101 protein-coding genes and 1 riboswitch (1 of these 102 only partly in view) are annotated in these 115,343 nt (G+C 41.9%); of the genes, 85 read left to right on the top strand and 16 right to left on the bottom strand.

Translation table 11 applies throughout. From position 1 onward, the window contains the following. Positions 1-10 precede the first annotated feature (10 nt). From H7J92_RS04225 to H7J92_RS04140, 18 genes are all read left to right on the top strand, one after another. On the top strand, positions 11-622 hold the full coding sequence (locus tag H7J92_RS04225; RefSeq protein ID WP_221835536.1) for an Ig-like domain-containing domain: 612 nt from the start codon (positions 11-13) through the stop codon (positions 620-622). Between the two features lie 269 nt (positions 623-891). Next, a complete protein-coding gene (locus H7J92_RS04220) occupies positions 892-1,134 on the top strand; it encodes a DUF2188 domain-containing protein (RefSeq protein ID WP_221835534.1) in 243 nt (80 codons plus the stop codon). Between the two features lie 626 nt (positions 1,135-1,760). Next, complete coding sequence (locus H7J92_RS04215) at positions 1,761-2,771, top strand: LacI family DNA-binding transcriptional regulator (RefSeq protein WP_221835532.1); 1,011 nt, start codon at positions 1,761-1,763, stop codon at positions 2,769-2,771. Positions 2,772-2,781: 10 nt separating this feature from the next. Next, entirely contained in the window at positions 2,782-3,960 is a 1,179-nt protein-coding gene (locus H7J92_RS04210) for a thiolase family protein (protein WP_221835530.1), read from the top strand. Between the two features lie 113 nt (positions 3,961-4,073). Further along, positions 4,074-4,814 carry a 3-oxoacyl-ACP reductase FabG gene (gene fabG, locus H7J92_RS04205; protein WP_221835526.1) on the top strand — a complete coding sequence of 247 codons (741 nt, stop codon included), beginning with the start codon at positions 4,074-4,076 and terminating at the stop codon, positions 4,812-4,814. A gap of 21 nt (positions 4,815-4,835) precedes the next feature. Beyond that, positions 4,836-5,708: a 3-hydroxyacyl-CoA dehydrogenase family protein gene (locus H7J92_RS04200; protein ID WP_281422258.1), complete on the top strand. Its 873-nt coding sequence runs from the start codon at positions 4,836-4,838 to the stop codon at positions 5,706-5,708. A 135-nt stretch (positions 5,709-5,843) separates the two neighbouring features. After that, positions 5,844-6,866: a DctP family TRAP transporter solute-binding subunit gene (locus H7J92_RS04195; RefSeq protein WP_221835517.1), complete on the top strand. Its 1,023-nt coding sequence runs from the start codon at positions 5,844-5,846 to the stop codon at positions 6,864-6,866. Positions 6,867-6,950: 84 nt separating this feature from the next. Next, positions 6,951-7,445, top strand: coding sequence for a TRAP transporter small permease (locus H7J92_RS04190; protein ID WP_221835515.1), 495 nt, complete (start codon positions 6,951-6,953; stop codon positions 7,443-7,445). 1 nt (position 7,446) lies between these two features. Then, positions 7,447-8,709 (top strand): TRAP transporter large permease, encoded by a 1,263-nt coding sequence (locus tag H7J92_RS04185; protein ID WP_221835513.1) that lies wholly within the window; start codon positions 7,447-7,449, stop codon positions 8,707-8,709. Between the two features lie 106 nt (positions 8,710-8,815). Further along, entirely contained in the window at positions 8,816-10,414 is a 1,599-nt protein-coding gene (locus H7J92_RS04180) for an acyl CoA:acetate/3-ketoacid CoA transferase (protein ID WP_221835511.1), read from the top strand. 67 nt (positions 10,415-10,481) lie between these two features. Next, positions 10,482-11,645: a glycerate kinase gene (locus H7J92_RS04175; RefSeq protein ID WP_221835509.1), complete on the top strand. Its 1,164-nt coding sequence runs from the start codon at positions 10,482-10,484 to the stop codon at positions 11,643-11,645. Positions 11,646-12,025: 380 nt separating this feature from the next. After that, positions 12,026-13,249, top strand: a complete 1,224-nt coding sequence (locus tag H7J92_RS04170) for an MFS transporter (protein ID WP_221835507.1) — start codon at positions 12,026-12,028, stop codon at positions 13,247-13,249. A 592-nt stretch (positions 13,250-13,841) separates the two neighbouring features. Next, on the top strand, positions 13,842-14,189 hold the full coding sequence (locus tag H7J92_RS04165) for a hypothetical protein (RefSeq protein ID WP_221835505.1): 348 nt from the start codon (positions 13,842-13,844) through the stop codon (positions 14,187-14,189). Further along, the gene (locus H7J92_RS04160; protein WP_221835504.1) at positions 14,167-14,340 is read left to right on the top strand and encodes a hypothetical protein; all 174 of its coding nucleotides are present in this window, start codon (positions 14,167-14,169) and stop codon (positions 14,338-14,340) included. The genes H7J92_RS04165 and H7J92_RS04160 overlap by 23 nt, the downstream gene beginning before the upstream one ends. A gap of 562 nt (positions 14,341-14,902) precedes the next feature. After that, complete coding sequence (locus tag H7J92_RS04155) at positions 14,903-15,145, top strand: DUF2188 domain-containing protein (protein ID WP_221835502.1); 243 nt, start codon at positions 14,903-14,905, stop codon at positions 15,143-15,145. A 582-nt stretch (positions 15,146-15,727) separates the two neighbouring features. After that, entirely contained in the window at positions 15,728-16,975 is a 1,248-nt protein-coding gene (locus H7J92_RS04150; RefSeq protein ID WP_221835500.1) for an S-layer homology domain-containing protein, read from the top strand. Positions 16,976-17,520: 545 nt separating this feature from the next. Then, complete coding sequence (locus tag H7J92_RS04145) at positions 17,521-17,868, top strand: hypothetical protein (protein WP_221835499.1); 348 nt, start codon at positions 17,521-17,523, stop codon at positions 17,866-17,868. Between the two features lie 110 nt (positions 17,869-17,978). Continuing rightward, positions 17,979-18,749, top strand: a complete 771-nt coding sequence (locus H7J92_RS04140; protein WP_221835498.1) for a PIN domain-containing protein — start codon at positions 17,979-17,981, stop codon at positions 18,747-18,749. Between the two features lie 202 nt (positions 18,750-18,951). Here the strand turns inward: H7J92_RS04140 and H7J92_RS04135 are convergent, their stop codons facing one another. Beyond that, positions 18,952-20,754, bottom strand: coding sequence for a S8 family peptidase (locus H7J92_RS04135; RefSeq protein ID WP_221835497.1), 1,803 nt, complete (start codon positions 20,752-20,754; stop codon positions 18,952-18,954). 335 nt (positions 20,755-21,089) lie between these two features. Here H7J92_RS04135 and H7J92_RS17915 point away from each other — a divergent pair, with 335 nt between their 5' ends. Continuing rightward, positions 21,090-22,346, top strand: coding sequence for a D-alanyl-D-alanine carboxypeptidase family protein (locus H7J92_RS17915; RefSeq protein WP_343228072.1), 1,257 nt, complete (start codon positions 21,090-21,092; stop codon positions 22,344-22,346). Positions 22,347-22,452: 106 nt separating this feature from the next. Here H7J92_RS17915 and H7J92_RS04125 read toward each other — a convergent pair whose 3' ends face one another. Both H7J92_RS04125 and H7J92_RS04120 read right to left on the bottom strand, forming a co-directional pair. Next, positions 22,453-23,280 (bottom strand): EcsC family protein, encoded by an 828-nt coding sequence (locus H7J92_RS04125; protein WP_221835495.1) that lies wholly within the window; start codon positions 23,278-23,280, stop codon positions 22,453-22,455. Positions 23,281-23,349: 69 nt separating this feature from the next. Beyond that, entirely contained in the window at positions 23,350-23,958 is a 609-nt protein-coding gene (locus H7J92_RS04120; protein ID WP_009766045.1) for an RIO1 family regulatory kinase/ATPase domain-containing protein, read from the bottom strand. Between the two features lie 522 nt (positions 23,959-24,480). Here H7J92_RS04120 and H7J92_RS04115 point away from each other — a divergent pair. From H7J92_RS04115 to deoC, 15 genes are all read left to right on the top strand, one after another. Then, the gene (locus tag H7J92_RS04115; RefSeq protein WP_221835493.1) at positions 24,481-26,166 is read left to right on the top strand and encodes a propanediol/glycerol family dehydratase large subunit; all 1,686 of its coding nucleotides are present in this window, start codon (positions 24,481-24,483) and stop codon (positions 26,164-26,166) included. A 14-nt stretch (positions 26,167-26,180) separates the two neighbouring features. Next, on the top strand, positions 26,181-26,768 hold the full coding sequence (locus H7J92_RS04110; protein WP_221835491.1) for a propanediol/glycerol family dehydratase medium subunit: 588 nt from the start codon (positions 26,181-26,183) through the stop codon (positions 26,766-26,768). Next, a complete protein-coding gene (locus tag H7J92_RS04105; RefSeq protein ID WP_221835489.1) occupies positions 26,765-27,187 on the top strand; it encodes a diol dehydratase small subunit in 423 nt (140 codons plus the stop codon). Before H7J92_RS04110 ends, H7J92_RS04105 begins: the two co-directional genes overlap by 4 nt. Positions 27,188-27,190: 3 nt before the next feature. Further along, positions 27,191-29,029 carry a diol dehydratase reactivase subunit alpha gene (locus H7J92_RS04100; RefSeq protein ID WP_221835487.1) on the top strand — a complete coding sequence of 613 codons (1,839 nt, stop codon included), beginning with the start codon at positions 27,191-27,193 and terminating at the stop codon, positions 29,027-29,029. Beyond that, the gene (locus H7J92_RS04095) at positions 29,026-29,367 is read left to right on the top strand and encodes a glycerol dehydratase reactivase beta/small subunit family protein (protein ID WP_009766040.1); all 342 of its coding nucleotides are present in this window, start codon (positions 29,026-29,028) and stop codon (positions 29,365-29,367) included. Before H7J92_RS04100 ends, H7J92_RS04095 begins: the two co-directional genes overlap by 4 nt. Beyond that, entirely contained in the window at positions 29,339-29,734 is a 396-nt protein-coding gene (locus H7J92_RS04090; protein WP_009766039.1) for a GlcG/HbpS family heme-binding protein, read from the top strand. The genes H7J92_RS04095 and H7J92_RS04090 overlap by 29 nt, the downstream gene beginning before the upstream one ends. A 109-nt stretch (positions 29,735-29,843) precedes the next feature. Further along, a complete protein-coding gene (locus H7J92_RS17910; protein ID WP_343228071.1) occupies positions 29,844-30,626 on the top strand; it encodes a response regulator transcription factor in 783 nt (260 codons plus the stop codon). A 34-nt stretch (positions 30,627-30,660) separates the two neighbouring features. Further along, complete coding sequence (locus tag H7J92_RS04080; protein ID WP_221835482.1) at positions 30,661-31,911, top strand: sensor histidine kinase; 1,251 nt, start codon at positions 30,661-30,663, stop codon at positions 31,909-31,911. 627 nt (positions 31,912-32,538) lie between these two features. Then, entirely contained in the window at positions 32,539-33,582 is a 1,044-nt protein-coding gene (locus H7J92_RS04075; RefSeq protein ID WP_221835481.1) for a LacI family DNA-binding transcriptional regulator, read from the top strand. A gap of 5 nt (positions 33,583-33,587) precedes the next feature. Continuing rightward, a complete protein-coding gene (gene rbsD, locus H7J92_RS04070) occupies positions 33,588-33,986 on the top strand; it encodes a D-ribose pyranase (RefSeq protein ID WP_078817107.1) in 399 nt (132 codons plus the stop codon). A gap of 19 nt (positions 33,987-34,005) precedes the next feature. After that, positions 34,006-35,502 (top strand): sugar ABC transporter ATP-binding protein, encoded by a 1,497-nt coding sequence (locus H7J92_RS04065; RefSeq protein WP_078817108.1) that lies wholly within the window; start codon positions 34,006-34,008, stop codon positions 35,500-35,502. Then, positions 35,495-36,487 carry an ABC transporter permease gene (locus H7J92_RS04060; protein WP_078817109.1) on the top strand — a complete coding sequence of 331 codons (993 nt, stop codon included), beginning with the start codon at positions 35,495-35,497 and terminating at the stop codon, positions 36,485-36,487. Before H7J92_RS04065 ends, H7J92_RS04060 begins: the two co-directional genes overlap by 8 nt. A gap of 12 nt (positions 36,488-36,499) precedes the next feature. Further along, positions 36,500-37,459 carry a substrate-binding domain-containing protein gene (locus H7J92_RS04055; RefSeq protein WP_246602500.1) on the top strand — a complete coding sequence of 320 codons (960 nt, stop codon included), beginning with the start codon at positions 36,500-36,502 and terminating at the stop codon, positions 37,457-37,459. Between the two features lie 15 nt (positions 37,460-37,474). Then, a complete protein-coding gene (rbsK, locus tag H7J92_RS04050; protein ID WP_221835478.1) occupies positions 37,475-38,422 on the top strand; it encodes a ribokinase in 948 nt (315 codons plus the stop codon). Then, positions 38,406-39,080, top strand: coding sequence for a deoxyribose-phosphate aldolase (deoC, locus tag H7J92_RS04045; protein WP_221835476.1), 675 nt, complete (start codon positions 38,406-38,408; stop codon positions 39,078-39,080). Before rbsK (H7J92_RS04050) ends, deoC begins: the two co-directional genes overlap by 17 nt. A gap of 570 nt (positions 39,081-39,650) precedes the next feature. Here the strand turns inward: deoC and H7J92_RS04040 are convergent. After that, entirely contained in the window at positions 39,651-40,628 is a 978-nt protein-coding gene (locus tag H7J92_RS04040) for a hypothetical protein (RefSeq protein ID WP_221835474.1), read from the bottom strand. A gap of 255 nt (positions 40,629-40,883) precedes the next feature. Between H7J92_RS04040 and H7J92_RS04035 the strand changes: the two genes are divergently transcribed. From H7J92_RS04035 to H7J92_RS04025, 3 genes are read left to right on the top strand one after another with little or no spacing between them, the layout of a single operon-like run. Beyond that, positions 40,884-42,026 carry an iron-containing alcohol dehydrogenase gene (locus H7J92_RS04035; protein WP_009766035.1) on the top strand — a complete coding sequence of 381 codons (1,143 nt, stop codon included), beginning with the start codon at positions 40,884-40,886 and terminating at the stop codon, positions 42,024-42,026. Positions 42,027-42,034: 8 nt separating this feature from the next. Then, positions 42,035-43,669, top strand: a complete 1,635-nt coding sequence (locus tag H7J92_RS04030; RefSeq protein ID WP_009766034.1) for an ATP-binding protein — start codon at positions 42,035-42,037, stop codon at positions 43,667-43,669. A gap of 4 nt (positions 43,670-43,673) precedes the next feature. Further along, positions 43,674-45,098, top strand: coding sequence for a sigma-54-dependent transcriptional regulator (locus H7J92_RS04025; protein ID WP_221835468.1), 1,425 nt, complete (start codon positions 43,674-43,676; stop codon positions 45,096-45,098). Between the two features lie 101 nt (positions 45,099-45,199). On the opposite strand, the gene adhP is transcribed toward H7J92_RS04025, so the two are convergent. The 5 genes from adhP to H7J92_RS04000 form a co-directional block, all read right to left on the bottom strand. Continuing rightward, a complete protein-coding gene (gene adhP, locus H7J92_RS04020) occupies positions 45,200-46,213 on the bottom strand; it encodes an alcohol dehydrogenase AdhP (RefSeq protein WP_221835629.1) in 1,014 nt (337 codons plus the stop codon). A 305-nt stretch (positions 46,214-46,518) separates the two neighbouring features. After that, the gene (locus H7J92_RS04015; RefSeq protein WP_009766030.1) at positions 46,519-47,673 is read right to left on the bottom strand and encodes an iron-containing alcohol dehydrogenase; all 1,155 of its coding nucleotides are present in this window, start codon (positions 47,671-47,673) and stop codon (positions 46,519-46,521) included. A 41-nt stretch (positions 47,674-47,714) separates the two neighbouring features. Next, entirely contained in the window at positions 47,715-49,175 is a 1,461-nt protein-coding gene (locus H7J92_RS04010; RefSeq protein WP_221835467.1) for a CoA-acylating methylmalonate-semialdehyde dehydrogenase, read from the bottom strand. A gap of 19 nt (positions 49,176-49,194) precedes the next feature. Beyond that, the gene (locus H7J92_RS04005) at positions 49,195-50,370 is read right to left on the bottom strand and encodes an iron-containing alcohol dehydrogenase (protein ID WP_221835466.1); all 1,176 of its coding nucleotides are present in this window, start codon (positions 50,368-50,370) and stop codon (positions 49,195-49,197) included. Positions 50,371-50,497: 127 nt separating this feature from the next. Next, positions 50,498-52,231: a sigma-54-dependent Fis family transcriptional regulator gene (locus H7J92_RS04000; protein ID WP_221835465.1), complete on the bottom strand. Its 1,734-nt coding sequence runs from the start codon at positions 52,229-52,231 to the stop codon at positions 50,498-50,500. A 487-nt stretch (positions 52,232-52,718) separates the two neighbouring features. Here H7J92_RS04000 and H7J92_RS03995 point away from each other — a divergent pair, with 487 nt between their 5' ends. The 8 genes from H7J92_RS03995 to H7J92_RS03960 all read left to right on the top strand — a co-directional run bounded on the left by H7J92_RS03995 (position 52,719) and on the right by H7J92_RS03960 (position 61,415). After that, positions 52,719-53,705 (top strand): LacI family DNA-binding transcriptional regulator, encoded by a 987-nt coding sequence (locus H7J92_RS03995; RefSeq protein WP_343228070.1) that lies wholly within the window; start codon positions 52,719-52,721, stop codon positions 53,703-53,705. After that, on the top strand, positions 53,705-54,592 hold the full coding sequence (rbsK, locus tag H7J92_RS03990; protein ID WP_078817145.1) for a ribokinase: 888 nt from the start codon (positions 53,705-53,707) through the stop codon (positions 54,590-54,592). The genes H7J92_RS03995 and rbsK (H7J92_RS03990) overlap by 1 nt, the downstream gene beginning before the upstream one ends. Then, complete coding sequence (gene rbsD, locus H7J92_RS03985; protein ID WP_078817146.1) at positions 54,589-54,978, top strand: D-ribose pyranase; 390 nt, start codon at positions 54,589-54,591, stop codon at positions 54,976-54,978. Before rbsK (H7J92_RS03990) ends, rbsD (H7J92_RS03985) begins: the two co-directional genes overlap by 4 nt. Before the next feature lie 16 nt (positions 54,979-54,994). Continuing rightward, positions 54,995-56,491, top strand: a complete 1,497-nt coding sequence (locus tag H7J92_RS03980) for a sugar ABC transporter ATP-binding protein (RefSeq protein WP_221835463.1) — start codon at positions 54,995-54,997, stop codon at positions 56,489-56,491. Between the two features lies 1 nt (position 56,492). Next, positions 56,493-57,419 (top strand): ribose ABC transporter permease, encoded by a 927-nt coding sequence (gene rbsC, locus H7J92_RS03975; protein ID WP_078817363.1) that lies wholly within the window; start codon positions 56,493-56,495, stop codon positions 57,417-57,419. 15 nt (positions 57,420-57,434) lie between these two features. After that, on the top strand, positions 57,435-58,364 hold the full coding sequence (gene rbsB / locus H7J92_RS03970) for a ribose ABC transporter substrate-binding protein RbsB (protein ID WP_078817148.1): 930 nt from the start codon (positions 57,435-57,437) through the stop codon (positions 58,362-58,364). A 465-nt stretch (positions 58,365-58,829) separates the two neighbouring features. Continuing rightward, complete coding sequence (locus tag H7J92_RS03965) at positions 58,830-59,258, top strand: hypothetical protein (RefSeq protein WP_078817149.1); 429 nt, start codon at positions 58,830-58,832, stop codon at positions 59,256-59,258. A gap of 240 nt (positions 59,259-59,498) precedes the next feature. Next, positions 59,499-61,415, top strand: coding sequence for an FUSC family protein (locus H7J92_RS03960; protein WP_221835461.1), 1,917 nt, complete (start codon positions 59,499-59,501; stop codon positions 61,413-61,415). Between the two features lie 93 nt (positions 61,416-61,508). On the opposite strand, the gene H7J92_RS03955 is transcribed toward H7J92_RS03960, so the two are convergent. Continuing rightward, entirely contained in the window at positions 61,509-62,435 is a 927-nt protein-coding gene (locus H7J92_RS03955) for a glycine betaine ABC transporter substrate-binding protein (protein ID WP_078817151.1), read from the bottom strand. 197 nt (positions 62,436-62,632) lie between these two features. After that, positions 62,633-63,562, bottom strand: coding sequence for an NAD(P)/FAD-dependent oxidoreductase (locus tag H7J92_RS03950; protein WP_221835459.1), 930 nt, complete (start codon positions 63,560-63,562; stop codon positions 62,633-62,635). A gap of 173 nt (positions 63,563-63,735) precedes the next feature. On the opposite strand from H7J92_RS03950, the gene H7J92_RS03945 reads away from it, so the two are divergent. Continuing rightward, entirely contained in the window at positions 63,736-64,464 is a 729-nt protein-coding gene (locus H7J92_RS03945) for a DUF6612 family protein (RefSeq protein ID WP_221835457.1), read from the top strand. Positions 64,465-64,603: 139 nt separating this feature from the next. Here the strand turns inward: H7J92_RS03945 and H7J92_RS03940 are convergent, their stop codons facing one another. Beyond that, positions 64,604-65,155: a GbsR/MarR family transcriptional regulator gene (locus H7J92_RS03940; RefSeq protein ID WP_040758413.1), complete on the bottom strand. Its 552-nt coding sequence runs from the start codon at positions 65,153-65,155 to the stop codon at positions 64,604-64,606. 210 nt (positions 65,156-65,365) lie between these two features. Here H7J92_RS03940 and H7J92_RS03935 point away from each other — a divergent pair, with 210 nt between their 5' ends. The 11 genes from H7J92_RS03935 to H7J92_RS03885 all read left to right on the top strand — a co-directional run bounded on the left by H7J92_RS03935 (position 65,366) and on the right by H7J92_RS03885 (position 75,403). Continuing rightward, positions 65,366-66,616, top strand: a complete 1,251-nt coding sequence (locus tag H7J92_RS03935) for a quaternary amine ABC transporter ATP-binding protein (protein ID WP_009766011.1) — start codon at positions 65,366-65,368, stop codon at positions 66,614-66,616. Next, the gene (locus H7J92_RS03930) at positions 66,609-67,460 is read left to right on the top strand and encodes an ABC transporter permease (RefSeq protein WP_009766010.1); all 852 of its coding nucleotides are present in this window, start codon (positions 66,609-66,611) and stop codon (positions 67,458-67,460) included. Before H7J92_RS03935 ends, H7J92_RS03930 begins: the two co-directional genes overlap by 8 nt. 622 nt (positions 67,461-68,082) lie before the next feature. After that, complete coding sequence (locus H7J92_RS03925) at positions 68,083-68,802, top strand: ABC transporter ATP-binding protein (RefSeq protein ID WP_246602496.1); 720 nt, start codon at positions 68,083-68,085, stop codon at positions 68,800-68,802. Between the two features lie 14 nt (positions 68,803-68,816). After that, positions 68,817-69,554, top strand: a complete 738-nt coding sequence (locus H7J92_RS03920; protein WP_221835454.1) for an ABC transporter permease — start codon at positions 68,817-68,819, stop codon at positions 69,552-69,554. 54 nt (positions 69,555-69,608) lie between these two features. Continuing rightward, complete coding sequence (locus tag H7J92_RS03915) at positions 69,609-70,067, top strand: LytTR family DNA-binding domain-containing protein (protein WP_009766001.1); 459 nt, start codon at positions 69,609-69,611, stop codon at positions 70,065-70,067. Then, positions 70,064-70,474, top strand: coding sequence for a DUF3021 domain-containing protein (locus tag H7J92_RS03910; RefSeq protein WP_221835453.1), 411 nt, complete (start codon positions 70,064-70,066; stop codon positions 70,472-70,474). Before H7J92_RS03915 ends, H7J92_RS03910 begins: the two co-directional genes overlap by 4 nt. A 57-nt stretch (positions 70,475-70,531) precedes the next feature. Continuing rightward, the gene (locus tag H7J92_RS03905) at positions 70,532-70,981 is read left to right on the top strand and encodes an SWIM zinc finger family protein (protein ID WP_221835452.1); all 450 of its coding nucleotides are present in this window, start codon (positions 70,532-70,534) and stop codon (positions 70,979-70,981) included. Between the two features lie 247 nt (positions 70,982-71,228). Beyond that, complete coding sequence (locus H7J92_RS03900) at positions 71,229-71,669, top strand: SRPBCC family protein (protein ID WP_221835451.1); 441 nt, start codon at positions 71,229-71,231, stop codon at positions 71,667-71,669. A 179-nt stretch (positions 71,670-71,848) separates the two neighbouring features. Further along, on the top strand, positions 71,849-72,238 hold the full coding sequence (locus H7J92_RS03895; RefSeq protein ID WP_009765997.1) for a MerR family transcriptional regulator: 390 nt from the start codon (positions 71,849-71,851) through the stop codon (positions 72,236-72,238). Continuing rightward, complete coding sequence (locus H7J92_RS03890) at positions 72,231-73,736, top strand: class I adenylate-forming enzyme family protein (RefSeq protein WP_221835450.1); 1,506 nt, start codon at positions 72,231-72,233, stop codon at positions 73,734-73,736. Before H7J92_RS03895 ends, H7J92_RS03890 begins: the two co-directional genes overlap by 8 nt. Next, positions 73,733-75,403 (top strand): acyl-CoA dehydrogenase family protein, encoded by a 1,671-nt coding sequence (locus H7J92_RS03885; RefSeq protein ID WP_221835449.1) that lies wholly within the window; start codon positions 73,733-73,735, stop codon positions 75,401-75,403. Before H7J92_RS03890 ends, H7J92_RS03885 begins: the two co-directional genes overlap by 4 nt. Positions 75,404-75,625: 222 nt before the next feature. Here the strand turns inward: H7J92_RS03885 and H7J92_RS03880 are convergent, their stop codons facing one another. Continuing rightward, positions 75,626-75,907, bottom strand: coding sequence for a hypothetical protein (locus H7J92_RS03880; RefSeq protein ID WP_040758404.1), 282 nt, complete (start codon positions 75,905-75,907; stop codon positions 75,626-75,628). A gap of 149 nt (positions 75,908-76,056) precedes the next feature. After that, on the bottom strand, positions 76,057-76,821 hold the full coding sequence (locus H7J92_RS03875; protein ID WP_009765993.1) for a 3-oxoacyl-ACP reductase: 765 nt from the start codon (positions 76,819-76,821) through the stop codon (positions 76,057-76,059). Between the two features lie 61 nt (positions 76,822-76,882). Next, a riboswitch (TPP riboswitch) is annotated at positions 76,883-76,981 on the bottom strand. Positions 76,982-77,127: 146 nt separating this feature from the next. Between H7J92_RS03875 and H7J92_RS03870 the strand changes: the two genes are divergently transcribed. From H7J92_RS03870 to H7J92_RS03785, 18 genes are all read left to right on the top strand, one after another. Beyond that, positions 77,128-77,832 (top strand): CoA transferase subunit A, encoded by a 705-nt coding sequence (locus tag H7J92_RS03870; protein ID WP_009765992.1) that lies wholly within the window; start codon positions 77,128-77,130, stop codon positions 77,830-77,832. Beyond that, complete coding sequence (locus H7J92_RS03865; RefSeq protein WP_009765991.1) at positions 77,832-78,476, top strand: 3-oxoacid CoA-transferase subunit B; 645 nt, start codon at positions 77,832-77,834, stop codon at positions 78,474-78,476. Before H7J92_RS03870 ends, H7J92_RS03865 begins: the two co-directional genes overlap by 1 nt. Before the next feature lie 159 nt (positions 78,477-78,635). Beyond that, a complete protein-coding gene (locus H7J92_RS03860; RefSeq protein WP_009765990.1) occupies positions 78,636-80,003 on the top strand; it encodes a trypsin-like peptidase domain-containing protein in 1,368 nt (455 codons plus the stop codon). Between the two features lie 387 nt (positions 80,004-80,390). After that, the gene (locus H7J92_RS03855) at positions 80,391-81,821 is read left to right on the top strand and encodes a helix-turn-helix transcriptional regulator (RefSeq protein WP_246602494.1); all 1,431 of its coding nucleotides are present in this window, start codon (positions 80,391-80,393) and stop codon (positions 81,819-81,821) included. A 169-nt stretch (positions 81,822-81,990) separates the two neighbouring features. Then, the gene (gene hutU / locus H7J92_RS03850) at positions 81,991-83,673 is read left to right on the top strand and encodes a urocanate hydratase (protein WP_078817167.1); all 1,683 of its coding nucleotides are present in this window, start codon (positions 81,991-81,993) and stop codon (positions 83,671-83,673) included. Further along, positions 83,674-84,927: an imidazolonepropionase gene (hutI, locus tag H7J92_RS03845; protein WP_009765987.1), complete on the top strand. Its 1,254-nt coding sequence runs from the start codon at positions 83,674-83,676 to the stop codon at positions 84,925-84,927. A gap of 86 nt (positions 84,928-85,013) precedes the next feature. Continuing rightward, positions 85,014-86,333 carry a YjiH family protein gene (locus H7J92_RS03840; protein ID WP_078817168.1) on the top strand — a complete coding sequence of 440 codons (1,320 nt, stop codon included), beginning with the start codon at positions 85,014-85,016 and terminating at the stop codon, positions 86,331-86,333. A 167-nt stretch (positions 86,334-86,500) separates the two neighbouring features. Beyond that, positions 86,501-87,919 (top strand): hypothetical protein, encoded by a 1,419-nt coding sequence (locus H7J92_RS03835; protein ID WP_221835445.1) that lies wholly within the window; start codon positions 86,501-86,503, stop codon positions 87,917-87,919. 24 nt (positions 87,920-87,943) lie between these two features. Further along, positions 87,944-90,178 (top strand): hypothetical protein, encoded by a 2,235-nt coding sequence (locus H7J92_RS03830; protein WP_221835443.1) that lies wholly within the window; start codon positions 87,944-87,946, stop codon positions 90,176-90,178. Beyond that, positions 90,171-90,794, top strand: coding sequence for a class D sortase (locus H7J92_RS03825; RefSeq protein WP_221835441.1), 624 nt, complete (start codon positions 90,171-90,173; stop codon positions 90,792-90,794). The genes H7J92_RS03830 and H7J92_RS03825 overlap by 8 nt, the downstream gene beginning before the upstream one ends. Positions 90,795-90,943: 149 nt before the next feature. Then, positions 90,944-91,645, top strand: a complete 702-nt coding sequence (locus tag H7J92_RS03820; protein WP_221835440.1) for a CBS domain-containing protein — start codon at positions 90,944-90,946, stop codon at positions 91,643-91,645. 23 nt (positions 91,646-91,668) lie between these two features. Beyond that, a complete protein-coding gene (locus tag H7J92_RS03815; protein ID WP_221835430.1) occupies positions 91,669-92,415 on the top strand; it encodes an ABC transporter ATP-binding protein in 747 nt (248 codons plus the stop codon). Continuing rightward, a complete protein-coding gene (locus H7J92_RS03810; protein WP_078817174.1) occupies positions 92,412-93,182 on the top strand; it encodes an ABC transporter permease in 771 nt (256 codons plus the stop codon). The genes H7J92_RS03815 and H7J92_RS03810 overlap by 4 nt, the downstream gene beginning before the upstream one ends. A 389-nt stretch (positions 93,183-93,571) precedes the next feature. Beyond that, positions 93,572-94,546, top strand: coding sequence for an ABC transporter substrate-binding protein (locus H7J92_RS03805; protein WP_221835428.1), 975 nt, complete (start codon positions 93,572-93,574; stop codon positions 94,544-94,546). A gap of 4 nt (positions 94,547-94,550) precedes the next feature. Beyond that, entirely contained in the window at positions 94,551-95,582 is a 1,032-nt protein-coding gene (locus H7J92_RS03800) for a FecCD family ABC transporter permease (RefSeq protein ID WP_425441334.1), read from the top strand. Then, positions 95,569-96,384 carry an ABC transporter ATP-binding protein gene (locus tag H7J92_RS03795; RefSeq protein WP_078817178.1) on the top strand — a complete coding sequence of 272 codons (816 nt, stop codon included), beginning with the start codon at positions 95,569-95,571 and terminating at the stop codon, positions 96,382-96,384. The genes H7J92_RS03800 and H7J92_RS03795 overlap by 14 nt, the downstream gene beginning before the upstream one ends. Then, the gene (locus H7J92_RS03790; RefSeq protein ID WP_221835426.1) at positions 96,350-96,778 is read left to right on the top strand and encodes an ankyrin repeat domain-containing protein; all 429 of its coding nucleotides are present in this window, start codon (positions 96,350-96,352) and stop codon (positions 96,776-96,778) included. Before H7J92_RS03795 ends, H7J92_RS03790 begins: the two co-directional genes overlap by 35 nt. Beyond that, a complete protein-coding gene (locus tag H7J92_RS03785; protein ID WP_245799462.1) occupies positions 96,769-97,110 on the top strand; it encodes an antibiotic biosynthesis monooxygenase in 342 nt (113 codons plus the stop codon). Before H7J92_RS03790 ends, H7J92_RS03785 begins: the two co-directional genes overlap by 10 nt. A gap of 636 nt (positions 97,111-97,746) precedes the next feature. Here H7J92_RS03785 and H7J92_RS03780 read toward each other — a convergent pair. Next, the gene (locus H7J92_RS03780; RefSeq protein ID WP_221835425.1) at positions 97,747-99,117 is read right to left on the bottom strand and encodes a YjiH family protein; all 1,371 of its coding nucleotides are present in this window, start codon (positions 99,115-99,117) and stop codon (positions 97,747-97,749) included. Positions 99,118-99,590: 473 nt separating this feature from the next. On the opposite strand from H7J92_RS03780, the gene H7J92_RS03775 reads away from it, so the two are divergent. From H7J92_RS03775 to H7J92_RS03750, 6 genes are all read left to right on the top strand, one after another. Then, on the top strand, positions 99,591-100,121 hold the full coding sequence (locus tag H7J92_RS03775) for a DinB family protein (RefSeq protein WP_246602493.1): 531 nt from the start codon (positions 99,591-99,593) through the stop codon (positions 100,119-100,121). A 125-nt stretch (positions 100,122-100,246) separates the two neighbouring features. Continuing rightward, positions 100,247-102,121, top strand: a complete 1,875-nt coding sequence (locus H7J92_RS03770) for an ABC-F family ATP-binding cassette domain-containing protein (RefSeq protein ID WP_078817183.1) — start codon at positions 100,247-100,249, stop codon at positions 102,119-102,121. Positions 102,122-102,150: 29 nt separating this feature from the next. After that, positions 102,151-103,269 (top strand): virulence factor, encoded by a 1,119-nt coding sequence (locus H7J92_RS03765; protein WP_221835422.1) that lies wholly within the window; start codon positions 102,151-102,153, stop codon positions 103,267-103,269. A 234-nt stretch (positions 103,270-103,503) separates the two neighbouring features. Beyond that, complete coding sequence (locus H7J92_RS03760; RefSeq protein WP_221835421.1) at positions 103,504-105,606, top strand: methyl-accepting chemotaxis protein; 2,103 nt, start codon at positions 103,504-103,506, stop codon at positions 105,604-105,606. Positions 105,607-105,798: 192 nt separating this feature from the next. Next, on the top strand, positions 105,799-107,106 hold the full coding sequence (locus tag H7J92_RS03755; RefSeq protein WP_078817186.1) for a globin-coupled sensor protein: 1,308 nt from the start codon (positions 105,799-105,801) through the stop codon (positions 107,104-107,106). Between the two features lie 132 nt (positions 107,107-107,238). Beyond that, positions 107,239-109,056 carry a cation:proton antiporter gene (locus tag H7J92_RS03750; protein WP_221835420.1) on the top strand — a complete coding sequence of 606 codons (1,818 nt, stop codon included), beginning with the start codon at positions 107,239-107,241 and terminating at the stop codon, positions 109,054-109,056. Between the two features lie 23 nt (positions 109,057-109,079). Here H7J92_RS03750 and H7J92_RS03745 read toward each other — a convergent pair whose 3' ends face one another. After that, entirely contained in the window at positions 109,080-110,003 is a 924-nt protein-coding gene (locus tag H7J92_RS03745) for a LysR family transcriptional regulator (RefSeq protein WP_078817366.1), read from the bottom strand. A 109-nt stretch (positions 110,004-110,112) separates the two neighbouring features. Here H7J92_RS03745 and H7J92_RS03740 point away from each other — a divergent pair, with 109 nt between their 5' ends. From H7J92_RS03740 to H7J92_RS03725, 4 genes are all read left to right on the top strand, one after another. Then, complete coding sequence (locus H7J92_RS03740; RefSeq protein WP_221835416.1) at positions 110,113-111,150, top strand: YeiH family protein; 1,038 nt, start codon at positions 110,113-110,115, stop codon at positions 111,148-111,150. Positions 111,151-111,310: 160 nt separating this feature from the next. Further along, positions 111,311-111,757 (top strand): MarR family winged helix-turn-helix transcriptional regulator, encoded by a 447-nt coding sequence (locus tag H7J92_RS03735; protein WP_221835414.1) that lies wholly within the window; start codon positions 111,311-111,313, stop codon positions 111,755-111,757. Positions 111,758-111,760: 3 nt separating this feature from the next. Further along, positions 111,761-114,406: an MMPL family transporter gene (locus H7J92_RS03730; protein ID WP_221835413.1), complete on the top strand. Its 2,646-nt coding sequence runs from the start codon at positions 111,761-111,763 to the stop codon at positions 114,404-114,406. A gap of 348 nt (positions 114,407-114,754) precedes the next feature. Beyond that, on the top strand, positions 114,755-115,343 hold the 5' end (the start) of the coding sequence (locus H7J92_RS03725) for an NAD(P)/FAD-dependent oxidoreductase (RefSeq protein WP_221835411.1). The gene runs 608 nt beyond the window's last position; the window shows 589 of its 1,197 coding nt (coding positions 1-589); it begins with the start codon at positions 114,755-114,757; its stop codon lies beyond the right edge, outside the window.

The raw sequence follows: 115,343 nt of genomic DNA, 5'->3' as shown, positions 1-115,343 counted from the left end.
AAGGTGATAAATGATGAAACTACTTAATAAAGTTGCACTGTCTTGGGTGCTTGCACTGGCTTTAGTCCTGGCATTTGTCCCTGCTACATTTGCGAAGTCTTTTCCTGCTGAATCGATAGAGAACCTGACGAAGTCATGGAAGATCAAGTTCAATCAGCCGGTTGCGACTAGTTCAGTAACTGCGAATGAAATATATATATTAGACGGGAATAAAAAAATCGCAACCAGTCTGATGCTAATTGATGGCGGCAAAACTATAGAAGTTACGCCACTCGTAGCTTATGAACCGGGAAAAACATATAAGCTTGAAGTAGCAGGCACTATCAAGTCTACAACTGGAAAAACTTTGGCCGAAAAAGTATCCAAGTCTTTCAATGTGTTAGATAAGTCGGCTGCCATCCAAGCTATTCAACACGAGTCTGGCGACATAGTCCACAACTTTATAATTAAAGCGAGAGAAGATGTTCATTCCGTGAAAATTAATGGAGTAGATTTGCATTTAACTGGCTGGAATGAATTTTCTTATGGTTTCACTAATTTAAAACCTGGTAGTACTATCACTATCAGGGCCTACAGTAGTACAAATAAAATTTTAGAAACAAAAACATACGTTGTTGATTAATTTAGTAAAAAACACCTTGACTAAGTATGGTCAAGGTGTTTTTTACTGTTCATATTTCACCCTGCGCTCTACAAACGACAAGAGTTGATAGATTGTTCATAGCATAAACGGTTTAAGTAGGGAGAGTATAATGATGTGTGAAACTGGTATGTAAATCATGATATTATTTGTGTTTGATCTGTACAAGACCCCGCCAAAACAACTATCCGTTTTATCCTCCTACAACCGGGTAGTGAATAAATAGAATAAAAAATTGAGGAGGCATTGGAATGAGCAGAGAGCAAAATGAGTACTTTGAAGACCGGGCAGGAACGAAAGATGCGCGCTATCATGTCGTGCCGCACGACGGTGAATGGGCAGTGAAGCGCGAAGGCGAGGATGATCCGATCTGCACGACGGATTCTCAGGATGAGGCGATCGACGAAGCAAAACAACTGGCGGAAGAAGAAGGAACGATGGTTTATATCCACAATGATCGTGGCCGGATTGAGGAGCAGATTGATTTTAAATAGTTCCTCATAACAATGAAGAGTGTACCGAATACTCTGCCATTTAGGTGTAGTGAGTTGAAAAAAAACAGTCAACTATCTTTCGTGATGGTGAAGTGCACCCCAAAAGTTAGAGTCAAATCTAACTTTTGGGGTGTTTTATCTCATCCCTGATGGATGCAACGCTATTATAATCGCTTAAGCTACCAACTTTATAGCAACACCCCAAGCAATTCGAATACAATCTTGACGAAGGATAACATTAGAAAGGGGCTCACTAATTTCCACCCCTAATACTATGGAGAAACCGACTTTATTATCAAACTCCTTGACCAGGAAAAGAACATTATTGGAAGAAAGAAGATCCCCATCATTTATTAATAAAATTTGAAAATTAAAACTTAATTTAATGAAGTTGAGTAGCCATTATAAGAATCTATTTTGTGAGATTTAATCTAAATAGAACGGGTTTTTTTCATTTACTCATGCATTATCATCGGTAGGTAAGTAATTCAGGTATAAGTCTTTAATTAGGTTTTTTTAAAATTCTATAAAAAGCATAAAATAATATTGACAATATACTGAATTTTGTATTAGAATAAAACCAGTTAAACGTTTAGCTAAACGTTTAGTTGAAAGGGAGTATAGAAATGGTAACTATAAAAGACGTGGCTAAAAAAGCTAGCGTGTCAATCGCAACAGTGTCCGCAGTTATAAATAATAATAAATTTGTCAGTGACGAGTTAAAAGAACGGGTAGAAATAGCTATCAAGGAATTGAAGTATCGTCCTAATAAAGTAGCGAGGAGCTTAAAGAATAAAAAAACAAATCTTATTGGCGTGATTGTAACAGAGATTACAAACCCTTTTTATCCATTAATGTTAAAAGGTGTTGAAGATGTTGCGAAAAAAAACAATTATCAATTAATCGTATGTACAACTGATGATGACCCTCAAAAAGAATATGACTTAGTTCAATCAATGCTGGATTACGGTATAGATGGTGTTGTACTTGCAACGATTGACGACAAAGAATCAAAAAGTGTTCAGTTGCTTGAACAAGAAGAAATTGTTCATGTATTAATTAATCGTTCCCCAGAGGTGTATAGTGATAACTCGGTACTTATCGACAGCTATAAGGTTGGTGAAATTGCAACCACATATTTAATTGATTTAGAACACGATGATATCGCATTTATTGGAGGTGATCGATTAAATAGTAGAGAGAGAGAGAAAGGGTTTAAAAATGCGCTTGCTAAACATGGGGTTGAATTAAAGGATAATCGAATTATTAAATGTAACTATGACGCCGAAAAGGTTTATCAAAATGTTCTTCAGTTAATAGAACAGGATGATATGCCAACTGCTTTCTTTGCGGCTAGCGATACTATGGCTTTCGCGACCATTAAGGTGTTACTGGATAAAGGATTTAGGGTACCTCAAGACATTTCAGTTATTGGTTCAGACAACATTTCATTTTCAGAGGACTTCCTAATTCCGTTGACTACAGTAGATGCACAAGCATATGAAATGGGAAGGTTAGGGTGCGAAACGTTAATTTCATTACTAAATGAAAGTGAAAATAATTCCTACATCAAACCCTACCTATTGGAGCCAAGTCTAGTAGTTAGGAAGAGTTGTCAAAAAAAAATGGAAGGATAAGTGATAAAAGATGAAAGAAGTAGTAATTGTAAGCTATGCAAGAACAGCAATTGGAGCTATGGGGGGCGCTATTAAAGATGTCCACGCGGCAGAGTTAGGTGCAACTGCAATTAAAGAGGCGGTTAATCGGGCTGGGATTAGTAAAGACCTCATTGACGAGGTCGTAATTGGTTGTGTTGGGCAAGTTGCTGAAAGCGCATTCATAGCGAGGATGTGTGCTATTGAAGCCGGTATACCTTCAAGCAGTACAGCTTATACAGTTAATCGTTTATGTGGATCTGGTCTCCAAGCTATCAATAACGCCGTTCAACAAATCCAAACCGGAAATGCAGAGGTCATCATAGCCGGCGGAACAGAAAATATGGACCAATTACCTTACTATATCCGCAAAGGACGTTATGGATATAGATTTGGACATGGCGAATTAGAGGATGGACTGCAAACAGCACTAACAGATCCATTTGGAAAATATCCTATGGGAGTGACAGCAGAGGTTGTTGCTGAAAAATTTGGTGTTTCTAGAGAAGAGCAGGACCAATTCGCTTATGAGAGTCAAATGAAAGCGATTGCAGCTATTGATAAAGGTTATTTCAAAGATCAGATAATACCAATCGAAATTAAAGGAAGAAAAGGAGAAACAATAACTTTTGACACAGACGAGTATCCTAGAAGAGGTACTTCAATAGAGAAGTTGTCTAAATTAAAGCCAGCATTTAAAGAAGGCGGTACAGTTACAGCCGGTAATTCATCAGGTATTAATAATGGAGCAGCAGCCTTGGTATTGATGTCGGCTGAAAAAGCAAAAGAATTAGGGGTTGAGCCTATTGCCTACATCCGAGAGCAGGCGGTAGCCGGAGTCGACCCTGAGATTATGGGGTTTGCACCAGCACCGGCTATAAAGAAGCTTTTAGAAAAGGCAAATACTGATCTAAGTAAGATTGATTTAATCGAGTTGAATGAGGCTTTTGCAGCTCAATCTTTAGCAGTGATAAAAGATCTTGGGCTCGAGAAAGAGAAAGTGAATGTTAATGGTGGAGCAATTGCTTTAGGACATCCAATAGGAGCTTCTGGAGCAATTATCACCGTGAAGTTATTAGACGAGCTAAAACGCAGAGGTTTGAAACAGGGGATCTCGACAATGTGTATTGGTGGAGGCCAAGGTATTGCGACTTTATTTGAACTAGCATAAAAGTTTTCATTAGGTAAGGCACGTCTAGAAAGGAAACCCATCCGCAAGGTTAAATTAGGGGTTATTCAAAAGAATTTTTAATATAAAAACAGTTTATTATGGGAGAGAAAACAATGATTGATCTAACGGGAAAGGTTGCTATTGTTACCGGCGCTGCAAGAGGTTTGGGAGAAGGGATTGCCAGCAAACTGGCTAGTTTAGGAGCTCATGTGATTGTAAGCGATGTCAATAAAGAAGGTGCAGATCATACGGTTGCGCAAATAAAAGGAAATGGTGGAAGCGCTGAGTCTTTTATTTGTAATGTTGCGGACTCAGAGGAGGCAAATGACCTAATTAGTAAAACAGCTGAAAGACATGGGAGGTTAGATATACTTGTAAATAATGCAGGAATTAATAGAGATAGTATGTTGCACAAGATGGAGCACGGGCAATGGGATGCTGTTATTTCGGTTAATTTAACGGGCGTATTTAATACAATGCAGCCTGCAAGTGTTGTCATGCGTAATCAAGAAAGTGGAAGAATTATTAACATTTCTTCTGCAAGTTGGCTAGGGAATGTTGGACAAGCAAACTATGCAGCTGCGAAAGCTGGAGTAGTAGGGATTACAAAGACAGCCGCGAGAGAATTGGCTAAGAAAAATGTGACAGTCAATGCTATTTGTCCTGGTTTTATTGACACAGATATGACTAGGAGTGTTCCTGAAAAAGTATGGGACATGATGATCTCTAAAATTCCAGCCGGAAGAGCTGGAAAACCGGAAGATGTCGCAAATTGCATTGCCTTTTTGGCTTCTGATCAAGCCTCTTACATGAATGGCGAAGTCATTAATGTTGGTGGAGGAATGGTCTTATAACACATTGAGAGGGGGAGTATGTTGGAAGAATTATTAACAGTGTCTGTAGTTGGTGGTGGATTAATGGGTTCGGGTATTACACAAGTAGTTGCCGAGTCCAATATTAAGGTTACTCTTCTTGAATTGAATGAGCAGCAATTAGAAATAGCAATGGAAAGAATTAAAACAAATCTGGAGAGAAAAGCTGAAAGGGAAAATCTTTTAAATGATTTTGTACAAGACGCATTAAAGAAAATAACACCAACAACAAAATTGTCTGATATTTCGGAATCCGATTTAGTTATTGAAGCAGTTCCGGAAAATTTGGAAATTAAAAAAAAGGTTTTTCAACAGTTGGATGGCATTCTAAAACCAGATGCGATTTTGGCATCAAATACTTCGGGATTATCAATCGCTGCTATTGGTGCGTCCACCAAACGTCCTGAAAAAGTCATCGGGCTCCATTTCTTTTATCCGGCTCCTTTAATGAAGCTAGTAGAGGTAATCCCTTCTATCATCACAACAGAAGAAACATATGAAACAGCAACGAGATTTATAGAAGTTATTAATAAAAATCCAGTAACCTGTAAAGATTACCCTGGATTTATAGTGAATAGATTGCTGGTTCCTATGATCAATGAGGCAATTTATTGTGTTATGGAAGGAACTTCACCTGAAGATGTCGATGATGCTATGAAGTTTGGCGCAAATCACCGTATGGGTCCTATTACATTGGCTGATTTTGTAGGGCTAGATGTTTTATTAGCCACAATGGAAGGGCTTTATGACGGGTTTAGTGATTCAAAATATAGGCCTGCTCCATTACTAAAAAAATTGGTTGAATCCGGCAACCTTGGAAGAAAGACCGGTATTGGCTTTTACAACTATAGAAAAAATGATGAAAAGGCAGACTAAAGACCAAGAAAATGAATGAAGTAAGCTGGAGATAAACAATGCAATATATGTAGTTGAGGGAGTAAGCAAGTTTAATAAAAAAGTTTGGAAGTCGGCAAAACCATCTCAAATGATAAATTAAAGGGGGATATTTACATGAATAAAGGATTTCTATCCTTAATGCTAGTATTGTCAATTATTTTTATGGCAGCTTGCGGATCTGATGATACGGATGGGAAGGCATCTGCGGAAAATGGCGGAAAAGAGAAAAAAGTAATATTTGATGCAAGTCTTCCATTGGGAGAGGGATCACATCATGCTATAGGGTTGGAAAAGTTTAAAGAAGAACTCGAGCGATTAACTGATGGGCGTCTATCGATCAAACTTCATTATAACAATGAATTAGGTGGAGAACGTGAAGCAACAGAAGGTATGGGAATAAATACAATTGACATGGGGCTTGCTTCCACTGGTCCTTTAGGAAGTTTTGAAAATGACTTTTTTATGTTCGACTTACCCTATCTATTTGAAAGTGTTGAACATGCTTATGCAGTTTTAGATAGTGAAATTGGTGAAGAGTTAGCTGGTAAACTTGAACAGGCAGCTAACGTTGAGGTTCTAGCTTGGTGGGAAAATGGCTTGCGTCATGAGACTAGCAGCGCAGGTCCAGTTGAAAAACCATCTGACTTAAAGGGTGTAAAACATCGTACACAAGAGAGTGAGGTTCAGGTTGATACATGGAGAGCATTTGGTGCTGATGCGACTCCTATGGCTTGGCCTGAAGTATATACAGCATTGCAACAGAAAGTAATAGAAAGTCAGGAAAATCCCCTTGCGACAATTTTAGATGTGCGTTTCTATGAAGTTCAAGATCATTTGAACTTGACAGGTCATGTATATTCTCCTCTTTTATTCATGATGAGTAAACAATTATTTGAATCCCTGTCACTTGAAGATCAAGCGGCTGTTAAAGAAGCAGCTGATTTGTCCACTAAGACTCAACGTGAAGCAAGTAAGAAATTGGAAGCAGAAGCATTGCAGGAGCTAGAGGAAAAAGGAATGACGGTAACTAAGCCAGATTTGGAGGAGTTCAGAAAAGCGGTGGAACCTGTTTATGAAAAATGGGCTCCAAAAATTAATGAGGAATTAATTGATAAAGTACGTAGTTTTGAATACTGAAAAAAGAGGTGAGGAATACTCCTCCCTCTTTTTGTAAAAGTTTCAAGAAGTATTTTAGATCATTTACATACGAGGGGGGATAAGGTGAATAAAGTTTTAAAAAATTATGTCAGAATGACAAATTACGTCAACAAAGTTGTGGGTTGGTTATTGTTTATAATGCTTGCAATAATGAGTGTTTTGATATCTTGGCAAGTGTTTGCAAGGTTTGTTGTAGGTGAATCCTTGACTTTCTCTGAAGAAGCGTCTAGATTTTTGATGATTTGGTTAGTAATGTTAGGTACAGCTTATTCAATAAAGGAAGGCTCCATTATAGCAGTTGACATTCTCCAAAATAAATTAAAGGGAAATATACTTAGTATTTCAAAGGTAGTAATGTCAGTTGTGGGGTGTATCTTTTACGTTATCATGGTCGTTTACGGGATTAAGACCGCTCAAGCAGTATCTTTTCAAACGGCTCCCACGACAGGTCTCTCCATGTTTTGGCCGATGTTTGCTATTCCAGTTGGAGGTGCTTTGATGTTTTTAAACACTGCTTCTGTGCTGATTGAAGACTTTATTGGTAAGGAGGAACTGTAAAATGGTTGCATTAATATTTATACTACTGGCAATATTTTTTGCAATCGGTGTTCCAATTGCCATTGCTTTAGGACTGGCTTCAGCTGGGGTAGCATACTTTGGGGATTTAGCCCCGTTACAACTTGTCCCGCAACAGATGTTTAATGCCACCAACTCATTTCCGTTAATGGCAATTCCCTTCTTTATATTGGCTGGTTCGTTAATGCAAACAGGCGGAATCTCAAAAAGGTTAGTCGCATTTGCTAGTACCTTAGTTGGGCATATATCGGGTGGTTTAGCAATGGTTGTTATTATAACGTCTATGTTTTTTGCTGCAATCTCCGGCTCTGGTGCAGCGACGACAGCTGCAATTGGTTCTATTTTAATACCAGCCATGATTGCTAAAGGATATGATATTAACTATGCAAGCGCAAATCAGGCAGTATCTGGTGCATTAGGTGTTATTATTCCGCCTAGTATTCCACTAATATTATATGCAATATCTGCAAAAACATCTGTTGGAGATATGTTTCTTGCAGGGATTTTACCAGGAATTCTCGTTACATTATCTCTATTAATTTCTGCTTATTTGATATCAAAGAAAAAAAGGTACGGGGGAGAGAAAAAGGCTTCTCCTAAAGAGATAGTTGTAGGGTTCAAAAATGCCATACTATCCTTGTTGATGCCAGCCATTGTACTTGGTGGAATTTATGGTGGAATTTTTACCCCAACAGAAGCTGCTGTTATAGCCGTTGTGTATTCTTTTATTATTGGTGTATTCATTTATCGGGAGATTAAGTGGAGGGATATTCCACGGGTGTTCAAGGAGTCTGCTGTTACTACTGCTATTGTTATGATCATTATTTCAACAGCTGGTCTATTTAGTTTTGTTTTGAATCGCCTTCGCGTTCCTGATCTCGTATCTGATGCATTTCTAGGATTCTCGACTAATGTCTTTGTTTTTATTATCATTGTTAACATTTTTCTACTAATCGTAGGAATGTTCATGGAAGCTGCAGCGGCCATACTAATTTTCGTACCAATTCTTTTACCTGTCGCATTAAGTCTAGGGATGGATCCAGTACATTTTGGAGTTATCGTGGTAGTAAACTTAGCGATAGGACTTGTGACGCCACCTGTAGGCCTTAATCTATTTGTAGCTTTGAAGATTTCCAATACGAGAATTGAAGCTATTTCAAGAGCTGTAATTCCGTTTGTTATTATTCTGTTTGTTGATGTTCTCATAATTAGTTTCATTCCATGGCTCTCATTAGTATTCCTATAATTAATATAATTTTTATCCCGTTTTTTATTATGATTGTTGTTTTTTATGTTCAGGTGAAATATTACCTAATAGTTGTCCTAAAAAATAAAGAAGGTGGGAAATTTCGATGGCAGAACAAATTAGCAGCTTAGATCTTGCACGTGAAATATCCAATGGCAGCACTATTGCTTTGGTAGGTTTTGGAGGGATGGCACAGTGTGAAAAGATATTGCGCTCGATCAGTCAACAATTTAAAGAGACGGGTACTCCAAACGATCTTACCGTATTTCACACAGCTGGTCAGTCAGATAATTTAAATGGTATAGAAAATATTGCCGAAGAAGGACTAATTTCACGTGTAATTGGAGGGCATTGGGGCTTAGCTCCCAAGATGAGAAAATTAATAAAGGAAAATAAAGTGGAATGCCATTGCTGGCCACAGGGGCAATTAACACACCTGCTGCGTGCTATGGCAAATAAGATGCCAGGACATATTTCTCCAATCGGGTTGGGAACATTTGTTGATCCACGTCTCGAAGGTGGAAAATTTAATGAGAAAACAATGAAGATGGATAGCCTTGTTCAAATTGTTACTATTAGTAATCAGGAATTCTTAATGTATCCGTCAATTCCATTTGATTATGTTTTTATTAGAGGTACTAGTATTGATGAAGATGGGAATATTACGACAGAAGAAGAACCATTAAAATTAGAGATACTTTCTGCGGCACAGGCGGCAAAAGCATATGGGGGGAAAGTGATCGCACAAGTAAAGTACGTTGCTAAAAGTGGGTCATTTCATCCGAAAGATGTTGTTGTGCCGGGATATTTGGTTGATGCTTATGTCTTGGCTGAAGATCCAGCAACGGAACATAGACAAACTCCTAATGAGATTTACTCGCCTGTTTATACTGGTTCTTTGAGAACAACAACAATGGATTCCGAGGTACTACCTCTAAATACGCGCAAAATAATAGGTAGACGGGCAGTTCAAGAATTAACGAAAAATGCTGTCGTTAATCTTGGTATAGGTATCCCTGGAGACGTAATAGGCCCTATTACAAATGAAGAAGGTATAAATCAGGATATAGTACTCACGCTTGAATCAGGAATCATCGGCGGTGTACCAATAGGTTCAAATGAGTTTGGTATTGCAAAAAATGCATCTGCCATTTTAGATCATGAGTATGTTTTCGACTATTATCATGGTGCAGGCGTAGACCTTACTTTTATGGGGGCTGCTGAGATTGATAAACATGGAAGCGTGAATGTTTCAAAATTTGGTGGTCGAACTGTAGGTTGTGGCGGTTTTATTGATATAACGCAAGCCGCAAAGAAAGTAATTTTTTGTACTACCTTTACTAATGGAGGTCTAAAAGTTGCTATTGATAATGGTAAACTTCGTATTTTACAAGAGGGAGTAAATAAGAAATTTACAAGTGATGTAGTTCAAATAACTTTTAGCGGTGAGTATGCCTCAAAACATTCAAAAAACGTTATGTATGTTACTGAAAGAGCAGTGTTTGTATTAACAAAAGATGGACTTACTTTAACCGAAATCGCTCCGGGTATAGATGTTGAAAAAGACATCTTAAATCAAATGGATTTTCGACCCAAAATCTCCGAAGATTTGAAGATTATGGATTCATCAATTTTCAAGGACCAAAAAATGGGTATCTCCGAAAAGTGGTCGGTAAATAAGCGTGTTTGCAATGCTACAGTATAAAAGTAAGCAGTAGAGCTTGAGTGTAATTTTATACTAATATAAAAATTGGATATTGAGGGATAAACATATGAAAGTTGTTATTTCACCGGATTCATTTAAGGGTAGTGTAACATCATTGGAAGCGGCTATTGCTATTGAAAAGGGAATAAAACAAGCTTTGCCTAACGCCGACACTGTTCTAATTCCATTAGCTGACGGTGGTGAAGGTACAATGGATAGCCTAATAGCTGCAACTAACGGAAGAAAAGTTAAAACGAGTGTAAGAGATCCGCTGGGAAATTCAATCGAGGTTGAATATGGTTGGCTTGGAGATAAGAAAACATGCGTGATTGAAATGGCAAGTTCTTCAGGAATATGCTTAATACCACAGGAAAAGTTAGACCCTATGAAGGCTACTTCATTTGGTATGGGAGAGTTAATTAAAAAGGCATTAGATGAAGGATGTAGAAATTTTATCTTAGCTTTAGGCGGTAGTTCAACCAACGATGGCGGAATTGGAATGTTACAAGCTCTTGGAATGAAGATAATGAATAATAACGGGGAGCCTATCGGATTCGGAGGAAAGGGACTGTGTGATGTTTCTTCTATTAACACTAGTAACCTTGATCCCCGTATAAAGGACTCAAGATTTTTAATAGCGAGCGATGTTCAAAATCCTGTAATTGGGGATTATGGTGCAACAAGAGTGTTCGGTCCCCAAAAGGGAGCGACACCCGAAATGGTGGAAGTGCTAGAAAAATGTATGGTGAAATGGACTAATCTTATTGAAAAACAAACCGGAATCAGATTACATGATACCCCCGGCACTGGAGCAGCAGGAGGAATAGGAGGGGCATTTTTAGCATTTTTTCCAGTTGAAATTAAAAGAGGTATTGATATAGTTATTGAATATTCAGGTTTCAAACAAGCGTTAATAAATACGGATATAGTAATAACAGGAGAAGGACAAATTGACTTTCAAACTGCGTCTGGGAAAACTCCTATGGGCGTTGCACAGGTGGCTTGGGAACAAGAAATACCGACTTTTGTTCTAACTGGATCAATTGGCGAAGGGATTGATATACTTTACCAATATGGCATCCAATGTGTTCATAGTATTGTAGATGGTCCGATGACTCTGAATGAAGCAATGGAAAGAGCATCAGAACTATTAACACAAAGAGCGGAACAAATGATGAGAACTTATATTACAAAGAAAAGCGATATTAAGATTATAAAACAATATAATTAGTGTCAATTCACTAGCTTAAAAAATAGTTTTACTTAAAATCTATCGAATTGGTTATAACGTGAAGAACCTTTATTATATTGGTTAATATATTAAATTGAATCCCAAATAGCAATTTTATTTAGAGTTTTAAATAGTCCTCTTCCTTTAATTTATACAACAGAGGGCTTTTTTTGTTTGCAAATTTAGATTTATTTAGAAGGATTGTGAGATGAAATAGAAAGCACGGTGGATACTACTAGGTATCGAGAGGAAGTTAAAGAATTCCTTTATAAAACTCTTATGGATGTTTTTCTATAAGATGAAAATACTTTTTAATTTTCATATGTTTACTCTTCCTTCTCATCAAGGGACGAACTAAAGTTGAAATAGTATAGGAGGAGATGAAATTCGCACAATCAGTGTTAGATAAAGAGAGTAAGCCATCTATCTTATCACATATCAATTTTAATTTAGCCGTATTTTGTTTTTGGTTCTCTATATATATTTACGTTCCTTTGTTTGGTGTTTATTTAGAAAAAACAGGGTTTTCTTATTTGGCAATCGGTATCATCTTAGGAAGTTATGGTATTACACAAATTCTATTGCGGTTACCTTTAGGCATTTTGTCTGATGTTTTGTATAACATCAGAAAGAAACTACTAATACTGGGGTTTGCTTGTTCTTTCCTAAGTGGCATAATTTTAGTTTTTTTTACTTCGTTTTATTTTATTTTAATTGCTCGCTTATTTGCTGGCGTAACGGCAGCGATGTGGGGCATCGCTACTGTAATGTATTCTTATTATTTTCGAGCAGATCAAGCGACCAAGTCAATGGGGACCATGCAATTTAATACAGTTACTACACAATTTATTTGTATGGTATCGAGTGGGTATATTATACATTTTCATGGATGGAATCTTCCATTTTGGTTAGGTGTAATTGCTTCCTTGTTGGGAGTAATATTTGTATGGAATATAAAAGAGATACATGAGAGAGAACAAGAAAAGCCAAAGATGTCATTTAGAAAGCTTGTACAAGCGACAAGTAAAATTAACGGAATAAAGACCATCACTTTTTTGTCATTCGTTTCTCATGCACTTTTGTTTGTTTCAATATTTGGATTTAGTCCGGCTATCTCTTTATCAATCGGTATAGCAGAATCCCAGTTTATCTGGTTGATGTTTGCTTTCTTTATTCCACATGCTCTTATCTCACTAGTACTCATGATTTTTAGTATCGACCCAAAATATAATCGAATTTTGTTAATCGCTTGCTTTGCGTTATCTGCTTTTTTTAACATTCTAATATCGGAAGCAGAAAGCTTTTTGACGATGAGTATGTACCATAGTGGATTAGGACTAGCATTGGGATTTATCTTTCCCATATTATTAAGTGAAGTGGTGAGGATAAGTCCTAAGGAATTAAAAATGTCAACTATGGGATTTTATCAATCATTCTACGCCTTTGGTATTTTATTAGGTCCAATGGTGGGAGGATATGTTGCAGAAATATTTGGATTGAGGTCGGTATTCACAGGGGCTGCTATTTTATCTAGCCTGTCTATTTTTGTATTTATTATACCAAATATAAAAAGATGGGTTTTTAACAAGGCTGAGCTGCTATGAAAAATATAAAAAAGTCAAACAATTTTCCATACCAATGAAAGACTTTGTGAATCGCGCGATAGCTCTCGAATTTACTGAGCATGTACATAGTATAGAGTCCTTGTGCAACAAATTATTCGGGTTTTTAAACATTTAGGTTACCTAAAAAACCGTTAATGTTTGTCGAACAGTCGTATACACTTCCGTAAAATAGGGTGACCATCACACCGCTCGGATACTATTCTGTTTTGTATACATTATCGTGCTTGAGAAATTACTTTGCCGATAGAACTACATTTTTTGATATCGTAAAAGTAGTGACTACAACAATTGAATTGAGGATTACGCTATTCACTAACAGAAAAAATTTACTCCTCATTTCTGTCTGTGTAACTAGGTGACAGTACCCAGCCTACACAAAGAGTGTAAACTACGATAACGATTAATGAGTAGTAACAAATAAAGTTCTCTAATCGATTACAAGCATTAAAATTGAAAAGGAGTCGAAGCTGTTTGCTAGCACGGCGAAGGTGAAAGTGATTGAAGACCAGTACATCCAGACATATAAATATTTCAATAGAGAACCAAATGGCTGGGTGTTTAAGACGTATGAATGGCAGCCGGAAGCAAGGAACTTTTTATAATACGTGTAAGAAAACTGCTCATAGAGGATGAATGGTACAGTGAAGATTTTGTGGAAGAAATGTTCCAGGCTTACAAGGACCTGGTGGATAACTGGTACAAGATTGACAAGAATATTAATCCGTTCCCATACAGAGCATTACCCAAAGACTTGGCAGGTCGGCTGAGGAAAGGCTACATTCTTGATGAGGGTTTAAGGAAAGGACAAATCATCACCCATTACAAACAGCTGTATCCCTCTCAACTGAGTGAATATGAAGCGGAAGGCGGTTATTATGCCTATCCGGATGGCCAGAATGTTTACGATAAATATAATTGAGCTGAGAGGCTACTATTATAAAGATTCAGTATCCGAATTGAGACAGATGTTTGGCGAGTCTGTTCACGAATCACAGATTGGCCTGATGAGAGATGAACATAAAGAAAGAGATGCCGGGACGAGCTATGAAACAGGCGATATTATGGATTAAGACATAGGGGATCATCTGTAAAGGAAGAATATGATGGCGAAGAGACTATCGATGTTTATTTGCCTGGGGGAGGGCTTTTACTGAAAACAGAAATAAGGCCCCCGCAAGGGTTAAACACAAATCTGAATTGGATATAATAGAAAGTACAATCAACTGTCCTCTGGGATGTTTGGCTGCTTTTTCGTTATTTAGTAAAAGCCAATATCGTGCTGTCAAACTTCATGTTTGGAGTAGATCAGGCAATTACCTGGACAGAAAAAGCAGAAATGATTACAAGCTATGAAATTGGTAAAGGAAAAGATTCCCGATGTAGGGTACTAGAATTTCGTAATTAAGTATTCTTAAAGATTGGGAATAAATACCCGTAAAATTTTGCTGATTAATGATTTGTCGGCTAAAGAGCTTTCTCAACTCTAATGTCTTGCATAGTTTTGCGTACCCTTGATTATTCGGCTTTACTAATGTTTTCCCTGTAAGAGGGCCTTCCAAATCAACTACCTGTTTTATCCTCCTGCAACGGGGTATGAAATAAATAGAATAAAAAAACTGGGGAGGCTTCGGAATGAGCAGAGAGCAAAATGAGTACTTTGAAGACCGTGCGGGAACGAAAGAGGCACGCTATCATGTCGTGCCGCATGAAAACGAGTGGGCAGTGAAACGCGAAGGTGAGGATGAGCCAATCTGCACAACGGATTCTCAAGATGAGGCGATCGAAGAAGCGAAGCAACTGGCGGAAGAAGATGGAACGATGGTTTATATCCATAACGATCGTGGTCGGATTGAAGAGCAGATTGATTTTAAATAGTTCCTTGCGCAGTTCGAATCGAGTCTGAAAAACTGAAGGAGGAACAAGCAAGAGCTTACGAATGATTGGAATGATCGTTCGTGTGCTCTTTCTGTTTGTTGCGTTTTCTGCAGACCAAAAAACTGCACACGGCAAAGATGGATCCTCACAAAAAATTGGATATTGTTGACATGTCCGCGCAACCGGCTGGAGCATCTACCTGGCTACCAAAATTTTCTAGGTAAATGGGGGGCTCCGCGCAAGGCTGAGAAGTATCCGAACAAAACCAGGAAATGCCGACCGCAAATTCTGTAGCTTCGACAACGAGTTGCTATTCCTTTTTACAGCAGCAGTAGCAGAACTGTATACCTGGTCAGACCTGTCAATACCGGTTCAAAATCCCCGAAAATACCGCGATAAAATTCACTGCTTTCTAAATCAATAAGTAGATGACTGAACAACTCAAAATAACGTTGAGTATGTATAATATACAGCGAAACTTCACAATTCCGTTCGAAAAATTCACTATATACTACCTAATACATCATTGGTAAAATATGATTAGCTAGTAATCATATTTTACTAGACAAGAGGAGGGAGTATATGAAGAAGATTGTATCGATTGTCAGCTGGACCAGCCTGTTGCTATTGGCTTCATTCATTTTCATTGGAACAAACCAAGCATCAGCGAAGGAGTTCAAAGATGTGCCCAAAAGCCATCCGAATTATGAGGCGATCCAGGCAATGCAAAAGGCTGGGTATATTGGCGGTTACCCTGATGGGACATTCCGTCCGAATGAAAAAATTAGCCGGAAGCATGTAGCGCAGTTGCTTGAAAAGGCAGTGAAGCTGCCGGGACTGTCATCCAGTAAGGTGATTTATACGGATGTGCCGAAAAGTCATCCATATTACACGCCGATCATGAAACTGTCGCAAGCGGGAATTGTAGGTGGATCAAATGGAAAGTTTAATCCGAATTCTACCATTACTCGCATCCAAATGGCGAAAGTGTTGGACTTGGCATTCGACTTGCATATGGGACCTTACCAACGACCATTTGAAGACGTTAATAGCAATCACTGGGGATATCCACATGCAAGCGCAATGTATTCGAGCGGTGTATCAAAAGGGGATAACGGAAAGTTCTACCCGAGTCGACCTGTCACGCGGGCGCATTACGCGGAATTTTTACAGCGCGCAATCAATGTCACTAAATCACGTCCGAATACGACTGCTGTGACGAAAGGAAAGGCAGTGGACCTTTCATACCGCCTGCCGCATATTATTGAAGGGATTATTTTAGACGGAAAATATAAGAAGAAATCATTCAATACTATTCGTCCGCAATTACTTCAGTATGTGACGAAGGAGTTTGCGGATACGAAATTGAAGAACTATTATCCGCATGCATGTACAGAATGCGATAGTTTCTATTTTCCATACTATGTAGATACGAGCATCAGATTCAGCTTCAATCAGCCGAACAGTAATGCGGTCAATGTGAAAACGGTTGAGTTTTCAGATGGCTTGTCTGGTGGCGGGTTTGTAGATTATAAATTCATAAAAGAATCAGGAACTTGGAAGATGGCGAATTATACGTATGAAATGGTAGGGAAACAGCATCTGCAGCTTACGGTTAACGAAGCGCAAACGATTCTAAAACAGGATTATCAAGGCTATGGTCACCGCGATGTTACCGTAAGCTATGTATCGACTGTACGAGACACGGCTCATGATTATAAAGCTGATCAAAAATATTCGTACGATAAGTATGTATTTAGAGTCGAAACAAACAAAGGCCGTTTTAAGGTAAGCTTCCAATCTAATGATGGAATGCATTATGAAGACTAAGAACTGGACTTGATATAAATCAGAGAGTTGATTAAGGGAAAAGAAGGAAGTTTTTAACCGGTTGAACTGCATCCTAATTGTTAGTGATTGTTTAACAATTGGGGTGGCAGTTCATTTTGCATTAGCGGACTTATTTGTATTGATACATTATATGATCGTGGAAATGTTAGATGAAATAGAAGCAGTGAAATTTAAAGAAATCATTTTTATCTCACCTTTCCATTTTCCGTAACCTGTATACACACCAAGACAAACGACCCTCTCAATTTAGCCGTCTTTGCTAAAATGCATAATTCGCATGAGTTACTTACTAGTCACGAGAAAGAGAAAGAATATAGTTAATTCTTAATACACTTTGCCTGTTTGAATATTTTACATACAATAGGGTGGGGATAAATACTACTGTAAAGTTGGAAATCCAATTATCGAAAGTACACGCCAAAATGCACGAATTGTCCTTATGTTTTAGTTAAGATCTCTAAGCGTCACACGGAATTATAGCCTGCCCTGTCAACCGAGCGGAAAAAAAGGAGGGAGTGTTGGAAATGTGGAGCTTGTTTAGAAAATTGTTGTTGCCTCGTGAGCACGATGAATTTTCGGAGCTGATGAAGCGGGCAACTGATTTATCGGTGAAGGATCCAAAATGGAATAATTTTAATAGCAATTCTTTTTTATTTGGTTCGAGCAGTCGACATGACGATTTCTCTGATGAGATGGATGAATTGGAACGTCAGCAATTTGAGAGTTTAGAAATTCACCATTCCCATATGGATATGCATGATCCTTACATCAACCCAGGTGTCAGTATAGTGGTCGATGAATCCTATCATGGGATCGATCATGGAAGTGCGGATTCGGATTTTACACATCATAGTGGACATGATGGTTTTTAAGAAAGGATACTACAGTTGGAGGAAGAGTAAAAATGGTTCTTATTTTCATATTTTCTTACCTTGCTAAAAAAGAGGCTAGTACTTCACTTATTAGTTCGGCGGTTACCAGTATGATCGTTTTTAATGCAATCTTAAGTCTATATTTCCTATTGTTGCATCCTAAAATCACCAAAGGAAAGCTTAGTGGGGGAATGGCCTCCTTCCTATCCTTTGTATCCATAGGTTTGGGACAGGCTTATAATCGACAGCTTGTTAAAAGTATTTTGTTTCTTGCCTTGTATCTCGTTCTGTTTGTCAGAATAACGAAACAAGGGGATGATTTCTCGGGCTGGGCTATTTTCTTCGTACTGTTCGTTTTACCGATTCTCTCTATGATTGAGGCCAATTACAGTTCAAGAAGAATGAATCAACGACTTGCAAAAAAACAGCAAAAAAAGCAGATGGAACAACGTGCGGGACTTCTTACTACATATCATGAAAATAACCACCAGTTTGCGGTCGATACGAACATTCTCATGCATGATGCAGATTTGTTGATCCATTTATTGGGTACTAAGCAAATCAAGCTCATCATCAGTAGTCAAGTTTTTAAAGAATTAGATGGGTTGAAGAACAACAAAGAAAAATTGACTAGAATGCGTGCGCAATTGGCGTTTGATGTAATAGAAGCGTATCAGCGCAAAGGTTTGCTAAAGCTAATTCAAGTGCCTACATATGATAAGCTGCAAAAATTGGCCTTGTCAACGTCTGCTGACGAGAAAATCATCGCAACCTATTTATATGAATTCAAAAACGGTGCAAACAATTTGCTGTTTTTGTCAAATGACAAAGGTGCCCGCATTATTGCTCGTAACGCCGGCATGCCGGTTGCGGAGGTGTAATATATGATATCGCCGCATTCTCGAGGAACAGCTACCAGATTCACACGCCATCCAGTCAGTTATCCAGAGCATTGAAAGAATGAAAGATTTCCTGAGTTAACCATAATCACATGATGGTCTCGGCACTTTGTGAATGAAATTAAGAACAAAAAACGGCTGACCATCCCTCGGGCTGGTCGGCCGTTTTCTACTTCCTCATTTCCTACCGTACAATAAACCGCATATTTACGTTTTCAGTCAGTAATTTCCCGTCTTTAGCCTGGACCCCTTGTCGAATGTTCAGGTAGTAAGTTCCCAGTTCCCATCGACTTTGCGGTGCAATTATTAACTGGTCAGGAACCGCGGGATTGAATGTAACGTTAAAGGTCGTAATCGGCTGTTGTCCATCCGCCCTTTTTGAAATCTGAATGTGCTTCTTATAATTCATGCCCTCGGCTAACGGTTTATTGAACTTCACAACAAATTGTTTTGAAGTGTTTACGGTTAGATCCGCAAATGTGCCGACGAATGGTTTTGGTGCATCCACGATGACTTTAGCTGTCGCTTTATACTTGCCATCGACTGTTTCAGCAGTGATGATTGCTTCTCCTTTTGAGACTGCGGTCACCATCCCTGATTGGCTGACGCTAGCAACTGTTGGTCGGGAAGAGGTCCATACCACGTTCCGATCGGTTGCATTTGATGGTGTGATGGTTGCTGTCAATACTGTTTGTTCACCCGCATCTCCATCTTCACCCGCAAGTAGGCGTATCATTGTCTGGTTCAATGAAATCCCTGTGACCGGCACAGTTTGTTTCTGAATCAACAACTGTTCGAGTTCAGCCTTTACTTGCTTGCTGTTTAATAAGCCGAAACCATATTCGGCATCTTTTCCAGCTTGACCCAAATCTTTGGCGGTTTTTGTTAGGACCTCTGTAATTTCCTTCACCGACAGTTCCGGCACGATAGCTTTCATCATGGCCACCGTTCCGGCGACAATCGGAGCAGAAAAGGAGGTTCCATTCGCTATGACGTAGTGATTGGAAATCCCGGTCGTATAAATTTGTTCTCCTGGTGCCACGATATCGACTTGGTTATTATAGTTGGAGAAATCGGACCGGCTATTCCGTTGATTCACGGATCCAACGGAAATGACTTCATCGTAAGCAGCTGGATACATAGTGGGGTTGCCCTTTAACGCATCATTCCCTGCAGAAGCGATGATCGGGATACCTGCCCTCACTGCCCGGCGAATAGCATCTTGTTCAATAGTTGAAGGCGACGTGCCCCCTTGGCTAATATTGATGACATCGACACCTTGTTGAATGGCATAATCGATCGCTCTTAGATTATCCGCTACCGTTGATTTGCCGTCATCATGCACGGTCTTTAATGGAAGAATGGAAACACCATAACTACCCGTTACACCGGCAATTCCTTTTCGATTGTTGCTGTTGGCAGCAATGATACCTGCTACGCTCGTTCCATGGCCATTCACATCTTGAATATTTTGTGTTTGATCGATAAAGTTGAAGCCACCCGGCGCAATTCGCCCGACTAAATCTTCATGAGTCGTGTCAATTCCTGAATCAATGACCGCCACGACTGCCTGCTTTTTCTGCTTGGCGGCTAACGGCCATAGCTGCTCGGCTTGTACATGCGGCAACCACCATTGATTAGTGTAAAAGACATCGTTGGTGACCGAGACACTTCGCTCGTGGTTTGGTTCAACTGTTTTTATAAATGGATTCTTTTCCAGTTTTTCTGCTACTAGCTTTACATCTGCATCATGAGGGAATGAAAGAAGTTCAACGGATGGCGTCAGCGTTTCCACTTGCTCTACTGTTTCAGGAAGCGGGACGGAAGCTGCAATAGATTTCGGAAGCTCTGCATATTTCACAAGCAATTCATTAGAAGAAGCATCTGCTGTTTCCGCAAATGTAAATGCTGCGCCAGGTCCCAAAACTAGAAAAACGGCCATGAGATAAGACACTATATATCGTAAAGAGGTGTATGATTTTTTCACCTGTTAGTCTCCTTCAAATATTGATTTAGGATACTATTTTACTATAAACGTAGAGTGATTGTCTCGCTACTTTACTTGAAGATAGAGTGCAAATTAAATATAAATGACTGACATAATCTATTTGGAATTAGTATAATGAGATTAGATAAATTATTTGGCATATTTGAGGAGGAATAGCCGTGTCTGTTGATACATTAGCGGTGTTCACAGCAAACATGGAAGGATAGAAACTTTAAGCTAGTATAAAAAACCTTTGGAGTAGCGACATGTCAGCATTTGAAAAGGTCTTAAAGAAGTAAATTTTTTATAGAAGGGAATGTCACAAGTTGATCAAAATGAAATCCTTTCAATACATATTGATAACATTACTGCTCATATCAGTATCATTCAGCATGAAGGCGCAAAAGGCAAGTGCATTCAGCGATGTAAAAGAAAATAATCCTTCATTCGATTCCATTCAATGGGCATATGTGAAAGGTATTATTAGCGGTAATGCAGACGGTACATTTCGACCGCAGGCGTTTTTGACGGAAGCGCAGTTTGCTGCCATGCTGACAAGATATTACGCAGCTTTTCAGACTGAAGCTGGCCGCTATAAAAATCTGGATCATACCGTTTGGTCGAACAGTACATACGAAGCATTATCCAGATTCCATATTCCGTTATTAGGTTATGAGAACCCGGCGTATAGAAATCAGCCGGTCTCGAGAGGATTACTTGCTCAGGTCTTTGCTTATGTAAATGGAGAAACGCATGAATTGGAAGGGGCTGTCCGATATTTATTGAAAGTGCAAATATCAACCGGTCAATCTCCTCAAAGAGCAAACCTCTTGGAGCAATTCGGTGCAAACAACCGGTTGACGAGAACACAGGCTGTTGTCTTTTTCCATCGGTTGCATGCGCAGAAAAAGATTGATCTTGCAAAGCCGTTGATTACAAAGAAACTCGAAGCACGAGTTGGATCCAAAGAAGCACAACTTGCCAAAAAGCTTGCAGCGCAAATGGTGGATTCCCGAGTCAAACTGAAAGAAGTATCAAAAGCGGAATACATTAAAGGTCAGCAACTTCCTGCCAAGCCGACATATATCAAAAATCTACTGTTCGTCAATAAACAGTATCCATTACCTAAGCAATTCGCACCTGGTGAAAATAAAACAGCACGTGCGCAATTTAAGAAGATGGCAACCGAAGCAAGGAAATCCGGTATTCGTCTTACCGCATTCAGTACATATCGTTCTTTCGATTATCAAACAAGCCTTTATAAACGATACGTCACAAGGGACGGTAAGAAAGCCGCCGACCGTTATAGCGCCCGCCCAGGTTATTCCGAACACCAAACCGGCCTGGCATTCGATATCGGTGAAACGAATCAAAATAAACATTGGGCTGCAACTTCCTTTGGGCAAACACCGGCAGGAAAATGGGTGGCAGCCAATGCCCATCGTTTCGGCTTCATCATGCGTTATCCGCCGGGAAAAGAAAAAGTAACAGGATTCATGCATGAATCCTGGCATTTTCGTTACGTAGGGAATGAAGTGTCCAAACGCATATATAAAGAGGGTTTGACGTTGGAAGAATACCTTGGGATTTGAAGAGAGAACCTCGAATGAAGTGCACCCTAAAAGTTAGATTCTGTCTAACAATTGGGGTGCATTTCAGTATAATTACATAACCCTATCCCTTTTTTATTCGACACTACTAGGCATCCAAACACGAGCTGTCACTTGAATCATGCAGTATATCCAGCCTCTCAACAATCCTTCTTTTTCGATAAAGCATTTTTCCTGCTTCGGCAATGTCATTGACAGCGGAACGATTAATGAAGGCGCCAAACACGAGACCTGCAATCGGAATCATTTGGAAAAACTTTTTCCAACCAAGTTGATCTCGATAGGAAAAAAACACCTCACGCCAGCCCTGTAGTTCAGATAAAATTTCACGCTTTGAAGCATCGTCAGGTGAATCAAATTGTGATAATTGAGTCAGGATGGCTTGTTTGCCTACAATGTCGGCTGAGACATATTGCATACATTTTACGATGAACAAACGCTCTTCTTTAATATTTGGATCATAGCCATAACAAATCGCAATGTCCTGCAATGTTTTTAGTTGCAAACTAAGTAATAGTGGAATGTCGATCGATAATGTGAAAACACCGCCAATGCCAGTGCCCGCGCCTTGCAGTGTTGCTAGTTTTTTTCTGTTGCCCGTAATTTTTTCGACAGCGACATCCATTGTAGAAACGGGTAGCTTTTCTACATTTGCTAACGTGCTCACATCAAAGTCCGGGTAATAAGAAGTAATTTTAGAAACTGAGCTTAAATAACTCCCGCCTGTTTGGATATACTGACCGAGCTCGTCAAGGAGTATACCAATTTTACGTTGAATAAAATCGGGCGTCCATTTATCGATTATTTTAAACGGCAGTCGCCCTAGCTTTTCCCAAAACCATAAATCACTCTGATTGTTCTCCCAATCTTGTACTTTTTTAAGTTCTTCTGTTAACCATTCTCTAGAATCATTCATCGTTCTTCTCTCCTTTTCCTTAGAATTACCTCGTTTTCCCATTTTAATGCTTTTGTATTCCACATCTATTCATGCCCGAAAAAATGGTATGCACCTTTTTTTATATAGGATAGCAATGAAGTTCAGAAATGGAGCAGAAACCTTCTTTGGAAATAAACGTTTGCAATAAAAATTTACATAGGCTCTTTTTAAATTATCCCATTGCCGGCAATCCTTTGTTTGTCTAAAACGAGCAACATCAATGAGTTTTATCTCACCAGTAATAGTGACAATAATATTGCGCAAATGAACATCGGATGGATTTAGACCCCTTGCAGCTGCTAAAGATAGTGCATCGTCAATTTGTTTAATATGGGCGGACGTGATGATTTCTCCTTTAGACAAGCACTCAAATAGAGTATGGCCCTCTATATAATCCATCACAATATAATTCGATCCTGAATCATACACAGCCGGATAATACGTGATGTTTTGAAGCTTTTTATAAATGTCGGTTTCCTCTTCAGCAATATAAGAAAAGGCAGGGAAATATACTTTAATTGCCTTCATGGTGGATTTTATTCTAAACACAAATGCACTTCTACCTGTGCCAATATGCATTAACGAATCATCATAGTGAATTAAACGGTTTTCCTTGTTTATAGTGACTGTTTTTGCAAGTTCTTGATAGCTTTGCAAAGTTTGACCTCCAATAAATTAAAAATGAAAAAGGCGATATGTCCAATTATTGGTCATATCGCCTCTAAATAAATAAAAGACCTCACCAAATAAACGGTAAGGTCTCGCAAACAACTAGTGTTGTAAACAAAGCCGGGGAATGAACTCCCGTATTGACGACTTTGCTTTATAGCTACTCCCCTTAAAGGAAGTTGTATATTTTTTTGTATGTTCAGTATAAACGCTGAAGGATTGGGTGTCAATTGGATATGCTTTTGATTATAAATACACAATTAAAACTCGGCTGATGCAAACAGCCTGGCAATGGTAACTATATCTGCCAACTGGATGAGAAAAACATTTTGGATTCGTTACTATAGCAAATACTTAATATAGATTCTTCGTCTCATCCGAAAAATGCTAATCCACAGTTTGAAAAAGTATCGATATTCCTAAGTCGAGTATCGATTCTATAGAGCAATGAATAAATACATAGCTTATAATCGATTGAATAGATTGAAAATTTAGAAAGGAAGTGCTTACATGAAACCGAGCCCAACAGCAGTCAGACGTTCCAAGCGTTTTCAAGTCTTGGAGGATCGGCCTGTCAATAAGGATGGATTTGTACATGAGTGGCCGGAACAAGGATTTGTTGCGATGTCCAGTCCGAATGATCCATCGCCGTCTATTGAGATACAGGATGGCCGCATTGTCGAGTTGGATGGAAAACTGCGTAAAGATTTTGATATGCTAGATCAATTTATTGCGGATTATACAATTGATGTTGCAACTGCCAACGAGATGATGAACACGGAAAGTGTGGATATCGCAAGGAAATTAGTAGATATCAATGTGTCACGTTCTGAAGTATTAGCGATTGTAAAAGGTTTGACCCCTGCCAAAATAGTAGAGGTGCTCAATCAATTAAATGTGGTAGAGATGATGATGGCGCTTCAAAAAATGCGGGCCAGAAAGAAACCTTCCAATCAATGTCACGTGACAAATGTTCGAGATAATCCTGTCTTGATGGCGGCAGATGCGGCAGAAGCTGCGTTAAGAGGATTTGATGAGCAGGAAACGACGGTAGGAGTTGTGCGGTATGCACCATTTAATGCGCTTGCCCTTTTGGTAGGTTCCCAAACTGTCAGAGGCGGTATTTTGACGCAAGATGCATTGGAAGAGGCAACGGAATTACGATTGGCGATGCTTGGTTTGACGACGTATGCAGAGACGATTTCAATATACGGAACAGAGTCCGTTTTTAAAGATGGAGACGATACCCCATGGTCAAAGTCATTCTTGGCATCTGCATATGCTTCAAGGGGATCGAAGATGCGTTTCACTTCAGGCACGGGTTCCGAAGTACAAATGGCAGGTGCGGAAGGAAAGTCGATGTTGTACTTGGAAATTCGCTGTATCATGATGGCAAAAGGTGCAGGTGTCCAGGGACTGCAGAATGGTTCGATTAGTTGCATTGGGATTCCAGCTGCTGTTCCAAGCGGAATTCGCGCAGTATTGGCAGAAAACTTGGCTACGACTATGTTTGATTTAGAAGTAGCTTCAGGAAATGACCAAACTTTTTCTCACTCTGAAATACGCCGCAGTGCAAAGATGCTATGTCAAATGTTGCCTGGCACAGACTTTGTCTTTTCAGGTTATAGTGCGGTTCCGAATAGTGATAATATGTTCGCTGGATCGAATATGGATTCATCCGATTTAGATGATTTTTTAATTATACAACGAGATATGATGGTGGACGGTGGTTTGCGGCCAGTTGAAGAAAGCGAAGTAATTGAAGTGCGCTATCAAGCTGCCAAGACGATGCAAGTACTTTTTGATGAACTTGGTTTTCCCGCGATTACTGAAGAGGAGATCGACGCGGCAACGTATGCGAATAGCAGCGACGATATGCCGAAACGAAATGTGATGGAAGATTTAAAGGCTGCTGAGAGCGTGCTGAAAGAAGGCATTACAGGATTGGATGTGGCTTTGGCTTTAGCGAATAGAGGCTATCATCAAGTAGCCGAAAGAATTTTCAATATGCTTAAGCAGCGTGTGGCTGGGGATTATTTACACACTTCCGCAATAATTGATGAGAATAATATTGTACGGAGTGCCGTTAATAATGAAAATGACTATACAGGACCGGGAACCGGTTATCGAATGAGTGAGGAAAGATGGGAAGAAATCAAGAATATTCGCCAAGCAATCAGTCCAAGTGAGTATTGAGGAGGTGTCATCAGATGAATTATTCATATTCAATTGAAATGCAAATGGATGATCAATCACGAGCGGCTAAAGGATCGGATCCGAAAGAAGTTGTCATTGCTGTTTCACCGGCTTTTGGGAAAGCGCTTTCGAAGACGATTGTTAGCGTAGAGCATAGTGAAGTCTTGCGTGAAATTATCTCCGGGATTGAAGAACAAGGCGGTGTAACACGTGTAATCCGTAATTTTGAAACTGCTGACTTAGCGTTTATTGGGCATCTTGCTGCTAAATTGAGCGGCTCAGGAATAGGAATCGGCATTCAGTCTAGGGGGACTACGATCATTCATCAACGGGATTTAGATCCATTAAGTAATCTGGAACTCTTTCCGCAATCACCGCTGATTACACTTGAAACCTATCGTGATATCGGTAGAAATGCCGCTTTATATGCACGGGGAGAGAACGTTGATCCTGTTCCGGTTGTAAACGATCAGATGGCTAGGCCCCGCTACCAAGCAATTGCAGCAATATTGCACTTGAAAGAAGCGCAAGAAATTGTAAGGGGCAAGCCAGCTGTAAATGTAGACTACAGCTTTACCATTTCAGAGGAGGAAACCGTATGAGCCGATTGACAAGACAAGATTACCCATTAGGACAGAAAAGAACAGACGTATTATTTACGCCAACGAACAAAGCCTATGATGACTTGACTTTAGAAGCGGCGTTAAAAGGAGACATCTCGAGTAAAGATTTACGGATCAGCCCCGAAACTTTAATTATGCAGGCGGAAATATCGGAGAGTATAGAGCGAGACCAATTAGGGAGAAATTTTAGAAGAGCTGCAGAACTAATTTCGATTTCTGATGAAAGAATTCTCGAAATCTATAGTGCCCTTCGTCCTAACCGTTCTTCTTATGATGAATTGCTGACGATTGCTGATGAATTGAAGCGTGAATACCAAGCGTTTGAAAACGCCAAGTTAGTAGAAGAGGCGGCTGAAGTATATAGCCGACGAAACATATTGCGTATAGACGAGGAATAAGGAATGAGCAGGCAACTTATCGCAGGAGTGGATATTGGGAATTCATCAACAGAGGTAGCGATTGTAGAAGTATGCGGAAATGAGGCCGTATTTTTAACTCAGCATCTTGTCCCGACGACTGGGATTAAAGGAACGGTTACTAATATTAAAGGAATCAAATCATGTCTGCAGCTAGCTATGTCAAAAATTAATCGAACTATTTCTGAGATTAATATAGTTCGAATCAATGATGCAGTACCAGTTATTGGCGATCTCGCCATGGACGTCATCAGTGAAACGATCATTACGGAATCTTCTATGATCGGTCATAATCCGGATACGCCCGGAGGAGAAGGAATAGGGATTGGTCAAACCATTTTGATCGAGCAATTGCTGCAACATGCCGAGGAAAATAAACCCTATATTGTAGTAGTGTCAAAGAAATTCGATTATGAATGGGTAGCCTATCAGTTTAATAAATTTGAAAGACAAGGGATCCAGATCAAAGGAGTCATCGTACAGAAGGATGACGGGGTTTTAATCCACAATCGCCTGCAAATGAAAGTGCCTATCGTAGATGAAGTGGCCATGATTGATAAAGTGCCGATAGGAAAAAAGGCAGCAATTGAAGTGGCGCCTCCTGGACATGTCATTCGGATGCTCAGCAACCCTTTTGGACTCTCTACTGTATTTGATTTAACCCCCGAAGAAACGAAACAAGTAGCGCCTGTTGCCAAATCATTGGTCGGAAATCGTTCGGCCGTCGTGATACGGACACCGGCGGGGCAGATCGCAGAGCGGAAAATTGAATCAGGAAGCATCACAATGGTCGGTAATAGGATGAGTGTGAAAGTTGACGTCAATGATGGTGCGGATGAAATTATGGAGTCCTATAAAAAAATAGGTGTGTTGAACGATGTACAAGGTGAACAAGGTACGAATGCAGGTGCGATGTTAAATGGCTTGCGTCAGGACTTGGCGGAAGTAACGGATCAAACTATACATGAAATTCGTATTACAGATTTACTTGCAGTCGATACAAAAATTCCTTCTTCTATTCGCGGAGCACTGGCGGGTGAAATCACTATGGAAAGTGGAGTGGGGCTTGCTTCGATGGTGCAGACTAAAAAGACTTCCATTCAGACCGTATCTTCGCTATTAGAGAAAGAGCTTGGTGTATCAGTTGAAGTGGGAGGAATTGAAGCGGAAATGGCGATAGCCGGGGCGCTGACAACGCCGGGAACGGAACGGCCTATCGTCATATTGGACATGGGTGGCGGTTCCACGGATGCAGCGACGAATGATGAAAATGGAACGATTCGAACGGTTCACCTAGCAGGAGCTGGAGATATGGTGACGCTGCTGATCAATACGGAGCTATCGCTTCATGATCTTGAGCTGGCAGAGAAAATAAAGAAATATCCGCTTGGAAAACTACAAAGTCTCTATCATATGCAATTGGAGGATGGGACCTACTTGTTTTCCGAAGAACCGTTTCCTCCTGAGGCATTTGGAAAAGTAGTTATTCGGGAAGAGAAAGGGATTACTCCTTTGCCGATCCGCCATTCAATGGAACAAATTCGTACCATCCGACGAGAGGCTAAACGAAAAGTATTTGTTACGAACGCCATTCGTGCACTAGAGCAGGTACTCCCTACCCACAATATTAGACACATCTCTTTTGTAGTGATGTTAGGTGGATCCGCACTGGATTTTGAAATTCCGGAAATGATCAATGATGAGTTATCCAAATATGGTATTGTCGCAGGCTTCGCAAACATTAGAGGAACAGAGGGACCTAGGAATGCGGTGGCAACGGGGCTGGTCTTATCTACTTTGAAAAGGCGTGATGATAGGATATGAAACACACCACAGTATACATCCCCATCTTCTTATCGGAATCAGTAGACCAACTGCTTGTCAAAGAAGTATGTGCAGGGCTTGAGGAAGAAGGAGTTCCATTTGCCTGTAAACAAATTTCAGATGAAGGATTCAGCTTTACTTCTTTGCAAGTCAGCATTCTAATCCGAAATGAACATGCCATATCAATCTTTCATGAAAAACTACCTAATCGTCCCTATTTAATAGAAAGAAAACAAAACGGCAGAAGAGCAGGACAAAATGCTGCCCGATTAGTAAAGGGCCTGCCATTATTTCTTGAGGAGGAGTATGATGACAGAACTGAATTTAGAGACAGCTAAAAAAATGATTGAACACGCTGAAGAAAAAGCTAAAGAAATTAAGATTCCTATGGTGATTACCATTGTAGATGGCGGTGGGCATTTATTGGCATGTCATCGAATGGACCAATCCTTATTAGCTAGTATTGATATTTCACAAAATAAAGCATGGACTGCTGTTGCGTTACAAATGCCAACTTCCCAATTATATGATGCAGTACAGCCTGGCGGAGAACTTTTTGGGATTAACACTACGAATAATGGAAAAATTGTAGTGTTTGGAGGTGGAATTCCTATAAAGAGTGGTGATCGAATTATCGGAGGCATAGGCGTCAGCGGCGGTTCGGTTTCTGAAGATACTGAAGTTGCGGAAGCTGGTCTCGTTTAATTAACATAATATATTTCCTTAACCCTCCTGTTGGTTTACATGAAATAGACTGGAGGGTTTCTCGAATTGTCTGAATTCATAATATAGTCTATAATGAAAGGAGCTAAATATTTCGAGTAAGGAGGAGAGATCGATAAAATTATTAGTTGTCGACGATGAACCCCTTGAAAGAGAAGTTTTGCTCGATATTGTAAAAAAAAGTAATCTTGGTTTTATTGAATGTTTGGAAGCTAAGAATGGTTTACTGGCCGTAGATATTGCAAGTGCTACTCTTATTGATGTCATGTTAATAGATATCAAGATGCCTAAAATGGATGGTCTTACCGCCGCTAAGCTCATTAAGAAAATGAATCCGGAGATTAAAATCATATTTCTAACTGCATTTAATGAGTTCGACTATGCATTGCAAACCATTAAGATCGGTGTAGAAGACTATTTATTAAAACCAGTTCGTCCAGAAGAGTTGGTGGGGTCTTTGACAAAAGTTGTAGAAAGTACAGATATACAAGAAATAGAAACTCCATCTACTGAAGTTATTGAACAGTTGATCACTTATATAAAAGGTCATTTAGAGGATAAGCTGACACTGAATGAACTTTCACAGCTCGTTCATCTTCATCCACAATATCTTAGTCGCTTATTCAAACAAAAAATGGATCGATCGCTTACCGAGTATATTACATCTACACGTCTAGAGAAGTCGAAGGAATTGTTGCTTGATTCTCAATATACGATCACGGAGATTAGCCGACTTTGCGGGTTTTCTGACTCTAATTATTTCACTAGAGTTTTTAGAAAACAAGAAGGAATTCCGCCCAGCCACTATCGGAAAAATGAGCAGTTACTGAAAAAAGAACGAGTGAAAAAGACATATATTCATAGCATTATATAGCGCGTCAGAACTGACTCAGAAAAAGGTGATATATATGATAAAGAGCTTACGAGAATTTGTCGATATAGACCAATTGCAAAAACTGCAAGAGCAATTTGCTGAAGCGATGGGAGTGGCAGTATTAATTTGTGATGCACAAGGAGAGCCGGTGACCAAGCCGAGTCAGTTCACAGCCTTTTGTAAATATATTCGGTCATGCAGCGAAGGACAAAAGCGTTGTATACTGTCTGACGATAAAGTGGGCAAGTTGGCAGCAGAGAGCAAACGACCGGTTATTCACCGTTGCCATACGGGTCTTGTGGATTTTGCTGCGCCTATCATACTGCGCGACGAATATTTAGGTTCGATTCTTTGTGGACAAGTTCTTATAGAAGATGAGGAATTAGAGGAATTGCCAAAAATAGAGATGGACTTGGCGGATTTGCCATTAGATCAAGAGATGCTGCAGAAATTCTTCGATCAATTAGATCGAAAAAACAAAAGCCGGGTCCAGTCAATTGCTGAATTACTCTTTGTCACTGCTAACTACATAGTGAAGTTGGGCGATGCCCATTTAACAGCACAAGAATTATCGCTGAATAATATAAAGCTGTTGGAAGAGTTACAGCACCGCTCTGAATTGGAAAAAATGCTAAAGGATACTCAATTAAAAGTACTCCAATCTCAAGTTAATCCGCACTTTCTTTTTAATACATTGAATACGATTTCACGGTTAGCCTATATGGAAAACGCAAAACAAACCGAGGATGTAACGTATTCATTAGGGAAAATCTTACGTTACAGCCTGCGCAATATAGATCAGCTTATTCCGCTAAAGGAAGAAATTGAACACCTCGAATATTATCTTTCCATCCAACAAACACGCTACCGTGATCAAATTAAGATTGTAATAAACATAGAAGATCATCTGTTAGATTATAAAATTCCGATATTTACTTTGCAGCCAATCGTTGAAAACTCAATTGTCCATGGATTTGAAAGCACTGGTGATGCTATAACAATAATTGTAGAAGCTTACACAGAGAAAGAAAAAATCGTTATCAATGTAATAGATGACGGCGTGGGGATCGAAGAAAATTCCACGAGTATTCCACTATCCAAAGGAACAGGTCACACCACAAGGATCGGTTTAAATAATGTAGATAAAAGAATCAAACATGCCTTCGGTTCACAATGGGGGATTGCCAGACTGGAACAGCTTTCTCAAGTGGGGACTTTTGTTCAGTTGCATATGCCCTGGTTAGTGAGCTTTATTATCTTCTTTCTGTTATGGAAAGCTGAATAACTAAAAAATATCCGGTTGTTCACCACTCTTTTCGAGATCTTGTTGAGTAGGATAAAGCCCTCTATCGAACGATCGGTTAGGGGCTCCTCGCATATGCATGTCTTTCAACCACTTAAATTGTGTGATGTTTATATTTTCAAAATGTCAGAGAAGAGACTGTTTAAACTCTTAAGTAAGAGGATTGTGAGGAATTGAATACAATTATTTTCATAGAGACATCTTTCTTGGATACTGATATTAATTTGGACACTAATCATCGTATCAGAAAAGGTGTCCTTTTTTCTATGTTTATATCAATAATATTAGGATAATCAGCAATTGTAATTTAGTAATTACTTATTAAAGGTTCCGTGGGATAAAGTCTTAATAAGGCTTTCTTAAACTTAACTGTTAGATAAAATTAAGAATCCTATAGGAAAACTTTAAAATAATTACGGCGATTTTTTCAAAGTTATTTAAATTTAATATAGTATTGCGAATATTTTAAATGAATGTTAAGATATAAATCAATGAATCTAAACGTTTACATTTTAATATACTAAACGTTGAAAAATCATCGGAAATCTATAAAAAAATGTTTGAAAAAATCTAAACGTTTACATAGAGAGTTTTTGGAGGTATTTGTTTATGCGTACTGAGTCAAAACCAACTATTCAAGATGTGGCAAAGCATGCGAGTGTGTCTATTGCAACAGTTTCTAGAGTTATCAATAATCAGGGCGGTGTACGGGCAGAAACAGAAAAAAGGATTGTACACGCGATCAAGGAGCTGGGCTATGTCCGAAACGCGGTTGCCCGAAGTATGAAAAAGAAAGAAACGAAAATGATTGGAATTATAATTCCTGATATTAATAACCCGTTTTTCCCTCTTGTTGTATCCGGGATTGAACAGCAAGCTAGAAAAAAAGGCTATTACACGATGTTGAGTAACACAAGTGAATCACCGATTGTTGAAAGTGAGATTATTAATATTTTAGTGGAGCGGGGAGTCGATGGGGTAGTCATCACAACAGCAGATGAATATGGAAAACAGTTTCAAATTTTACAAGAACAAGGTATTCCGGTTGTGGCACTAGATAGAAGGATCAATGAATATAATTTTGATTCTGTTCTAATTGACAATATTGATGGAGCCTATCAAGCTACCAAGCAATTAATCCTGCAAGGGCACCAAGATATTGCTATTATTTGCGGACCGCATAGCACGACACCGGGACGAGATCGCTTTGCAGGTTACTTGAAAGCGCTTTCGGATTATGAGATTCCACTCAATGATCAATTTGTCGTACAAGGTAGCTTTTCTGAAGAAGGGGGTTATTCTGCTACACGTACTCTAAATGAATTAGAAGTTAGGCCGACTGCCATTTTCTCTTCAAACAATTTAATGTCTATTGGTTGCATAAAAGCGTTACAAGATCTGGAATGGAGGCTTGGAGAAGAGGTAGCATTTATAGGTTTTGATGATATAGAAATTGCGACTTTTACTAAACCAAAACTATCTGTTGTTTCCAGACCTATGAATGCATTAGGGGAGTTGGCATTTCAATTGTTACATGAGCGAATTCTTGCAAATGAAGTCTTTTCGCCCCGGAATTACTTATTGTCACCAGAATTAAAAATTAGAGAATCTTGCCATCTAGGAAATATACGGCTGAATCATAAAAGGAGCTGATCATCATGAGAAAAGGATCAATTTTACACCCAACTTTGAATCAATTGCTCACAGAGACAGGTCATACCGATACGATTGTTGTAACAGACGCCGGTCTGCCGATTCCGGTGGGTATTCCACATCGGATTGATTTGGCATTAAAAGAAGGAGTTCCAAGATTTCTTGATGTTCTTGACACAGTGGTAGGGGATTTATTAGTAGAAGGAATTATCTTAGCGGAGGAGATAAAAACTAGTAGTCCGGAGATGAATGAAGCGATTCTGAAGCGATTTCCTAACGTGCCGGTTGAATATGTTCCCCATATTACATTCAAAGAAAAAACGGCGCATGTTCGAGGTGCCATAAGGTCTGGAGAGTTTACATCTTACGCAAATATAATCTTGGTTGCAGGCGTTGCTTACTAAGGGCCAAGGAGGTGCGCATATGGAGCAGGCAGTTTTAGAAATGGTCGGAATTTCAAAAGAATTTCCTGGAGTGAAAGCATTAGACGGAGTATCTATTCATGTGAAGCGTTCGGAAATTTTAGCATTACTTGGTGAAAATGGAGCAGGTAAGTCGACGTTAATGAAAGTATTAGCCGGCGTTCATCAGCCGAGCAGCGGTCAAATTAAAATTAATGGAAAAGAAGTATCAATCCATGGACCAAAACACTCTCAGGAGCTGGGTATTAGTATCATCTATCAGGAGTTTAATTTAGTACCGCATATGAGTGTAGCCGAAAATATCTTTTTGGGAAGAGAACCCAGATTAATTACCGGGGTAATAGACAGAAGACGTTTGAGGGATGAGACGAGACAATGGCTGGAGAAGGTTGGGCTAACAGCATTATCTCCTGATACTCTGTTGGCTAATCTGTCCATTGCAGAGCAGCAGCTAGTGGAAATTGCCAAGGCACTTTCATTTGAATCGAATATTATTATTATGGACGAGCCGACGGCAACTTTGAATGAAGAAGAAACAGAGAAGTTACTAAATATTATGAGAGATTTAAAAAAGCAAGGGTTTGGTGTCATCTTTATTACCCACCGATTGGAGGAAGTGGAAGAAGTAGCGGATCGAATTTCTGTCCTGCGTGATGGTAAGTACATTGGAAGTGAATCCATTAAAAATATTACTAGGCATCAAATGGTCACAATGATGGTTGGTCGGGAATTAACGGACTTATTCCCTAAGCTTCAAGGACCGTACGAGGAGCCCGCGTTAACAGTAGAGCGCTTGTCTGTAAGGGAATACTTACATGATATCAATTTCACTATAAAAAAAGGAGAAATTCTTGGGATAGCCGGTTTAATGGGTTCTGGGAAAACTCCCCTATCAAAAGCACTGTTTGGTCTTTATCCTCACAAAGAGGGGACTATAAAGGTTGGTGGAAAGACAGTTAATACACCGCGCGAAGCAATCGATGCGGGAATTGCACTTGTTACCGATGATCGAAAAGATGAAGGCTTGGTCTTAGGAATGTCCGTTTATGAAAACTTGCTGCTCCCTTCTTATCGAAGAATTTCGTCCTTTGGTGTTTTGCATAAACGTAATAAAGAAAAAATTGTTGATCGATGGATTAAAGCCTTAAATATTAAAGTGCATCATTCCTCTGTAGAAGTTGGCACGCTTAGCGGCGGAAACCAGCAAAAGGTAGTGCTTGGAAAATGGCTGCAAATGGATCCTGACGTTTTAATTTTAAATGAACCGACAAGGGGTATTGATATTGGGGCAAAAGCAGAGATATATCAAATCATGAAAGAGCTTGCAGAACAAGGAATTGCGATTATTTTAATATCCTCTGATATGCCGGAGTTACTAGGGTTAAGCCATCGCATATTGGTTATGAGTGAAGGTACTATTACAGCTGAATTGGACAAGGAACATTTTGATCAGGAAACGATATTCCAATATGCAGCAGGAGGCGAATTACATGTCTAATGATGTAACAGTCAGTAAACAGGAAAAAAAACAAAGTTTAAATAAAATAGACTGGCTTAGTTTTCTGGAAAAGTATCGGGTTGTACTAATTTTTTTCCTTCTTTGTATTGTGGCAGGTTTTCTATCTGACGCATTTTTCACGACAAGCAATATTATGAACGTTTTAAGACAAGTGTCTATTATTGCAATTATTGCTACCGGAATGACGTTGGTTATTTTAATAGCAGGAATCGATTTATCAGTCGGTGCAGTGATGGCCTTTTCCGGAGCAATATTGGCCGGTGTATTAACTGCAGGATTGCCTTTATGGGTCGCTATCCTTGCTTCTACAGTTGTCGGCTTGTTGTTCGGTTTAGTTAACGGGGTCATTGTCTCGAATTTCGGGGTTCCATCTTTCATTGCCACGCTCGCTATTATGGTAATTGCTAGGGGAATGACCCTTGTCTATACAAAAGGTTATCCGCTTGTTGTTAGCAATGAAGCATTTCGCTTTATCGGAAGTGGACGAATTTTTGGAATCCCAGTGCCGATTATTATTATGTTTGTAATTATTGGCCTGATGTTTTGGATATTGAGATACACAAGTTTTGGAAGATATATTTACGCGATAGGGGGTAATGAAGAAGCAGCTATATTAGCTGGTATCCGGGTTCGATCCATAAAAGTTGCAGTATTCGGTATTGCGGGTTTTCTATCAGCTATCTCTGCCATCATTTATACATCTAGACTCATGTCAGCTCAACCGACAGCCGGTACAGGAATAGAATTGGATGCCATTGCCGCTGTCATCATTGGAGGTACAAGTTTAGCAGGCGGGAAAGGAGGAGTCATTGGGACGTTAATCGGGGCCTTGATTATGGGGGTGCTTGATAACTTATTAAATCTAATGAACGTCTCGCCATTTTATCAGAATATCGCAAAAGGGCTTGTTATCTTGATTGCTGTTTTAATCGACAGTAGGTTTTCCAAATTAAAACGCTCATAAGGGGAGAGAATGATGAAAAAATTAATGAGTATGTTTGCCGTTGTATTGACACTGGTGTTGTTGGTTGGCTGCAGTATGGACGATGAGGCCTCAGGTAAAACGGAAAAAGAAAAAGGTTCAAATGACAAGTTAAAAGTCGGTCTTTCTATGAACACGTTGAACAATCCATTTTTCGTAGCTGTAAAAGAAGGAGCAGAAGCGCAAGCGAAAGAACGAGATGTTGATATTGTCGTGACAGACGCACAAAACGATCCAGGAAAGCAGCTTGCCGACGTGGAAAACTTGCTTCAACAAAACATTGATATTCTTATTATTGATCCAGCTGATAGCGATGCGATTGCACAGGCAGTTAAGAAAGCTAACGATTCAGATATCCCTGTATTTACAGTCGACCGTCAATCAAATGGTGGAGATGTAGCAACTCATATCGGATTCGATGCAATAAAGTCTGGAAATATTGCGGGCAATTATATGAGTGAGACATTGGGCGGAAAAGGTAATATTGTTGAGATTCAAGGGATTCTTGGAACAAACGTGGGGCAGCTTCGGAGTGAAGGATTTAACCAAATCGTAGAAGAAACCCCTGACTTTAAAATCATAGCTCGTCAATCAGCCAATTTTGACAGAGGAGAAGCGATGAAAGTAATGGAAGATATTTTACAAGCGAATAAAGAAATTGACGGAGTCTACGCTGCAAATGATGAAATGGCGTTAGGAGCATTAGCGGCAATTGAAGCAGCTGGTCGTGTAGATGAAATTGTATTAATTGGCTGTGACGCTATTGATCCATCAATGGATGCAATTCGCGCGGGCAAGATGAATGCAACGATCGCAGAACCGCCTTTCTTCTTAGGGAAAGAAGCTATAGATACAGCTATCAAAATTTCTGACGGCGAAGATGTGGAGAAGGAAGTAATCTTAGATTCTAACTTAGTAACAGCAGACAACGTAGATCAGATCAAAACTAAATAAAAATTAGGTGAGAATATGGCAAATGTAATCGTAATAGGAAGCTATGTTACAGATTTAATGACACTGACTCCGCATTTACCGAAGCCTGGTGAAACCGTATTAGGTGGACCGTTTCAAATGGGACCTGGCGGTAAAGGGGCAAACCAAGCAACCGCAGCGGTACGTAGCGGATCACACGTAACGTATATGACCAAATTGGGAACTGACATATTTGGAGAGCAGGCATTGCAATATTTTAAAGACGAAGGTATGAATATTGACTGCATTAAACGAGACCCTACTGAAATAACAGGGACTGCACAAATCATTGTAGATCAACACAGTGAGAACAGCATTGCGGTTGCACTAGGGGCTTGCGGAAAAATCACAAAAGAAGATGTATATGCAACGGAAGAGAAGTTTAAAGGATCTGATATTGCCTTAGTTCAATTCGAAACGAGTATGGAAGCAATTCAAACAACGATCGAGCTTGCTTCTAAGCACCATGTGCCGTTAATTTTAAATCCAGCGCCTTACAGAGATTTTCCGAAAGAACTATTGACCAAAGTTTCTTATATTACCCCTAATGAAATCGAAGCTTCTGAGCTCAGTGGGATTAAGGTGATAGATGAATTATCCGCTAGAAAAGCTGCAGAGAGAATATATGAAATGGGGATTCCTCATATTATTATTACAATGGGGAAACAAGGTGTCTATCTCTATACAGGTGAGGGAACAGGTGAATTAATTCCGGCTTTTTCAGTCCATGCCATAGACACAACAGGAGCCGGGGACGCCTTCAGTGGTGGCCTCGCTCATAGCTTGGCAGCAGGCAAGGAATTGAAAGAATCCATTCGTTATGCAAATGCCGTAGCAGCACTTTGCGTCACGAAATTAGGAACAGCACCTGCTATGCCGCATAAAGAACAAGTAGAACATTTTTTAAGAGAAAGCGGTGAGGTCAAGAGTGACAGCTATTCATGAATATATCGATCATACGTTATTGAAGGCAGAGGCAACGAAAGAACAAATTGAGCAATTATGCAAAGAAGCATCAGAACATCATTTTGCTACTGTTTGTGTGAATCCTTTCTATGTTCCTATCTGTGTCGATCTATTAAAAGACACTGGAGTCAAGGTATGTACAGTAGTAGGCTTTCCACTAGGTGCTAATAAGCTTTCGATTAAACGGCTTGAAGCAGAGCAGGCAATAGAAGATGGTGCGGAAGAAATTGATTACGTCCTAAATATTAGTGCAGTCAAAAACAAAGACTTTCTTTTTGTAAAAGAGGAAATGGAAGCACTTGCGAGATTAAAAGAGGAAAGACCTGATGTGGTCGTTAAATGCATATTTGAAGTATGTTATTTAACACCTGCCGAGATTGAAGAGTTATCTATCCTTGCGAAGGAGGTAGGGCTGGATTTTATTAAAACCTCAACAGGTTTTGGCTCTGGTGGTGCCACCTTGGAAGCTGTGCAGCTCATGGTTGAAAATTCCGGCGAACATGTACGTGTAAAGGCTTCTGGGGGTATCCGGACGCGAGATCAGTTTCAGAAATATAAGGAACTTGGAGTCTCCAGAGTGGGCACGAGCAATGGTATTGCTATAATATCGGGAACAGCGGGCGTGCAAAGTTATTAAAAGAGGAAACAGATTTCGTCAGGCGTGAAGAATTATAGCACGAACCTCTTAATTGGTTCGTGCTATTTTTGTGTGTGAATTGTGCGATCCACAGTCACCGATTTATACGTTGCCAATAACAGATAGACAGCGGCCGAACGCTTAATGCACATCCAGGCTATTCTGATCAGCAAACCGGCAAGCTTTTGATATCGTTGAAACGGATCAGAATTAACATCGAGATGCGGCTTCCTATGGGCAAACCCTAGCAGGAAAGTGGATGGTGGCCACTGCCCACTGCCGAGTATACCTGGGGATTTAAAAAGAGTAATGGATACTAATACTCTGAAAAAAGAATGACCCAAAAGTTGTCCTTTAATCGATCGATTAGATTATAGAACATTTTTTTAGTAAGCTTCTTTCTAAAGAGCTGACGAGTACGGAGGTCTCTATACAATTCAGCCCCTGCTCATACAATTGGTCTGTGAAGAAATTTAAATAATATTAGTGATTTGGCTGGCAGAAAGACGGTATTGAATCCGACTCTGCCAGCCAAATTCTGTTTGATCTCTTTATAGGTTCAAACGACTATCATTTTTTACTTTTAACAATTAACTTACGTTTTTGTCTCCGTTTCCAAAGAAGATACAGAAGTATGCTTAGGAGGATTACCAAAATTAGCGAAACCGTTATGATGGTAACTGTGTCAGCCGCCAAGATGAAAAAAATATCTTGTGGATCAATTTCTTTTGCAAATACTTGGTATGGGTTCTCCGTGTTATAAATGATTGGCATTTCTTCCTGATACTTATGGTAGGTATGCCATGTTACTCCTTTGGCGATAAATATGCTGTCTTGGTTATCTGGTTTATACATCAAGGAAAGATAGTATTCGTGATCCCCGTGTAGAGAGGAATTCCAGTCCACATCGCGGTCGATAATGAGCGCCGTCGTTTCCGCGTGATGGGTGCCGAAAAACTTTTCATAGCCGTTTTCCCATACGTTTTTCCATTCTGTCAGCGAGAAGAGAAGAATAATCCCGACAATCCCAAAAAAGATGAAAGAGAAAAGAAGATTGCCAGTCTTATTTATAAATGATTGTTTACCAATTTGCCTGACAAACTGTTGAATCGTATTAATTTTCATTAACCAATACACTAGATAGCCTACTGGATACAGACTAAAGAATGTCAATAATAGATAGAACCAGCGCTCTTCTTCCTTCAACATTTCTCCCGTATAAAACTTTCCATCAGCCGAATACCCAGCAATATTGTCTCCAACTTCCACTTGCTCAAATAATTCCTGGTCGATTCTGATGATCGATGAATTGTATTTTGTAGGCACACTGCTTTCAGGCAAGGCTGCCAATTGTACTGAAAAATGCGGACCTTGCAACAGATCAAGAACTACGTATTTCCGAAAGATTTGTTTTTCCGTCGGATGTTGACTCGCCTCTTCCATGAACTCCTGATGCTCTTGCCAATTTCCATAGTTTACGATAATCAAAAATATAAACGCCGCAAACGCTATAAACTTAAGTCCGTGTTGTTCCCATTTATGCTTCATCTCTGTCTCCTTTCATTAAGAAAAGTATAACGAGTGCTAGACGCTAGCACAAATATATATATGAGCACCGCAACAGTGCATTTAAGGTAACAGGCCCACACAATTCATTCATTAAAATTGGGATACCAGTCATGATGGACAAAGTTTCGTTAACTTAATGGTAGGATCCAGCTCTTGGCAGGATTACAATAGTTAACTTCTAGAAAATGATGTTATAATAGATAGAATAGTAAAACAAATAAGAGGTGTTTCAATATGTTCAAATTCGTTATGCCGGAAGTCATTTTTGGAAGCGGTTCCATCAAACAAGTCGGCGAAAGTTGTGTACGCCTCGGTGCTCGCAACGTGCTGATCGTGACAGATCAGGGAGTAATTGATGCGGGCTGGTTGAAGAGTGTTGAAGAAAGTTGTCAGGAAGCGGGGCTCGCTTTCGTACTTTTTTCTAATATCAGTGTGAACCCCAAAGAGACAGAAGCCGAAATGTGTGCAAAAGTTTATCGTGACAATGAATGCGATGCGTTCATCGGAGTCGGTGGCGGCAGTGCCATAGATATTGCAAAGGCGGCAGCCATACTGGTGACGAATGGTGGACAAGTCCGCGATTATGAAGGGGTAGACCGCATCACAAAACCACTTCCTCCATTAGTTATGGTGTCGACAACAGCTGGCTCAGGTTCCGAAGTATCTCAATTTTCCGTCATCGTGGATAGCGAACGGCATATAAAAATGACCATCGTTTCAAAGTCTTTAGTGCCGGATATCGCGATTATCGATCCCGATGTACTGGCGACAAAAAGTGCTCGTCTTACCGCTTCCACTGGGCTTGATGTGTTGACACATGCTATTGAATCATTCGTCAGCATTGCCGCTACACCGCTAACCGATGTTCATGCGAAAAATGCCATCATGTTGTCCTCGCAATTTCTCAGACCATCTGTTGCATCACGGTTTAACATGGAAGCAAAAGAAAAGATGGCGATGGCAAGTCTTCACGCCGGACTCGCTTTTTCCAACGCAATCCTCGGCGCTGCACATGCGATGGCGCATACTATAGGCGGCCGTTATCTTTTTTTACACGGTGATATCAATGCTGTTCTGCTTCCTCATGTTATGGAGTTTAATGCGTTGGCTGCACCGGAAAAATTCAGGACGATTGCTGAGTTGATGGGTGAAAATGTGAGTTCACTTTGTGTATCGGAGGCCTGTGAAAAAGCGGTCAGTCATGTAAGAAAACTTGCGGTTGATATAGGTGCGCCGCTTACATTATCAGAAATGGGTTTTGAAGAATCAGCCATTCCTGTCATTAGCGAAATAGCGCTTCTGGATGCTTGTATGATTACCAACCCTCGTGATATTTCAGCTGATGAAGTGGCGTTCCTTCTGCGGCAGGCGTTGTAGGTGCTACGATGAAAAGACACGAAATGATTGATTTATTGACAGGGGTACAGTCATCCAAACACAATTATTATTCCGAGCTGAAGTCCACTGTGGACCAACTGAAAAAGAAAAACAGCCAACTTGAAATGATCAATGAAGTGATGAGGAGTTTCACAATTAATTTCTCGGTAGAGAATATGTTGGAAAATACATTTGCCAAATTAAAAACTGTATATCCGATTGATCTTCTCAGTGTCGCGCTTGTAGCAGATACTAAAATCATTCGGTCCTATATTTATCCGGAACATGTCATCTCTCAGGGGGAAAATACACTTTTTCGAGGTGAAGACTCCTTAGACCGGAATTTCTTTACAACAGGAGACTACTCGGTTTATCACAAAAATGAACATGCTTCTTTCTTTGAAGAAAAAGGAATCCAACATCTTGCATTAGCTTCTATGCATCTTTTTCCATTAAAGAGCAACGGCAAAATGATTGGGGTTCTGTCGTTTGCAAGCCGATCATATTTTCAGTGCGATGAAGATGACCTTTCTTTCTTTTTTCATTTTGCAGACCAAATAGCGGTTTGCATGGAAAATGCGCGGCTTTATGGTGAGGTTCTTGCTGGAAAACAGCGATGGGAAGAGACCTTCCGAGCCGTGTCTGACACAATTTTAATCATAGCTCCTGACGGCACCATCTTATCGAGAAATGATGCGGCGCGAATGGATTGGTCGCTTGGCATCGGCGAGAATATCAGTGAATTCATGGAACAAGCAACCGGGTCTGCGGAAAACCCTTTTCAACTGACGATTCAAACAAAAAAACCGCAATCTGCCGAACTGCATCATGATAATAAAATTTATGATTGTTCATGCTATCCGCTTTTGGGACTGGATGACTCCATTGATGCAGTCATTGTCTATCGTAAAGACGTAACAGAAAAGCGCAGGATGGAAATGCAACTCATGCATTCCGGACAGCTGGCGGCAATTGGAGAGATGGCTGCCGGGGTTGCACACGAACTGAACAATCCGCTGACCGCAATCATTGGAAACACGCAACTTCTGCTTCGGACCCAATCTGCTAATGAACAAATGAAGCCATTGCTAGAAGACATCGATCAGTGCGGGAAAAGATGCCGTACGATTATCCGCAGTCTGCTTGTGTTTTCGCGTCAGGAGATTCCAACCTTTAAACCCTGTTCGTTAAATGATGCTGTCAATGAAGCGCTCAGTCTGACCCGCAGGCAAATTGAACAAAACCATATTTCAATTGACGTGGTGCTTGCTCCTGATCTACCGTACGTAAACGGTAACTCACAACAGCTGGTTCAAGTCGCTGTCAACTTGCTGATGAATGCAAAAGATGCGCTGACAATGACATCTGCAGAGGAAAAAAAGATTTTAATTCGGACGGAGTTATTGGAAGGCTCGGCAGTTTTATCAATTACAGATAACGGGGTAGGTATCGCGAAGGAAGTGCTTGATGACATCTTTCATCCCTTTTTCACAACGAAGGATGCAGACAGTGGGACGGGTCTCGGATTATCCGTCAGCTTCGGAATTTCGCAAGCTCATGGTGGAATTTTATCTGCCAGATCAGAAGAGAGCAGTGGGACAACATTTTCTCTTGCACTTCCATTAAATGAAGAAAGGCAGTGAAATCTTGGAACATATTTTAATTGTGGAAGATGAAATCGAACTTGGCCGATTTTTATCACGTCTCATTGAATTAAAAGGTTTCCGGACAACACATGTGAAAAGTGGAAAGGAATTTGACAAAATTACGGACTTCTCGCTGTTTACACTTGCGTTTATCGATGTCCGTCTTCCGGATCGAAATGGCATAGACGTATTGAAGGCAATGAAAATGCAAGCTACGCATTGCCCGTGTGTAGTTATGACCGGATACAGCACGGTCAAAATCGCTGTAGATGCTATAAAACATGGGGCGGCCGATTTTATAGAAAAACCTTTTGAAGATATTAATTTAATCGACCAATTGATCGACCGACTTCTTGCAAATCCACAATTTGACGTCGGAGAAGAAGCTGAATTCAAGAGGATCGCTATGGAATTGGGTTGTTTCCTTGGGACTAGTCGCTCGATGCATCAGTTGTATGAGCTTGCCTATAAAATTGCACCTAAGCAAGTTACAGTTTTAATAGAGGGCGAAACAGGAACCGGTAAAGAAGTGCTGACAAAGTTCATCCACGCAGCAAGCCGACGTTCTGCCGGGTCGCTGCTAAATATTAACTGCGGTGCCCTTTCCGAAACAATCTTGGAAAGTGAATTATTCGGTCACGTGAAAGGTGCATTCACTGGTGCCATGACAGACCGGGCCGGATATTTTGAGGCTGCTTCATCAGGTACTCTTTTTCTTGATGAGATCGCTGAAGCCTCCTTATCGACACAAGTAAAACTGTTACGAGTTCTCGAAACGGGAGAGTTCATCAAAATTGGCGGAACGAAAACGGAGCGTACTTCTGCCCGAATCATTGCTGCATCTCATGTCAACCTTGATGAAGCTGTACAACGCGGCGCCTTTAGAGAAGATTTATTATTCCGGCTGGATGTTGTTAAACTGAACATTCCTCCGCTCCGTGAACGTAGGGAAGATATCCCGTTATTAATCGACTTATTCATCGAGCAATCTGGTGAAACAATCACTTTTTCTCCAGACGCATTAGAACTGCTGCAACAACACGATTGGCCGGGAAATATGCGTGAACTATCCAACCTGATCCGCAGAACAGCTGCTATCGTAAAAGAAGGGGCTATCATCACACCAGACTTACTGCCAGATCGGATCATAGGAAAAACGAAATCTTTTCCGATTGCCGCTTCGGTTGAACCAGTCCGTTTCCCCGACGAGTGGAATGACTTTTCAAAAAAAGTAATGAATATTTATAATGGGTCAGAACAACAGTCTCTTGACGATGTTCTGTCTCTTATGAAAACGATGGAAAAACGAACGGCAACTGCACTTATAAAAAAATCGCTCCACGAAACGGCCGGAAATCGTAAAGAAACAGCCCAAAAGCTTGGCGTAACTACAAGAAAGCTCCGTTATTATTTGAATGAAACATGAAAAAGAGGGGGATTCTTCTAGTCCTATATTGACTTAGAGAATCCCCCTATTTAATTAGCTTATTTTTAGTTATCTACTTATAGTAAGAAAGAGCGTTTCGATCAATCAAATGTTAAAACGATTCTTCCACTAATTCCACCTTTTTCCATTTTATCTAGAATCGAATTGACATTGGAAAGCGGAGCAGTTTCAATCTGTGCTTTTACTTTGCCGCGTGCAGCAAAATCAAGCGCTTCTTTCATATCAATACGAGTACCGACGATGGAACCTTTTACAGTAACTCCATTTAAAACTGTGTTAAAAATCGGAATTGGGAGTTCATCATGCGGCAGTCCGACTACAACGAGTGAGCCTCCGCGTTTGACAGAATGATATGCTTGTTCGAATGCAACTTTCGTCACAGCGACACTGATAGCTGCCTGGACACCGCCAACTTGTGATTGAATCGCTTCAGCTGGATCCTCTTTTTTACCATTTACCGTTACATCGGCTCCTAGTTTCTTAGCGAGTTCCAGTTTTTCATCCGCAATATCGACCGCTACAACGTTGAAGCCCATCGCCTTTGCGTATTGCAGTGCGACATGCCCAAGTCCTCCGATTCCATAAATCGCTACCCAATCACCAGGCTTTGCACCGGATACTTTCAACGCTTTATAAGTTGTCACTCCTGCACAGAGGATCGGCGCTGCATCGACAGAACTTAGACTTTCAGGAATTTTGGCCACGTAATCCGCTGCTGCCAGACAATATTCTGCATATGCGCCATCAACGGAATAACCGCCATTCTCCTGATTGTGGCAAAGCGTCTCCTGTCCTTTCAGGCAATAGTCGCATTCCCCGCATGCGGAATACAGCCAAGGAATCCCGACACGATCTCCAACTTTAACAGCTGTCACGCCCGGTCCGATTTTCTCCACGACGCCAACACCTTCATGCCCAGGGATGAGTGGAAGTTTCGGTTTAACAGGCCAATCACCATTGACTGCATGTAAATCAGTATGGCACACACCACAAGCTTCAATTTTTACAAGCGCCTGACCAGGTCCCGGTTTCGGTTTTGGTACATCCTGAAGTTCCAACTCTTGTTGGAATTCGCTTACAATTGCTGCTTTCATAAGTGTTTCTGAATTTTTTTCTTGTTCTTTTCCACTAACGACTGGTGCCTTCATAAATGATTCCTCCCTTTTTGTATTCATCTTCTTATAGTGCAAGATGCGTGCCAACTTGGAAAACTGGTAATTATCGTGTTTTTTGAATAGGACAACCGATAAGACGGCAGATGGAGCCGGTTTTTCGGCTAAGGTGGACAGGAAAACGGCTGGAGGAGGGGAATCATGAAATTTAACTAGACGGAAAAAAAGGTTATTGCAGAAAGTCGATGTAACCGACTATCCACAATAACCTCTATAGCCAGACTGTTTCAGTAGGCTGCTTTAAAAATACCGATAATATCTTTTTCGGTGCCTTGAATCGGGTTGCTTCCGGCGTTTCCGTCTTCTAGAGCAAGTCTCGCCATTAATTCGAAGTCTGAGGACTTCACACCGAGTGCTTGAAGATTGCTTGGAATATTGACGTCTTTCGATAGGTTTTTGATAGCTTCTATTGCTTTAAATGCGGCATCCCGTTTTGAGATTCCTTCGATGTTTTCTCCCATGAATTCCGCGATGTTTGCGAACTTTTCCAGGTCTGAAATCATGTTGTATTCCAGTACATGCGGCAGCAAAACAGCGTTTGCTATGCCGTGTGGAATATCGTATAGACCGCCTAATTGGTGTGCCATGGCATGGACGTAGCCTAATCCTGCATTATTGAACGCCATGCCGGCGAGCAGGGAGGCGTTTGTCATATTGTCCCGGGCAATCATATTGCGTCCATTGGCCACTGCCTGTCTTAAGTTGTCGGAAATAAGTTTTATGGCTTGAATGGCCATAGAGTCCGTGACGGCATTTGCTCCAAGCGATATATACGATTCAATTGCGTGGGTTAAAGCATCCATTCCGGTTGCTGCTGTTAAGCTTGCTGGTTTATCAATCATTAGCTCAGGGTCGTTTATAGATACGAGTGGTGTATTTCTCCAGCTCACAATAACATATTTTATTTTCTTTTCAACATTCGTGATGACGCAATGGCGTGTAACTTCACTGCCTGTTCCTGCGGTTGTATTGACACAGACAATAGGGGGCAGTGGATGTTGCAGTTTTTCAATACCTGCATAGTTTTCATATAAATCGCCGTCATGCGTTGCGGCAATACCTATCCCTTTTCCGCAGTCATGTGCACTGCCTCCGCCCACTGTGATAATCAGATCGCATTCTTTTTCTTGGTACTCTTTCAAACCGTCGTAAATATTATAATCTTTAGGATTTGGTTCTACTCCGTCAAAATAGGCGACATTGATTCCGACCTTATTCAATGAGTTGACGACTTTGGTAACAGGTCCATTTTCCAGTCCTTTTAGAAATTTATCTGTTACAATTAAAGCCTTTTTACCGCCCAGTATTTCACAGCGTTCACCAACTACCTCAACTGAACCATTTCCGAAAAAGTTTACGGTCGGTGCGAAAAAGTCATACATGTTACGTCCTCCTTTAGTTGTTTTTTAGTATAGTACTTCTCTTATTCCCAACGCCCAGTCATGACTTTCTTCCGTGTATAGAAGTTCACACCATCTTTCCCGTTGGTGTGCAGGTCGCCGTAAAACGAATCCTTCCAACCTGAGAAAGGGAAGAAAGCCATCGGCGCCGGTACACCGATGTTTACTCCGAGCATTCCGGCATCGATATTCTCGCGGAATGTACGGACATGACCGCCGTCCCTAGTGAAAATACAAGCGCCGTTAGCAAACATGGAGTGGTTTGATAATTCAATAGCTTCATCCAAGTTTTTCACTCGGCTAATCGAAAGGACAGGAGCGAATATCTCGTCTTGCCAAATTTTCATCTCACTTGTCACGTGATCAAAAATAGTCGGTCCGACAAAATAGCCTTTTTCCTGAGCTGCGTTGTCTAGACGACCGTCACGAATCAATGTAGCACCTTCTTTTTCCCCAGTTGCAATGTATTGTTCCGTACGCTCTTTATGCGTATCTCGGATGACGGGACCTAGGAATATACCTTCATCTAACCCATTTCCAATTGTCAGTTCATTTGCTCGATTGAGTAATGTTTCAACGAATTCGTCTGCGATTTCGTCTTCAACTGCGACTACCGAACACGCCATGCAACGTTCGCCTGCTGAACCGAATGCCGCATTGATAATTTGGGTGGCTGCGTTTTCCAAGTTCGCATCTTTTAGAACGATGGAGTGATTTTTTGCTCCGGCCAGGGCTTGGACACGCTTCAGATTATCGGTGCCCCGCTTATACACGTATTCAGCAACAGGCTGAGATCCGACAAATGAAATGGCCGCGATTTTTTTATGATCCAAGATTCCATTCACCACATCATGTGCACCGTGGACAATATTGAAGACACCTTTTGGTAGACCAGCTTCCTCCAGCAGTTCAGCCAATCGGTTTGCCAACAGCGGCGTGCGCTCAGAAGGCTTCAATACAAATGTATTCCCCGTGGCAATCGCCATCGGAAACATCCAACATGGAACCATCATTGGGAAGTTGAACGGTGTGATTCCACCGACGACACCGACCGGATAGCGGTAAGTTCCCGATTCCAGACCTGTCGAGATGGATGGTAAATTGTCACCCATCATTAACGTAGGAGCACCTGCCGCAAATTCCACGCATTCGATACCACGAAGAACTTCACCATGTGCTTCTGTAAAATTCTTACCATTTTCAACTGTTATGATCCGAGCGAGCTCATCCCAATGATCCACCAGCAGTTGCTGATACTTGAAAAGAATTCGAGCACGGCGCGGCACAGGAACTTCTTTCCATGTGACAAATGCTTCGCTGGCAACTTGGACTGCAGAATCTAAATCCTCTTTTGTGGAAATCGGAACATTGGCGATGACTTCACCTGTCGCAGGGTTGTAGACCTCTTCTGTTTGATCAGTTGTAGCCGGTACCCATTCACCGTTAATATAGTTTTTTAGTGTTTCAATTTTTGTTATTGTCATCTTTATGACCTCCTATTTATTAAAACTGGTAGTCGTAGCAAACTTGGTAAAGATTCGCGATATTTTCTTCAGTCGGCACTTTTGGATTATTGCCGGGACTTCCACTATCCATAGCGTCTTTTGACATTTTGTTGATAGCGCTTACAAATCCATCTCGAGGAATTCCCCATTTTTCTAGGTTAGGGATGTTCAATGAATTGCATAAATCTTTGATACACTGAACGGCAAATTCGGCTGCATCTTCGTTTGTGAATTGCTTGGCTTTGGGTGAAAATATTCTTCCAATGTCTGCGAGTCTATCAATACATGAATCCTTGCTATACTCTAATATAGCAGGCAAAAGCATCGCATTTGAAAAGCCATGTGGTACATCAAATAGTGCCCCGATTGGCCTGGACATGCCATGTACCAGGCATACAGAAGCATTTGAAAATGCGCTTCCTGCCTGTAATGCAGCAAGGGACATACCTGCTCTTGCTCCAAGATTTTGTCCCTCCGTGTAGGCTTTGTAGAGATTTTCGGAAATTAGTTTGATAGCTGATAGGGCCATCATATCTGTCATCGGATGAGCCTTTTTAGAGATATACGCTTCGATCGCATGACTCAGTGCGTCTACTCCCGTGGCGGCTGTCACATTCTGTGGTGAGGAGAGAGTTAATAAAGGATCAACAATCGCAATATTTGGCATAAAGGCAGGCTGTTTAATCATCATTTTTACTTGAGTAGTTGAATTTGTGATGACAGTAACATCTGTTGCTTCTGAACCTGTTCCGGCAGTTGTTGGAATTGCAATATGAGGTATGGGTGTTTGGTCGGCTATTTTTTGCTGTCCCATATAATCTCCGATATACCCTCCGTTGGCAGCCAGTACCGCGACTGCTTTCCCAGTATCGATACAACTTCCGCCTCCTAATGAAATAATGAGATCGCATTGTTGATGTTGAAAAAGTTGTAGCGAGTTCTCTACATATTGATCTGTAGGCTCTGAAGCCACCCCGAGAAAAACAATACTGTCGACGGAGTTACTGGATAAATATTTTTGGCAATCTTCAATATAACCTAGTTTTTCCATCACATGGTCGCTGATGATTAACGCTTTTTTACCATGTAAGGAAGCTTTTTCACCAACTAGCTTAAAAGAATCTTGTAGATAAAGTATAGTCGGTGGCATTTGAAAAGTTTTACTAGTTCCCATTGCTTCAGCTCCTTTTTGTTCTATAACTCTGTTAGAACCTTCAGTGAATTCAAAACAGGTAATAAAAAAGTGTAGCTGATTAGCTACACTTTTTATTGATGACTTGAGTGTAGCACTGAGGCTACACTCAAGTCAAGATGTTAAATTTTCTTAATTTTTTATACAAAGTTGTTCTATGGATGCCCAGTAACTCTGCAGTACGTGACTTATTCCCATCCGTTTGATCCAATAAGTCTAAAATAATTCTTTTTTCCTCTGAATCTTGTTTTTCTCTCATGCTTTCTAATGTGGCAACGCTTTGCTCGTTCAAGATGCTTTGTGGCAAGTCGGTCTGCTCGATGATTTCGGAAGGAACTCTCTTAACCAAGTCCTCTATGACGACGACTAATTCCTCAATGTTACCGTTCCAACGGTGGTTCATTAAATAGGTTACGGCAGATGGTGAAAAGGATTTTTCTGGAATTTTATAAGCAAAACAAATTTCACGCATGAAGTGTGACAATAAGAAAGGGATATCCTCTTTTCTTTCGTGAAGTGGCGGAATGATGAGTTGTAATGGATTTAATTGTGCATACAACTCCGAACTGAAATCATTCGTTTCTGCCAGTTCACTTAAATTCCGTGTAGATGAGATGATTAGCTGAATGGGGAGGTCCACTGGTTTTTTTCGCAGGACATTTAGCAATTTCTTTTGAATAGCTATAGGCAGGAAGTCGATATCCTGCAAGTAGAGCGTGCCTTTTCTATCCCCTGAAAGTATGCCAGGCTCTCCATCTGGATTCCCCAAAAGCTGATCTTCTATTATGTGTGGTTCCTCATTCTTGCATGAAATGGAGATGAATGACTCCGCATTCCGTGGGCTTAGGTGATGAATACTTTCCGCAAATGCTTTTTTTCCGGTTCCATGTTCTCCATTCAATAATACAACGACTTGTGTACGCGCAGCTGTCCGTGCTTTTCGTTTCAAATTAGAAATAGCTTCACTCGAGCCGATGATTTGATCGAAACTTGAGAGATTATCTTGGGAGGAAGGGGGTGATTCAGTATCCGACATGATCTTCTGAAGCTGCAGCCGTTCGTATATACGATAAATATCCGAAACGCCTTCAAAGATTAGCATACCGATTGCAGCTACCACTTTGCCATTCTTCCAAATAGGAATTCGGTGCACTACCATGTCTTGGCCTTGAATATTCTGAAGGACCCCACGTTCTGGGATTCCTTTTTGAACCGTTTCATGCAGATTAGTGTTTTCGATCACGTCTGTGACATGCCTGCCAATCGCTTCTGTTCTCGGAACTCCAGTAAATTTACTATAAGCTGCATTAAATTCAATGATTATCCCATTTTCATCTACAACCGCCACACCTTCGTACGCTTTTTCCAAGATGACATCTAAAACGTCGGAAACTTTATCGTTCTTCACATAGCTCTCCATCAAAGCGGCAATCCCACTAAAGATTTCCTTGTATGTGATGAGGCCCGTCAGCACTCCGTGTTGATCCGTAATCAAAAATACATCCGTAGGGAGGGGAGCCAGATCGCTTAAAAGTGTGTTCTCTTCTATTTGTGCAACTTGCAGAGTAGGGAAGGTCTCAAGTAAATCATCGCCTTCATCGCCGTTAACGAAAGCTTCCATCACATCTTTAGGAGTCACGACGCCATATGGTTTATGATGCGGATCCACTATGGGAAGAAAGTCTAACTTAAGTTCTTTCATTACTTTCGCCGCTTCAAGTAAGGTCTTATTGGATTGAATAAAGGCTGGAGTTTCGACCATCCAATTCTGGACAGACATCCACTTCCTATCGTTTTCAAACTGAATAAGAATATCAACAAAAGATTCATCAAATTTATGCATAAGAGCCTCCGTTACCGATCAATTTTAAGTCTTCATCCACCCATTATAACGCATCCCTATGACAGTTGGTATCACGCCCTGTTACTGTTGAATCTTGTTGTCCATTGGTTGAAAAAATATCCTGTTGAAAAAACGTTATCAGGGTGACTTCATTTATATATTTAATTAGTTGCCATAGCGATAGAAAGGTGCGGTGCATGGCTGGTTTGGTTCGTTGCAACTGGACTAATGTGCGGTCGGGAAGAGTTTTGGTTCGATCCGGCATGACTTTGGTTCGTTCCTACGCTACTTTGGTTCGGTACCACCCGAGTTTGGTGCTTTACGCGGCTTCTTATTTTCAGAATACCTCCCGAGTTTTCTCCACCACAACCAGCTTCCATCTTTGTTCGTTTCCTCTATTGACATCAAAATTCCCAGTTGATATATTATGTGTAACCGGTACCACATTGTATGAATGTGGTACCGGTTACACAAGACCAGAATGAAGGTGGAATGGTTGGCGAATATACGGGATGTTGCCCAGAAGGCAGGAGTTTCAGTAGCGACTGTTTCACGTTATTTGAATAATAAGGGCTATATTAGTGAAGAAGCGAAACGTGTGATTTCAGCGGCGGTTGAGGAGCTGAATTATCGACCGAGTTTAGTGGCGCGTTCGCTAAATACAAAGCAAGCCATGTTTATCGGATTGATCGTGCCAGACATCGTCAATCCGTTTTTTCCTGAGTTGGCTCGTGCAATAGAAGACGTGGCGCTAGAGTATGACTACACCGTCGTTCTATGTAATTCGGATGAAAAGATTGAGAAGGAAATTCATTATCTTAATACGTTGCAGCAAAAATATGTTGCGGGATTCATAGTGGCGGCGAGTCATGCAGAAACCTCCCATTATACAGATTTGAATGTTCCAATCGTCGCCATTGACCGTCGGATCCATCCGTCAATTCCTTTGGTGGCGACAGATAATAGAGAAGGTGCGCGTATCGGGACGGAGCATTTACTGGCGAACGGTTGTCGGAAAATCCTTTGTATGAAAGGACCATCTGGATTAGGCCCGGCAGATGATCGTTTGATGGGTTTTATGGATGCAGTAGAAGGCAAAGATATAGAAATAGAGGTAGTGGAAAGTCCGTTCCAATTTGATGCGTCTGAGTCGATTGCACGGACTATTTTACAGCAACAGTCCATCGACGGTATTTTCGCGAGTAGTGATGTATCGGCGGCAGGCGCAATGAAAGCGGCCTATTCGCTAGGTATCTCTGTGCCGGATCAATTGCAAATTGTCGGATATGACGGCACGATGCTTGCAGGCCAGCTGACACCGAGTTTAACGACGGTGGCTCAGGACCTGTACCAGATTGGTGCGTTAGCATCCAGGATGCTCATTAAATTGATTGAAGGAAAGGAACTGGAAGAGCGTGAAATTCAGATACAAGCTGAATTGATTATTCGAGGAACAACAAGGAGTGGAGCTTGATGATAACGGTGATCGGCAGTGCCAATATGGATTTAGTTGTTGGGACGGATAATTTCCCTACGCAGGGCGAGACAGTTCTCGGCGATATTTTTGATACAGTACCCGGAGGGAAAGGTGCGAATCAAGCGGTTGCGGCAGCAAGGCTTGGAAGCAGTGTCCATATGGTGTGCTGTGTAGGTGACGATATGTTCGGCAAGAGTATCGTAAGCAATTTGCAAAAGAATGAAGTCGATTGTACAGGAGTTGGCGTGGTAGACGGCGCTTCAGGGATCGCTAATATTTTATTGTCGGAAGGCGATAACCGGATCATCGTGGTGCCGGGTGCGAATTCATTGCTGACGCCGGCTCATATCGACGCGATGGACGAAGTCATCAAGAAAAGTAAAGTCGTTATGTTCCAGCTGGAGATTCCGATTCCAACCGTCATGTATGCACTGGAAAAATGCCGCGAATTCGGTGTGCCTGTTTTGATGAATCCGGCACCTGCCGGAGGATTCAAAGCGGAAATGTTGCCGTTCATTACGTATTTAACGCCAAATGAAACCGAGTGTGAACAGCTTTTCGGAGTCGATATGGTCGATGCGTTAGAGACGCATCCAAACCGATTGATTGTGACGCTCGGCAGTGAAGGGGCGCGTTATTTTGATGGGCAGCGACATGTGATCGTGGAAGGTTTCAAGACGAAAGCTGTTGACACGACAGGAGCAGGGGATACATTCAACGGTGCGCTTGCTCATGGCATCGTCGAAGGAATGGATCTTGAGCGAGCTGTTCGTTTCGCCAATGCAGCGGCTTCGCTGTCCGTGGAAAAGTTCGGTGCGCAAGGCGGAATGCCCGCTTCTGAAGAAGTGGAAAAACGTATGGAAGAAGGATCAGAAGTACAATGAAGAAAAACGGAATGATCAATCGTGAACTAGCGGCAGTGCTTGCGAGAATGGGACATACCGATCAATTGACGATCGCAGATTGCGGTCTTCCGATTCCTGAAGGCGTGCCTTGCATCGACTTGTCTTACAAGCTTGGAAAGCCGGGTTTCACAGAGATTTTATTCGAATTGCTGAAGGATTTTGAAGCGGAGAAAGTGTATATCGCGGAAGAAATGAAAGCCGAGAATATTGAGATATATGAAGAAATGGAACGAGTAGGAAGCCCGTTCACCGAGGTTTCTCACGAAGAACTAAAAGAATTGTCCAAACAGTCCAAGGTCATTATTCGTACAGGAGAAGCGACACCGTATGCGAATTGTATTTTGCAGTCAGGCGTCATATTCTGAAAGTGGGTGAGCAGAGATGATTGCGATGAGTGGAATTTCAAAAAGCTTTAATGGAAACAAAGTGTTGGAAGACGTCCAATTTGAAGTGAAAAAAGGCGAAATCCATGCGCTCATGGGTGAGAACGGAGCAGGTAAATCCACAATGATGAAGATTTTGACCGGCATTTATTCGCGTGATGCGGGAGAAGTGTGGGTCAAAGGAGAGAAAGTGGAGTTCAAGAACGCAAAAGAAGCAGAAGAAGCGGGCATTGCGGTCATTCACCAAGAGCTAAATATTCTACCGGACTTGACGGTGGCGGAAAACTTTTATTTAGGTAATGAGCAGACGTTTGGCAAAAGCGGTATCTTAAAGACGAAAGAAATGAACCGGCAAGCTGAAGAGATTTTATCCAAATTGGGACTCGATATCGATGCACGTACGGTCACGCGCGAGCTTTCTGTCGGTAAACAGCAGATTATCGAGATCGCAAAGGCAGTTTCATCCAATGCAGAAGTGATTATCATGGATGAGCCGACTGCTGCTTTGACCGATCGGGAAATCGAAACGTTATTTGAGACGGTTCGTTCATTGCAGGCACAAGGAGTGTCGTTCGTTTATATTTCGCATAGGATGGAAGAAATTTTTGCGATGTGTGATCGAATCACGATTTTACGGGACGGCCAGTATGTCGGTGTACGGAAAATTAAAGAAACGACATTTGAAGAAATTGTGCAAATGATGGTAGGCCGGGAATTAGGGGAACGGTTCCCTAAACGGTCACATGATATCGGCGATGTCAAGATGAAAGTGGAAGGTTTGACGCATGACGGATTTTTCGAAGATGTGTCGTTCGAAGTGCGCAAAGGTGAAATTCTAGGCATTGCAGGTTTGATGGGTGCAGGCAGAACAGAAGTCATCCAATCCATATTCGGGTATAGGAAACTGACTTCCGGCCAGATTTTTATTGACGGCAAACCGGTAAAAATCTCAAATCCTTTGCAGGCAAAAAAGCTTGGCATTGGATACGTCACAGAAGACCGGAAATCAGAAGGACTGATTTTGGATTTCTCTGTAAGGGACAATATGAGTTTGACGAATTTTGATCGCATTTCCCAATCGGCAATTATCCGGAAGGGGAAAGAAAATGCGCTTTACGATATGATGTCGAAACGGTTGCGCGTTCGAACATCCGGTCCTGAACAGGCAGTGAAGTCGTTGAGTGGCGGCAATCAGCAAAAAGTCGTCATTGCGAAATGGTTGGGGATCGAGCCGGATATTTTGTTTTTGGATGAACCGACAAGAGGTGTGGATGTCGGAGCAAAGAAAGAAATTTACAGCATTATCAATGAATTAGCTGAACGGGGAGTGGCGATCGTAATGATTTCATCTGAATTGCCGGAGGTCATCGGTATGGCGGATCGCGTCTTGGTCATGCATGAAGGTCAGTTGATGGCGGACATTCCGAAAGAGGACATGACACAAGAACGGATTATGCATTTTGCAACAGGAGGTGACAAAGTTGTCCAAGCCTAATATGAAGGGGTCGTTACAGAAACTAGGTCCAGTAATTGGACTGCTTCTGATCATTGTTATTATTTCAATTATGAGCCCAAGCTTTTTGACACTGAATAACTTATTTAATGTGCTGCGTCAAGTGTCCATTAATGCCTTGATTGCGTTCGGGATGACGTTCGTTATTTTGACCGGCGGTATTGATCTATCGGTCGGATCCATCCTGGCTTTAACAGGTGCAGTGACGGCAGGTATGATGTCGGGCGGTATGGATCCGTTGCTTGCGATGTTGCTTGGCGTATTACTCGGTGTGATACTCGGAGCGATCAACGGTTTGATTATCGCGAAAGGGAAAGTCGCACCATTTATCGCAACACTTGCAACGATGACGATTTTCCGAGGGCTGACACTTGTCTATACAGAAGGACGCCCGATTTCAGGCCTAGGGGATTCTGCAGTCTTCACAATGTTAGGCAAAGGATACTTTTTCGGTATTCCGGTACCGGTCATTACGATGTCCATTACCTTTGCGGTGCTCTACTTCATTTTAAAGAAGACGACATTTGGCCGCCGAGTTTATGCAGTGGGCGGTAATGAAGAAGCGTCACGTTTATCTGGTATTAATGTCGATCGAATTAAGATTTATGTATATTCATTGGCAGGTGGTTTGACTGCGATCGCTTCGTTGATTCTGACGTCGCGTTTGAATTCAGCTCAGCCGACTGCAGGGAATATGTTTGAACTCGATGCGATTGCCGCTGTTGTTCTTGGCGGGACAAGTTTGACTGGCGGACGAGGCTGGATTGTCGGTACGTTGGTCGGTGCATTGATTATCGGTGTTCTGAACAATGGTCTGAATTTGATTGGTGTATCCTCTTTCTTCCAACAGGTTGTAAAGGGTGCAGTAATATTAATTGCGGTTCTCTTGGATCGTAAAAAAACAGCATAAGGAGATGTATACAGAATGAAGAAAATGAAATGGGCATTACTTATGGTAGTCGTTTTAGTATTGGCCGCTTGTTCTACAGAGCAGCCGGGTTCGAAGTCCTCGTCAGATAATGAGGATGCAGGAAAAGATGGAGACAAAGAGTTTAAAATCGGTCTTTCCGTTTCAACTTTGAATAACCCATTCTTCGTGACGTTAAGTGAAGGGGCAAAAGAGCAGGCGAAAGAATCAGGAGCGAAAATCATCGTAGTCGATGCGCAGGACGATGCGTCTAAACAAGCAAGTGACGTAGAAGATTTAATTCAACAAGGTGTCGATTTATTGATCATCAATCCGACAGATTCAGAAGCTGTTGTATCTGCAGTGGAATCTGCAAATAATTCCAACATTCCAGTCATCACAGTAGACCGCAGCGCTGAAGGTGGAGAAGTTGTTTCACATATCGCATCTGACAATAAAGCAGGCGGTGTATTGGCTGGAGAATATTTGCTTGAATTGTTAGGTGAAAATGCCAAAGTTGCTGAACTTGAAGGGATTGCAGGATCTTCGGCAGCTCGTGATCGAGGAGAAGGCTTTAACGAAGCAGTCGACGGGAAAGTAGACATCGTAGCTAAACAAACTGCGAACTTCAACCGTGCGGAAGGTTTGACTGTAATGGAAAACATTCTACAAGCTAACCCAGAAATTACAGGCGTGTTCGCTCATAATGACGAAATGGCGTTAGGTGCATTAGAAGCGATTCAGTCTGCTGGAAAAGATATCGTCGTCATCGGATTTGACGCAACAGACGATGCAGTTAAATCCGTAAAAGACGGAAAACTAGCAGCTACGATTGCACAAAAACCTGAAGAAATTGGGAAGAAAGCAATGGAAGCCGCGGTTGCTGTATTGAATGGCGAAGATGTAGATGCGGATATTCCGGTTGATTTGGAATTGATTAAGGAATAAATAGTGGATTAAAAGTACTCTCTGGCCGTCCGAACGGCTGGGGAGTTTTTTGATTGGATTTGATGTGAAATAATTGTTCAAGAGATTGAAAGGATATTCTATACGAGTCGTAACCTAACAGAGAGTATAGGAAGAAACTGCTGTATGAGCGTTTGGAATGGTTTTATGATCGAGTTCATTGTATTTATGATCGCTTGGGGTGTATGTATGAGCGACTGAGGGGCAGATATGATCGACCGTGGGGATTTATGAGCGTGTAAAGTTGTTTTATGATCGCGGGCAATCGAATGAGACAATAAATGTAGCTTTCGAGATGCAATTTTGTATAAATCCTAGACCTACGCAGGAAGTAGGTAGTTACGAATCAAGTGAAACAAGAAGTACTGGCATCATTTGTCATTACCAATTAACTAACAACGCTCACCTGAAATCGTTTATACTAGATAGAAGAAGGAGGAGTTTATCTTGAAAGCAATAAAAATACTCATCACAACAGTCGTCCTTATAGCTGCGATCGGCTATGGTGTATATTATTTCGGCAGCAAGCTCGTCGCGGATGAAGTGATGGATCAAGTGGAAGCAGAACTAGAAAGTAATGGTCAACTCGAAGCGATTAAGCAGGAAGTACGGAATGATCCCGAGCTCCAAGCATTTATCGCGGAAGGAAAAAATATAGATGATCGCAATTTGCCTTTTAAAACCAAAGATCAGGCGGTGCGTGTTTTAGTAAAGAAATTTAGTGTGAGCGAACTCGCTGAACTCCAATCCAAGATGAAAAGTGGCTTATCTGCGGAGGAAAAGCAAGAGTTGCTCTCTCGGTATGAAGATAGACTTTCCGAAGATGAATTATTGGCTTTGAAAGTGTTGGCTTACAAAGAGCTGGCGAATGAATAGTTTTAAATAGACCCCGACTTTGAAAGAGTTGGGGATTTTTTGTGTAAAATAATTGGATTTGTCGTTTGATGGTTGGGTATCCTGTTTTGAAGATTGTCGATTTGTTTTGGGCAGTTGAGTGTAGGTTATGACCGCAAAGTTGTAGAAGAGTTAAGAAGGTTCAAAGCTCTACATTTTACCTTAAACAACTTTAATGTTAAAATACTTTACGACGAAAAAAGATGGAAGAAGTGAGTGTAAATGAAACTGACTAAAAAAATGATCCTGACGAACACCTTACTATTCATCTTCATCCTTGGATTTGTTCTCGGTTTTGGTGCAGTGTTCGGCAGTGAAAATATTTTAATTGGTGTGTCGACGATTACCGCGATGTTGATGTTGCTGGAAAGAGATTTGACGAGCCATCCGATTAGAAATACCATGAAATTTGTTGTATTGAACCTTTTCATCGGTATAGCCGCATTCTTAACAGGTTTCAATATGTGGCTGGCGATTCCAATCAACTTCATAGCGATGTTTGTCATTAGCTATTCGTTGTTGTTTAATTTGAAAAATCCTCTCTACTTTCCTTTCTCCCTTCAATATGTATTCATTTTAGCCATGCCGGTAGCTGCAGATCAAATGCCTCTTCGACTGGCTTCTCTCGCTTTTGGTGCGCTTGCGATCATGGGTATGCAAATGCTGGCGAACAAAAACAGAATCACGAAGAGTGGCGATCAAAAAGTCCAGACGATCTGTACAGCCTTGATTGAAAAGATGAGGCTCTTGCAAAAAGGTGAACCGCTCGAAGAAATTACTGAACAAATCACCAGTGATATTAGCGGTTTGCGAGGTATTGTGTACGATAAAAGAGAAGAAAATTACTTTTTGACTGAAGAGGGACGTTTGAAATTAAATATTTCCGTTGCACTGGAAAAAATTGATATTCTGCTCGATGAAATTTCCGAGGAAGAAATGCGGGAAGTTATGCTGCAAGATATCATACAGTGTCTTGAATTGGCTATCGGTGGCTTGCAAGATAAAGAAACGATGACTTTATTGGAAGATACCTTTGACCAAATGCTGCATAAATATAAAGCGGAACGTAATCATAATATAGTTGTGTTGCGCATGCTCAATCATATTGGTTTCTTAAAAGACAATTTGGCTGAATTAAGTAACTTAGGCAAAGAGCACTATAACGTTGTCAAAAGGTTAGAGCAAATTCCGCAGAAATTCCAAAAGTTAACGATTAGTGAAACGCCAAGTCATACGAATTCAATCAAGCTGTCGTACGCGATTCGAATGGCGGTTGGAATCAGTCTTACAGGATTCATGATAGACTTTTTTGATCTAGTGGAAGGTCGCTGGATGATGTTCACGGTATTGTCTGTTATTATCCCTCTGTATGAACAATCTCAAAAGAAGATGCGCGACCGTATATTTGCGACGACAATTGGAGCTGTTGCCGTCACTATTTTATTTATGATATTTCAAAGCTATACAGCTCGTTCCGTCTTGCTTATGATGGCAGGTTACTTGATGAGCTATGTTAAAGCGTATCGATATAACACAATCCTCGTTACATTCTCTGCAATCGGCGCAGTGGCTTTGGTCACGGGTACGACAGAGGTGTTGACGTTGGAACGAGTTGCGTTCGTAGTGGCAGGAGTTATTTTGGCCTCGCTTATCAATAAGTTTATTCTGCCGTATAAACTGGAGGACGCGAATCGTGATTTATGGTCAATGTACAATGATACGGTCCATGAAATGTTAGTGGAAGCAAAAGAAAAAGTGAAGGGGGGCGGTGATCAGCATGCCATCAAAAATTTATTATTAATTACTACGATGATTGAGGATCGACTGAAGCTGAATAATCAAGATACCCCAAGTACAGATGGAGTTGCATGGCTAAAGCATCAGCGGCGGGCTGCAAATACTCTTTATGAACTATATGGATGGATCGACCAACATGGCTTGCAGGAATCCAATATCCCAGCCGTCAATATGGGTCTGCAGGTCCTTTTAGAGGAGTCGATCCAGGAGACTGGTCTTCGACAGGCAATTGTAGAAATGGAACAAGTGATTCACTCCACTCCAAGAATAGAAGATCGAATGGTGCTGAGCATGATTTTGGAAGTGATGGAGGAAAAGTACTCCGCTATGCTGACAAGGTAAATAGTTTTACAATGTTTATAAACTTCGAATTGAATGAAAATCCCCCGGCGTAAACAGTTCATCTGTCCATGCCGGGGGATTTTATTTTGCTTATTACTCTTTCAAATCTTCAATTGAATCAATTTCCATATAGGTTGGTACGACTAGACCGATTTTCACATCTTCCATGCTTACACCGATATCGTCCAGTTTGTCTTCAAACTTTTCCATATATGTTGCATGTGTGATTGGCAACCAGCCTGCAAGCAATACATCTGCACTGCCATCAGCAACTGCTGTGTACATTGGACCTGCTTCGACTTGTGACATTTCAACTTTATAACCCAAGTCTTCCAATACAAGAGCCATCATATTCGTGCTTGCAACTGTACTGTCCCAAGCTACGTATACAAATTTAATCGTATCGCCGTCTACTTTTTCTACACCGTCTGTCCACTCAGCAACTTTGTCTTCATTGGCATCGATCCAGTTTTGAGCTGCTACTTTTGGATCTTCTCCGTCAATGATTTCCACCATGATTTCAGCCATATCTTCTTCTGTCCAGTGGAAGTTTTTCAAAACTTGGTAAGCTTCCGGTAAGTCTTCTTCTAGACCAAGACGTCCGATTGTGTGAATTTCTTCCGCCCCACCGTAAGAACCTTCTGGATCTTCAAGGTATTTAAGATCATATTTTGCGAATTTCCAGTGTGGAGACCATCCTGTTACGATGATTGGCTCTTCTTTGTCATACGCTTTTTTCAATGCTGCCGTCATGGCTGCGCCTGAACCTGTAACAACGTCCCACTTTTCTAAGTTGTAATCTTCAAGTGCACGGTCCGTTGCTTCCATGATGCCCGCGCCTGGGTCGATTCCTGTAATCTTGTAGTCTACTGCTTTACCGATGGATTCTGTTGCGCCTGTTGCGTCTTTGTCTCCGTCAGTTTTTGATGTGTCCTCATTTTTGTCGCCGCCACATGCAGCAAGACCTACTGCTAATAGAGCGACTGAGCTGAATCCTAGAACTTTCTTTTTAAATGACACGATACAGTTCCTCCTTGTATTTGGTTGCAAGTGAGATGGACGTTTTGTTGTCCAACGTCTGTATAGTATGTACAACCTTTTTGTTTCCGCTGTCATAGCGAACCTTTACTAGTATAACTGTAATATGTTTGCAATACAACCGTTTTACCTATATTTATTGTATGTACAGTTTTTACTGTACAAAGTGTCTGATCTATTTAATCGAAAAACTCATTCGTCAAATCACCATTCATTCCGATCGCCGCCGCGCTGCCTGTGCCCGCTGCAATAATTAATTGAGATGGGACAATATGTGCTGCGTCGCCTGCTGCATAGACGTTCCATACACTGGTGCGTCCATATTCATCGGTTGAAATTCCTCCATATTCATTACGCTCACAGCCTAGTTCTGCTGCAAATTGGTTAGGGTGGCTCCAGAGTGGGGAGGCGAATCCGCCGGTGCGGTCGATGAGTGTGCCGTCTTCCAGTCGAATGCTTTCAAGTTGTCCGTTTTTTCCTTCCAGTCCTGCGATCATGTCGTCTATGATTTGTATTCCTTTCGCATTAAGTTTTTTGCATTCTTCCGCTGTAAGCTGACCTTCGCCGTTTGTAAAGACGATCAAATCACGGCTCCATGTATAGACTTCTGCTGCAATTTTGAAGACATTCTTATCCGCAATAACGGCGAGAGGCTGATCGCGAAGTTCCCAGCCGTCACAGTAAGGGCAGCTGAATATGGATGTTCCGTAGAAGCGTTCAATATCCGGGATATTTGGTTGTTCGTCCTGTAAACCGACTGCCAATAAAATTTTCTGACTGCGAAAGATTTTTCCACCCGCCGTCCTTAATTCATAATGTGTCTCGTCTATTCTCTCAATGGAAGCAATTCGCTCATTGTGAAACTCAACGGAAGGGTAATTCGCAATTTCCTCTCGGGCGAGTCGTCTTAATTCAGCAGGCTGGATGCCGTCTCTTGTTAAAAAACCATGTGCTTCCCGTGTCACTCGATTCCGCGCATGGTCGTCATCAAATATAACCGTTTTTCGTCTCGCCCGACCGAGTACCAGGGCTGCGCTCAATCCAGCGGGTCCACCGCCAATAATTGCACATTCATAAAGCATATCGTCACTCATTCCTTTTCTTGTCATTATGCTTCTTTAATTCCCCGATATACATGCAGCAAACTAAGAGAGGTGGATGGAGGTACTGCATTTCTCAATGAAGGGGTCAAATGATAGGTAATGTTCAGTGGGCATTCAGGCACTTTCGATAAATTAGGAAAACGCTATACTATGAGAAAACTGGTTTAGGAGGAAGAAGAATGAAAAGTATTAGTAGATTACTGATGTTAGTTCTTTCCGCCATCGTACTCAGCGCTTGTGCTGAATCGGCAGATAACCTGACGATGCAAGAAGTCCAAACACGTCTGGATCAATCACCGGAAGAATTGAAGAGTTATGAAATCGACATGGCGTTGACGGTGCTTGCGAAAGATATGGCAAAGGGAGAGCAGAAACAGGTTAACAAAGGGAAAATACAATACGTCGACAAGGAGTCGCCTGATTTCCATGCATCGTACGTAACAACAACGGATGGTCAGCCGAACGATACGAAAGCAGAAGTTTATAAAAAAGCAGAAGTTGTATTGGCTAATGAAAACGGAGGAAGGTGGGAAGATGTTTCAGGTCAATATACAGAAGAAGAATTGTTAAATGTCCAATACGAAAAAGTGATCGATCGACTCGGAGAAGTCGAAGAAGAATTGGCAATGAAAGAGAAGGACAATGAATATATTTTTACATACGACGGAAATGACCAAGACTTTTATAAAGTATTTCAGGAACTATTTAATATGTCGTTTAAAGGTGTCGATTCATCGAATATCGCTTCAAAGCTCGAAGTAAAGATTGCGAAAGATCATATGAGATTAAAAGAGTTTCATTATGAAGCAGAAGGGAAAAATCCTACGCAGTCTGTAACGATTTCCGTGGATTTGAATTATGGGAAGGTGAATGAGGCGGAGGAAATCATGCTGCCTGAGGTGGAGTAAATGGGATATTGAACAAGTAGCTTTTGCTTCCTACACCACATGATATGTATAAAGGAGTGATTAAGCATTCCACTTACCATAAAACGGTAGTGGAATGCTTTTTATTATTTGAAAACCGCAAAAGCCTAAGCTCTCACGGTCATTTACCCTCTTGTATATCGTCTTTTCGTGGTACCAGATCAAAAATATCATGATCTTCAAATGCATCGACCAGACGATCTAGCCATTCATAATAATCTTGAACGTATCGAAGCTTCTCTATGTCTCTTTCTACCATTAGTTTCAAATCATCTGTAATGGATGGATCGGCTGCCAGCTTGTTTAACTCGTTCAATGACTTACGGATGGTGGTGGAATAAAGAGAGATGGAGCGCCGCCATTTGATAGAGAATAAGTCGATGAAGCTTTGATACCAATCGTCTTTGACTTGGTATAAGTCTTTACGGACGCCTCGTTTCCATGCGCGTTCCACTAACTTCAAATCAGATAGGGCGCGGACGGATGTACTCATGCTGGTTTTACTCATCCCGAGTTCTTCTGTCATGTCATCCAATGTCAACGGATCGTCATGGAAAAACATCGTGCCATATTGTCTGCCTGCAGATGGAGTCAGGCCGTATAGATGTATGTTTTGCGCGATTGTTTCGATAATTCGCTCGCGTGATTTTTCAAGTTGTTCTTTACCGTCCATAAAGTGTACCTCCATTAAAATACTGGGGATGGATTTCTCCCCGATTGCTAATATAGCGTATTATATTTGACGTGTAAAAGCAATATTTAGATGAAAGTTTGTACAGTTTTTACTGTATAAACAATTAATTTAGGTTAAACTGTTGTATTGCAAAACTGTTACGTCTATAATAATAAAGTCAAGTTTTTAGAAAGCTAGGGAGTTGTCCACATGAGTGATCAAGAAATGACAAAGAAAATTGAAGTACAAGGTACGACGAAAATATTCGGAAAGAATACGAAACGTGCCGCGCAATTACTGAACGAGGGGAAGTCCAAGAAGGAAATTTTACAAGCGACGGGCGCGACGGTCGGTGTAAAAAATGCTTCATTTGACGTCTATGATGGAGAAATCTTCGTTATCATGGGATTGTCAGGAAGTGGGAAATCGACACTTGTACGCATGTTGAATCGTTTGATCGATCCGACGATGGGGAAGATATTGATCGATGGAAAAGATATTGTGGAGATGAATAAGGAGCAGTTGCGTGAAGTTCGCAGGAAAAAAATCGGCATGGTGTTCCAGAACTTTGCATTGTTTCCGCATAAGACGATACAGGAAAATACAGAATATGGATTAGAAATTCAAGGCATCGCAAAGGAGACGCGACTAGAAAAGGCGAAAGAATCCTTGCGATTGGTAGGTTTGGCAGGTTATGAAGAACAATATCCGAATCAACTCAGTGGCGGGATGCAGCAACGGGTAGGTCTAGCTCGTGCGCTTGCAAATGACCCGGACGTGTTGCTAATGGACGAAGCGTTTAGTGCGCTTGATCCGTTGATTCGTAAAGATATGCAAGACGAATTGTTGCAACTTCACCATGACATGGGGAAAACGATTATTTTCATTACGCATGATTTGGATGAAGCGTTGCGAATTGGAGATCGAATCGCACTCATGAAAGACGGCGATATCGTCCAGATCGGAACGCCGGAAGAAATTTTGATGAGTCCGTCCAATGAATATGTCGAGCGTTTTGTCGAAGACGTCGATTTATCGAAGGTATTGACAGCATGGCATATTATGAAGAAAGCGGACACAGTGCAAGTCGATCGAGGTGCCCGCGTAGCCTTGCGCTTGATGAAAAAGTTAAGCATTTCTTCTATTTATGTAGTGGATAAAGGGAACCGTTTGCTTGGTGCTGTCACTGCACAAGATGCACTTACAGCGACAGAAGAAGGAAAGCTCCTAGAAGATGTACTCATTCGCGACATTACGAAGGTTTCACAAGATACAGTATTGACAGATTTATTCGATACGGTTTCGACTGCCTCCGTTCCAGTTGCGGTAGTGGATGAAAGAGAACATCTGCAAGGAATCATTATCCGAGGTGCGTTAATTGGCGCGCTTGCTGGAAATGGACAGTTTATTAATAACGATCCTGTTGCAACGGGAGTAAACGAGGTGACGGATCATGAATAATTTATTACCAAGATTACCATTCGCTGATTGGATCGATGACGGAGTAGATTGGTTGGTCGACACGTTCGGCACAGTATTTGATGGTATTTCTGCTTTCCTAAAAGGTACCGTTGAAGGTGCGGTTACGCTAATGGATTTAGTACCTTCCATTTTGCTGGCAGTCATCTTTGCAGTGATTGCTTATTTCTTGTCGACACGTGGTATCGCGTTGTTTACATTGATTGGTTTGTTGTTCATTGACTATTTAGGTTACTGGTATCCAATGCTTCAAATGCTCGCTCTCGTTCTGACTTCGGTCGCGATTGCGTTACTCATCGGGATTCCGTTAGGTATTTGGGGTTCTCAACAAGCAACGGTGAAGAAAATCATCAATCCGATTCTCGACTTGATGCAGACAATGCCGGCATTCGTTTATTTATTGCCAGCGATTTTCTTCTTTAATATCGGTGTCGTGCCCGGGGTTGTGGCATCTGTCATTTTCTCCATGCCGCCGACAATTCGTTTGACGATGCTCGGAATCGAACAAGTGCCAAAAGATTTAATCGAAGCAACAGAAGCATTCGGTTCCAAAACATCACAGCGTTTACTGAAAGTGCAGATTCCATTGGCTAAATCCACGATCATGGCAGGAGTCAACCAAAGTATTATGTTGTCACTATCGATGGTCGTCATCGCGTCCATGGTTGGTGCACCGGGTCTCGGAGAAGAAGTGTATCGTTCCGTTACTCAGCTGAAAACCGGTAAAGGTTTCGAAACAGGATTGTCAATCGTCATTGTTGCGATCATCCTGGACCGGATTACCCAACACGCAGGTAATCGGAAGAATAAAAAAGTAGCGAAATAAGATGTGAGAATAGCTGTCCGGAAAGTCTTTGAAACAAGACTTTCTGTGGCAGCTTTTTTTATTTCGGTACGTAATTGTCCGTTAATACTTATAAATCCATGTTAAACCGAACCAATTCTAGGTTGAACCGAACCAAACCCGGGTAGTACCGAACCAAACCCGGGTTGAACCGAACCGTACCCGGGTAGTACCGAACCAAACCCGGGTAGAACCGAACCAAACCCGGGTTGAACCGAACCAACCCCGGGTTGAACCGAACCGTACCCGGGTAGTACCGAACCAAACCCGGGTAGTACCAGACCAAACCCGGGTAGTACCAGACCAAACCCGGGTAATACCGAACCAAACCCGGGTAGTACCGAACCGTACCCGGGTAGTACCGAACCAAACCCGGGTTGAACCGAACCAAACCGGTTGAACCGAACCGTACCCGGGTTGAATCGAACCAAACCCGCATTAGCCCGAACCAATCCCACAAAACACCGAATACATTCATGCCACTCACCTAACAAATCCTGCAACTGACATTCAAAAATGTACCACTCATCCAAATCCGGCTGACGTTTTATTCGCCAGTTCGTATACTAAAAGTATAAAGAGTGAACGAATGGAGGAAAACATAATGACTGTGGTCGAGGCGCAAGACGTTCGAAAATCATTTGGATCATATGACGTATTGAAGGGAGTGGAGTTTCAGGCAAATGAAGGGGAAATTGTGGCGGTCATTGGGAAAAACGGAGCGGGGAAGTCGACTTTTTTAGAGATGCTTATGACGATTCAAACACCGGACGCAGGAGGCATTCATCTATTCGGCAAGGAGTTGCATTGTCTTTCCATCAATGAAAAAGAGCAGCTGAGAAAACAAATTTCTGTCGTACTGCAGCCAACACAGTTTTATAAAACGATGAAAGTTTATGAACTGCTGAAACTATTTCAGTCCTATTATGATTCCACTAAAGATGTCAATCAGGTATTGGCGGAGTTTCATCTTGAACCGTATCGTCGAACCTATTTCGATAAGCTTTCGGGTGGGTGGAAGCAAATTGTCAGTTTGGCGATTGCGTTCATGTCGCAGCCTAGGCTGTTGATTTTGGATGAACCGACAACAGGGTTGGACCCTCATATGCGCAATATGCTGTGGAATTACATTACGGACTACAATAAAAGGATGGGTGGAACGGTCATTTTAACAACTCATAATATGGATGAAGTGGAGTTGTACTGTGATAAGGTGATGTTGCTTAACAATGGCATAGCAGAGGTGCTTGATACCACGGAACGGATTTTGGAGCGCGGTTATCGCTCAATTCATGAGTTTTATTTACAAAATGTGACGGTTTAAGGGGGAGATTAGACATGTTAGCTACACAACTAAAATACGATTTATTAATGTTTTGGAGAGAAATTTTCTATGTGGTGTTTACGATTGTCGTGCCGCCCGTATCGTATCTTTTCATGGGACAGTTATTCGGAGAAGCTACTTATGATGGAAGTTTGAATTATGCGGAGACTTATACACCATCATTCATTCTACTCATCGCGTTTGGAGTTATTTTTTTCGCTTTCGGATTTGAACAAGTAACGCACCGGACAACAGGCATCGAAAAGCGGATTACACTGACACCCGTGCCGAAGCGTATGCTTTTGTTGTCTGCTATTTTGAAATCCATTATTTTAACGAGTCTCGGCTATTTCCTTGTATTTTCTATTGGCGCATTGGTATATGATCTGCAATTTCATTTGATAGACTTTCTTGCTTCTTATGGATTTTTCATTGCAATGAACGCAGTACTTCTCGTCTTATCTTCAGCTATTTATTCATTTTTCACAAATCAAAATAGTGCACTTGTCTTCTCTATCGTTATTTTTCAACTAGTCATGATTTCAGGAGGCTTTACGATGCCGATAGAGTTGATGCCGAAATTCGTGCAAACAATTGCAGATTTCAATGTGATCTATCATATGAATCAACTTTTTATTGCAATATGGAATGGGCAGCTGGAATGGACAGGGGAAACGATTCTATCAGGTAGCTTCATTGCCATTGTATTCGTACTCAGCTTGTGTATTCTTCGTCTGAAGCAATCGAAATAGTACAGACAATTTGGAAAGAAACGTTTACACTATTGTCGGGAGGGGTTTCTCGAAATGAAAGTTTTCTTGAATATCGATAGTGCAAATAAAGGGACAACAGTCACCATTGAATGCGAAGAAATGAATCAATCGATCCAAGAAGTTTTGGACTTTTTAAAAGGACAGGAACTGGATTTTATCGTAGGTAAGGATGGAGAGATGCAGCATATCTTAAAGCCGGCGGACATCCATTATTTTCACGCAACGTCATCTGGAGTTGCTGCCGTCACTGCAAATGGTTCCTTTCTAGTGAAAGAAAAACTATATGAATTGGAAGCCGTTTTACCATCAAGTCGTTTTATTCGGCTCTCTAAATCGGTCATTGCCAATCTCCATGAATTGAGCCGTTTCGAAGCTTCTTTTAACGGGACACTGGCAGTATACTTTAAATCGGGGACGAAAGAATATGTTTCAAGAACATACGTCAACGGGATCAAGGAAGCGCTTAAAATGAAAAGGAGGAGTAAGGAATGAACTCTTTTTTATTCCGCAGTATGATTGGTATTTTCTTTGGTGGTTTCCTGGCAGTCGTCATTACAAGTTTGGCCATATATGTAAGCGATCTTGAAACACTAAAAGCAGATGTGTTCGTCAAGAACGCTCTAGGCACAATTTTTTGTGGCTGGTTTTTCAGTGTCACCCCACTTTATTTTGAAAATGAAAGTTGGTCACTGCTGAAACAGACTTTGTATCACTTCATTACCGTGCTGATTCTTTACTTTATCACTGCTTTCGGTATCGGCTGGTTTACTTTTACGGCTAAGAGCTTTTTGACATTTACAGGTCTGTTTTTGGGACTGTACATTGCCAGCTGGATTGGATTTTATTTGTATTATGCGAATGAAGCGAAAAAGCTGAATGAAGAGTTGAAAGAGTGGTAAGCGTCTAATGAGCTGGTCTATGCTAAAATAATGAAAAATCGGTAGAAGGAGCGACTTATGAATATTTATCAATTCGAAGAGCATGTGAATCAGAAGATTGTGACCCGTGGTTGGAACTATTTTTGTGATGGTCGTGTCAGTTCTTCCCGTAAACGACAAGAAGGGACGTATACTTTCTTTATTTTGGGCAGTGAAAAATATGAAGTAACTGTAACTATAGGTGATGAGGGAACGATTTTGTTTTCATCATGCAACTGTCCGTATGACTATAGTTCTGTTTGTAAGCATGGGGTGGCAGCTTATTTTGAGCTGGCGGAACAATTGGATGGTAAGACTCCGCCTTCTGCCCCACAATGGGTGGAAGTGACGGATGATCCTTTCACAGAAATACTTCAGACGTTATCGAATGAAGTATTGATTGAGATCGTGAGAGATTTAACAGAACGAGATGAGGTATTGAAACGTCGCTTATTGGCTGTTTATTCGAAGGGAGAGGGAGACGTCTGAGAGGGATTGAACAATTAGTGAATTCGATCATTGAGCTGATGCAGGATGATCCAACGGCTTGGCGGGACAGCAAGCAACCTGCAAAACAAGCACTAATCCAAGACCTACTTATAATATATCCGAATAAACCAGCTTTTGAATCCGAGTTAAGCAAGATTATATAACTTTAAATTCGGAATTATTAGTGCAATGCATAATCTTATAATGATATACTATTCTTCATGACAAAGAAAAAGGGGTGTGTCATTTGCCGAATGGAATGGAAGAAATCAAGATTTCAGCGCCGGTGGATAGAGTGTGGAGATTTTTGGATGATATGAATCAATGGGCTCCGCTAATCCCGGGGTATATCGAACACGAAGTAGCCAATGAAAAGCAGTTCACCTGGAAGTTTCGTGCGGACCTTGGGATGATCCAAAAAAATATCGAGATGCAGGTTGATATTGCGGAACGGTCAGAGAACTCAAAAGTTGCTTTTAAACTCGAAGGACTGAATGAAAACTTGGAAGGCAACGGCTACTTTCAGCTGAATGAAGTTGATCGAGAGACGACAGATCTTACAGGCTACCTTGATATTTCGGGCAAGGGTATGATGGGGTCGGTTATGAATTCGATGATGAAAAGCTATGTGCCGCAAACTGTGCGCGATTTGACGGTGGCTGTAGGGGAAAAACTGCAAAATAGTTAACGATGATAGAAGAGGTTGTTGTGAAAGTCAGTGGCATCTGACTTTTATGACGACCTTTTTCTTTTAAGGGGGATCGTTGGTCTTAACCGCATCATAGCGTATCGGGGCAAATTATCATCTTGACCTTTACGTTAACGTAAATGCTACTATTTAGAAAATGATAGAAAGGAGGAGGTGAAGTGAAAACAATTCGGGAGACAGCGGATCTGTTTGATGTATCCACGCGGACGATCCGATACTACGAAGAGATTGGTTTGCTTTCGCCTGCCCGGTCAGAAGGAAATCAGCGCCTATATCCAGCTTCTGAACTTGTCAAATTAAAATTGATTGTTCGTGGAAAGAAATATGGCTTTTCATTGGAAGAGATTAAAGAAATGGTGTTGTTATTCGATAAAGACCGAACCGGGCGCAAACAGTTGGAACGGACAATTCAATACGGTAGACGGCGAATCGAAGAAGTTGAGTTGAAAATTCAGGAATTGGAAGAAATGAAGCGCGAAATGGAGCAGCTGCTTGTTGTATTCAATAGCAAATTGGAAAAATCGAAAGGGGATGAAGGGAATGAATAGTTCACAATTATTGTCTCGTAATGCACGGAAGTATCCGAAACACGAGGCAGTTGTCAGTAGGGAAAAGCAAATTACGTACAAAGAGCTGGATCGGCTTGTTAATCAATTTGGGAATGCGTTGCGGACACAAGGCGTAAAGAAAGGAGAAAAAGTAGCGTTGTTTTTACCGAACGGAGAAGAATTTGTGATCTCGTATTTTGCAGCACAGCGAATCGAGGCGATTGTAGTGCCGATTAACGTGAAGTTGACAGCACGGGAATTGGAATACATTCTTGAGCACGCGGACGTAAAAGTATTGATTGCACATGATTTAGTGTTTGAAGCAGCAAGTAAAATGAAAGCGCCTTCACTGAAGATTAAGACAGGTGGCGCAGTGGATGGTTGGTTTGATTTTCAAGATGTGCTGTCTCAAGGGGAAGAAACTACAATTTCGTGTAATTTGAAAGAAGACGATGAGTCCACCATTTTATATACATCCGGGACGACAGGTAGCCCGAAAGGTGTGTTATTTAGCTACCGAAATATCTTGACAGTTGCTTCAATGATTGCTGTGGAAATGGAATTCAAACCGGAGAGTCGCATCTTGCTGATGATGCCGCTCAGTCACTCAGCACCGCTTCACTTGTTTTTGATGGCAGGTATGCTTGTGGGATCCACACTTGTTATAACACCGACATTTACTCCGGATTTATTGATTGAAATGGTGGAACGAGAACGAACAACACACTTTTTTGGTGCACCTGTTGCATATATACTGACCGCAAGCAATCCAAAATTACAAGATGCAGACCTATCATCCATGAAATGGTGGGTATATGGTGGGGCTCCGCTGTCGGCTGAAGAAGTGAAAAAAGTGAAAATTGCATTCCGCTCGGACAATCTGGTCTGTGTTTATGGACTGACAGAGGCGGGACCGAGCGGGGCATTACTGCTGGCTGCTGAACATGATGCGAAGGCGGGAAGTATCGGGCGGCGTGCTCCGCTGCATACAGAGCTGCGAATTGTAGATGAATCAGGAAAAGATGTAATACCAGGTGAAGTAGGGGAGATCGTTCTCTTTGGTGAAGGAAATATGCTTGGCTATTACAAAAATGAGGAAGCGATGCGGGAGACCTATTTTGACGGCTGGTTGCGGACTGGTGATATGGCGATGGAAGATGAAGATGGATTTTATTGGATTATTGGTCGAAAGAAAGATGTGATTTTATCAGGCGGGGTCAACATCTATCCGCAAGAAATTGAAGAACAAATCGTTCAATTTCCTAATATGAAGGAAGTTGCGGTAGTTGGTGTACCGCATCCTGAGTGGGGTGAGACGGTGAAGGTCGTATTTGCCGCTTCTGAAAGAATTGATGAGGAAGCGCTTAAAGGTTATTTGAAAGAACATTTGGCTTCATTCAAAATTCCGCGGATTTATGAACAAGTCGATGCGCTGCCTCGAAATGCTTCTGGGAAGATTCTAAAACAACCGTTGCGAGAAGGAGGAACTGTCGGATGAGAGTATTGGAGGAAACTGAACGTTATGAAGTGGAAAACTTTTTTGTTGGTGATGAAACATTGGAACTAATTTTACGTGAGCGACTGGATGGTCCGTTTCTTAAGTATGCATTACGTGAACTTCATTCATTCGGTGAAGCATGTGCGAATGATATTGAGCGAAGAGCTGTGCATACGGACAGAGAAGGGGAACCGCGTCTAATTCGTTACAATAAGTTTGGTGAAGAAGTATCGGAAGTGTGGGTCAATGAAGGGTATCGACAAACCGTACAGGAAACGTATGATACAGGGATTGTCGGCTATGTCCATAAAGAGATTCCCGAACTTGGACATAAGGGGAATTATACGTATAGCTTTGCACAAGGATTTCTGTTGTCTCATGCAGAGCCTGGTTTCTATTGTCCTGTAACGCTGACGATGGCAACTGCGTATTTATTGGATCATTTCGCGGATGACGAGGTAAAACAACTGTTTTTACCCCGTGTTTGCGCAACGGGTGAAATGCCTTTATTCGAAGGTGCTACATTTTTGACGGAGCGGCAAGGTGGGTCCGATGTAGGTGCAAATGTTGTCCGCGCGGTGAAAGAAGGAGAGCAGTATCGATTGTATGGAGAAAAGTATTTTGCTTCGAATGCCGGAATGGCAGGCGTGGTGATGGTCTTGGCTCGTATGGAAGGTACGCCTGAAAGGTCAAAAGGTTTGACGTTGTTTGCGGTACCTTGGCGCAAGAAAAACGGGGAGTTAAACGGAGTTCGTATTCGCAGACTCAAAGATAAACTGGGTGTGCGCGCTGTGCCGTCAGGTGAGGTGGAATTTGACGGGGCGATTGCCTATGTTGTAGGTGATCCGACGAAAGGTTTGGCTTATATGCTCGAAGCGCTTAATTTATCAAGAATCTGCAATGCGGTTGCATCTCTAGGCATCATGCGCAGAGCATTGCTGGAATCCAAGAGCTATGCAAGTCGTAGAAATGCATTCGGTCAACGTTTGACGGGTTATCCAATGGTGCGTGATACATTAGGAAAAATGTCGGCAAAATTACATGCGGAAACAATAACCGTTTTTGATTTCATTAAACTATATGAAAAAGTTACAGATGGAGAAGCGGATGAACGCGAGCAAGTGCTGAAGCGACTTTTTATTGCATTGATTAAAAAGGAAACAGCGGAACAGGCAATTCACTTCTCTCATGAAGCAATCGAAATGCACGGCGGCAATGGCTATATAGAAGATTTTGTTACGCCGAGATTGCTACGGGATGCACAAGTGTTAACCGTTTGGGAAGGGACGGCAAATATTTTAGCGTTGGAATTGATTCGTTTGGTCACGAAATTCAAAGCTCATGACTTGTTTGTCGATGAGATGAAGAACCGTTTGTCTGCATTAGAGGAATGCGGATTGACGCAAGTACTAGATAGAGAAATTGATAGTGTGCAGGAAGGATTGACTGCCTTTGCTTCCTATGATTATTCTTTGCAAACATTTGAAGCGAAAAGATGGATGAAACGCATGTCGGACGTATATGAAAGCGTCGTGAGTTTGGAGTGGGCTGCAAAGTATGGTAGGAAGTATGAGAAGTTAGCAGAGGTGTTCATGGAAGATACATGGGGGTTGCGTAAGTCAGGCGAACCGATGAAAACAGTGGAATGCTTTGAGGAATTAATCTGAAAAGCAAGACTGTATAAATGGAGGGCTGTCCAGGGAGTGATCTCCTGAACTGCCCTTCTTCCATGTGCGTCATTTTGCTGTTGAAGATCATAAAGTGTCTATACGCGATCATAAAGGGGTTTCTTATGGTGATTTAGGAGAGTGAAAGGTGGAATAATCTCTTATGGCTGCTAGTTTTAGTCTCATCGAACGACACCGTGTTGGATTCTGAAATTCCTTGTATCAGCTATATCTTATCGTGCAAATGTCAGCCAAGGCGAATTCTTGGACATCTGCATCTCCGAACGGTTGAAAATGGATAACTCGATTGTTTTTGTTGAATTCTAAGTAATAGCCATTATGCTGAATATTTTTTGAGTGTTTCAAGGTGATTTCGATAGGATCTCCCATCATTAAATCGACGAGTATATGAATTAATTTCTTTTCGTCATAACATCTAGTCTCCCGATTCGATACATGAGAAGAGTCACAGCCGCTGCAAGGTCTAAACTTTCTTGATGACATAAAATATGCACCTCCTTCTCTCTTAGTGTATGTCGAAAAACGTGAGAGAACTGTGCCGTTTCATTTGATGAATTCAACGCAAAGGAGGTGCTATCTAATATACGCTTGATCTACAAATCAACCATGCAAAAAGTCAGGAAATGACTCTATCAATCCATCACCAATCCGCCATCCACTACGAGATTTTGTCCTGTGACGGCACGGCTGGAAGGAGAAGCGAAGAAGACAACCACATCAGCTACTTCTTCTGGAGTGACGACTCGCCCAATCGGTGTGTTGGCTTTAATGATATCGAACACAGCATCCGGCGTTGCGGCGCTAGCATCTGTTTTCAGTAAAAGCCCACCTGACACCATATTGACGGTGATACCATCAGGTCCTAATTCTTTTGCCATGCTCCGCGTCATACCGAGCAAAGCGGCCTTGCTCGTATTGTAATCGTGATAAGGTACGACAGGATTCTGCACCAAGTTTGTTCCGATATTGATGATTCGACCAAACTGCAATTGTGTCATGCCTTCCCGAGCTGCTTGAAGCGTATTTAGCGTTGCCCCCACAGAACCTTCCAGCTGTTTATGATAATCCTGCCATTCAATCGCATTCAACTGTTTCCGATCATCACCATTGAATGAAAAGTCGATTAACGCATTGTTGACGATTGTCGTAATTGGCTGTCCGAAATGGTGGTTAGCCTGTTCTACTAATAACTGCAGGTCATCTGGATTCCGCACGTCTGCCCGCAGTGCTATGGCCCGGTCACTGCCGATTTCATTCACAACTTGCTGAGCTTTATCGCTATTTTGAAAGTAATTTACGATAACTTTTGCACCTGCTTCGCCAAAAGCCTTCGCAGTTGCCGCGCCCAACCCTCTGCTTGCACCAGTCACCAATACTACTTGATCTTTCAATTCCAATCCATCCAGCTCCTTTTTTCATAGGTTTATACAAAAAAAGACCACTGAAAGTTAGTGGCCGCTGAAAAAAATGCCACTTCCCTCCGTCGGTATCAACCGAATCAGGTTCAAAGGGTCGGAGTTTTCTCCTCTCAGCCAATAGGCACCCCCAGTGATTTTGTTATGTATGTGTCTGTGAAGTATAGCATTAGGGACATTTTAATACTATGAATTACCATTCTTTTTCATAGTTTCATGCAAATATCTGAATCATTTGTTAAAATAAAATAAGGGTGAAGCACTGGCAAAGAACAGGAGGAGAAACGTATGAAAACGATCTACTCAACAAATTTGCAAGCGGTTTCAACTATTCAAGATGGAGCGACGTTAATGGTTGGCGGATTCGGACTGGTTGGGATACCTGAGCAGCTGATTCTGGCATTGGCGGAAACTGAAGTGAAAGATTTAACGATCATATCAAATAATTGTGGCGTGGATAATTGGGGACTTGGCTTGTTGCTGCAAAAGAAGCAGATCAAGAAAATGATTGGATCGTATGTTGGGGAGAATAAGGAATTTGAACGCCAGGTATTGGCAGGGGAAATTGAAGTCGAGCTGACACCGCAAGGAACGTTGGCTGAAAAGATACGTGCAGGCGGCGCGGGGATACCGGCTTTCTATACGCCTGCTGGAGTCGGGACACAGATTGCAGAAGGAAAAGAAGTGCGGGTCTTTGATGGCAAGGAGTATTTATTGGAGGAAGCTTTGAATGCAGATTTCGCATTGATTCGCGCAGCGAAAGCCGATCAATTGGGAAACTTGATCTACAATAAAACGGCACAAAACTTTAACCCACTTATGGCGGCGGCAGCTAAATTTACAATTGCTGAGGCGGAAGAGATTGTAGATGTTGGAGAACTAGATCCTGCCCACATTCATACCCCAAGCATTTATGTGCAAGGCTTATTGGAGGCAAAACAAGAAAAACGAATTGAGCGGCTGACGACTCGGCAGAAAGGGGAGGGAGCTTAATGAAACCAATTCATTTTAGAGAGCGCATTGCGAAAAGGGCAGGGCAGGAGATTAAAGACGGCAACTATGTCAATTTAGGAATTGGTATGCCAACGCTTGTAGCGAACTATATTTCAGCTGATAAAACAGTCATTTTACAGTCGGAAAATGGATTATTGGGCATTGGGCCGTATCCTTTAGAAGAAGATGTCGACCCTGATTTGATCAATGCTGGAAAAGAAACGGTCACAACGGTTCCCGGCTCTGCTTTCTTCTCGAGTGCCGAATCATTTGCGATGATTCGCGGCGGCCATGTGGATGTCGCGATTTTAGGGGCAATGGAAGTGTCTGAAACAGGAGACTTGGCCAATTGGATGATTCCAGGGAAAGTGATCAAAGGGATGGGTGGCGCGATGGATTTAGTGCACGGTGCCAAAAAAGTGATCGTCATAATGGACCATGTTTCGAAAACCGGTGAACCAAAAATTAAAAAGCGCTGTACGCTGCCGCTTACCGGAAAAGGAGTTGTCGATAAGATCATTACCGAAAGAGCATTAATTGAAGTGACTCCAAAAGGTTTAGTGCTGAAAGAAGTATTTGACGGCTTTACGGCAGAGGAAGTTATTGAATCAACAGAAGCTGATTTGATTCGGGGAGACAATTGAATGTAGAGTATATGGCTCTGTCATAAGTAGACAGAGCTTTTTTGTGTGATTTTACATAAGAGTGAGTCTTTTATAGTGATTTTTATGGTATTATTTAACGTATACATAGTTGCATATAACTAACAATATTAGGTGCTAATAGAAGGGGGAGTGAATTGCATGTTCTGTTCAAAATGCGGTCATAAAAATACAGACAATGGGAAGTTTTGTGCGGGCTGCGGCACGGAAATGAGTAAATCGTCTGGCAGTAAATGGGTACCTGCTATTGTTCTTACCTGCTTCATTGTCTTGGCAGGGACAGGTGGAGTATTTGGCTATGCGACAGACTGGAGTTTTAAAATTCCGAAGAAGACTAATGCATTGCCTGATACAGAAGCGGTGGCTGCAGCGGAAGGTGAAAATGGCATTAAAATCCAAACTACTCCTGCGGTTGCAAAGCAGTCGAAGCAACAGTCGAAAGACAAAACCGTACTTATAAAAGAGTCATTACCCAGCGTGTTTACAGTCTTGACCGGTTCGGGCTCTGGTTCAGGTTTTCTTTATAAAAAGGGCGGATATATTGTTACGAATGCTCACGTGGTAGTAGGCTATACAGATGTGGTTGTCCGAAATTCCAAAGGGGAAGATATGGGAGGCAGAGTTGTAGGGATTTCCGATAAATATGATATAGCCTTGATTAAATCCGAAGCAAATAAAAATGTGAAGCCATTCGTGATCGAGCAAAAAGAAACGCCGATCGGTACGGAAGTCATCGCGATTGGCAGTCCGAACGGCTTTGAAAATACCGCGTCAATCGGCTATTTGACTGGATTGAACCGTGACATGCAAAAAGATTTCATCTATGAAAAAGTCTATCAGATCGATGCGCAAATTGACCACGGCAGCAGCGGAGGCCCTCTTCTCGATGCTAATACGGGTTATGTCATCGGCATTAATTCCTTACTATATAAAGATAACACCGTGTTTGGCTTCTCGATTCCGATGTACAGTATGCAAAATCTAGTCGATAAATGGATCAATCAGCCGATGAGCGGCAAACAAGTAGCGGCGCTGTTCGATGTCTACGATGACTATATCCCAGAACAATACTATAATCAGGATGAACACTCTGAGGACTACGAGGAATTCTATCAAGAAACACCGGACGAGTATGATACGGAAGAAGCAGAAGTCACGGATGAAGAAGTCGTAGATTTTATAAAAGAATTCCGCAATCAATACGAAGTTGCCTTGACCAATGAAGATTACAGTTACATCGATCACTATGTCGCTTCTGGCAGCTCAGCCGGAACCGAACTTCTGGACTACATGGACGACATGTCGGGGCACAATGTCTACTTCGAATTCATCGAAAACACTGTAACGGATGTTATCTACTACGAAGACTCCTTAGAGGCCTACACCTACGAAACTTTCTATTTTACCGACATCAGCGGAAACAGAGACTTTATAGAAAAGAGAAAAATTTATTCGATCATAGTGGATGAGTATGGGAATTATCAAATCATAAAAATAGCGAATCAATGATTAGAAGCCTCTTGAGCAAAACTGCTTGAGAGGTTTTGTCTTGACCTTGACCTTACCTTTGTTTAGTAACTCAGTCAATGAATGATGCCAATTTTGTACTCTGACTGTGAAGACCCTTCTTAGATCTTGAAAAACTACACTAAGTTCTATATGTTCTTTTATGTGCTAACTAAGGATTGGAGCGGAAGACGGTCGACTCCTGGGGGATCAGCGTGCGTCTTGAGACCCCGCAGGAGCGAAGCGAACGAGGAGGCTCAAGGCCACGCCCCCCGGAAAGCGTACCGTCTGGAGCGGAAATCCCGGACCACTTACTACGTGCTCTCTCAACGCAATTCCCATAATATAATGCTACAATACATAACAACAATGCATCGAGGTGAACGACAAATGAAAATATTGCTCCTTATAAAAGACCCATTAGAAGCACAAGGCTTAAAATGGCTGCTGACATCACAATGGAACGACGTGGCGGTCGAAATAACAGACCAACCAAACGTACTGCGCACATTTCAAGACGCTTACTTATACATCATCGACATGGACTTCATCAGCAAAGAAGACGTCGACTTGCCTGCTCATGCACTCTGGCTTGGCATTTCTTCAGACCGCACATTTCAGACGGTCTATCAGGCACTTACGCTAAAAGCCGAAGACGTGCTGTTCCGTCCGTTCCCACCTGAACGCCTGCTGAAACAAGTCCAGCAAATCCGTTTTCATTGGCGCAATGAAAAAACGGATCGTGAACAGCCGCTTGCGCAACAGCAAAACAGTGTATCCTATGAGGATTTACTCATCCGAGACACGATACCACAACAGCCGATTTGTATGAGCCTGCTTGCGATATCCGATTTAGAAGCGTTGGATATCCTCGTTGAAAAATTGAAGCGCTATAATTTTCCGGCGGCATTTCAAGTGTTTCCGTTTTCGGATCATGTACTGGTCATTCATCGGTTGAGCGAAATGCAGCCATTGCATGAAGCGTATCGAGTGTTTTTTTCACAATGGAAGGATCAATCGGAAGCTTTGCTGACGATTTATCTATATATAGCGGATGAAGAAATAAGCTATCGTGCGTTCTACAAAAAAATGCGCCTATTCCATGAGCGTATTTTCTATGACGGCTATGATATTCTTACGCAAGTTGAAGAAGATTTTCAATGGAAGGAACTCGACCCGTTTTTGTCGCCGATTGATCAGCAAAAGTGGATTGAAATGCTGGAGAAGCAGCAACTGACGAATATTCGTGAATGGTTGGAGTACGACTTTCTGACTTTGGAGCCGCCATATCCGAACCCTGGGATGGTGCGCGTGCGGCTAACGAGTATTTTAGCGCAGATGCGTCGGTATATGATGGCGAACTCCTTACAGTCTTCAAAATTAGAACAGGCATATCATGCTCTGTTTAATAAAACGATTCAAGAACCGGTTATGTATCATATTATTCAATCCTTCATTACGTTTAGCGGCGAATTGATTCGGACATCCAGTGACCTGTACACTTCTCAAGACTTCGATGAGAAGGTAAGAGAGCGGATTTTAATGAATTATTGGGATTCTTCTTGGAACTTAGCTGCCTGCGCGGAAGAAATGAAAATCCATAAAAGTACGCTCAGCCGGAAATATGCGAAAGAAGCAGGACAGTCGTTCCGAGATACATTGCTTGGCATCCGAATTGAACAAGCGCAGCGTTTATTGAAAGAAACGGATTTAACCATCTCTGAAGTAGCGGAAACATCAGGCTTTTCTCATCCTGCTTACTTTAGTAAACGTTTTAAAGAAGCGGTAGGCCGAACGCCTAATGAATACCGCCAATCATAGGAATGCTCAAAGAATATTGAAAATTAATTATACGATGAAACAATAAAATGCAATTGAAAACGGTTTCCTTTAAATATTGTAAATATAATATAAAATAATCAATAAAATATAACGTAATTAACGTTTTACAGCTAGTATACTAAGAGTAGCTTATGAGGAGGTATTTAAAATGACAAGTACACAAACAAATATAGCAGCAGAAAAAGTGATTCAATATACAGGTACTGAACTTAATACGAAAGGATGGCAGCAAGAGGCAGCTCTTCGCATGCTGATGAACAACTTGCACCCAGACGTGGCAGAACATCCCGACAAATTGGTCGTTTACGGAGGAATCGGTAAAGCGGCGCGTAACTGGGAGAGCTTTGATGCGATCGTTCGTTCATTGAAAGAATTAGAGAATGACGAAACGTTGCTTGTTCAATCAGGTAAGCCTGTAGTTGTTTTCAAAACTCATGAAAATGCACCTCGCGTATTGATCGCAAACTCTAATATCGTACCAGCGTATGCAAACTGGGATACATTCCACGAGCTAGATAAAAAAGGCTTGATGATGTATGGACAGATGACAGCGGGCAGCTGGATCTATATTGGGTCTCAAGGAATTGTTCAAGGAACATATGAAACATTTGCTGAGCTTGCAAACCAACACTTTGGCGGCTCACTGAAAGGAACGATTACGTTGACTGCCGGTCTAGGCGGCATGGGTGGTGCTCAGCCTCTAGCAGTTACAATGGCTGGCGGAGTTTGTATCGGAATCGATGTAGACGAAACACGTATCGATCGCCGTATCGAAACTCGTTACACAGACGTGAAGACAGATTCATTGGATGAAGCGATTCGTATTGCAGAAGAAGCGAAAGCAGAAGGCAAAGCACTTTCTATCGGTCTAGTAGGAAATGCAGCCGATCTATTACCAGAAATGCTTTCTCGTGGATTTATTCCTGAAGTATTGACTGACCAAACATCTGCTCACGATCCACTGAACGGCTATGTTCCATCTAAAATGTCTATGGAGGATGCAGCGAAACTTCGTGAATCTGATCCAGAAGAATATGTACGTCTATCGAAAAAAGCTATGGCTCAGCACGTAGCAGCTATGGTTGAGATGATGGATAAAGGTGCAATTACATTTGACTATGGTAACAATATTCGCCAGGTGGCAAAAGATGAAGGCGTTGAACGCGCATTTGACTTCCCAGGATTCGTTCCGGCGTATATCCGTCCGCAATTCTGCGAAGGTAAAGGGCCTTTCCGCTGGGTAGCTCTATCTGGAGATCCAGAAGATATCCGCAAAACAGACGAAGTGATCTTGCGTGAATTCAGCTACAATAAGCATCTTTGCAATTGGATCAAAATGGCACAAGAAAAGATTCAATTCCAAGGACTGCCTTCCCGTATTTGCTGGTTGGGTTACGGAGAACGTGCTCGTTTCGGCAAAATCATCAATGACATGGTGGCAAGCGGCGAATTAAGCGCACCGATCGTTATCGGCCGTGACCACTTGGATTCAGGTTCTGTAGCTTCACCAAACCGTGAAACAGAGTCAATGAAAGATGGTTCAGACGTAGTATCTGACTGGCCAATCCTTAACGCTATGATCAATGCTGTCGGCGGGGCAACTTGGGTTTCTCTTCACCACGGTGGTGGCGTAGGTATGGGCTATTCCCAGCACTCTGGAGTGGTTATCGTAGCAGACGGAACGAAAGAAGCAGAAGCACGTCTAGAGCGCGTATTGACAACGGATCCAGGAATGGGTGTAGTACGTCACGCGGATGCAGGCTATGATATCGCAATTCAAACAGCAAAGGAAAAAGGAATCAAAATCCCGATGTTGGAAGGTGGAAATTAATTGAAACCTGTATGGATTAAACATGCAAAAGAACTAGCAACAATTTCAGGTGAAAATGGACCGCGTAAAGGGAAAGACATGTCGAACCTTTCCATCATTGAGGATGGAAGCGTCTGGATCGAAGACGGCAAAATCGCAGCTGTTGGAACAACGGAAGAGTTGGAAAAACAGTATGCAAGTCGTGCAAATGAAGCAGATATTGTGGATGCAACGGGACGCCTGGTTACGCCAGGCCTCGTCGATCCTCATACACATATTGTCTATGGCGGAAGCCGTGAAAAGGAATTTGAAATGCGTCTTGAAGGTGCAACATATATGGACATCATGAATGCCGGTGGTGGGATTCACGCTACTTCCCGCATGACACGTGAAGCGACAGAAGATGAACTGGTGGAACAAGCATCCCGCCGTTTGGATTCATTCGCAAAGCATGGTGTTACGACGGTTGAAGGAAAAAGTGGATACGGACTCGATTTAGAGACGGAACTGAAGCAATTGCGTGCAGCGAAACGTCTCAATGAACAGCATGCGCTGGAAATCGTGCCTACTTTCATGGGCGCTCACGCCGTGCCAAGAGAGTATAAAGGCAATGAAGATGCATTCGTTGATTTAGTCATTGATGAAATGCTTCCTGTTGTCGCAGAAGAAAAATTGGCAGTATTCAATGATGTGTTCTGTGAAAAGGATGTTTTCACTCCGGAGCAATCTGAACGAATTTTAGAAGCCGGTAAAAAGCACGGCTTAACTCCTAAAATTCATGCGGATGAAATTGCATCATACGGCGGCGCAGAACTGGCTGCAAAAGTCGGAGCTATTTCCGCGGAGCATTTATTGAAAGCTTCCGATCAAGGAATTGAAGATATGGCGAAGGCTGGAGTGATTGCGTGCCTGCTGCCTGCAACTGCATTATTCCTTCGTGAAGAAGCAGCAAAAGGACGTCAGATGATCGACTCGGGGATGGCAGTCGCCATTTCCACTGATTGCAATCCGGGATCCTCTCCGACCACTTCCATGCCACTTGTTATGAACCTGGCTTGCATTTCGATGCGCATGACGCCTGCAGAAGCGTTAGTTGCCGCAACGATCAACGCAGCGAGCGCGATTAAAGTAGAAGACCGTGCGGGTTCATTGGAAGTTGGCAAACAAGGCGATGTCGTGATGTGGGATATTGGAAGCTATCAGGAGTTGCAATATCTATTCGGTGTGAATCATGTAGATAAAGTATGGAAAAAAGGTCAATTAATCGTTGGCTGACTTATAGAAACTGTGAAAGAACGTCTTAACACGACGTTCTTTTACAACGTTTCTGAGTGCATAGACATCTTAGAGGGGTGAACAGAATGGAGCAATTGAAGGAAAGAGCAACGAGTAAAACAAATACAGGTATTTGGAAGTTTTTTGTCTATAGTGCGATTGGTGCGTTTATGTTTTTTGTGCCTGTAACAATCAACGGCAACAATTCGATTATGCTGGACCATATCGTGACTTGGTTTCAGACGAATGTAAGCGCTGTCCTACCGTATTATGCATTACTCATTTTGATTGCTGGAGCCGCTTATCCGTTTATTTCAGGAACGTGGAAGAAATCAACAGTAGATATCGTATTTTCGTTCTTTAAAGTAATCGGACTTGTAGTAGGTATTCTTCTCATATTCAATATTGGACCAGCCTGGTTATTCGAACCGGATATGGGCCCCTTCTTATTGAATAAACTTGTGATTCCAGTTGGATTGCTAGTTCCAATTGGAGCGGCGTTTCTTGCGTTGCTTGTTAGTTATGGATTGCTGGAATTTATTGGTGTGCTGATGCAGCCAGTTATGCGTCCGCTTTGGAGAACACCAGGACGTTCCGCAGTCGACGCTGTTGCTTCATTTGTAGGTTCATACTCACTCGGACTGCTCATTACGAATCGTGTATATAAAGAGGGGAAATATACTGCGAAAGAAGCGGCGATTATTGCGACAGGATTCTCCACGGTGTCTGCGACATTCATGGTAGTCGTAGCAAAAACACTCGACATTATGAGCATGTGGAATTTATATTTCTGGCTTACGCTTGTCGTCACTTTCATCGTAACAGGGATTACGGTGCGTATTTGGCCGCTTGCTTCCATGAAGGATGAGTATTATGAAGGTTCTACACCGCAACCAGAGATGAAACCGGAAGGCAGTCGTTTCGCAGCAGCTTGGGACGAAGCAATGGAAACGGTTTCTTCAGCTCCTGGACTCGTAAAAAATATCTGGATTAATGTGAAGGACGGATTGATGATGGCGATGGCGATTTTGCCTTCCATTCTGTCTATAGGGCTATTAGGTCTTGTGCTAGCGGAATATACACCGGTATTTGACTGGATCGGTTATATTTTCTATCCGTTCACTTATTTAATGCAAGTTCCTGAACCGATGTTAGTTGCAAAAGCAAGTGCACTTGGAATTGCCGAAATGTTCTTACCGGCATCGCTCGTTGTACAGTCTGCTTTGATTTCAAAGTTCATTGTAGGCGTTGTGTCGGTGTCTGGGATCATCTTCTTCTCTGCGCTTGTTCCTTGTATCGTCGCGACTGAGATTCCGATTTCCATTCCCAAGTTGGTTATCATTTGGATTCAGCGTGTTATTTTAACAATCATCATTGTCACGCCGCTTGCGTTTTTACTACTATAAATAAAATAGAGCCCCTTCATCATTATGATGGAGGGGTTGATTTTGTATTTTTGGAAAACCGTCATGAAGTTGGTCGTTGTTCCATGTTTAGGAAGAAATGAAGTGGGTAGGCAGGGTTTAAGGGATAAAATCTGCCCTATCTTTATAAGTAGGAAGGAGGTGTGATGTTGGAAAAATGGAAAATAGTTTTTATGACATTATTTTTAATTGGAATGGCACCTATTGTAATGCATGCCGAAGAAAATGAAGCAGAACAGGAACCGAAGCAAAGAAAAGGGATCATATCGGGTGTTGTGGATGTGGTGGCAGATACGGTATCCTCTGCCGGTAATGTGGTAAATGAAACAGTCGAGATGACAGGTAAAACCGTCCAACAAACGGTTGAATTTACAGAAGATACTGTTAAAAGTGTAGCGGAACCACCTGCTGAAAAGCCTGTAAAGCAAATCGTTGAAAGGACTGCAGAGTTTGTACAGGGCACTGTGGAAAATACGATACCAGTTGTGAATCAAACAACTGAAACTGTCCGAGAGACTGCTGGAAACGTGACTGAGATCACTGAAGAAGTACCCATCGTTTCACATGCTAATCCTGTGGTAGAAGAGACAGTCGATTTTACCTCAACTACAGCAGACCGTACAGTCAATCTCGTGAACGAATCGGTCAACACAGTGACAGCATCAACTGACAAACCCATTAAGCAGGTAGTGGAAGATACCGCCGACTTTATAAGCGAAACGGTCAACGGTACAGTACCGATTGTAGAGGAAACAACGGAAATGGTACAAGGAATCGTACAAGACGTTGCGCGAGTAACGGAAGAGTTGCCGGAGTTGCCTGTTGTGACACCTGTCGTCGACCAAACGACAGAACTAGTGAAGGATACCGTCGATACTGTTAAAGGTACAACGGATCAAACAGTCTCTGAAACAGTCGATGCAGTGGTTGGTACAATACAGAAACCAGATGAAATTGTAATGGAGAAAGAGCCTGAATTTCCTTCTGAAGTGATAACCTCCGAAAAGCAGAATACGGAGATTGCGAGAGTTCCGTCCGTTCCTTTGAAAAAGTCTAATTTTAATTCGAAAAAAGAGCCTGATGATCTTGAACTAGAAGTAGAATCTGAAGATATTCAGAAGGAAGCGATCAATTCATCTTTGAAATCTGATGGGTTGCACGAGGCGTCCAAAGCTGCAGATTTAATGCACAAACTATATGTATCTAGGCAATTCATGGAACAACAAGAACGCACGCCTGTTGGTTCAAACTCTTCATATAAGATGAACTTGCCTGGACAGTATGAGGGAAACGGCAAAAATTTGAATCGATCTGTGACAAAGAATGTGAAAGCAACACCTTTTGAAGCTTTCATTACGACGGGTTCTTCATCAATCACCACAACATCTTCTTCTGTAAGTAGTTCACATGTAAATATAAGTGCAGACTTGTCGAGCGAATACTTAGTGAATGTTCAATTGGTCAGCAATCGCTGGTATTTGGAAAGCACAATCGGTAAATTGCAATGGGTCCATGAACCACCTGGGCAACCGCCCCAAACAGCTCCTTTTTTATACGTTAGCGTTTAACTAATAAAAAAGGAGAGAATTATTATGAAAACAAATTGGATGAAACAAGTAGGAATCACATTCGTTGTCGGAGCATCGATATATTTATTCCCATCTGCAGGACAGGCAAATGAAACAGACGAATCTACGGACACTGCCTTAGAGGTCAATGATCAGAATGAAGCAAAGCCGCTCCTTGACGTTCATTTAGAAGATGTACCAGTTGTCGGTGATGTGAAAGTTCAAATTCCTTCGTCTGAAACAGGTGAACAATCTGTTGCGAAAGTACAGGTTAGCGAAGGTATCGTTGATAATCTGGAAGTGGATGTAGCACCTGTGAAAAAGGTTGACCAACAGGAAACAACGCAAGAAAAGAAGGCTGTTGCTACTGTGAATTTGTCGACACCTGTTACAGATGATGTAGAGATTGACGTAATCGCTGAAGAAAAAACACAGCAATTAGATACGTCTGAAACCTCTACTGCAATCACGAATGTCACTGCGGATGATTTGCCAATCGTTGGAGAAACGGAAGTTGGCATAGCAGAGAAGAAACACCAAACGACAGATGAAGCCACTTCATACGATGGCGGTGTAGTGGAAGCGAATATCGAAAAGGTACCCGTAGCGGAGGAAACGCATGTCGGCGTGCTCGACAAACATGTGGAGAAGACGGATGATTCCTATACAGAAAAAGGAGGGGTAGTGCAGGCGGATTTAGAAGCACCCGGTTTACTGGATGACACCCATGTAGGGATCTTGGATTCCCACGTTGTAAAAGGTGAAGACTCATATATCTATAATGGTGGTGTAATAGAAGCGACAATCGAAAAAGCTCCGGTCTTAGACGAAACACATGTAGGAGTTTTAGACCAACATGTGAAGCAGACCGAAGACGGCATCACAATTGATCGTGGAGTAATCGAAGCAGATGTAGCGGCGCCAAGTTTGCTGGACGACACCCATGTAGGGGTCTTGGATTCTCATGTTGTAAAAGCTGAAAACTCATCTTCATTCGATCGCGGCATAGTGGAGGCGTCGATCGAAAAAGCTCCAATCTTGGATGAAACGCATGTAGGAGTGTTAGATCAGTATGTGAAGCAGACTGAAGACGGCATCACAATTGACCGTGGAGTAGTCGAAGCAGATGTAGCGGCGCCAGGTTTGCTGGACGACACTCATGTAGGCGTCTTGGATTCTCATGTTGTAAAAGCTGAAAACTCATCTTCATTCGATGGCGGCATAGTGGAGGCGTCGATCGAAAAAGCTCCAATCTTGGATGAAACGCATGTAGGAGTGTTAGATCAGCATGTGAAAAAAGATGAAGATTCCTTTTCACTTGATCAGGGCATTGTGAACACTATTGTGACGAACCTTCCAATTGTCGGCGATCTGTCTATCGGTGTTTTAGACTATCACGAAAGAGTAATGGAAAACCAATCTTCTCTTTCCACAGGCTTAGCTCAGATTGGGTTAAATGGTACGCTTTTAAAAGATACGGCTGTAAATATTCTAAGAAAACAAGAACAAACGACAGAAGACGGAACCTATACAAAACAAAGCGGCATCACGTTGGGCGTAACTTTACCTATTCTAGGTGAAGTGCAAGCAGATATCTTGTCTAATGAAACGTTCACATCAATAGCTATCGTTTCCCCAACCACTCAGCCTGGAACAAATCCTGATGAAAGTCCAAACGACGACAGTAACGGTACAACGGAACCTGATGATAATGATGGACAGCCAGGAACGTCTCCAGAAGATAGAGATGAAAATCCAGCTCTCCCTGTGGTGGATAACGAAGAAAATGACGGCACCAATTCGAATGAAGGGAATGGAGAAACTACTCCAATCCCGGATTCGAACGATACCACGCCGCCGATTGTAGACGTTCCTGAAGAAAACGGGAATTCCAATCAAGAGAATAACAACTTCGATTGGAATAGTGAAGAACAGCCGAATGGTATGTGGGAAGACAATGGTTCGGTTAAACAGCCAAACGCCTACAATTCTGATGGATCAGTGAATCCGAATCATATGTATGCTGCTGGATGGTTGGCACAGACGCTTGCAAAACACAATCAATTATTCAAAGCCAATATAGTTGGAACAAATGATAGATACAACCAATTAGCCGGACAGCCAATTGCATCTAATTCATTGGAACGATTGCCAACAACAGGAGGATTTTTGAATCCTGCCCTTACAGCTACCTTGGCTCTAATCTTAATAATTGGCGGTTTCACAGCACGAAAATGGGCGCTGAACAAAAATGAGTAAGCGTGGAGCAATAAACAAAGATTCAGTTGTCAAATGGATAGCTAACATCTTAATTATTGCAGGAGCGGCGACTTTGTTACTTCTCGTTTCGGGGATGCATTCAAATAAAAAGCAGCAATCAGAACGATTAAATGCTTTTGCTGCGATGAAAGTAGAAGCAGCGAATTCATCCGAAATACATCCTGCATTACCAAATGGTACTCTTGATCCAAAGTCTGGAGGAATCGAAGGCATTTTGGATATCCCGCAAATCGACTTGGAAGCTCCCGTGCTTTTAGGAGCCGATGAGCAGACATTGTCAGAAGGTTTAGGTACTATTGAAAACATGGATCAACCAGGCGTGATCGACGGCAGTTATGCGATTGCAGGCCATCAATCTCATGTATTCGGAAAGTACTTCAACCGACTTCATGAAATGGAAGCGGGTCAGGAGTTTACTTATGAAACTTTGGATGGAATACAGCGTTACAAAGTATTTGACATTCAAATCGTCAAGCCGGAGCAGGTGGAAATTTTAGATAGTCAAAATGGGATCGCATTGTTGTCATTAATCACATGCTATCCAGAAAGATCCAATGAATATCGGCTTATTGTGCAAGCGAAACGTATACAATAACAATCGGAAAATCCTTCAATCTATTATGGTTGAAGGATTTTCTGTATGTTGACCACTCAGTTAAACTTGTATATCTGTCTGTCTTCAAAAGACTCAGGAAATTAATAGATTATGATATACTTTGCCTAGAATAGAAAGGGGGAAGTAGGATGACGCCTAAAAACTCAGACCGTTTTATCGTTGCGTATAATCGTATTGATAAGTCCTTAGTAAAACTAACAGGCATGCCAAATCATTTTTCGTTTTCCCGAAGAATTGACAAAGCAAAAGAGAAAAATGCGCTGATTCGACATTATGAAGAGGAGTTGCGGGAGTTCGGGAGTTTGCGGAATGCAATTATACATAATCGGACAGGGTTGAATTATGCGATTGCGGAGCCCCATGACGTGATCGTAGAAATGATTGAAATGATCGAGAAAAAATTGTCTAATCCTATGACAGTGAAAGATCTCTTCAGTAGAAAAGTACATTCGTTACAAGCGAAGGAGTCGCTGGCAACGGGGTTAAAGATGGTAAGAGAGAAGAAATTCAACCAAATACCGATCTATCAAAAAGGCAGGTTCATCGGATTGATTACCGCTAATGGAATTATGAATTGGCTGGCGGATCAAAAACACGAAGACATTTCCCGGGAAATACCGACATTATTCGATGTTTATAATCACGAAAAACGTAAAAACACGTATCGTTTTGTAAAAAGTACATTATCTGTTTATGAAGCAGAAGAGTTTTTTAAGAAGTCGATTCTTCGAGGAAATCGTTTGGAAGCATTGCTCATTACGGAGCATGGAGGAAAAGATGAAAAATTGATCGGCATTATAACACCATTGGATTTATTGAAGCTGGATTGACGATATGGGAAAAGGTGATTAGGTTGAAATCTGAAACTACAACTAGGTTATATGAACCTGCAATCCACTTTCAAAAAGTCTCGTATAAAGTGAAAGATACTGAAATTCTCAAAGAAGTGACTGGTTCATTTCCTAAACATAGAATTACTACGCTCGTTGGACCTTCAGGAGCAGGGAAAACGACGTTATTGAAAATGTGTAATGGATTGTTAAGCCCTACAAGCGGAGAAGTTTATGTGGAAGGACTGCCTCTTCAAGACATTTCACCAATACAATTGCGTCGACAAGCAGGGATGGTTCTGCAGAATTCCCCAGTGATGGACGGCAGTGTTTACGATAATTTGTCATTGCCATTACGTCTGCAAGGCAAGGAATTAAGTGAAGAAAAAGCGACCGATATATTGAATCAAGTAGGGCTTGATCGAAAATACTTACGTCGCGATAGCCGCAACTTGTCAGGAGGACAGCAACAAAAAGTTTCGATTGCGCGTACATTGCTGAATGAATCCAATATCCTTTTGCTTGATGAAATCACTTCTGCACTCGATCCTTCATCATTACGCGAAGTAGAGGAATTGATTCGCAAGCTTAACGAAGTCCATCAAATTACGGTTGTATGGATTACACATAATTTAGAACAGGCAAAGAGAATGGGGCATTACGCTTGGATTATGATCGACGGCCAACTTGTGCAGACAGGGAATATTTCTGCGTTACAACATTCAGATGATCCATCTGTAGAACGTTTTTTGAGAGGGGAATTCAAATGAGTACGACGGCCCTCCTGCTGACGTTAATCTTCGTTTTCATTCCAATCATCCTATCCAAAACACTTGGATTGCAACTGGAAAAAGACACGGTTATTGCTACGGTACGCTCTACAGTTCAATTGTTGCTAGTTGGTTTTGTATTAAAATTCGTCTTTGATTCGGAAAGTTATTTGTTCATCTTTTTGATGGTTTCCCTGATGATTGGCGCTGCTGTTCAGAACGCCCGTAAAAAAGGCCAGCAAATAAAAGGGATCACATGGAAGCTGATCGTAACTTTTGTTCTATTAGAAGTTTTGACACAAGGTATTTTGCTGGGATTCAAGATTGTTCCCGCGACGGCTCAATACATTATTTCATTGACGGGTATGGTGATTGGAAATTCAATGGTCCTGTCTATACTTTTCCTTAACCGCTTCGTAGCGGAAGTGGAAACCCATCGTTCAGAAAGCGAGTTGATTTTATCCCTTGGAGGTACTCCCAAACAAGCCATTCATCGACAATTGATCCGCTCTATACAAGCGAGCATGATTCCTACAATTGAGAGCCAAAAAACAATCGGCCTTGTGCAATTACCCGGTATGATGAGCGGACAAATCATCGCAGGTGCAGATCCTTTGGAAGCCGTTCAATTTCAAATATTGGTCGTGTTCTTGTTATTAACGACGGCTGCTTTAACGAGTGTCTGCCTAGGGTTGCTTTCGTATCCTACGTTGTTCAATGAACGGATGCAAATGATCCAAAGAGGAAATGATAGTTCAGATGAATAAATGAACAAATATTCATATGGATTCAGCGAGAAAAAACCCTGCACTACTGCTGAATCCGTCATGTTTTTGACAGCTGTATTATACTTCTTGTGGATTGAAGCAAAACACATAATCATCGTATTAAATTATGAGATCCCCGCACCAAACAATGCGATCCCCGAACCAAACTACATTATTTTCGCACCAAACAACGCGATCAACGCACCAAATTATATTATTCCTGCACTAAACAACGTGATCACCGTATCCCCCTAACCAATTAAACCTACCAAACTATCTATAGTTCAAACGAATCATAATCATAAATCTATTTGACAATGATTCTCATTATCACTTATGATGATTGCAATGAGAAACGTTCTCATTAAAATAAGGGGGTATGGAGAGAGATGAAGAAAATAGTAAGTGTAGCAGGTCTTCTCCTGTTGCTATTGGTCTTAGGAGCATGTGGTGCAGAAGAAGATCAAGCAGAAGATAAACTGGCTGCGGCTCCTATAAAGGCTGAAGAGCCAGAAGTGACAGGCAATCCAAGTATTGAAGTAACCGATCTGACAGGTCAGACATTGACTTTTGATAAAACTCCATCTTCTGTCGCCACATTAAGTTCAGGCGATTTAGATGTGTTACTGGCACTGGGAATTGAAGTAGCGGGACGCCCGACTGTGCAGGGACCTTCAGTAGAAGGACTTGAACAAGTTGCAGAAATCGGGAATCCACATCAGCCAAATTTTGAGAAGATTGCAGAAATAAATCCGGAAGTCCTGATTGCTGCACCAAGCTTCAAACAGCATGAAGAAAACATGGAGCGTCAAGGAACGAAAATAGTTTATACTGCGGCTAATTCCGTTGAAGATATTCAAAATACAATCGAATTGTTTGGAACAATATTCGATAAAGAAAAAGAAGCACAAACAATTCAAGATAAGATTGCAAGTGAAATCCAGAAAAACACTGAACAGAAAGCAGATCCTGTCAGAACACTGCTTGTCTATGGAGCACCCGGTACATACTTGGCAGCCCTTCCAAACTCTTTATCCGGTAACTTATTGGAACTGGCAGGCGGCGAAAATATCGCAAGTGATTTCCCGAACGAAGAGAAATATCCACAATATGCAAGCTTAAGTGTCGAGAAAATCATTGAACGCAATCCAGAAATGGTCATGTTGATTACGCATGGTGAGCCGGAAGCTGTCAAGACAGCGTTCGAAGGCGAAATGTTGAAGAACCCTGCATGGAAAAACTTAGATGCAGTCAAAACGGGAAATGTTGTCGTCCTACCTTCCCATTTATTTGGCACGAATCCCGGAACGAAAGTAGTCGAAGCACTTGAAGTAATGAAAGAAAGTTTAGGCCAGGTTAAATAAGATGATTGCTGTACACGAACGAACAAAAAAAGATCAGCACCCGCTTGCAAGAAAACGTCTCATCGTGTTAGTGACGAGCGGCAGTTTACTGATGGTCGCAGCTATCGCCAGTTTGATGATCGGACCTGTTTCGTTCTCTTTGCAAGAGATTTGGAATGGCATCTTTCAATCAACGGATACGATGGAACGGCGAATCGTTTGGGAACTTCGTTTTCCACGCGTTTTAGTCGGCATGATTGTCGGAACCAGCTTAGCGGCATCCGGGGCGATATTACAAGGAATCATGCGTAACCCGCTCGCAGATCCGGGAATTATCGGCGTATCTTCTGGCGCTGGACTAGCAGCGACAACCATCATGATCATCTTTCCGGCATACATTATGTTCTTACCGCTCGCTGCCTTTTTAGGTGCATTCGTGACGGCTCTCGTTATTTACGCATTATCTTGGAGAGGCGGGGCATCACCGCTGCGAATCATTCTTGTCGGTGTCGCTATCAATGCCGTTATTGGTGCTTTCATGAGTGCGCTCATGCTGCTGTACAGCGATCGGGTTCAATCGGTCCTGCCATGGCTTGCCGGTGGAATAGCGGGTGTCGGTTGGGTGCAATTTGAGATGATTATTTATTACGTAATTGCCGCGCTTGTGTTAGCAATCTTTTCAATCAAGCATATTCGGATTTTACGGTTAGGAGACGAAGTAGCCAAATTACTCGGTCATAACGTGGAACGAAGTCGATTTTTCTTAATTGTTTTGAGTACATTGCTTGCTGGATTGGCGGTAAGCGTTTCGGGCTTGATCGGTTTTGTCGGTTTGGTCGTACCGCATATTATGCGCTCGATTGTTGGAGGCGATTATCGGTTCCTTCTGCCAGCTTCGGCATTAGGCGGTGGATTGCTTGTTGTGGTGGCGGATACGATCGCCCGTAGTGCTTTTAATCCGATCGAGTTGCCTGTTGGTATTTTATTGTCTTTCCTAGGCGGTCCATTCTTCTTGTACTTAATTCAAAAACGGAGGGATTCATTTGCTGGTAACTGAAGAACTTTCCTATCGTCATTCGGATTCATTCGGATTATCGTCTATCGATCTTCATATTAAACAAGGAGAAATCGTCAGTCTGATCGGTCCGAATGGTTCAGGCAAGTCTACTTTTTTGAGGCTGATCTCGCGGCTGATTACGCCAGGTAGCGGTGAAGTTTTGCTGAACGGAGAACGTCTGAAGCGAATGAAGTCGCAGGAAGTGGCGAGGAATTTGGCGATGCTTCCGCAAATGCAAGATCACCAATTGGATGTGACGGTGGGAGAGCTAGTGGAATTCGGCAGACATCCTCATCGTACTGCGTATGGAAAACTTAGCCAGGAGGATCAGGAGATCATTGATTGGGCGATTGAAGTAACGAATTTAGGTGCTTATAAAAATCGTCTATTGCATTCATTGTCTGGGGGGGAACGGCAACGTGCCTGGATTGCCATGGCGATTGCCCAGCGTCCGAAAATTTTGTTGCTCGATGAACCAACCACGTATTTGGATATTTCACATCAGCTGGAAGTGATGGAGCTTGTGGCGGAACTGAATGAGTCGTACGGCATGACCATTGTCATGGTGCTCCATGATATCAATCAAGCAGCCAGTTATAGTGACCGCATGATCGTATTGAAAGATGGAAGGGTACGGTTCGATGGTATTCCACAATGTGTTTTGTGCAAAGACATGTTCCATTCAATTTTTGAAATTGATGCGGAAATTTTCATGAAGAATGGGAAATGTTTTTTCACACCTAGTAAATTACGAAAGGGAGAATGTCATGAGAGCAGAGGGAGAAAAGAAACAGCCAATTGACCAAGGACTTGTACGGCAATATTTAATTGCGACACATGGCAATTTTGAGGAAGTACAGAAGTTGATTGAAAAGGAACCTGATTTGGTTCATGCTGTGATGAACTGGGGTGGCGATGACTGGGAGAGCGGGTTGGGGGCTGCTGCGCATACTGGAAACCGGGATATTGCGGAGTATTTAGTAGCAAAAGGAGGACGTATGGATATTTTTGCAGCCGCTATGCTGGGTGAACTGGAAATTGTCCAATCAATGCTGAAGTGGTATCCGGACTGGCGAGAATTAAAAGGTCCGCATGGTATTCCATTATTGCGGCATGCGGTAGTAGGCGGTGACCAAGCGCAACATGTAGTAGACTATTTACAGACGATGAAAGAGGAGGCAGTGCAATGCAAATGATGACAGCAGTGAATACGATTTTTGTGGAAAAAGGAAAAGGGGAACAGGTGACTGCACGTTTTCAACGAGCGAAAACAGTCCACACATTTGAAGGATTCATTCGAATGGAAGTTCTATTGAAGCAGGATGCTGAAGATCAGGATGAAGTGAAAGTTTGCACGACTTGGGAAGACGAGAAGTATTTTCAAAACTGGCTGAATAGCCGAGAGAATGCAAAGTCTCACGAATCGAAAGCACCATCAACTGAACCAAGTCCGATTTTGGGGAATAAGTTGACGAAATTTGCTGTGAAAGTACAACATTTACCAGCCGAAATTAGTGAAGTGAAGTAATTTTTTGACGTAGCGGCGGCAGATAGGATGCTAGAACTGCCGCTCTATCAAAGTCCGAATGCGATCTATACAGAGACCTGACTGTATAGATGGCTTTCGGGATACCGTCAGCATAACTGTACATCGCGGAAACACTTGGAAGCCGATGTCGCAAAGTCTCACCTAATCGCAACCCTCCCTTACTTGCGGACATTCTAAGGATTTAAAGACATTGTTGCTTTCAAGATGTTCATTTGGCTGCCTTTCTTAACTGAAAGGCAGTTTTTTTATTTTTATTCATCAGGCGGGATTGTTTGAGAAAGAGTTTTCCTATGTCAATTTGAGCGGTTATTGTTTTTTTATGGGAAAGTTTTTGTCTTATGGGGCAGTGGTTATGGCAATAGAAATGTGCGTTGCGCTGGTAGTTTGGTGCGTGTTGGTTATACATTGGTTCGGTCTGGCCTAACAAATGTGAGGTATAGAAGAGTATTAGCTCGGTCTGATGAAACTATGGTTCGGTGCAATGATGGTTTGGTTCGTTCCCGCTAATTTCATTGTCCTATTACGCATAAAAGCTGTCACGGAAAGTCATTTCTGACTTTCTGTGACAGCTCTATAAGTGCAATTGATTTTATGTGAAGGAATATTTCCCTTTTCTTATACTTTGCCCACAAACCAAAATAATAAATGTGCAATACCTGCTATAATCGGTAATGCGATAATGGTGCGAAGCAAGAAAATGATTAGTAAATCAAAAATGTTCAAAGGAATTTTCGTTCCTAAAATCAATCCGCCGACTTCAGACATATAAATGAGCTGTACGACTGATACTGCTGCGATGGTAAATAATGTGACAGGCGAAGTGATGACGCCTTCTGCCAAAATAACGGGTAAAAACATATCCGCAAATCCGACGACCATCGTCTGTGCTGCATCTGCTGCTTCGGGTATTCTCAAAAACTCCAGAATGTATTCGAATGGTTTACCCAGGATTCGGAAGATGCTCGTATATTCCGCAAGCATCAAAGCTACTGTCCCGAAAGCCATGACTACTGGTGCGACTCCAAACCACATGTCGAGTACGTTTTGAAAACCCATTTTGACGGTTTTTCCAATGGAGCGTTGTTTTGATGCCGTCTGTAATGCAGTATCCAAGCCTAATGCAAATACATTCGTCCCTTCAGGCAATTTTTCATCTTCAAGTGAAAACTCCCGATCGTCGATATATGTATTCTTAATAGAACGTAAAGGATAGATCCGCGGCATGACGAGAGCCAAAATCAAGCCGGTTAAAACTACTGTTCCGTAAAATGGAAGGAAGTAATCTGCCATTCCGACCGTATCGATGATGACCAATGAAAATGTAATCGATACAACAGAAAATGTGGTAGATATAATGGCAGCTTCACGCTGTGTATAATGGCCTTCTTCATACTGTTTACTCGTTAATAAAACACCAATTGTTCCGTCTCCAATCCACGAAGCAAGTGCATCAATGGAAGAGCGTCCTGGTAGATTGAATAAAGGCCGCATGATCTTGACCATCAGTGTCCCGAAAAATTCCAGTAATCCGAAGTTCAGCAAAAGCGGAAGCAAAAGTCCCGCGAAGAAGAAAATACTGAACAAAAAGGATACAAGTCCGTCACTTGCCAATAGTAAGCCACCTGTATTTTCACTCCAAATGGCTTCAGGTCCTAATTTAAAGACGACCATGACAGAGAACACTGCACCAATTACGCGAGTGATCGTCCAGAAAGGTGTCACTTTGAATAAATTTACAAAAAATGAAGGACGCTGAGGATCCTTTCTTACGAATGAAAATAGGATGGAGCCTAATGCAGAGAGTATGATCATCACCATCATCAACTGCGAGATAACGGGTTCCAGCGATCCTGCCATTAAGTCGGCTAGTTTGGCGATCGGTACTTTCCAGCCATCCTGAAATGGCAATGGAATCATAAATAGCATAATCCCGAGAAGGGAAGGAATCAAAAATACAAACCACGTACTAGCGGTATATTTCTTCAAGGTAGTTCTCTCCTTGTCTTTGATGTATAAAGTGAATATTTATACATTATACTGTTTATCCGTCCAATGTAAACACTTTAAGCTAAAGTGCGATTTTTCAGTTAGCGGGCAGACTTTAATTGATAAAAAGCTCGCTTGGAATAATTTCCAGAGAAGTGTTGAATTTGCATCTCAATATGTTCCGAATGAAGTGCATTACGAAACGGCTGGATCCTGAAAGAAGTTCGCCAAAATGTCCGGTCATCAGATTTCACCTTTACTTTGAGCTTTCTTTGTATACATGCTATTGCCTTTTTTACCAATTTAGAAACCAATACAAATGTACACTTTTGCAAGAGTTTAAAGAGCATTCGAAATCCATGAATTTTCTTCATTATTACAAGTATGAAATATAACCGTTCCCTCTTTAAATCTGATAGGAAAAAGCGTATGCTATTTCAATAGTAATGATTATGAGGAAGAAATGGAGGAGGATGTTGGTGGTTTTTGGAGAAAACATCAAAGTCCGTAAACGCATCTTACAGTTGATCGACGGCTTAACAGATGAGGAATTTAACGGAACGCCCTCATGCGGCGGCTGGTCTCCCAAGCAGATCGTAGAACATTTAGCATTAATGGAGTGCCGAGTTGCTACAAACATTGCCAAAGAATTGAAAAACCCTGACAGTCCGCGGGTTTTCAAAAAACCGATCAGTGTATCGGCCAGTCCTCTAATCAAGGCTTATTTATTGGAATACACAGAACCGACGGATACGTATCTCTCGATTTCAGAGACTAAAGAACGTCTGCATCAGTCTCGAAATTTTCTATTGGATATCTACGACTCGGCAACTGAAGAAGAGTTACGCAGCAAGTCTATCAAGCACCCGGTCTTCGGGAACGTACCGTTAATCCAGTGGTTCCGTTTCGTCGGTTTCCACGAAAAACGCCATTTGAGACAATTGAAAAGAGCAGTGGATCTTGCGAAATCAAATCCCACGCCGCTTTATGAATCGTCTAAATAATAGATAGGAAAGAACTTGACCCCACTCGGCTCAAGTTCTTTTCTTTTGTCAGGTTTTCGTTGTCCCCTATAGAAGTGTTTTTCAGCTATACTAGGAATAGCAGCTTGAAGATAGGATGTGGGGTTATGAGTCATTTAGTTGTAGAAAAATTAACCAAAACGGTTGGGGATAAAACCTTGTTTAAAGATGTAGAATTTGCCATTACAAGCGGTGAGAAGATCGGGTTAATCGGCATCAACGGAACCGGTAAATCTACTTTATTATCCATACTGGCAGGACAAGAGGAAGCGGATTCTTATGCAGCGGATCATCCGAATAAATTCCGTATCGCCTTTCTTCCTCAGGAGCCAGTTGTGGATCCTGAATTGACAGTCATGGAGACAGTTTTTAAGAGTGATGCACCGATCATTCAGCTGAATCTTCATTATGAGCATGCTTTGCAAGAACTTTCATCAGATTCATCAAACCCTGAGCTTCAAGAACGTTTTACGCGTTTGCAAAATGAAATGGACGCAACAGGTGGGTGGGATTTGAATGCCCAGGCACGAACGATTCTCATGAAGCTTGGAATTGATATGTTTGATCGGAAGATGGGCGAACTTTCAGGAGGCCAGCAAAAACGGGTAGCTTTAGCGAAAGTGCTAATCGAGCCGGCAGATCTATTGTTGCTGGATGAGCCGACAAACCATTTGGATGTGGAATCCATTCGTTGGTTGCAAGACTTCCTGCAAAATATTCAAGGCGCCGTTATGTTCATCACGCACGATCGGTACTTTTTAGATCAAGTAGCAACCCATATATATGAATTGGCGAATCAAACATTGTATTCGCATACAGGAAACTACGCCGACTACTTGGAATCCAAAGCATTGCGCGAAGAAATGGCCGCTGCGTCTGAGCAGAAAGACCGCAATCGTTATCGTAATGAATTAAAATGGATACGCAGAGGTGCCAAGGCGCGTTCTACCAAACAAAAAGCACGAATCGGTCGTTTCGAAGAACTTGAAGAAAAAGTGAAACAGACAGACTCCTCATTAGATTTAGAAATGGATCTGCAAACTTCACGTCTAGGTAGGAAAGTTCTGGAAATAAATGATATTACCAAAAGGTTTGGACAAAAAGTGATTTTGCATCCGTTCTCCGCAATTTTACAGGCAAAAGACAGAATTGCCATCGTCGGTCCGAATGGTGTTGGTAAGTCAACACTTCTTAAGATGTTGGAAGGCACCATTGCACCAGATACTGGTAATATCGAAAGAGGAGCGACGGTGAAGATTGCGCATTTTCATCAGCATATTCCGCCAATGGATGAAAATCAGCGAATTATTGAATATATCCGTGAAACATCCAATGATATAGAAGATGGAAGCGGCGCACGATTATCAGCTACACAAATGTTGGAGCGATTTTTATTTCCGGCTTCTTCACATGGTACGCCAATTGGGAAGCTTTCTGGCGGCGAGCGAAAACGGCTCTATTTGTTGAAGCTTTTGATGGAGCAGCCGAATGTCCTGCTGCTAGATGAACCGACGAATGACTTAGATCTTGAGACACTGTCTGTCTTAGAATCCTTTATCGATACGTTTACTGGCGTCGTCGTTACCATCTCGCATGATCGCTTTTTCCTCGATCGTATATCACGAAAGCTTTGGGTATTGGATGGGACAGGAGACATAAATGTATGGCTCGGTCTGTATTCCGACTTCTTGGAGGAGACTCCATTGAAAGAGGAAAAAGCACCGAAGAAAATAGAAGTGCAGCCTCAAGAAGAATTAAAACAGAAAAAGAAGATGACCTATTCGGAGAAGAAGCAATGGGAAACCATTGAGTCGGATATAGAAGTACTTGAAGAAAAAATCACAGCGACCGAACAAGAAATGGCAGGAACGGGATCTGATTACGATCGGCTTCGCTTACTCGATGAACAGTTGACAGAGCTCAATACACAATATGAAGAGCTGATCGAACGCTGGTCGTATTTACAGGAATTAGCCGACTAAGAAAGAAAGAGTAGATGGAGGAGATTTCGTTGAAAATAAAAGCAATTGAACCGACACCTAGTCCCAATTCGATGAAAATCATCATGGATACCGCATTACCTGAAGGGAAGAGTCATAATTATAAAAAGAAAGATGAAACTGAAGCACCTGAACCGATCCGTTCACTCTTGGCAATCCAAGGTGTGAAAGGAATTTATCATGTGTTGGATTTCATGGCAGTCGAGCGGATCGGCAATGTCCCTTGGGAGTCTATACTCGCAGAAGTACGCGCTGTTTTAAATGAAGAAGGCGATGTAATGGAACAATCGGAAGACATGGAAATAGATGAACACTATGGGGAAGTATATGTTCATGTACAAACGTATAAGGACATCCCATTGCAAGTCAAAGTTTTCAACAGCGATGCGGAAGTGCGTTTCGGTTTGAGTGAACGCTTCGTCAACGCAATGGAAGCTGTACACCACTCCGAAGTGGAGAATTATATTTTATTGAGAAAGTGGGCGGACTATGGCATTCGTTACGGTGAACTGCAAGAAGTGGGAGGCCAAGTCGCGCAGGAACTGGAAGCAGCTTATCCAGAAAAACGTCTGCAAGAACTGGTAGAAAAAGCTGAAAAAGCCGATGATGAAACAAAAGTTAGAGGCCAAAAAGTAACGCTCGCTGAGTTCACTGTTCCTGAATGGGAAAAACGTTTCCAGCTATTAGACCAAATGCCGGACCCGGATGCGTCCGATTATCCAGTATTGTCCGTTGCACTTGAAGACGAGAAAATGTCAATCCGTCGTCTCGCTACGGTTTATCTCGGAATGATTGAAGATGAATCGGTTATTCCGTTTATCGAAAAAGCATTAGAAGACAAAAGCTGGGCGGTTCGCCGTACGGCAGCAGACTGTATGAGCGACCTAGGATATGTTGGGTTCGAACCTGCGGCGATTCGTTTATTGAAAGATAAAAACAAACTCGTCCGCTGGCGTGCAGCAATGTTCTTATATGAAACTGGTACGGAGGACGCATTGCCTGCTTTACATGAAGCGGAAAATGATCCGGAATTTGAAGTGAAGCTGCAAGTGCGCATGGCGATTGCCCGCATTGAAGAAGGCGAGGAAGCTAAAGGTTCTATTTGGCGCCAGATGACGGAACGAAATTAAGGAATAAAGGGCTGTCCAGAAAATTTCTGGCAGCTCATTTTTTGTATGAGAGAGCGTTTTGTTCATCTATTTTTACTAGGTTGACAGGATAGTGCGGTACTCAGCTGGTTTGGATGGTTCCTCTGCTACTTTTGCCTATTCTTTTTAAAATTTGACTATTCATCCCTTTCTTTTAACAAGGACTAAAGGTATAATGTAATAATACTGTATATTTACCTAGGAGGTCCTAATAAAGTGAAAAAATCTAGAAGTATTGCGATGCGGCTGTCAGGGTTAATCATTGCATTATTTTTATTATTGTTTTTAGTGTATTCGGTCGTCACAAGTGTCATGTTACATAAGCAAAGCCTGCGTGATGCGGAAGAATTTGCAATGGAAAGCACAAATAAGAGTTCGCTTGCTTTGAGTGAAAAGCTAAAGGAAACGAATGAAATGCTGCGAACAACTAAACATATTTTGGAAACCCAGCGAGCAGAAGGAGATCTTCATGCGGATGAAGTCATTCGAATCATCAAGAACAACCTTCAAAATAATGAGGATGCAACAGGAATGGCAGCTGTCATCAATCAAGCAGCCATTGCGAATAAAGATGCAATACCACAGGATCTACTGGATGATGATCAACAATTCATTCCGTATACCTTTAAAGAAGGGTCAACAATCGGTGTCGAGCCTCTAAGCGGGATGGACGATCCGGAAGCCAACTTATGGTATACAGTGCCGAAATCAGAACAGCGTGCGATTCTGACGGAACCTTATGCATACGATACAAACGGACAAACGATTCTTATGACAACTATTTCTGTGCCATTACTTGATTCAGCAGGTACTTATTTCGGTCTGTTGACGACCGATTTATCCATTGATTTCTTAACAGATTTGGTAAATTCGATTAAACCTGACGGAGGCTATGCATCGGTTATTACAGACAATGGCGATGTAACAGCAAATAGCCTGAAAGAAGAAATGAACGGCGCCAATATGCAGGATTCCATTGATTGGGCTAGTGTCAAAGAAGTTATGGACAAAGGCGAACTTTCGAATCTATACGTTGATTCGCAGAGTTTAGGCGAAACTGCCTTCAACGCGTTTGCGCCTATTACTTTAAAGGATATTGATGAAACATGGACAGTGCAGACAGTAACACCTAAATCGAAAATCTTGGAAACGTTCAATTCAATTTTGTGGATCACGATTATTTCGGCAGTCGTCATTGTGTTGCTCATGGCAGCGGCTTCTACCGCTTTCATTTATCGACAATTACGTCCATTGCGGGAATTGCAGCATTCAATGGAAACAGCAGCGGCTGGAGATTTGACGGTGCTCGTCGATGAAAATTCGGTACGGCAAGATGAAATTGGTGCCGTTTCATTGGCTTATAACGATATGCTGCAACGAACGAATGAAGCGATACGAACAGTGCAACAGTCATCTACCCAATTGAGTGACTCATCTTCTCAAGTAACACACGCATTTGAAGAGCTTGTAGCTGCGAATCAGGAAGTTTCAGTAGCGACCGATGAAATTGCGCAAGGTGCGTCACGTCAGTCTGAAGATACAGAGCAAACGAGTCTTCGTATATCCGACTTGGCTGATCGTATGGAACACTTGAATGAAATGTTCCATACTATGAACAATTTATCTGGACAAGCTTCTGATGCTACGGAAGATGGTATTGGTGAAGTGAAGAAATTACGCGACCATAATACATCCGCCAATGATATGAATCACAAAGTTCAACTTCAGATTGAAACGCTATCTACTAAGATATCGTCGATCAATCAAGTAATCCAAACTTTACATGATATTACGGCAAGTACTAACTTGCTCGCACTCAATGCAAGTATTGAGGCAGCAAGAGCAGGAGAGAGCGGGAAAGGTTTTGCGGTCGTAGCGGAAGAAGTTCGGAAGCTGGCGGAACAATCACGTGTTGAAACCGAGGTAATTCAAGAAACCGTAAAAGAGATTTTAGTAGAGTCTGAACAAACGGTGGAAGTGATTGACAAGAGCATGGAATTGATGGAAGGTCAGAATCAATCCGTTTCGGATACGGAAGAATCATTTATCCGAAATGCTAAGATCACGAAGCAAATCCGTGAAGCGATTGCGGAGTTGTCAGAAGAGCTGACCGAAATGATGGAGCATAAAGACGAAGCAATCCTCGCCATTCAAAATGTATCTGCTATTTCAGAACAAACAGCGGCTTCAGCTGAAGAAGTGAGTGCATCGTCCGCGGCACAACAACACGAACTCGAGCAAGTGGCGAATTCGACAACTCAAATGAATAAAATTGCTGGAGAACTCCAAGGCGTTGTGGAGCGATTTAAGCTATCTTAAGTTATGTAAAGCAGAGACGGAAAAATTCCGTCTCTGCTTTTTTTGACTAAATCTGTTAATAAGTCGGAATTAAATTATATTGCAGGAAGTTGGGATTGGAATAGAATAGGTGGTGGGTGTATGGTAAAATGAACAACTTATATAGTGAAAAGTATTTAGAGTGATATTTCCGAAGAAGGGGTTATAAATGGCATGGTGTATTTATTTAAGAAAGATAAACGTAAGGCAGAAGTAATAGCGAGGGGAACTAAATTGGATTGTATTACTGGAGTTATTCAATTGGATCATTCTCCTTCTGTGAAAAAGCAAATGGATATGATTAATTTCACGGAGTATGACCTTGGATTCCTTCTGTCTATTAAAGATCAAGTTCAACCTATCCTGCCTGTTATGGTAGATGCTTTTTATAAAGCCTTGGATGCAGAACCGAAATTGAATAAGATTATCTCCAATCATAGCAGCAGAGAGCGTTTGAAAGCGTCATTGAACAGACATTTACTGTCGATATTCGATGGTCGGATTGATGAAGCTTATTTGGAACAGCGGAAAACCATCGCGAAGGTTCATGTGCATATCGGCCTTGAATCGAAGTGGTACTTGGCTGCCTTTGATGTAATTTGCGATGAGTTTTTTACCTTCATTGAACAGCTGGACATACCGAGGGAAAGGCAATTTCGGACATTGCGTGCATTCATGAAGATATTGAATTTTGAACAGCAATTGGTGTTGGATGCTTACGAAGATGTAAATAAGGAAAATCGACAAAAGGCTGAAGAATCGAAAATTATTGTTAAGGAAAAGGTATTGGGAACTGCCCAAGAGTTGGCAGCGGTCAGCGAGCAGACAAGTGCTTCTTCAGAAGAACTTTATAATAAAACGCAAATTCTTGAAAAAATGACGGTTCATAGCTTGTCGTTTATTACGGACACGGAAACGACTTCGCTTGCCAGCAAAGAATTGGTGAATCAGCAGTCACAAAAATTTGAACAGATAGTAGAGTTTACGGCAGATCTGATGGACCGCATGGAAGCACTATACAAGTCTACGGATCATATACGTGAGGTAGTAACACTCATTACGTCCATTGCCGATCAAACGAACCTCCTTTCATTGAATGCGGCGATTGAAGCAGCAAGAGCCGGACAACATGGTAAAGGGTTTGCTGTGGTGGCGGCAGAAGTACGCAATTTATCTGTTGAGACAAAGAAAGCGATCAGTACTGTCACAGCTATGATTGAAGAAACAAATACGAATATGAACGACATGTCCAATTTTGTACAAGTAATGGAACGGTTGATTCAAGAAAGTTCTGCCGGCAATCTACAAGTGACAAATTCCTACAATGAAATTATACAAGCTGTTTCAGGTATGAAAGAGCAAAGTGAACAATCCAAGAATTCCGTTGAGAGTACTGTGCAAATTCTACAAGAAATCAATCAAGCGGTGGGAGCGATTGCTCACTCGTCAGATGATTTGATACAGTTGGCAGAAGATCTTTAAGAAAGTAACAGGACAAATTATTAATGAATATGAAGAGCGGGATGAGAGATCTTTTCTTTCTATTAGGTATATAGCCTATCATTTGTTACACTGAACTGATAAAAAGACTCGTGAATGAGGGTAGGTGTTTGTATGGAAGAAGTAGCACTAATTAGTGTTGTGTCCATTTTAGCACTTGGAATTTTTTCTCAGTGGCTTGCATGGCGTATTCAATGGCCTTCTATATTTATTATGTCAATTGCCGGCCTGCTCATCGGTCCGCTGCTTGGCTTGGTCAATCCCGAACTGGCACTCGGTGAGCTCTATAGTCCGTTGATTTCGCTGGCAGTAGCTATCATTTTATTTGAAGGCAGTTCCAATTTGGATGTACGGGAGATTAAGGATATTTCTAAATCTGTCTTTCGAGTTGTCACGCTGGGTGCATTTCTTGCATGGATTTTGGGGTCACTTACTGCGCACTTCATTGCAGGACTCACATGGGAAGTGTCATTCATTATAGGAGGTCTCTTTGTCGTGACAGGGCCGACCGTCATTATCCCGTTGTTGAGGAATGCGAAATTAAAAGCCCGGACTGCAGCGGTACTGAAGTGGGAAGGAATTATTGTCGATCCGGCCGGCCCATTGCTAGCATTATTTGCCTACGAAGTAATCAAGGTTTTGACGAATGAGAATTTATCACTAAATTACTTATTGAATTTCTTTGGTGGCGCCGGGCTTGCGGTCCTTCTCGGATTGGTGATGGGGACCTTGATCGGTATTATGGCGAATAAAGGTCAATTTCCGGAGTACTTAAAATCTCCCGTTATTCTGGCATTTGTCTTGCTTTGTTTTACGATGGCAGAAGTCATCATGCATGAAACGGGAATGCTTGCTGTGACGGTTATGGGTCTCGTATTAGGTCGGAGCAAGCGTTATGTTTCGTCAATTGGAAATGTCGGTCATTTTGTTGAGAATGTTTCCGTCATGCTGACATCGACAGTCTTTATTTTATTGACCGCATCCCTTGCGAGAGAAACAATTGCTCAGATTTTCACTTTGCCTATTATCGGGTTTGTGCTCGTTATGTTGTTCTTTGTACGCCCCGTGTCGATTTGGCTTTCCACCATAGGAACAGAATTGGTCTGGCGAGAGAAGCTGCTGATCGGATGGATTGCTCCTAGAGGGATTGTCGCCTTGACGGTTGCCGGGTATTTTGCTGCAACTCTGGCAGAGGATGGTTATGAAGAAGCCTCCTTGCTGACCGCACTGACGTTTGCTCTCGTATTCATCACAGTTTGTGCTCATGGTTTTACCCTCGGTCCGTTGGCAAAAAAGTTGAATCTGGCCAGCAATGAACCGCCGGGTGTATTGATCGTCGGAGCCAGCAGTTTTTCTATCGGATTGGCTGAACAATTGAAGGAAATGAACATTCCTGTATTAATTGTCGATCCTTCAGAGGGGCGTCTGCGTCCAGCTGTTGAAAAGGGAATCTCCACGTTTACCGGCCAGATTTTATCTGAACGTTCGAGATTTTCCATTGACTTGGCACCTTACGATACGATCTTATCGATGACAGGAGACGCTTCTTATAATGCGTTGATTACACAGTCTTTTGCACCGGAGTTTGGTTTCAACAATACCTTTTCCCTGACTGCGGCACCTAGTCATCAAATGAGTAAGTCGGAACTTCCCATCTCATTAAAAGCACATCTATTATTTCAAGAGGGTGCGACGTTTCCCGAATTAAATCGCAAAATTAATACCGATTATGAGATCGGGGTACTTGATTGGCACGTCCCTGAATCGGATATAGGGACCAAAGAAATCCTTCCTGAAAATACCACACCATTATTTATAATGAAAAGGCATAAAACGATTGTATTTTCCACTTTGCAAAGAAAGATTTCTTTAGATCCCGGTGATCAACTAGTTGCCCTGAAATTGAAGGAAAGTGTATTTGCAAATAGATAAGGGGTTTATACTCCACCGACTGTTTACTTCATGTTGGTGGAGTTTTTTTGATTTAAAACGGTAAGATCTTCATTGTTCTTCAATAAGTCAATAAACACTTGCAATGCTTTTGTCTGAAAAGGTGAATTGGTCACAATGGAAAAATTGCGTTTAAAAGGAGTGCCTTTGACAGGTAATGTTTTGAGCTCTCCGTGACGCAGTTCTTTTTGGATGGCCCATTGCGAAAGCAGACTGATGCCGAGTCCGGCTTCTACGGATTCTTTGATTGGCTGGGTACTGCTGAACTGCATGACGCGTGCCGGCCGAAATCCTGATTGTGAGAAGAATGTTTCGGCAGCTTCTCGTGTGCCTGACCCTTCCTCGCGCAGCAGCCATAGGTCATTTGATAATTCGCCGATGGATAGTCGCCCCTTTTTCCTGACTAGGGGATGAATAGGAGACGCGACGACGTACATGGCATCTTCTGCAAAGTTCTCGTTTTGTAAAGGTGTAGCTTCCTTGAAGTGACCTTCAATTAGTCCAACGTCCAGTTGGTGACTGATGACTAGCTCTGCAATATCTGCTGTGTTCCCGATTGTCACAGAAGGCTCGATGGAAGGATATTCTGCGACGAGCTTGGACAAGATATGGGGGAGGACGTACTCTCCAAAGGTGTAACTAGCTCCGATGGTTAATGATCCGCTCGCTTTATTGGCTAAATCATCAACTAGATTATGCATTTTGGAGTAGAGGCCGACTATTTCTTTTGCATGATGATAGGCGATTTCACCAGCCCGATTCAGGCGGACATATTTATTTGTGCGCTCGAGTAGCCGGACTCCGATCGACTCCTCGAAGGAGCGGATATATTGGCTGACAGCAGGTTGCGTCATGTGAAGATCTTCAGCCGCTCTAGAAAAATTCTTACGTTCCGCTACGGCAATGAATACTTGCAATTGATGGTCGATGGGTAGCAACTCCTTCTCATATATATAATTACTTATCATGATCATTATAAATAGTTATTTTTCTTATAGCGAGCATTTTCGTATACTGACTATAGGAGGTGTTGTCGACATGACTACTGCAAACGAGACTCAAAAGCAGCAAGCACCACAACAACCGTCAAAGTGGGTTGCCTGGCTAGGTGGAGTGGCATTTACATTTTTTATAGCACTTTTAGGATTTTTATTAGCAAAACTACCTGGTTTTGACCATATTGGCCAGTTAGCATGTGCGATCATCATTGCGGTGGCCTATCGCCAATTCTTTGGCTATCCGCAAGCAATACGTTCAGGGATTGCTTTTTCATCTAAGCGATTGCTGCGTACGGCCATTATTTTATACGGATTGAAATTGAACATTGATACCGTTTTGAGTGACGGCTTAGGTTTATTGGTACGAGATGCCGGTGTAATTATTTTCGCGATTTTTATGATGATCTGGCTTGCGAAAATTTTTAAAGCGGATAAAGATATTTCATTGCTACTTGGTGTTGGGACCGGTGTCTGCGGCGCTGCTGCCATCGCTGCAGTCGCGCCAATTATTAAGGCGAAAGACGAGGACACGGCAATCGGCGTTGGAATCATAGCATTGATGGGGACCATTTTCGCCATCGGCTATACAATACTTCGTCCGATTTTGCCGCTCGACTCCATAGAGTATGGAATGTGGGCAGGGATCAGCCTTCATGAAGTGGCACATGTAGCATTGGCAGGCGCTCCAGCAGGGGAAGATGGCCTTGCGATTGCATTGCTTGCTAAACTGGGGCGAGTGTTCCTATTGGTTCCACTTTGCTTCATCTTCATCTATCTGATGAAACGCAAGAACAAAGGGACAGATGAAGCCGATGCAAAAATTGAATTCCCGTGGTTCTTAGTTGGATTCATCCTACTAAGCATTCTCGGCAGCTACGTATTCGGACATTCAATCCCTGTATCAGACAGTGTGATGGACGGTGTTTCGGTTCTAACGACCTGGCTGTTGACGGCGGCGATGGTGGGTCTCGGGTTAAATGTCAGCTTGAAAGACTTGCGTGACCGGGCCATGCGTCCACTGGCGGCTATGGCTGTTACTTCAGTTCTGTTATCCGTGATTGTGTATTTTATTGTTTAAAAAATTATATCCATTATGTCAGGCGAGAAGAGAATTCTCTTCAACCTGACTTTTTTGCGTTACCGTAATCTGAAAACTTTCTACAAGAATATGATGAATTAGTTGACTTTTCTTAGTCCACCCCCTAAACTAATATTATTAGTTTAGGGGGTGGACTATTTTGAAAGAGCAATTACAAGAAGCTGTAGAGCTGTTTGAAGAAGTAATAATCTATGGTACGGAACACGTTGTCAAAAATCTTAACATTCCTATATGGAAAGAATACTCGCCGGAGCAAATCCAAGTATTGAAGATTCTTTCCACCTACGGAAATCTCTCGAGCGGACAGCTGGCAGAAATCCAAGGCGTGCATAAAAGCGCCATTTCTACTCGATTGAAGAAATTGGTGGAGAAAGAACTGGTCAAATCGGAGAAAGATCCGAACGACCAGCGCACGAACAGTATTTCATTGACACTAAAAGGCAATGAAATACTGTCTGCCTCAAATGAAGCAGTCTATGAAAGTATCGAAAGTCTATTCAAAGATCGGATTGACGAACAAGAGCTTGAACAATTCATCGGCACCTTCCGTAAGCTCAAAGATATTTTAGTAATGAAGGGGATGTAATGTGTGAAAACCGTTTTAAAACTTAAATGGCCGATAGCAATCGGTTTAATTATATTGACTGCTGTATTATTCATAGCAGCTCCTGACTTGGCGAAGCAGGCGGAAGATGCCGGATCGTTCCAGTTACTCGACAGCGCTGATTCGCAAAAAGCAGCAAAAATGTTGGAGGCTGCAGGTGAAGCAGAAGAAACGTTGTCACTCGTATATCCGCTAGAGAAAGCAGCAGATGAAGTGAAAAAGAAAGAAATTTCTGCGACAGTGAAAGAAATCAAGGATCTCAGCAAAACGGTAACAGAAGTGCTGGACCCATTTGAAAGTGAAGAGATGGAAGACCAGCTCGTTTCTGAAGATAAGAAAACAGTCTTAGTACCGATTACAGTCGACGGGACACAGGATGAAATTATCACGTTGGCAGATCAAATTAAAACGGAAGTATTGCCGAAAGACCAGACCATCTATATGACTGGTGAAGCCATTATTAATGATGACGTCAATGAAAGTGCGCAAGAAGGACTGAAAAAGACGGAACTGATAACAGTAGTATTGATTTTCGCTTTATTGCTCATCGTTTTCCGTTCAATCGTCACGCCGTTTGTTCCATTAGTGGCTGTCGGTATTACGTATTTATTGAGCCAATCTTTTGTGGCATTTTTCATCGATTGGTTCGGTTTTCCGGTATCCAATTACACTCAAATCTTCTTAGTGGCTATTTTGTTCGGTTTAGGTACGGATTATTGTATTCTGTTGCTGAGTCGCTACAAGGAAGAGTTACTTGCGGGGCATGAAGTGGAAGAAGCGATTGTTAACACGTATAAGACGGCTGGCCGCACATTGTTCATCAGTGCGCTCGCAGTGTTTATTGGTTTTGCGGCAATCGGTTTTGCAGATTTCCCGATCTTTAAATCAGCAGTGGCTGTAGCCGTCGGAATCGCAGTGCTGATGGTCATTCTCTATACGATCGTACCGTTATTGATGTCGGTATTGAAGGATAAATTATTCTGGCCATCTAAAGGTGCAGCGTCTCATAAAGATAGTAAACTGTGGATTGCGTTCAGTAAAGTATCCGTTATGCGTCCGCTCGTATCTATGCTGGTTGTCGCTGTCATTACCATTCCTCTTTTATTGACTTATGATAATGAGTTGTCTTTCAATACAGTAGATGAAATCGACAGCAGCAAAGAATCGGTTAAAGGATTGAATCTAATTTCCGAGGCGTTTGGAGAAGGGGATTCATTGCCTGTGCAAGTATTGCTGAGAAAAGATTCTCCGATCGTCAAGGAAGGCGATGTGACATATCTGGAAGCGATCGCCCGCGACTTAGAAAAAGTAGAAGGCGTCAAAAGCGTTCGTACGGTTACGCGTCCGACAGGCGAGTTGTTGGAAGACTTATATGTAGATCATCAAATTGCCTTAATGGCAGATGGATTAAATGAAGCAACCGATGGATTGGATGAAATCGGTAAAGGACTTGGCAGTGTACAAGGTGGATTAAATCAAATTGGTGGGCAGTTGCCAGCCGGTTCCGCAGGCGGAGATGGACTACGCCAAGCAGCAAACGGTGTAGAGCAGATCAATGGACAGCTAGCGCAAATTGCCGGCGGTTTGCAGCAGGGGATGCCCGCCGAACAAGCAGCTGGCGGATTAAATGCCCTCAGTACAGAACTTGAGAAAATCAGTTCGGGAATTGCTGGCGCAGCCTCCCAAGTTGATCAAGGCGGTTCACAAATTGGTGCACTCAGCGGTGGTTTGAAAGAATTGTCCGGCGGTGTGAAGGCCGCTAAAGATGGTTTGGCTGAAGTTAGCAAAGGTTTGAATGAGCTTGCTGAAATGCTGAATGATATGGGCGACACGAAAAGTGTTCGGGATACAGGGTTATTCATTCCATCCGGCACGCTTGAAAAAGAAGAGTTCAAGCCGGTTATCGATCGCTATACATTCGATAAGGAAAAGGGAATTTTAATGGAAGTCATTTTGACAGAAAATCCATATTCTCGTGAAGCGATTTCGACAGTGCATGATATCAAGGATACAGTCAAACGCTCTGTAATCGGAACTCCTTTCGAAGATGCGGAGCTTGCGTTTAGCGGGATTTCCAGTATGAACTCAGATTTGGATGATATTTCATCTGCCGACTTCACACGCACGGTAACGATTATGCTAGTCGGTTTGTTCATCGTGCTGTTAATTTTGTTCCGTTCAGCAATTATGCCACTTTATATGATTGGTTCATTGCTGTTAACATATTATACAGCTGTTTCCATTACGGAGCTCATTTTCGTAAATGGTCTTGGGTATGATGGTATCAGTTGGGCAGTTCCGTTCTTCGGTTTCATCATGTTGATTGCGCTGGGGGTGGACTATTCCATCTTCTTGCTGGATCGTTTCCGCGAAGAGAGCATCGGTGGGATGAAAACGAAGGAAGCTCTTATGCATTCGATGGCGAAGATGGGAACAGTCATCATTACGGCGGCTGTTATCTTAGCCGGTACGTTTGGAGCGATGGTGCCTTCTGGAGTATTAAGTCTAGTGCAGATCGCGATGATTGTGATTTCGGGATTGCTGTTGTATGGCTTGATCATTCTGCCATTGTTGATTCCGGCAATTACCGTTTCATTCGGTCGCGGAGTATGGTGGCCGTTTAGAGGTTGAATAAAATTGTTAAGAAGAAATCAGGCCGTTCGAGAAGTCGTTTTCACATGACTTTTCGAACGGTTTTTACTTTTTTGTCTTAAAAGGTGGTATGACAGAGGAAATGTGCGGTTTGTGATCCGTTTGGTGCGGTGTAAACCGGGATTGGCCCGGTTTGCCATTATTATTGTGCGGTTCAGAAGATTTTTGGTTCGGTTCGACAGTACTTTGGTTCGATGTGACGGTATCTTGGTTCGTTCCTCTTCATTTCTTGCCCACTCACGGGAGAAAGAGGGAGCGCAGAAAGATAGTTTCGACTTTCGGTTTAAGGGTAGATAGGAAGAAACTATAGGCAGGAGAGATTCATAGATGAAATTACATACAGGTTCTTTGTTTTGGGAAACTACAGTTGACAGAAAAAGCTTTAAAAATGGTGCTAGGAAGGGACTATATGATATTGCAATTATAGGCGGCGGAATGTCGGGCGCGCTTTGTGCCTTTGTTTTAGCGAAAGAAGGCTATTCGCTCGTTATGATTGAACAGAATGAAGTGGGAGGGGGCAGTACTTCAGCCAACACTGGTTTATTGCAATTCTCAAATGATATTATGCTTCATGAATTGATAGAAGAAATCGGGGAAGAGCAAGCATTAGAGTTTTATCTTTCTTGCAAAAAAGCGTTGCAGCAGCTTCAGGAAGTTGCTGACCATACGTCATTTAATGTCAATTTCCATACACGAAACAGCCTGTATTATGCAAGTACAGAAGAGGATGTTTCAAGATTAAAAAAAGAATATGAGGCATTACAGAAATATGGCTTTCCGGTGGAATATTGGGAGCGGGAAGACATTGAGGCGCGTTTCCCATTTTCGCAACCTGCTGCAATCGTCACGGAAGGGGATGCAGAAGTAAACCCCCTTCGCTTATGTATCGGGGCAGTTCAATACGCCTATGAAAAAG

Origin of the sequence: Sporosarcina aquimarina (assembly GCF_019748715.1) — a bacterium.
Classification (GTDB): Bacteria; Bacillota; Bacilli; order Bacillales_A; family Planococcaceae; genus Sporosarcina; species Sporosarcina newyorkensis.
The sequence above is the reverse complement of the archived record's forward strand: the minus strand, read 5'-3'. Positions and strand labels throughout refer to the sequence as shown.

Bases quoted from the DNA above. Each gene is read 5' to 3' on its own strand.
- H7J92_RS04040 (WP_221835474.1), bottom strand. From the start codon at position 40,628: ATGAAGCATAAATGGGAACAACACGGACTTAAGTTTATAGCGTTTGCG.
- H7J92_RS03880 (WP_040758404.1), bottom strand. From the start codon at position 75,907: ATGTCATCAAGAAAGTTTAGACCTTGCAGCGGCTGTGACTCTTCTCAT.
- adhP (WP_221835629.1), bottom strand. From the start codon at position 46,213: ATGAAAGCAGCAATTGTAAGCGAATTCCAACAAGAGTTGGAACTTCAG.
- H7J92_RS04035 (WP_009766035.1), top strand. From the start codon at position 40,884: ATGTTCAAATTCGTTATGCCGGAAGTCATTTTTGGAAGCGGTTCCATC.
- fabG (WP_221835526.1), top strand. From the start codon at position 4,074: ATGATTGATCTAACGGGAAAGGTTGCTATTGTTACCGGCGCTGCAAGA.
- H7J92_RS04215 (WP_221835532.1), top strand. From the start codon at position 1,761: ATGGTAACTATAAAAGACGTGGCTAAAAAAGCTAGCGTGTCAATCGCA.
- rbsD (WP_078817107.1), top strand. From the start codon at position 33,588: ATGAGAAAAGGATCAATTTTACACCCAACTTTGAATCAATTGCTCACA.
- H7J92_RS04030 (WP_009766034.1), top strand. From the start codon at position 42,035: ATGAAAAGACACGAAATGATTGATTTATTGACAGGGGTACAGTCATCC.
- H7J92_RS03755 (WP_078817186.1), top strand. From the start codon at position 105,799: ATGGTGTATTTATTTAAGAAAGATAAACGTAAGGCAGAAGTAATAGCG.
- H7J92_RS04220 (WP_221835534.1), top strand. From the start codon at position 892: ATGAGCAGAGAGCAAAATGAGTACTTTGAAGACCGGGCAGGAACGAAA.
- H7J92_RS04060 (WP_078817109.1), top strand. From the start codon at position 35,495: ATGTCTAATGATGTAACAGTCAGTAAACAGGAAAAAAAACAAAGTTTA.
- H7J92_RS03840 (WP_078817168.1), top strand. From the start codon at position 85,014: ATGGAGCAATTGAAGGAAAGAGCAACGAGTAAAACAAATACAGGTATT.
- H7J92_RS04015 (WP_009766030.1), bottom strand. From the start codon at position 47,673: ATGTATGACTTTTTCGCACCGACCGTAAACTTTTTCGGAAATGGTTCA.
- H7J92_RS04150 (WP_221835500.1), top strand. From the start codon at position 15,728: ATGAAGAAGATTGTATCGATTGTCAGCTGGACCAGCCTGTTGCTATTG.
- H7J92_RS03910 (WP_221835453.1), top strand. From the start codon at position 70,064: ATGAACTCTTTTTTATTCCGCAGTATGATTGGTATTTTCTTTGGTGGT.
- H7J92_RS03915 (WP_009766001.1), top strand. From the start codon at position 69,609: ATGAAAGTTTTCTTGAATATCGATAGTGCAAATAAAGGGACAACAGTC.
- H7J92_RS04110 (WP_221835491.1), top strand. From the start codon at position 26,181: ATGAATTATTCATATTCAATTGAAATGCAAATGGATGATCAATCACGA.
- H7J92_RS03770 (WP_078817183.1), top strand. From the start codon at position 100,247: ATGAGTCATTTAGTTGTAGAAAAATTAACCAAAACGGTTGGGGATAAA.
- H7J92_RS03785 (WP_245799462.1), top strand. From the start codon at position 96,769: ATGCAAATGATGACAGCAGTGAATACGATTTTTGTGGAAAAAGGAAAA.
- H7J92_RS04165 (WP_221835505.1), top strand. From the start codon at position 13,842: ATGGCAGCCGGAAGCAAGGAACTTTTTATAATACGTGTAAGAAAACTG.
- H7J92_RS03820 (WP_221835440.1), top strand. From the start codon at position 90,944: ATGACGCCTAAAAACTCAGACCGTTTTATCGTTGCGTATAATCGTATT.
- hutU (WP_078817167.1), top strand. From the start codon at position 81,991: ATGACAAGTACACAAACAAATATAGCAGCAGAAAAAGTGATTCAATAT.
- H7J92_RS03825 (WP_221835441.1), top strand. From the start codon at position 90,171: ATGAGTAAGCGTGGAGCAATAAACAAAGATTCAGTTGTCAAATGGATA.
- H7J92_RS04185 (WP_221835513.1), top strand. From the start codon at position 7,447: ATGGTTGCATTAATATTTATACTACTGGCAATATTTTTTGCAATCGGT.
- H7J92_RS03905 (WP_221835452.1), top strand. From the start codon at position 70,532: ATGAATATTTATCAATTCGAAGAGCATGTGAATCAGAAGATTGTGACC.
- H7J92_RS04175 (WP_221835509.1), top strand. From the start codon at position 10,482: ATGAAAGTTGTTATTTCACCGGATTCATTTAAGGGTAGTGTAACATCA.
- H7J92_RS03870 (WP_009765992.1), top strand. From the start codon at position 77,128: ATGAAAACGATCTACTCAACAAATTTGCAAGCGGTTTCAACTATTCAA.
- rbsK (WP_078817145.1), top strand. From the start codon at position 53,705: ATGATAACGGTGATCGGCAGTGCCAATATGGATTTAGTTGTTGGGACG.
- H7J92_RS04090 (WP_009766039.1), top strand. From the start codon at position 29,339: ATGACAGAACTGAATTTAGAGACAGCTAAAAAAATGATTGAACACGCT.
- H7J92_RS04145 (WP_221835499.1), top strand. From the start codon at position 17,521: ATGTGGAGCTTGTTTAGAAAATTGTTGTTGCCTCGTGAGCACGATGAA.
- H7J92_RS03935 (WP_009766011.1), top strand. From the start codon at position 65,366: ATGAGTGATCAAGAAATGACAAAGAAAATTGAAGTACAAGGTACGACG.
- H7J92_RS03940 (WP_040758413.1), bottom strand. From the start codon at position 65,155: ATGGACGGTAAAGAACAACTTGAAAAATCACGCGAGCGAATTATCGAA.
- H7J92_RS03855 (WP_246602494.1), top strand. From the start codon at position 80,391: ATGAAAATATTGCTCCTTATAAAAGACCCATTAGAAGCACAAGGCTTA.
- rbsB (WP_078817148.1), top strand. From the start codon at position 57,435: ATGAAGAAAATGAAATGGGCATTACTTATGGTAGTCGTTTTAGTATTG.
- H7J92_RS04065 (WP_078817108.1), top strand. From the start codon at position 34,006: ATGGAGCAGGCAGTTTTAGAAATGGTCGGAATTTCAAAAGAATTTCCT.
- H7J92_RS04095 (WP_009766040.1), top strand. From the start codon at position 29,026: ATGAAACACACCACAGTATACATCCCCATCTTCTTATCGGAATCAGTA.
- H7J92_RS04005 (WP_221835466.1), bottom strand. From the start codon at position 50,370: ATGGGAACTAGTAAAACTTTTCAAATGCCACCGACTATACTTTATCTA.
- H7J92_RS04225 (WP_221835536.1), top strand. From the start codon at position 11: ATGATGAAACTACTTAATAAAGTTGCACTGTCTTGGGTGCTTGCACTG.
- H7J92_RS04125 (WP_221835495.1), bottom strand. From the start codon at position 23,280: ATGAATGATTCTAGAGAATGGTTAACAGAAGAACTTAAAAAAGTACAA.
- H7J92_RS04180 (WP_221835511.1), top strand. From the start codon at position 8,816: ATGGCAGAACAAATTAGCAGCTTAGATCTTGCACGTGAAATATCCAAT.
- H7J92_RS04105 (WP_221835489.1), top strand. From the start codon at position 26,765: ATGAGCCGATTGACAAGACAAGATTACCCATTAGGACAGAAAAGAACA.
- H7J92_RS03920 (WP_221835454.1), top strand. From the start codon at position 68,817: ATGTTAGCTACACAACTAAAATACGATTTATTAATGTTTTGGAGAGAA.
- H7J92_RS04155 (WP_221835502.1), top strand. From the start codon at position 14,903: ATGAGCAGAGAGCAAAATGAGTACTTTGAAGACCGTGCGGGAACGAAA.
- H7J92_RS04100 (WP_221835487.1), top strand. From the start codon at position 27,191: ATGAGCAGGCAACTTATCGCAGGAGTGGATATTGGGAATTCATCAACA.
- H7J92_RS04195 (WP_221835517.1), top strand. From the start codon at position 5,844: ATGAATAAAGGATTTCTATCCTTAATGCTAGTATTGTCAATTATTTTT.
- H7J92_RS04170 (WP_221835507.1), top strand. From the start codon at position 12,026: ATGAAATTCGCACAATCAGTGTTAGATAAAGAGAGTAAGCCATCTATC.
- H7J92_RS04055 (WP_246602500.1), top strand. From the start codon at position 36,500: ATGAAAAAATTAATGAGTATGTTTGCCGTTGTATTGACACTGGTGTTG.
- H7J92_RS17915 (WP_343228072.1), top strand. From the start codon at position 21,090: ATGAAATCCTTTCAATACATATTGATAACATTACTGCTCATATCAGTA.
- H7J92_RS04080 (WP_221835482.1), top strand. From the start codon at position 30,661: ATGATAAAGAGCTTACGAGAATTTGTCGATATAGACCAATTGCAAAAA.
- H7J92_RS03930 (WP_009766010.1), top strand. From the start codon at position 66,609: ATGAATAATTTATTACCAAGATTACCATTCGCTGATTGGATCGATGAC.
- H7J92_RS03830 (WP_221835443.1), top strand. From the start codon at position 87,944: ATGAAAACAAATTGGATGAAACAAGTAGGAATCACATTCGTTGTCGGA.
- rbsK (WP_221835478.1), top strand. From the start codon at position 37,475: ATGGCAAATGTAATCGTAATAGGAAGCTATGTTACAGATTTAATGACA.
- H7J92_RS03950 (WP_221835459.1), bottom strand. From the start codon at position 63,562: ATGACAAGAAAAGGAATGAGTGACGATATGCTTTATGAATGTGCAATT.
- H7J92_RS03775 (WP_246602493.1), top strand. From the start codon at position 99,591: ATGTTGGTGGTTTTTGGAGAAAACATCAAAGTCCGTAAACGCATCTTA.
- rbsC (WP_078817363.1), top strand. From the start codon at position 56,493: ATGAAGGGGTCGTTACAGAAACTAGGTCCAGTAATTGGACTGCTTCTG.
- H7J92_RS04000 (WP_221835465.1), bottom strand. From the start codon at position 52,231: ATGCATAAATTTGATGAATCTTTTGTTGATATTCTTATTCAGTTTGAA.
- H7J92_RS03925 (WP_246602496.1), top strand. From the start codon at position 68,083: ATGACTGTGGTCGAGGCGCAAGACGTTCGAAAATCATTTGGATCATAT.
- H7J92_RS03885 (WP_221835449.1), top strand. From the start codon at position 73,733: ATGAGAGTATTGGAGGAAACTGAACGTTATGAAGTGGAAAACTTTTTT.
- H7J92_RS03810 (WP_078817174.1), top strand. From the start codon at position 92,412: ATGAGTACGACGGCCCTCCTGCTGACGTTAATCTTCGTTTTCATTCCA.
- H7J92_RS04075 (WP_221835481.1), top strand. From the start codon at position 32,539: ATGCGTACTGAGTCAAAACCAACTATTCAAGATGTGGCAAAGCATGCG.
- H7J92_RS03980 (WP_221835463.1), top strand. From the start codon at position 54,995: ATGATTGCGATGAGTGGAATTTCAAAAAGCTTTAATGGAAACAAAGTG.
- H7J92_RS03740 (WP_221835416.1), top strand. From the start codon at position 110,113: ATGACTACTGCAAACGAGACTCAAAAGCAGCAAGCACCACAACAACCG.
- H7J92_RS03790 (WP_221835426.1), top strand. From the start codon at position 96,350: ATGAGAGCAGAGGGAGAAAAGAAACAGCCAATTGACCAAGGACTTGTA.
- rbsD (WP_078817146.1), top strand. From the start codon at position 54,589: ATGAAGAAAAACGGAATGATCAATCGTGAACTAGCGGCAGTGCTTGCG.
- H7J92_RS03750 (WP_221835420.1), top strand. From the start codon at position 107,239: ATGGAAGAAGTAGCACTAATTAGTGTTGTGTCCATTTTAGCACTTGGA.
- H7J92_RS03805 (WP_221835428.1), top strand. From the start codon at position 93,572: ATGAAGAAAATAGTAAGTGTAGCAGGTCTTCTCCTGTTGCTATTGGTC.
- H7J92_RS04210 (WP_221835530.1), top strand. From the start codon at position 2,782: ATGAAAGAAGTAGTAATTGTAAGCTATGCAAGAACAGCAATTGGAGCT.
- H7J92_RS03890 (WP_221835450.1), top strand. From the start codon at position 72,231: ATGAATAGTTCACAATTATTGTCTCGTAATGCACGGAAGTATCCGAAA.
- H7J92_RS03960 (WP_221835461.1), top strand. From the start codon at position 59,499: ATGAAACTGACTAAAAAAATGATCCTGACGAACACCTTACTATTCATC.
- H7J92_RS03865 (WP_009765991.1), top strand. From the start codon at position 77,832: ATGAAACCAATTCATTTTAGAGAGCGCATTGCGAAAAGGGCAGGGCAG.
- H7J92_RS04160 (WP_221835504.1), top strand. From the start codon at position 14,167: ATGTTTACGATAAATATAATTGAGCTGAGAGGCTACTATTATAAAGAT.
- H7J92_RS03860 (WP_009765990.1), top strand. From the start codon at position 78,636: ATGTTCTGTTCAAAATGCGGTCATAAAAATACAGACAATGGGAAGTTT.
- H7J92_RS03945 (WP_221835457.1), top strand. From the start codon at position 63,736: ATGAAAAGTATTAGTAGATTACTGATGTTAGTTCTTTCCGCCATCGTA.
- H7J92_RS04115 (WP_221835493.1), top strand. From the start codon at position 24,481: ATGAAACCGAGCCCAACAGCAGTCAGACGTTCCAAGCGTTTTCAAGTC.
- H7J92_RS04140 (WP_221835498.1), top strand. From the start codon at position 17,979: ATGATCGTTTTTAATGCAATCTTAAGTCTATATTTCCTATTGTTGCAT.
- H7J92_RS04010 (WP_221835467.1), bottom strand. From the start codon at position 49,175: ATGACAATAACAAAAATTGAAACACTAAAAAACTATATTAACGGTGAA.